This is a genomic window from Xanthomonas sp. 3075 (assembly GCF_014197275.1).
Lineage (GTDB): Bacteria > Pseudomonadota > Gammaproteobacteria > Xanthomonadales > Xanthomonadaceae > Xanthomonas > Xanthomonas campestris_B.
The window spans coordinates 15,835-131,177 of sequence record NZ_JACIFI010000015.1 but is presented as its reverse complement, the minus strand read 5'-3'; the positions used below and the strand labels follow the sequence as shown (position 1 = coordinate 131,177).

Below are 115,343 nucleotides of genomic sequence, written 5' to 3'. Positions count from 1 at the left end.
AGGACGCGCCATCCGGCACCGCACTGACGCTGGGCGAAGCGGCCACCGGCAGCGGGGCGCAGCCGCGGTTTGCCAGCCTGCGTGCCGGCGATATCGTCGGCGAGCACACGGTGCAGTTCACCACCTTGGGCGAGCGGGTGGAGCTGATCCACCGCGCCACCAACCGCGACATCTTCGCGCGCGGTGCGCTGCATGCGGCCAAGCGGTTGGTCGGCAAGCCGCCCGGCAGCTATCGCGTGCGCGATCTGGTGCTGTAACCCGGCGCGTCGTCGCGCATGAATGGCGAATGATCGCAGCGGCGCATTCATCTCGTGGTGGCGAGGCCAGTGCGTCAACAGGTGTTCTTCAGGCTGGCATGCCGGGGCACTTGCCTTTACAATTCTCGCTTGCCCGAACCAGCGTCGGACCGGTCCTCAGCACCGCGTCCGCGCTTTGCTGCAACCGGAATTTGGCCGGAAGCGCATCGGAGTCCCAGGCAGCCAGAGCGAGACCCCCCACGTGACCCAACCCGCAATCCTTGTCCTCGAAGACGGCACCGTGTTCGAGGGCGAATCCGTAGGCGCCAACGGGCTTTCCGTCGGCGAAGTGGTGTTCAACACCGCCATGACCGGTTACCAGGAAATCCTGACCGATCCCTCCTACGCCCGCCAGATGGTCACGCTGACCTATCCGCATATCGGCAACACTGGCTTTACCGATCAGGATGACGAAGCGCGCAAGATCTGGGCCGCCGGCCTGATCGTGCGCGATGTACCGCGCCGCCCGAGCAGCTGGCGCAGCCAGGTGGCCTTGCCGGAATGGCTGCAGGCCCGTGGTGTGGTGGCCATTTCCGGCATCGACACCCGCAAGCTGACCCGCCTGCTGCGGCAGAAGGGCGCCCAGAACGGCGCGCTGATGGCCGGCGAGATCGACGTGGAAAAGGCACTGGAAGCGGCGCGCAAGTTCCCGGGCCTGAAGGGCATGGACCTGGCCAAGGTGGTGTCCACCGAGACCAGCTACAGCTGGAAGGAAGGCTCGCTGGATCTGAACTCCGACGCCTTCCTCGGCCTCGGCGCCCTGAGCGCGGGAACGTCCGCACAGGGACAGACATTCAAGGTCGTGGCCTACGACTACGGCGTCAAGCTCAACATCCTGCGCATGCTGGCCGAGCGCGGTTGCGACGTCACCGTGGTGCCGGCGCAGACCCCGGTGGCCGAGGTGCTGGCGATGCATCCGGACGGCGTGTTCCTGTCCAACGGCCCGGGCGATCCGGAGCCCTGCGATTACGCAATCGCTGCGATCCAGGAATTGATCGCCAGGAAGGTGCCCACCTTCGGCATCTGCCTGGGCCATCAGCTGCTGGCGCTGGCCGCCGGCGCCAAGACGATCAAGATGGTCACCGGCCACCACGGCGCCAATCACCCGGTGCAGGATCTGGACGGCGGGCGGGTGATGATCACCTCGCAGAACCATGGCTTTGCGGTGGACGAAACCACGCTGCCGGCCAATGTGCGCGTGACCCATCGTTCGCTGTTCGATGGCACCAACCAGGGCATCGCGCTGACCGACGCCCCGGCGTTCTCGTTCCAGGGCCACCCGGAAGCCTCGCCGGGCCCGCGCGATGTGGGGCCGTTGTTCGATCGGTTCGTGGCGTTGATGACGCAGGATGCCAAGCGCGCATGAGCGGGCGTTTGATCGGTGTGCTGATCCTGCTGGTGGGTGCTGCCCTGGCCTATTGGGCGGTGTGGATGCCGCTGGAGCAGGCACGCGCTGGCGCCGAGTCGATCACCTTGCACGGCGGCATGAAGCTGGCCTTGGTCATACCGATGTGCCTGCTGTTCGGTATTGGTTACGCAGTGGGTGGCGGACGCTTTCATCAGTCAATTCACAACAGCGATCCGGACAAGGTACGCCGTTGGGGCAAGACCTCGGGAATCGGCTGGTTGCTGATCCTGGTCAGCGTCGCCGCAGCCTTCGGGTTGTATCAATGGCTTCAGCACACCCTGCACGGCCTCGGCTATGGATCTGCAGGATGAACCGGCTTTCGACTCTGCTGAGTCGATGCACTATCACGCTGCGTCGCGATTCGATCGCCGCGGCCACTCTTCCGCACTTGCGGCTCGCCGCAAGTCCTTAATCGAGTAAAGAAATGCCAAAGCGCACCGACCTAAAAACCATTCTGATCATCGGCGCCGGCCCGATCGTCATCGGCCAGGCCTGCGAGTTCGATTACTCCGGCGCGCAGGCGTGCAAGGCGCTGCGCGACGAGGGCTATCGCGTGGTGCTGGTCAACAGCAATCCGGCCACGATCATGACCGACCCGGACATGGCCGACGCGGTCTATATCGAGCCGATCAACTGGCAGACGGTCGAGAAGATCATCGCCAAGGAAAAGCCCGATGCCTTGCTGCCGACCATGGGCGGACAGACCGCGCTGAACTGCGCGCTGGATCTGGCCGACCACGGCGTGCTGGAGAAGTACAACGTCGAGTTGATCGGTGCCAAGCGTGAAGCGATCCGCATGGCCGAAGACCGCGAGCTGTTCCGCGTGGCGATGGGCGAGATCGGCCTGGATTGCCCCAAGGCCGAAGTGGCGCACACGCTGGAAGAAGCGCTGGATATCCAGACCCGGGTCGGCTACCCGACCATCATCCGCCCCAGCTTCACCCTGGGCGGTAGCGGCGGCGGCATCGCCTATAACCGCGAAGAGCTGATCGAGATCGTCGGCCGTGGCCTGGAACTGTCGCCGACCACCGAAGTGCTGGTGGAAGAATCGGTGCTGGGCTGGAAGGAATTCGAGATGGAAGTTGTGCGCGATACCGCGGACAACTGCATCATCGTCTGCGCGATCGAAAACCTCGATCCGATGGGCGTGCACACCGGCGACTCGATCACCGTCGCTCCTGCGCAGACCCTCACCGACAAGGAATACCAGCGCCTGCGCGATGCCTCGATTGCGGTGCTGCGCAAGATCGGTGTGGATACCGGCGGCTCCAACGTGCAGTTCGGCATCAGCCCGACCACCGGCCGCGTGGTGGTGATCGAAATGAACCCGCGCGTGTCGCGGTCGTCGGCGCTGGCGTCCAAGGCCACGGGTTTTCCGATCGCCAAGGTCGCCGCCAAGCTGGCGGTGGGCTACACGCTGGACGAGTTGAAGAACGAGATCACCGGTGGCCTGACCCCGGCCTCGTTCGAACCGTCGATCGACTACGTGGTCACCAAGATTCCGCGCTTTGCCTTTGAAAAATTCCCGCAGGCCGATGCACGCCTGACCACACAGATGAAGTCGGTCGGCGAAGTCATGGCGATGGGCCGCACCTTCCAGGAATCGCTGCAGAAAGCGCTGCGTGGCCTGGAAACCGGCAAGATCGGGCTGGACCCGACCGGCCTGGATCTGGGCAGCGAAGACGACATGGCCGCGCTCAAGCGCGAGCTCAAGGCTCCGGGCCCGGAACGTCTGTTCTACGTGGGCGATGCGTTCCGTGCCGGCATGAGCGTGGCCGATGTGTACGCGCTGTCGTTCATCGATCCCTGGTTCCTGGATCAGATCGAAGAACTGATCAGCCACGAACAGCAACTGGCCGACGACGGCATGCCGGCACTGGATGCCGCGCGCCTGCGCACGCTCAAGCGCGCCGGTTTCTCCGATGCGCGCCTGGCCGAGCTGACCGGCACCAATGAAGAATCGGTGCGCACGCTGCGTCGCGCGCTCAAGGTACGCCCGGTCTACAAGCGCGTGGATTCGTGCGCGGCCGAATTCGCCACCAGCACCGCCTATCTGTATTCGACCTACGAGGACGAATGCGAAGCGCTGCCGACCGACCGCGACAAGATCATGATCCTGGGCGGTGGCCCCAACCGCATCGGCCAGGGCATCGAGTTCGACTATTGCTGCGTGCACGCGGCGCTGGCACTGCGCGATGACGGTTATGAAACCATCATGGTCAACTGCAACCCGGAAACCGTCTCCACCGATTACGACACCTCCGACCGCCTGTACTTCGAGCCGCTGACGCTGGAAGACGTGCTGGAAATCGTCGAGCTGGAACAGCCCAAGGGCGTGATCGTGCAGTACGGCGGCCAGACCCCGCTGAAGCTGGCGCGTGCGCTGGAAGCCAACGGCGTGCCGGTGATCGGCACCTCGCCGGACTCGATCGATCTGGCCGAAGACCGCGAGCGTTTCCAGCAGCTGGTCGACAAGCTGGGCCTGAAGCAGCCGCCGAACCGCATTGCCCGCAACGCGGAAGAAGCCCTGGTGCTGGCACGCGAGATCGGCTACCCGCTGGTGGTGCGCCCGAGCTATGTGCTGGGCGGCCGCGCGATGGAAATCGTCTACGGTGAATCGGATCTGGCGCGTTATGTACGCGATGCGGTGAAGGTCTCCAACGATTCGCCGGTGCTGCTGGATCGCTTCCTCGACAACGCGGTGGAAGTGGACGTGGACATCATTGCCGACAAGGACGGCAACGTGCTGATCGGCGGGCTGATGGAACACATCGAAGAAGCCGGCGTGCACTCGGGCGATTCGTCGTGCTCGCTGCCGCCGTATTCGCTCTCGGCCAAGACCCAGGCCGAGCTGCGCCGTCAGGTCGTCATGCTGGCCGAAGGCTTGAACGTGGTCGGCCTGATGAACACCCAGTTCGCAGTGCAGGTCAACGAGGCCGGCGACGATGTGGTGTTTTTGCTGGAAGTGAACCCGCGCGCCTCGCGCACCGTGCCGTTCGTGTCCAAGGCCATCGGCATCCCGCTGGCCAAGATCGCCGCGCGCTGCATGGCCGGCAAGACACTGGCCGAGCAGGGCGCCACCAAGGAAATCGTGCCGGACTATTACTCGGTCAAGGAAGCGATCTTCCCGTTCGCCAAGTTCCAGGGCGTGGACCCGATCCTAGGGCCGGAGATGCGCTCCACCGGTGAGGTGATGGGCGTGGGCCGCAGCTTCAGCGCCGCATTCGCGCGCGCGCAGGAAGCCGGTGGCATCAAGGCGCCGCCGGTGGGCAAGGCGTTCGTGTCGGTGCGCGATCCGGACAAGCAGCGCGTGCTGCCGGTCGCCCAGGCATTGGTGGAGCGCGGCTATACGCTGGTGGCCACGCGTGGCACCGGTGCCTGGCTGCAGCAGAACGGCCTGAGCTGCGAGATCGTCAACAAGGTGGCCGAAGGCCGCCCGCATATCGTCGATTCGATCAAGAATGGCGAGATCGTGTATATCGTCAACACCACCGAAGGTCGCGCCGCCATCTCCGATTCGTTTTCGATCCGGCGTGAAGCGCTGCAGCATCGCGTGACCTATTCGACCACTGTCGCCGGCGCCAAGGCGCTGGTGCATTCGCTGGAATTCCGCGGCACCGGCCCTGTGTGGTCGCTGCAGGAACTGCACAAGGAGCTGGAAGCATGAGAGCACCCATGACGGCAAAGGGCGCGCAGCGTCTGCGCGAAGAGCTGGACCAGTTGAAGTCGGTCAAGCGTCCGGCGGTGATCAGTGCGATCGCCGAGGCACGCGCGCACGGCGACCTGAAGGAAAACGCCGAATACCACGCTGCGCGCGAGCAGCAGAGCTTTATCGAAGGCCGCATCAAGCAGCTGGAAGGTGAGCTCTCGCACGCCGAGATCATCGACATCACCAAGCTGTCGGCCGGCAACAAGATCGTCTTTGGCGCCACGGTAACGCTGGCCGACACCGAGACCGACGAAGAGAAGCGCTACCAGATCGTTGGCGATCTGGAAGCGGACATCAAGCTGGGCATGATTGCGATCTCCTCGCCGCTGGCACGTGCGTTGATCGGCAAGCTGGAAGGCGATTCGGTCACCATCGATGCGCCGGCCGGCCAGCGCGAATACGAAGTGGTCAGCGTCGCCTATCTCGACTGACCGATTCGCACTGATCGACATCACTGGCCGATGACCACCGCAACGCTGCTGCTGCCGGAAAAACGCCGTCTGCCCGGCGCATTGGGCGACACGGCGGTGGCACGTGCGCTGGCGCGTGCCGACCAGCGCGCGGTGGATGCGGGAGAAGTGGCGCAGTTGCAGCGCCACTTCACGCTGACGCCTGCGCAGTGGCCGGTGGCCGCCTTGACGCGTCAGCTCGATGCCGGCGATGCCGCCGGTGCGAGCTGGGTGCGTGCCGATCCTGCGTATGTGGTGCCGGACATGCAGGGCGCACGGCTGATGGGCTACGGCGAGGCGCTTGGCCTGACCGCCGAGGATGTGGCGATGTTGCTGCCGATCCTCAAGCCGATGTTCGGCGATGCCGGATTCCTGCTCGACGCGCCCACGCCGTCGCGTTGGTATCTGCGCCTGTCGCCGGATACCGCGTTACCGGATTTTGCACCGCCGGATCTGGCGATCGGCGATGACTTGTTCGAGCATCTGCCGGCTGGCGATCTCGGCCGGCGCTGGCGTGCGTTGCTCACCGAAGCGCAGGTGCTGTTGCATCAGCACCCCTGGAACGAAGGCCGTGTTGCCGCCGGCAAGCCGGCGATCAATTCGCTGTGGTTCTGGGGCGGCGGCGTGCTGCCGCATGCGGTGAGCTCGCCGCATCGTCAGGTGCGCAGCCGCGAATCGCTGCTACGCGCGCTGGCCCTGGCCGCCGATGCCGATGCGCAGGGCGAACAGCGCGTGGATGCCTTGGTGGATCTGCGTCATCTGCGGTCGCTGCAGCAGTTCTGTGAGGACGCGGTCGCGCCGCTGCTGGTGGCGATGGCGCGGGGCGAACTGGATCGCTTGGTGCTGGATTTCCAGGATGGCGAAACCGTCTCGCTGACGCATGCGCAGCGCTGGCGTTTCTGGCGCAAGCCGCAGTTGCAGCTGGCGCAATGACGTCCACGCCGCAGATCGTCCGGCGCCCGCCTGGGCAGGCCGGCAGTTGGCCCGATGCGATGTTGCCACTGCTGCGCCGCATCTATGCCGCGCGCGGCGTCACCGATACGCATGGCGCGCACCCGCGCCTGGGGCAATTGCTGTCGCCGGAGTTGCTGCATAACAGCGGCGTTGCTGCCGAACTGCTTGCCGATGCCATCGCACAGCAACGGCGCATTCTGGTGGTGGGCGATTTCGATTGCGATGGCGCCACTGCGTGTGCGGTGGGCGTGCGCGGCTTGCGCATGCTGGGCGCACTGGATGTGCATCATGCCGTGCCCAATCGCATGGTGCATGGCTATGGCCTGTCGCCGGCACTGGTGGACGAACTGGCCGTCTTGCAACCGGATCTGCTGGTCACTGTCGATCACGGCATTGCCTGCCATGCCGGCGTGGCGGCGGCCAAGGCGCGTGGCTGGACAGTGCTGGTCACCGATCACCATCTACCCGGCGAGGTATTGCCACCCGCCGATGCGATCGTCGATCCGAATCTGGCCAACGACACGTTTCCAAGCAAGACCCTGGCCGGCGTCGGGGTGATTTTCTATGTGCTGCTGGCCTTGCGCAGTGTGCTGCGCGCACGCGGCGCATTTGCCGAACGTGGTGAACCGGATCTGTCGGTATTGCTGGATCTGGTCGCAGTCGGCACCGTCGCCGATCTGGTGCCACTGGATACCAACAACCGCGCGCTGGTGTCGGCTGGCCTGCGTCGCCTGCGCGGGGGCCGCGGCTGCATCGGTTTACGCGCCTTGATCGAGGCCAGCGGCCGCGATGTGGCGCGTTTGAGCGCCAGCGATATCGGCTTTGCGTTGGGTCCACGGCTCAACGCAGCCGGCCGGCTGGAAGACATGGCGCTGGGCATCGAGCTGTTGCTCAGCGAAGACTGGAACCGGGCGCGCGCGATCGCCGGCACGCTGGAAGAGATCAACGCCGAGCGCCGTGCGGTACAGCAGTTGATGACCGACGATGCCGAACAGGCCGTCGCCAAAGTGGTGCTGGATGCCGACGGCCAATTGCCGATTGCCGCGTGCCTGTTCGATGCCGAGTGGCATCCGGGCGTGATCGGCCTGGTCGCCTCCAAGCTCAAGGATCGCCTGCATCGCCCGGTGATTGCGTTGGCGCCTGCCGAGCCGGGCAGCAGCCAATTACGCGGCTCGGCGCGGTCGATTCCCGGTCTGCATATCCGCGATGTGCTGGCTGCAGTGGACGCGCGTCATCCCGGCTTGATCCAGAAGTTCGGCGGCCATGCGATGGCCGCCGGATTGAGTCTGGAGCATGCCGCGCTTGCGACCTTCGAACAGGCATTCCAACGCCAGGTGCAGGCGATGGTGGATGCCACGTTGCTGCATGCCGAATTGCATAGCGATGGCGAGCTGGCCGCGCATGAACTCGATCACCTGCATGCCGAAGCGCTGCGTGTGGCCGGGCCGTGGGGGCAGGGCTTTCCCGAGCCGTTGTTCGATGGTCAATTCGAAGTGCTGCAATGGCGCCTGCTCAAGGAGCGCCATCTCAAGCTCACCCTGCGCTGTGCCGGTCGCGCCGAACCGCTCAACGCGATCCACTTCAATGGCTGGCGCGGCAGCGAGCCGGCGCGGGTGGTGCGGATCGCCTATCGCCTGGTCAGCGACGACTATCGTGGTGGCACCGCGGTGCAGTTGATCGTCGAACATTGCGAACCGGCGATAGTCACCGACTGATCTGCGGGCTCAGCGTACTCGCCACGTTTTGTCAGCCACACCTTGGCCTCGTCTGGGCGGTTCAAAGCTTGAGTCGATCGCGCGCGCGGTGCCCTCACCGCTTGCGGGACAAGCCGTGAACCCGTCCCAGGGGCTCGGTGGCGGCATCCATGCCGCCACACGGTCCCGCAAGCGGCAAGGACACCGCACCAGAGAGTTGGTCGGTAGTCGGTCAAAACCCGCCTATCGGCAGGTCTGCCTTAGAGCAGCTAACAAAACCTGGCGAGCGAGCGCCTGTCAGTGAGTGCAGTGGTTTTGTCGGTCGTATCTTGGTGGATGCCGTCAGAAGTCCAGATCAAACACTGAGCGGGTCGAATGCGCGGTGCCCTCACCGCTTGCGGGACACGCCGTGAACCCGTCCCTGGGGGCTCGGTGGCGGCATCCATGCCGCCACACGGTCCCGCAAGCGGCGAGGACACCGCACCAGAGACTCCGCTGGTTGCTTTGTTTAAAACCCATGCATGCCGACCATCTCGACTGGTCCTTGCCCGCTCACCGTCGCGGGACCTTACGCGGCATGGATGCCGCGTAAGAGCCCTGCAGCCCTGCAGCCCTGCAGCCCTGCAGCCCTGCAGCCAGGCTGCCGCTCAGCCGCTCAGCCGCTCTGCACTGAGCGGCGCACCCATAGGCGGTATTTACGCAGAAGTACAGGCTCTACGAGCCGCATGCCTGACGAGTCTAGTTGGCAGCTCGAAGCGTCCTGCTAGACCGTGCAAGCGCACACTGACGCTCGCACTCACTCGCATTGTCCTTGCCTCGATCAGGGCGACTTCTTGACCTCGGTCACCACGGTCGGCAATTCCCACGCTCCGCCAGCCGCGACCAATCTGCAAAGGCCGGAAGTGGATTTGGACGTCGGTACGAAGCGACGGCCGTCCCAGGTCCAGCTTGCCTCGCTGTAGCAATCGCCCAGACCGCGTCCTTTCTGCGATGCAAGGATGGTCGATCCATCGATATCGCTGGCTTGCGTGGTCACCAACGTCGGCGCGAACGGCGCGCGTGCGTTGATCACCCAGAAACCGGTGCCGACGTTGTAGGCGCCCATCCAGCAGTCGGTCGATACCAGCAGTTTGTCGCTGCTGAGACGGGTGACTGTCAGCGGCTTGGCTGCATTGCCGGGCTGTAGTCCCTTGCATTCCTGATCGGCCGGCAAGCTCGCACGCAGCGCTTGATAGAGCGCCGGCAGCGTGCCCAGGCGCGCATCGGACGCTTGCGTTGCTGCGAGTTTGACCGCGCGCACCTGCGGAATCGGCAACGCCGGCAGCACCGCGGCTTCCCCGCGATCGCCCCTGCGCACCAGCGCACCGCGCGTGCCCAACCTGCCCTGGAACTCGTCCATCTTCAGCAGTACGGCGGCAGCGCCGCGATCGGACAGCTGCCACCGGCGCCCATCGTTGCCGACCGCCACGATCTTGCTGCTGCGTGGCAGTGCGGCCAGCAGCGCGGCCACCTGCGCGCTTGTCAGCGGCGCGGTGCCGTTGTCGCGATTCAGCGCCAGCTTGCCCAGCTCGCGCTGGTCGATGCGCAAGGTGAGCGACGCCGGCATCTTGACCTTGTCGTACTGGCCCAGCATCAACTCGGCGGTTACCGCTTGCCCGGCACCGGCCTTGCGGGTCAGCAGCACCGACACCGGCGTGCTGTCGCCTTCATCCGGCTGATAGCCTGCAGCGCGGCAGGTGCGGGTATTGTCGCAGGCGATAGTCCAGTCTTCGTGGTCGAAGCTGATGCCGATGGGCGCATCGGCAAGCGCAGCGATAGGGGCGAGCAGTAACGCAGCAGTAAGCAGGGTAGGGCGCATGGTGTCTTCGAAGGAGCGTGTCCGGTGCGCATCTTGCGTTGCTGCCGACAGGCCGTCCAGCGAGTCGCATGCTAAAGCGGGACGTATCTTCATGTCGGCATCGGCGCGGTGTCAGTCCTGTTCGCTACGCGCCGCGTGCGCCCACGCAATCCAAACAACGGACGCAACCAGCGCACCCGGCGGATCGCAAATTCATGCAACGCCAGGCAACCGATCACGGTGGCGGCGATCACCAGCGTCGGCTCCAGCCAGGCATTCAGCTGCAACGGCATCAGCCAGTACAGCGCCATGATGATCAGGCTCTGGTGCAGGACGTACCAGGGGAACACCGCTTCGGTGCAGTACGGTAGCCAGCGGAACGGGCGATTCAAACGGTGCCTTGCCCAGCCAAGAATCGTCAACAGCGCCAGCCAGGTGTAGGCGGCACGTGCGCTGTGTTCGATGGTCTCCCACGGCAGCGCGGCCAGCGTTGTACCCAGTTGCGCAGGTTGCCCATGGATGCCGACATAGCGAAGGCCCAGTTCGGCGCCAATCGCCACCAGCGCGGTACCCAGCGTGTGCCAGCGCAGCTGCACTGCCAGCTGCCAGAAGCGCTCGCGGCGTGCCAGCAGATACCCCAGCACAAACAGCGGGAACGATTCGGCATGCACGAACCAGTCGCCGACCAGCGCGTGGGTCGGCGGATGGCGCGGCATCACCCACAGCACGCAAAACGCTTCCCACAGCATCGGCAACAGCAGCAGTGCCGGCACCGCCAGCGCAGCGGGCAGGCGAGGCAACGTAATCAACCGCAGCAGGCGTGTCAGCGACACCAGCGCCATCAACGCGACGGTATAGGGCAGCAGATAGGCCAGATACCAGAGATGGTTCCAGGTGATGCCGTGTTCCCAGCCATCGAAACTGCCGGCCGGCCAAGGCCGTACCTGCCAGTAGCGCAACAGGAAGTCGCCGAAGCCCGGGCTGACCTTGCCGTTGCTCACGCCCTGGCAATAGGCCTGCACCGCCACCACCACGAACATGCCGAACAGCAACGGCGGCAGCAATCGCCCGCAGCGCTGCAAGGCAAGGCGCCAGGGCGCGGCCTGCGGCCGCGACAGCCCGATCGCGATGCCGGAGATCGTGAACAGCAACGGCATCCGCCAGCGGTTGAGCACGATCATCGGCCACTGCAGCCAGGTGGCGGTGTGCACGCTCTTGAGGTGGAAATCCCAGTCGGCCACGTAGGCCATGCCCACGTGATAGAGGATCAATAGTGCGAAGGCGAAGACGCGCAAGGCATCGATATCGTGGCGGCGCTCGGTCATGGTCGTGTGGTTGGAAGGCGTGCCAGCATCCTCGGCAATCCGGCCTCGTACAGCTGCGCCAAGGGTGGCAATGCCGTCCCTGAGGGACCAGTTGCGGTCCCACGGGGACGAACCGGGGGCGGCAAGCCGGCGGTTGGGCCGAGATGCGCGGATGTTTTCACCCGCGTCACGGGCAGATCTGGCGGCGCTACGCCGCAGTCTCGTTCTTGATGAAAGGAGCGGTGCGCAAGGTCGCCATCGCTGGCAGGCCAAATAGCGGTCGTCGCCAGCGCTGCCTGCGGATGACCTTATAGCCCGCCAGGCAAAGCACAGCGGTGGCGACGATCAGCGTCGCACTCTCGACCAGCTGCGGCAGTGCCAGTGGCTTCAAGGAATGCGCCAGGACCACGATGATTGTCTGGTGCAGCACATAGACCGGAAACACGGCAGCGGTGAGATAACGCAAGGCGGCGCTGTCTGCATGACGGAAACGGTGGGCAAAGCCCAGGATCGCGGCGATCGCGCACCATTGGTCGACCGCCCATAGCGCGCGCAAGAGCAGGCGCAGCGTGTTGGGTGCGGGATGCGCGTCATCGTAAATGGAGAAATACCAGGTGTGGATCATCAGCGCATCGCTGCACACGGCCAGCAGCAGTGCTACCCAGCGCAGGCGTTGCAGCGACTCCCAGACACTGGTCATTGGCGCGATCAGCACTCCGATCAGGAAGATCGGCAGGTACTGCGCGTGGTTGTACCAATCGTCGAACAGCCAATGGGTCTGCTCGAAGCGAGCCACCAACAGCAGACGAGCGAGCGCCAGTAGGGTCACCGGTACCAGCAACGCACCCCAGCCCTGAAGCGCGCGCGGCCCATGCGCGCAGACGCGCCATCGCCGCCGCAGGAAGCAGGCGCCAAAGCAGCCAGGCCACCAGGGTGTACGCCCACAGGTAGGGCAAGAACCACAAATGGTTCCAGGTCGGCAGGCGCAGACAGTCGCCACCGGCACCACAGAATCCTTGGTAGGCGCTCAGATACTTGGCATAGAACGCCAGGTAGCCCTCGTGGTAGCCGCCTGGCAATTGCTCGACGACTTGATAGTAGGATTGAATGGGGTCTGGAGTGGGTCGGCAATCGGCGCTGCCAGCCTAGAATATAGGCATGAGCACCGACCCCGCACGCACGATCCTGGAGCGCTTTCTGCCTTGGCAGCGCAGCGCAGGAATGTTCTTCTGGCTGATGGTGGTAGTGATCAATGGCAGCGGCAACGCCGTCACCGAATTGATGGATCGTCGTCGCGCCGGGCTGCCGATCCAGAGCTGGGAACCCTGGGTTTGGGAGATGTCCAGTGGCCTGGTCTGGCTGCTGATGCTCGTCCCGGCCATTGCCTGGTTCACGCGAAAGCTGCCGTTGCATCTGGATACCTGGTGGCGCCGGCTGCCCTGGTATCTGCTGCTCAGCGTGGCAGTCTCGGTGGTGCACGTGCTGGCGATGGTCGGACTCCGCATGCTGACGTATCGGCTGCTGGGCGAGCATTACGATTTCGGGGCGTGGCCGCAGGAATTGGTCTACGAATATCTCAAGGACGTGCGCACCTTCGCGACCATCGTCGCGTGCATGCACGGCTACCGGTTTCTGTTGCGGCGCTTGCAGGGCGAGGTACGGCTGCTGGCTGCGCCGGACGAAGGCGCGCCGGTGGAGTCGCTGGATCGCCCGCAACGCTTCCTGGTGCGCAAGCTGGGGCGGGATTTCCTGGTCGCCGCCGCCGATCTCGAATGGCTGCAGGCCTCAGGAAACTACGTCAACCTGCATGTGCGCGGACACGATTATCCGCTGCGTAGCACGATGGCGGCGATCGAAGCCAAGCTCGACCCGGCCGTGTTCGTGCGCATCCATCGCAGCTACATCGTCAACCTGGGCTGCGTGGTTTCGATCGAGCCGCTGGATGCCGGCGAGGCGCGCGTGCACCTGTCCGGCACTGGCAAGCTGCCGTGCAGCCGTCGTTACCTGGCGTCGCTGCGGCGGGCCGCCGGCCATGCCGAGGTGCCAGCGGTAGCTGTTGTGCCGGGCTGAACAGCATGGCTGCCGCGTTCCGCCGCCGCCGCCCGCTTGCTAAACTATCGGGCTTGTTTGCCGGAAGTCCGCCATGATCGAAACCAATCCGATCCGCCAGCGCATCACCGATCTCAACGATCGCGTGCTCTCGCTCAGGGGGTATCTTTGACTACGACGTCAAGAAAGAGCGTCTAGAGGAAGTCAGCCGGGAGCTTGAAAGCCCCGACGTGTGGAACGACGCCGAGCGCGCCCAGGCCCTGGGCCGCGAGCGCTCGATGCTGGAAAAGACCGTCATCGGCATTGCCGATGTGCTGGCCGGCCTGGCCGATGCCGGCGACCTGCTCGAACTGGCCGAAAGCGAGCAGGACGAAGACACCGCCGTGGCGGTGATCGCCGACCTGGACAAGTACCAGACCCATGTCGAAAAGCTGGAATTCCAGCGCATGTTCTCCGGGCAGATGGACGGTGCGAATGCATTCGTCGACATCCAGGCCGGCGCCGGCGGCACCGAGGCCCAGGACTGGGCGGAAATCCTGCTGCGCATGTATCTGCGCTGGGCCGAATCGCGCGGCTGGAAGACCGAGCTGATGGAAGTGTCCGGCGGCGAAGTGGCGGGCATCAAATCGGCCACGATCCGCATCGAGGGCGAGTACGCCTATGGCTGGTTGAAGACCGAAATCGGCGTGCACCGGCTGGTGCGCAAGTCGCCGTTCGATTCGGACAACCGTCGGCATACCAGTTTCACCTCGGTGTTCGTGTCGCCGGAAGTGGACGACAACATCGAGATCGACATCAACCCGGCCGATCTGCGTACCGACGTGTATCGCTCCTCCGGTGCCGGCGGTCAGCATGTCAACAAGACCGAGTCGGCGGTGCGTATCACGCACATCCCGACCAATACCGTGGTCGCCTGCCAGACCGGCCGCAGCCAGCACCAGAACCGCGACAACGCGATGAAGATGCTGGCCGCCAAGTTGTACGAGCTGGAAGTGCAGAAGCGCAATGTCGAGCGCGACGCGCTGGAAGCCACCAAGTCCGACATCGGCTGGGGCAGCCAGATCCGCAACTACGTGCTCGACCAGAGCCGCATCAAGGATCTGCGCACCGGCATCGAACGCAGCGATACGCAGAAAGTGCTCGACGGCGATCTGGACGAATTCGTCGAGGCCAGCCTCAAGGCCGGTCTGGCGGCAGGCTCCAAACGCCTGGATGCCTGATCGCAGGGCGAGGTCGATGTGCTTGCGTGCATCGACCTCGCCTGGTGCGCCGTTGCGAGGCCAGCATCGTCAGGACGGCAGCCGCAATGCAATGCCATCCCGCACCGTTGCACCGCGCGTCGTCACAGTCCCACCGTAAAAGAACGCAGGAGCCGCTGACCTGGTTCCTCATTCCCCACCGGGCACACGCCCGACCCATTGCAGATCGATTCCCGCCATGACCGAGCAGACCCCCGCGCCGCAGACCCCCGCCGACGAGAACAGCCTCATCGCCGAGCGCCGCGCGAAACTGGGCGCGTTGCGCGGCCAGGGCATCGCCTATCCCAACGACTTCGTGCGCGAACACTTCGCCGGCGACCTGCAGGCCGAATTCGCCGATGCCGACACCTGGACCCCCGAAGCGCTGGAAGCCAGCGGACGCAGCGTCAAGATGGCGGGCCGGCTGATGGCCAAGCGGGTGATGGGCAAGGCCAGCTTCGCGCAGATCCAGGACGAATCCGGGCGCGTGCAGCTGTTCCTGCAGGGCAATGTGCTCGGCGATGCCTATACCGCGTTCAAGGGCTGGGACGTCGGCGACATCGTCGCGGTGGAGGGCGGGCTGACCCGCACCAAGACCGGCGAACTGTCGGTCAAGGCCAGTGCACTACGCCTGCTGACCAAGTCGCTGCGTCCGTTGCCGGACAAGTGGCATGGCCTGTCGGACGTGGAGCAGCGTTACCGCCAACGCTATGTCGACCTGATCGTCACCCCGGAAGCGCGCGAGGTCTTCATCAAGCGCTCCAAGATCATCCGCGCCATGCGCGCCTGGCTGGATGCGCGCCGCTTCCTGGAAGTGGAAACGCCGATGATGCATTACATCCCCGGTGGCGCCACCGCCAAGCCGTTCACTACCCATCACAACGCGCTGGACCTGGATCTGTACCTGCGCGTGGCCCCGGAGCTGTATCTCAAGCGCCTGGTGGTCGGTGGCCTGGAAAGGGTCTACGAAATCAACCGCAACTTCCGCAACGAGGGCGTGTCGACCCGGCACAATCCCGAGTTCACCATGCTCGAACTCTACGAGGCCTACGCCACGTATCACGAGATCATGGACCTGACCGAGCAGGTGATCCGCGACACCGCCCAGTCGGTGCTGGGTACCACCCAGGTCAGCTGGGATGGCGCCGACATCGATTTGGCGCCGGCTTTCCGGCGCTGGCGCATGGACGAGGCCGTTCGTCACCATAACCCTCAGATCAGCGCGGCCGATTGCACCGATCGCGCCGCCCTGCTGGGTCACTGCGAGCGGCTGAAGATCCGCACCAAGCCCTCCTACGGCTGGGGCAAGCTGCTGCTGGAGATCTTCGAGGCCACCGTCGAGCACACCCTGGTGCAGCCGACCTTCATTACCGACCATCCGGTCGAGGTGTCGCCGCTGGCACGTTCCAGCGACACCGAGCCGGGCTACACCGATCGCTTTGAGCTGTTCATCAACGGCAAGGAATTGGCCAACGGCTTTTCCGAGCTCAATGACCCCGAAGACCAGGCCGCGCGCTTCCAGGCGCAGGTGCAGGCCAAGGACGGCGGCGACGACGAAGCGATGCACTACGACGCCGATTACATCCGTGCGTTGGAGTACGGCATGGCGCCGACCGGCGGCCTGGGCATCGGGATCGACCGCCTGGTGATGCTGCTGACCGGCAGCACCTCCATCCGGGATGTGCTGCTGTTCCCATATATGCGTCCGGAAGCCTGACTTTCTGGCGCTGTCCGTGCGCGGCGGCACAAATACTGCATATGCTTAGGCAGAGCCCCGAATGGTTGTATCGTCGGGGGAGTCGGCACAGGAGCCGGCGTCATCGCTTTTCCGTTCTCGAATAGAGGAGCAACGGCTATGCAGGACGTTTTAGGGAGTTCGGTCGATGTGTCGTCGCCGGATACATGGGAAGGCTTGTCGGAAAAGGCGGATCTGGGATTGAACATCGTGATTGTCGATGACCAGATGTCCGCACGGACCATGCTGCGCCATGTCATCGAGGACATCGCTCCAGAGTTGAAGGTCTTCGATTTCGGTGACCCGATGGAGGCGCTGGCCTGGTGCGAAGCCGGGCGCGTGGATCTGTTGCTGCTCGACTACCGCATGCCCGGCATGGATGGCCTGGAGTTCGCACGCCGGTTACGCCGTCTGCCCAGCCACCGGGATATCCCGATCATCCTGATCACCATCGTCGGCGACGAACCGATTCGCCAGGCCGCGTTGGAAGCCGGGGTGATCGACTTCCTGGTCAAGCCGATCCGCCCACGCGAGCTACGTGCGCGCTGCTCCAATCTGCTGCAGTTGCGTCAGCAGAGCGAGAGCGTCAAACAACGGGCGTTGTCGTTGGAGCAACGTCTGCTGGCCAGCATGAACGAGGTCGAGGAGCGCGAACGCGAGACGCTGTCGCGGCTGGCGCGCGCGATCGAGTACCGCGATTCGGGCACCAGCGCGTTCCTGGAGCGCATGTCGCACGTGGCCGGCCTGATCGCCGAGCAACTGGGCCTGTCGGAGGAAGAAGTCCGCATCATCGAGATGGCCGCACCGCTGCACGACATGGGCAAGATCGCCATTCCCGATTCGGTCTTGCTCAAGCCGGGCAAGCTCACCGAAGACGAGATGAACATCATGCGCCGGCATCCGCGTATCGGCTACGAGCTGCTCAGCGGCAGCCAGAACCGCTTCATCCAGGTCGGTGCGCTGATCGCGCTGCGTCACCACGAGCGCTACGACGGCACCGGCTATCCGGACGGCCTGGTGGGCGAGGCGATTCCGCTGGAAGCACGCATCGTCGCGGTGGCCGATGTGTTCGACGCACTGCTGTCGCCGCGCCCGTACAAGGAAGCCTGGACCATGGATGCCGCACTGGCCTATCTCTACGCACAGCGTGGCCGCCTGTTCGACCCGCGCTGCGTGGATGCGCTGCTACGCGGCCGGGCGCAGCTGGATCAGATCTGCGGGGACTACTCCACCGCATCGGCGCGACCCGGGGTATAGGCAATGAACCCGTTCGGAAGGATCCGGCAGCGGCTGACGAATCGTCCTGACAGTGAGCATGGTCAGGCGATCGTTCGCATCATTCTGATCACATTGATCCTGTCGTACGTCCTGTTGCCGAGCGTCCATCACAGCCTGCCACCGCGCCAGCATGCCGGCGTGTTGCCCATCGTGCTGACCGGTCTCGGTCTGGGCGTTGCGTTGTTCGGGTGGCTGCTGTGGCGACCAGGTCGCTCGGATCCGCGTCGCATCCTGGGCATGCTGGCCGACTACGGGCTGATGGCGGCAGGCATGATCCAGATGGGTGAGCCGCTGGCCTGGGTCTATGTAGTGGTGATGTGGGTCACCGTCGGCAACGGCCTGCGCTATGGCAACCGCTATCTGTATCTTGCTGTGGTGATGGCGGTGGTGAGCTTCTCCACGACGCTGTCCATGACCGAATATTGGCAACGCAATCAACGGCTGGGTATTGGGCTTGCCGTTGGTCTGGCGGCGGTTCCGCTGTATTTCTCCAGTCTTCTACGGCAGCTGACCCGTGCGACCGCAGAGGCGCGCCGTGCCAGTGAGGCCAAGAGCCGCTTTCTGGCAAACATGAGTCACGAGTTTCGGACACCGCTCAATGGTCTGTCCGGGATGACCGAAGTATTGGCAACGACGCGTCTGGATAGTGAGCAGCGCGAATGCCTGAAAACCATCCAAGCATCGACCCGTAGTCTGCTTGCGTTGGTAGAAGAGGTGCTGGACATCTCGGCCATCGAAGCCGGCAAGCTGCGAATCAATGCGACTGACTTCGCATTGCATGACACGTTGCAGGCAATCAGCCTCATTCTGGAGCCGCAGGCCAAGGCCAAGGGTTTGCGCTATCAGGCGACTGTGGCTGCGGATATACCTTTCCATGTGCATGGGGATGCGGGGCATCTGCAGCAAATTCTGTTGAATCTGGTCGGCAACGCGGTCAAGTTCACCGATCGGGGCAGTGTCCAGCTGAAAGTGGCGGCAACCGGTGCCAACGGCTGCGGTGGTTTTCTGCTCCGCTTTGAAGTGCTCGATACCGGAATCGGTGTGCCGCTCGATATGCGTCCGCGCTTGTTCGAGGCGTTCGAACAGGCGGATACCGGACTGGCGCGCCGGTTCGAAGGTAGCGGCCTCGGAACGACGATTGCCAAGGGACTGGTTCAGTCGATGGGTGGCGCGATCGGGTTTGAGGAAAATCCTGAAGGCGGCAGCCTGTTCTGGTTTGAACTGCCTTTTGGCCTGGCGACCGCCAAGCCTGCAACAACTCCATCGCCCGTGCTGCATGAGGCAGATTCCACAAACATACCGGGCAACGTAATCGCTTTTGCCGATCCGTTTCTACGTCACCGTGCCCGTGTGCGTAGCATGCAGATCCTGGTGGCAGACGATCACTTGGCAAACCGTCTTGTTCTGCAGCGGCTTCTGCAAAAAGCAGGCCATCGCGTCACCTGTGTCGATGGCGGGGAAGCCGTATTGGATGCGTTGGCCGAGGCGGATTACGACGCAGCCATCGTCGACTTGCACATGCCCGGTGTCAGCGGTCTGGATATGTTGAAGCAGCTACGGGTCATGCAGGCAGGTGGTAAGCCTGGTACCCCGGTTGTGGTGCTGAGCGCTGATGTGACGCCAGAGTCGATTCGCAGTTGCGAGCAAGCGGGCGCCTATGCATTTCTGGCCAAGCCGGTGGCGGCGATCAAGTTGCTGGATACGCTGGCCGAAATTGCCCTTAACCAGAAACTCCGGCAGACCGATCTGACGATTGGAATCCGTGGCCCCGCACCAAGCGGTGCAGTTCTCGATCCTGCTGTGCTCGACGAGCTGGCGGAATTGGGGATGGGAGATGAGTTCGAACGCGAGTTCATTCAACAATGTCTCAGCGACGCCGCCGCGTGTGTTGTGCAGCTCGGCAAGGCAGCGGCAGATGAAGACTGGGCGCGTTTACGCGAGCATGCTCATGCGGTCAAAGGTGTGTCCAGCAATCTCGGGCTGGTGGTATTGGCCGAAAAGGGCGGTGAGTTGATGCGTCTGTCAGAAGCGCAGCTACGGGCAGAATGGCGCCAGAGACTGGAGCAACTGAAGACTGGATTGACACAGGGACGCGAAGCACTCGTTCAGCGTGCGCGAAACAAGTCCGACGGAGGAGCCAGTGGAAACGGCGACCTTGGTTAAGCGAAGCCCGGCAATAGGCCGGGCCTGATTCCCCCAGTATTGGATCCACCAAAAATCAGACGGCACTCGCGCCAACGCGGCGATTCTGTGCTTTGACTAAACGGTCCATTGTGCGCAGCGATTTTTCGCTGAGTGCCAGGGCAGTATCTACCCAGACTTCGGTGATGCGCAGCAGTTCGTCGTAAGGCACCGCCTGCGCGAGGTTGCGTGCGGCATTCATCGCCAGATAAGAGTGGGAGATACGCTTTTGCTGGCGGATTAACGTTTCGGTAGCAACAACCCCTTGACCCTTGGGTACAAGCACGTCCACGATCCCCATCGCATGCATTTCTTCGCTGCTGTAAATGCGACCATCGAGAATGATTTTTTCTGCCAGATGCGGCGAAACACGGCGGCATAGGAAAGAATACGCGCCCATGCCGGGAAACAGACCGAACAAGACCTCAGGCAGTCCCATGCCGATGCCCTCTTCGGCCACGATGGTGTGGCAGGCCAGGGCCATCTCCAACCCGCCTCCCAATGCATCGCCTTGCAGTAGCGCAATGCTGCGCACGTCCCCGCCAAAGCCGACATGTAGGTGGTGGACACCTTCCACACAGCGTTTGGCATAACGCATCAATTGCTCGCGATTCTGTTCGCGTATCAGGCGTGCAAACAGCTCCAGGTCGCCGCCGAGATTGAAGGCGCTGGAGTCGGATGCAAGGACGAAGTGACGTAGTTCACCGCTGCGTCGCTCATGCGGAGCGCGGGTGATGGAACCCATGACATCCCATATGTCGTCCAACAACTCAGGGGTGCAGCAGGGACGTATGCCACTACGCGCATTGGCATGCATGAACAACCAGTGGGTGCCGTCAGCGGCCGACGAATCAACACGAATGGTGGAGTGGGTGCGACCGAGGTGAATCTTTTCAATCGTGTTCATGGGGCATGATCCTGGAAGAGCCCGCAGTGGGAGAGTGGCTGCCGGCGGGCGCGCGCGATCCACTCCGAATCGATGCTACACCGGCACTATCTCCATGAACGTCAGGGACTTCCTTCCTGTCCGGCGGTGCCGTTGATCTGAATCTTTCAGTGAATCCAACAAACGAATGCAGTTTATGGGTGGTTACAGATTATTTGAAATTATGTGTCTCTGTAATTCCATTTATTTGACTGCCTGCAGCACGTCCTTGTTGCGTGTTATGAACTTCGAAAGAGCGCGGCTGCATTTCAAAGCGGCAGAATTGTGAAGGCAACAAAGTGCAAACCTGAGTGGGCTCCCGCCCATCTCGGTTAGGTCTGATGCCGGACGCCAAATGCAGACGCCCGCAAGGCCTTGCGGCATTGCGGGCGTCGAGTGACGGCCGGATGGCCGTCGATCTGCGCTGGCGCAGGTGGATTACTGCTTGGGCGCATCCCGCAATTCCCGCCGCAGGATCTTGCCGACGTTGGTTTTCGGCAGCTCCTTGCGGAATTCGATCACCCTGGGTTGCTTGTAGCCGGTCAGGTTGGCGCGGCAATGCGCTTTCACATCGTCGGCGGTCAGGGCAGGGTCCTTCTTGACGATGACGGCCTTGACGATCTCGCCGGACTTTTCATCCGGCACACCCACGGCAGCTACTTCCAGTACGCCGGCCATTTCGGCGATAACGTCCTCGATCTCGTTGGGATACACGTTGAAGCCGGACACCAGGATCATGTCCTTCTTGCGATCGACGATGTAGACGAAGCCTTGCTCGTCCATGCGTGCGATGTCGCCTGTGTGCAGCCAGCCATCGGCATCCATGACCTTGGCGGTTTCCTCGGGCTTCTTCCAATAGCCCTTCATCACCTGCGGGCCCTTGATGCACAGCTCGCCGATGTCCCCTTGCGGCAGTGCAACACCGGAGTCGTCCTTGATGCAGGCATCGGTGGACGGAATCGGCAGGCCGATCGAGCCGTTGTAATCGGTCAGATCCATCGGATTGATGCAGGCGGCCGGGGAGGTCTCGGTCAGGCCGTAGGCCTCGACCAGAGTCAGGCCGGTGACCTTTTTCCAGCGTTCGGCCACCGAGCGTTGCACCGCCATGCCGCCGCCGAGGGTCATCTTGAGCGTGGAAAAATCCACTTGATCGAAGCCGGGCGTGTTGAGCAGGCCGTTGAACAGCGTGTTGACGCCAGTGAACGCGGTGAAGCGGGTCTTCTTCAATTCCTTGACGAAGCCGGGCATATCGCGCGGATTGCTGATCAAGTGATTGCAGCCACCGATCTTCATGAAGACCAGACCGTTCGCCGTCAACGCGAAGATGTGATACAGCGGCAGTGCGGTGATCACCACCTCGTTGCCTTCTTCCAGCTTGCCGGTGCCGGCAAGCCACTGGTGGGCCTGCTGCATGTTGGCCACCAGGTTGCGGTGGGTGAGCATCGCGCCCTTGGCCACGCCGGTGGTGCCGCCGGTGTACTGCAGGAAGGCGATGTCGTCGGATTCGATCTGCAACGTCGGCACTTTGTGCTTGCTGCCCAACGCCAGCGCCTCGCGGAAGCGGATCGCGCCGTTGATGCGGTAATCCGGCACGAGCTTCTTGACGTACTTGACGACGAAGTTGACCAGCGCCGCTTTCGGAAACCCGAGCATGTCGCCCAGGCCAGTGGTGATCACCTGCTTGACCGGTGTGTCGGCGATGACCTGCTGCACGGTGGTGCCGAAGTTGTCGATGACCACCAGCACGCTGGCACCGGAATCGATCAACTGATGCTTGAGTTCGCGCGGTGTATAGAGCGGATTGACGTTGACCACGGTCAGGCCGGCACGCAGGATGCCGAACGTCGCGATCGGATATTGCAGGCAGTTGGGCATCATCAGGGCGACGCGGTCGCCTTTCTTCAACTGCAACTCGCCAAGCAGATACGCGGCGAATTGCTCGACCAGCTGATCGGCTTCGCGATAGGTGATGGTCTTGCCGAAGCTGTGATACGCCGGGCGATCGGCAAACCGTTTGACCGAGGTGTCGAACACCTCTGCCACGGTGCGGAACTGCTCCAGATCGATCTCGGCAGCGACACCAGCCGGATAACTTTGCAACCAAGGACGTGCCTGATTCATCTGCCCCCCTCCAGGGTGTTCGGTACCTGGCGCGGTGTGTTCCACGCCACTACATCAGCTGGCAGCATACCGTCATGGATGGAAAAGGCGAAGCGTGATGCAGGGCAGCATTCAAGCGCTGGCGACAGGGGATCGCATGCAACATGCGTTCTCGCCACGATCGCTGCGCGCGACCTGCGCCGGAACAGCGGCTGTGAGAGACATGGCAGCAGATGCATCGGGCAATCGAAGCGCGCCAGATCGGCGATGCGATGGCGCCGGTTGCCGAAGATTTTGTCGGCGAACAGCTGCTGGAGGCCGTCGGTCTGCGGCGGTTGATACGACTGCAGATGCTGGGTAATTGCCAGATCCGCGCGACGCTGGGGTCGGTGGATATCGCGCTGCGCGGTGACGTGGCAAGCGTGCGCTTCCCCGTTTTGCTGGCCGTGGCCGTGGCAGCGGCCGCTGGCTGCCGGGGCAAGAGGCACAGCGCGATCAGGTGATCACCGGCTGGTGCTTGCAGGACGGCGACTGGCAGCGATACCACGCGCACTGGGAACCGACACGGCACTGAGAATGGCGATGCGCGGACGCAGCGCCTGGCGAGCGCAGCCGGTAGTGGGTGCAGGCTCTACCGTTGCACTGATGTGTTTTCGCGCGTCAGCTATCTGTCTCTGACGACCACTCGCCATCGAGCGTCAGCACCTGTCGTGATCGCCTGAAACGACACTCCCGCCATATCGGCGGGAGTGTCGTGCAGGGTATGCCGCGCAGCGATCACGCTGCCTTGCGTGCTGCCAGTTGACGCAGCACGTACTGCAACAGACCACCGTGCTTGAAGTACTCCACTTCCTTGGGTGTCAGCAGCAGCACCTTGACCTGGAACTGCTTGACGCTGCCGTCGGACTTTTTCGCATCCACGGTGGCGCGACGGCTGGCGCCGTCCTGCAGGCCGGTGATGTCCAGCACTTCCGAACCGTCCAGGCCCAGCGTCTGCGCATTTTCGTTCTCGAGGAACTGCAGCGGCAGCACGCCCATGCCGACCAGGTTGGAGCGATGGATGCGCTCGAAGCTCTCGGCGATGACTGCCTTGACGCCGAGCAGGTTGGTGCCCTTGGCCGCCCAGTCGCGTGAGGAGCCGGTGCCGTATTCCTTGCCGGCCAGCACCACCAGCGGCACGCCGTCGGCCTTGTACTTCACCGCCGCATCGTAAATCGCCAGTTTTTCCGGCTGGCCACCGGCCGCGGGGTAATACAGCGTGTTGCCGCCTTCTTCGCCGCCGAACATCAGGTTCTTGATGCGGATGTTGGCGAAGGTGCCGCGCACCATCACGTCATCATTGCCGCGGCGGCTGCCGTAGCTGTTGAAGTCGGCCGGCTGCACGCCGCGTTCCTGCAGGAAACGTCCTGCAGGCGAATCCTTCTTGATGTTGCCGGCCGGCGAGATGTGGTCGGTGGTGATCGAATCGCCGAACAACCCCATGATGCGCGCACCGTGCACGTCTTCGACGTGGCCGACCTGCATGGTCATGCCGTCGAAGTAGGGCGGGTTCTTGATGTAGGTCGAGGCCGCGTCCCATGCGTACAGCGCGCCGTCCGGGGAGGCGATGGTGTTCCAGCGCGAATCGCCCTTGAACACATCGGCATAGTTCTGCTTGAACATCTCCGGGCCGACGGTGGCGGCGATGGTGTCGCCGATTTCCTTGTTGCTCGGCCAGATGTCGCGCAGGTAGACCGGCTGCCCGTCGCTCCCGGTGCCCAGCGGCTCGGTGGTGAGGTCGATGTCGGTGGTGCCGGCGATGGCATACGCCACCACCAGCGGCGGCGAGGCGAGGTAATTCATTTTGACTTCGGGATGCACGCGGCCTTCGAAGTTGCGGTTGCCCGACAACACCGAGGACACCACCAGATCGTCCTTGGCAATCGCCGCCGAGACGTCGTCCGGCAGCGGGCCGGAGTTGCCGATGCAGGTGGTGCAGCCGTAGCCGACCACGTAGAAGCCCAGCGTTTCCAGGTCGGCAAGGACGCCGGCCTTGCTCAGGTAATCGGTGACCACCCGCGAGCCCGGCCCGAGCGAGGTCTTCACCCACGGCTGCGCTTTCAGCCCCTTGGCGGCGGCGTTGCGCGCAAGCAGGCCGGCACCGAGCATCACTGCCGGGTTGGAGGTGTTGGTGCAGGAGGTAATCGCGGCGATCACCACCGAACCGTCGCGCAGCTGCCAACCGGCGCCGCTGTCGTTGGCGCTTTCCGCCTGCGCGGCCTTGGCGCCGACTGCGGTGCCACCGCCGCCTTCGTTCTTCAGGCGATCTTCCTGCTTGAGGTCGGTCGTGCGCTTGCTGCGCGCATCCACGAACGGCTTGAGGCTCTCGCGGAAGTTGGCCTGCATGTCTTCCAGCAGCACGCGATCCTGCGGACGCTTGGGGCCGGCCAGCGATGGCTTGACCTCGCCCATGTCCAGTTCCAGCGTGGCGCTGTACTGCGCAGGCGGGGTATTGGCGTCGTGCCACAGGCCCTGCGCCTTGGCATAGGCTTCCACCAATGCGATCTGCTCCTCGCTGCGACCGGACAGGCGCAGATAGGTCAGCGATTCTTCGTCGACCGGGAAGATGCCGCAGGTGGCGCCGTATTCCGGTGCCATGTTGCCGATGGTGGCGCGGTCGGCCAGCGGCAGATGCTGCAAGCCTTCCCCGTAGAACTCGACGAACTTGCCGACCACGCCGGCCTTGCGCAGCATCTGGGTGACGGTGAGCACCAGGTCGGTCGCGGTGGCGCCTTCGGGCAGCTTGCCGCTGAGCTTGAAGCCCACCACCTGCGGAATCAGCATCGAGGAGGGCTGGCCCAGCATCGCAGCCTCGGCCTCGATCCCGCCGACGCCCCAGCCCAGCACGCCGATGCCATTGATCATGGTGGTGTGGCTGTCGGTGCCGAACACGGTGTCCGGGTAGGCGATCCGGGTGCCGTCCTTGTCCGCGCTCATCACCACGCGCGCCAGGTTTTCCAGATTCACCTGGTGGACGATGCCGGTATTGGGCGGCACCACCTTGAAGTTCTCGAACGCCTTCTGGCCCCAGCGCAGGAAGCCGTAGCGTTCCTGGTTGCGCTGGAATTCGATCTTGCCGTTGAGGTCGAGCGCATCGGCCGAGCCGAACACGTCCACCTGCACCGAGTGGTCGATGACCAGCTCGGAGGGAATCTGCGGGTTGATCTGGTCGGCCTTGCCGCCGAGCTTGACCACCGCATCGCGCATCGCGGCCAGGTCGACCACGCACGGCACGCCGGTGAAATCCTGCAACACCACGCGCGCCGGCATGAAGGCGATTTCAATATCGGGCTCGGCGGTGGGGTCCCACTTGGCGACCGCTTCGATATGGTCCTTGCCGACGGTGACACCGCCGTCCTCGTGCCGGAGCAGGTTCTCCAGCAGGATCTTCATCGAGTAGGGCAGGTGGGCGATATCGAAGCGTTCGCCCAGTTTGGGGAGGCTGTAATAGTCGTAGCGCTTGCCGTGGACCTCAAACGAGGTGCGGGTGGAGAAGGAATCGCTCATGCATCACTCCTATGGCATCGAAGGCTTTAGGTAGGGGCCTAGTCTGAGCGATTCAGTGTGTACGCACGGTGTGTCCGGCGAGTTCAGTCGGCTTGAGTACGACCTCTCAAGTACGTATGATGTGCGCATACTTTCTGGAGCATGCTCATGGAAGCCACCGTTGCCGAACGCGGACAGATCACGCTGCCAAAGGCCGTGCGCGATGCCCTGGGCCTGACCAAGGGCACCACGCTCAAGATCGAACTCGATGGCGGGCGCATCATCCTGCGCAAGGATGTCAGCGAGGCGTTGCGCAAGGTGCGCGGCAAGTTCAAGTTGGTCGATGGCCTGACCAGCACCGACGAAGCCATGCGCGCCATCCGTGGCCGCGCGCCCGGAGATCCGTTCGACCCATGATCGCCCTGGATTCCTCGGTGCTGCTGGACATCCTCATCGGCGACCCGGTGTACGGCGAGGTGTCGGAAATCTGCATCGGCGATGCATTGGCGCGCGACGAGGTGGTGGTCTGCGATGCGGTAGTGGCCGAAGTACTGGCCATGCTGGACACCCAGGTCGACCTGATGGAAACCCTGGCCTCGATCGGGGTCCGTTACGAAGCCACCCAGGAAGCGGCGGCGGTGCGCGCCGGCCATATGAACAAGCGCTTCCGTGCACGCGGCGGCAAGCGCGAGCGGGTGGTGGCGGATTTTCTGATCGGCGCCCACGCGATGCTCCAGTGCGATGGGTTGATCACCCGCGACGAGGGCTTCTTCCGCGACTACTTCAAGGGCTTGAAGATCACCGTCCCCAAGCCCGTTGCCTGACCCACGCCTTCTGATCCACGTCTGACGTTTTTACACATTCACTGCTGTCCCTTTGGAGAACCCGCATGTTGGAAGCCTATCGCCACCACGTTGCAGAGCGCGCCGCGCTCGGTATCCCGCCGCTGCCGCTGACCGCGCAGCAGACCGCCGAGGTCATCGAACTGTTGAAGGCTCCGCCCGCCGGCGAAGACGCCTTCCTGGTCGAGCTGCTCAGCCAGCGCGTGCCGGCCGGTGTTGACGACGCCGCCAAGGTCAAGGCCTCGTACCTGGCCGCGGTGGCGTTCGGCACCGAAAAGACTGCGTTGATCAGCGCCAAGCGTGCCACCGAGCTGCTCGGCACCATGCTGGGTGGCTACAACATCCAGCCGCTGATCGACCTGCTCGATAACGCCGAGCTGGGCGCCACCGCCGCCGAGGCACTGAAGCACACCTTGCTGGTGTTCGACGCCTTCCACGACGTGCAGGAAAAGGCCGAAGCCGGCAACGCGCACGCCAAGGCCGTGCTGCAGAGCTGGGCCGATGCCGAGTGGTTCACCAGCAAGCCGGAAGTGCCGCAGAGCATGACCGTCACCGTGTTCAAGGTGCCGGGCGAAACCAACACCGACGACCTGTCGCCGGCCCCGGATGCGACCACGCGCCCGGACATCCCGCTACATGCGCTGGCAATGCTCAAGAACGCCCGCGAAGGCGCAGCGTTCGTGCCGGAAGAAGACGGCAAGCGCGGCCCGATCCAGGCCATCGCCGATCTCAAGGACAAGGGCCACCTGGTGGCCTATGTGGGCGACGTGGTCGGTACCGGTTCCTCGCGCAAGTCGGCGACCAACTCGGTGCTGTGGTGGACCGGCGAAGACATTCCGTACATCCCCAACAAGCGCTTCGGCGGCGTGTGCCTGGGTTCGAAGATCGCCCCGATCTTCTACAACACCATGGAAGACGCCGGCGCGCTGCCGATCGAACTGGACGTGTCGCAGATGGAGCACGGCGACGTGGTCGAGCTGCGTCCGTACGATGGCAAGGCGCTGAAGAACGGGCAGGTGATCGCCGAGTTCGCGATGAAGTCGGACGTGCTGTTCGACGAAGTGCGCGCCGGTGGCCGCATTCCGCTGATCGTCGGCCGTGGCCTCACCGCCAAGGCGCGCGAATTCCTGGGCCTGCCGGCCTCGGACCTGTTCCGCCTGCCGATGGACCCGCCGGACACCGGCAAGGGCTTCTCGTTGGCGCAGAAGATGGTCGGCCGCGCCTGCGGTCTGCCGGAAGGCCAGGGCATGCGTCCGGGCACCTATTGCGAGCCGAAGATGACCTCGGTGGGCTCGCAGGACACCACCGGCCCGATGACCCGCGACGAGCTCAAGGACCTGGCCTGCCTGGGCTTCTCGGCCGACCTGGTGATGCAGTCGTTCTGCCACACCGCCGCGTATCCGAAGCCGGTGGACGTCAAGACCCACCACACCTTGCCGGAGTTCATCTCCACCCGTGGCGGCGTGTCGCTGCGTCCGGGCGATGGCGTGATCCACAGCTGGCTCAACCGCATGTTGCTGCCCGACACCGTGGGCACCGGTGGCGACTCGCACACCCGTTTCCCGATCGGTATTTCGTTCCCGGCCGGCTCCGGTCTGGTGGCCTTTGCCGCCGCCACCGGCGTCATGCCGCTGGACATGCCCGAGAGCGTGCTGGTGCGCTTCAAGGGTGAGATGCAGCCGGGCGTGACCTTGCGCGATCTGGTCAACGCGATTCCGCTGTATGCGATCAAGGACGGTCTGCTGACCGTGGCCAAGCAGGGCAAGAAGAACATCTTCTCCGGCCGCATCCTGGAAATCGAAGGGCTGCCGAACCTGAAGGTGGAGCAGGCGTTCGAGCTGTCCGACGCCTCGGCCGAGCGTTCGGCGGCAGGTTGCACCGTACACCTGGACAAGGCGCCGATCATCGAATACCTGACCAGCAACATCACGTTGCTGCGCTGGATGATCGCCGAAGGCTATGCCGATGCGCGCACGCTGGGCCGCCGCATCAAGAAGATGGAAGAGTGGCTGGCCGATCCGCAGCTGCTGCAGCCCGATGCGGATGCCGAGTACGCCGCCGTCATCGAGATCGATCTGGCCGACATCCATGAGCCGATCGTGGCGTGCCCGAACGACCCGGACGACGTCAAGACGCTGTCCGAGGTTGCCGGTGCGGCGATCGACGAGGTGTTCATCGGTTCGTGCATGACCAACATCGGTCACTTCCGTGCCGCCGCCAAGCTGCTGGAAGGCAAGCGCGATATCCCGACCCGCCTGTGGGTTGCGCCGCCGACCAAGATGGATGCCTCCGAGCTGACCAAGGAAGGCCATTACGGCACCTTCGGCGCGGCCGGCGCGCGCATGGAAATGCCCGGCTGCTCGCTGTGCATGGGCAACCAGGCGCAGGCGCGCGAGGGCGCCACGGTGTTCTCCACCTCCACGCGTAACTTCCCCAACCGTCTCGGCCGTAACACCAATGTGTACCTGGGTTCGGCGGAACTGGCGGCGATTTGCTCGCGTCTGGGGCGCATCCCGACCAAGGACGAGTACATGGCCGATGTGGGCGTGATCAAGACCAGTGGCGAGCAGATTTACCGCTACATGAACTTCGATCAGATCCAGGAATATCAGGATGTGGCCGACACCGTCGCTGCCTGATCCAGCGGGTTGACGGCAGGTTTGAAAACGCCCGGCAATGCCGGGCGTTTTCGTTATTCGGGCGATGGCTTCGCTTTGCTTGCGCACCGCACGCGCTTGGGAAATGCCAGTTAACTCGCCTATCGCATTGCAACAAAAATCTGAAGTGCGAAGGTCTAGATTTCCCCGCTCCCATCTGCGCGAATGATCTTCCTATGCCCACTTGCACGATCGCCGATCAATCACTGCACTATGCACAGTATGGTCAAGGGTTTCCGGTTCTGCTCGGCCACAGCTATCTCTGGGATGCGGCCATGTGGGAGCCGCAGATTCAGGCGCTCTCGCAGCACTACCGGGTCATCGTTCCGGAGTTGTGGGGGCATGGGCAATCGGCGGCGCTGCCGGCAGACACGCAGACCGTGGGCGATCTTGCCAAGCAGATGCTGCTATTGCTTGATGCGTTGCAACTGCCGCAATGCGCGGTGGTCGGTCTGTCGGTCGGTGGCATGTGGGGCGCCGAGCTGGCGCTGCTGGCACCGGAGCGCGTGCGCAGCTTGGTATTGATGGATACCTTCCTGGGTGCCGAGCCGCAGGCCATGCAAGCGCGTTATTTCGGTCTGCTCGATGCGATCGAAGCGGCCGGGCAGGTGACGCCTGCATTGGTCGCGGCGATCGTGCCGATGTTCTTCCGCTCCGGTATCGATCTGAGCTCCGCGCTGCCGGCCGCGTTTGCGCAGCGCCTGGCGGCGATGACGGCCGAGCAGTTGCGCGCGTCGGTGATACCGCTGGGGCGTTTGATCTTCGGCCGCGCCGACCGGCTTGAAGCCTTGGCGGGACTGAACCCTGCGAACACCTTCCTGCTGGCGGGCGAAGACGATGGTCCACGGCCGCCGGAAGAGTTGTGGATGATGGCCGAGGTGATTGGCTGCGATTACGAGCTGGTGCCCGATGCCGGCCACATCGCCTCGCTGGAGAACCCGGAGTTCGTCAATGCGCAGCTGTTGGGGTGGTTGAAGCGGACAGTGGAGCAGGGTGTTGGCATGGTTGCTGAGAGCTACGCTTGAAGGCAGCGCTCAGAAGGATGGTCCCAAGCTACGTAGGTCGGGTGCGCGGTGTCCTCGCCGCTCGCGGGACACGCCGTGAATCCATCCCTGGAGGCTCGGTGGCGGCATCCATGCCGCCACACGGTCCCGCAAGCGGCGAGGACACCGCACCAGAGAGTTGGTCGGTGGTTGGATGGAAGCCTGATTTGTTGCCTGGCTTGCATTAAGACTCTGATCGGATGCGTCGTTATCCGAACAATGCACGTCATGTACTGCTTGCAACACCCACACCGATCATCTCGACTGGTCCTTGCCCGCCCACCGTCGCGGGACCTTACGCGGCATGGATGCCGCGTAAGAGCCTTATCTGTTCGGATTCTGGCAGTTTAGGTGTCGAGAGCCGACGTGGGCCACCGTGAGAGCCTGGATCATTGCCGATCGCCGTGTAGCTGGGTGCCCACGCCGGCGGACGGGCAAGGACCCTGCAGCCAGGCAGCAGCGCTTCCGCCCTGTGATCGCCGCATGCATGGCATCCAATCTTCGCGAAAAAATCGAGATCTCGCGTCCCCACAAAATCGCGATCCCGCAGTCCAAACGTAGCCAGAAAGCGCGCGATCAACGCGGCAGGTAACTGGGGACGGTGAATTCAGGGGCAGCATGTATGCGTGATGCACACGCACCTGCCGATAGCGGCGCCTGCCTTGATGGCGACGGGGTCGCTGTGTTGGCCGCGCTAAGGCTGTGCGCCCAACCAGGCTTCCAACGCCGCAGCCGGTAGTGGCCGTGAGAACAGATAGCCCTGCAGCACTTCGCAGCCCAGATCGGCGAGAAACAGACGCTGCGCTTCGTTTTCGACGCCTTCGGCGACCACATGCTTGCGCAGATGCGCGCCGATGCGCAGCACCGAAGTGGTGAGGGCGCGGGCGTCTTCGCTGTGTTCGATGTCGCGGACGAAGCTCATGTCCAGCTTGAGTTCGTCGATCGGCAGACGGTGCAGATGGCTCAGGCTGGAATAGCCGGTGCCGAAGTCATCCAGCGACAGTGCGATGCCGGCTTCGCGAATCGCGTGCAGATTTTCCAGCACGCCTGGCTGGCCGGACAACATCACGCTTTCGGTCATTTCCAGGGTGAGGTCCGATGGCAGCACGCCTTCTTCGGCAATCAGCCCAAGCAGGTCGGGCAGCATGCGAGGGCTTTCGAAACTGCTGGCCGACAGATTCACCGACACGTGCGTCACCGGCACGTCGCGCTGGCGCCAGTCGGCGATCTGACGACAGGCGCGGCGCAGCACCCAATCGTTGAGCTGCGGCATCATGCCTTGCTCCTCGGCAACCTGCAGGAAGCGCGCAGGCGAGATGGTGCCGAGGTGCGGGTGATTCCAGCGCAGCAGTGCTTCCACGCCATACAACGCGTGCGGCGCGGCGCTAAGCAGTTGCGGTTGGTAATGCAGTTGCAGCTCGTCGCGCTCGATCGCCTGACGCAGCTCCGCTTCCAGTGCCACGCGCTCCTGCGCCATGCGATTCATGTCGGAACTGAAAAAGCGGAAACGTCCGCCGCCTTCCTGCTTGGCGCGATTCATCGCCAGGTCGGCATGCCGCAGCAGGATGGTGATGTCGCTTCCGTCTTCGGGAAACATCGCCACGCCGATGCTGGCAGACGGATGCACGGTCATGTGGCCCACCGGTAACGGGCCGGCGATGCTGCCCAGCAGGCGCTCTGCGGTGGCGCTGGCCTGCTCGGCACTGCATTGCGGCACGGCCAGTGCAAATTCATCGCCGGCCACGCGCGCCAGCATGGCGGTAACGGCCAGTTGCTCGCTGATCCGCAGCGCGATGTCGCGCAACAGCGCATCGCCGGCCGCATGCCCCTGGCTGTCGTTGATCAGTTTGAAACGATCGATATTGACGAACATCAGCGCGACCGGTTCGCCTGCGTACTCGGCCTGGGTCAACGCCTGCTCGGCGCGCGCGCTGAACATGATGCGGTTGGGCAGGCCGGTCAGTCCATCGTAGAAGGCGAGTTGATGCACGCGTTGGCGGATCTGCTCGCGTTCCAGTGCCAGCGTGCACAACTGCTGGCACAGGTCGGTGAGGCGGACATGCCAGGCGTCGGCGCGCTGCGGCTTGCGGTAATACAACGCAAAGGTGCCGAGCACGCGCGAGCTGTTGGACCGGATCGGGGTGCTCCAGCACGCGCGCAAGCCCATGGGCAGCACCAGTTCGCGATACTGCGCGAACAGCGGATCGGTGGCGATGTCCTCCACCATCACCGCGCGGCCGCGCCAGGCAGCGGTACCGCAGGCGCCGGCGTTGGGCGAGATCTTCAGCCCGTTGAGTGCTTCGGCGTACTCGGATGGCAGGCTGGGCGCAGCCAGCGAATGCAGGCGGCCCTGATTGTCGACGCTCGTCACCGTGGCCACCACGTCTGGTGCGATGCGTTCGACTTCGGTGCAGATCAGCGTCATCACCTCGACCAATGGCCGCTCCTGCACCAGCGCTTCGAGCACGCGATGCTGCAGCACCTCGTGCATCTTGGTGTCGGTGATGTCGGTCAGCACCGCGATGTAATGCGATGGATTGTGCCTGGCGTCGTAGATCGGGTTGAAGTTGAGCGAGATCCACAGCGGCGTGCCGTCCTTGCGGTACACCAGCAGGTCGGCCTGGGTGTGCTGCAAGGCATCGGCGCGTTCGCGCACGCGGGCGACTTCGTTCTGGTCGCTCTGCGCGCGGGTGAGGACATCGGAAGGGCGCCGGCCCACCAGTTCGGCTTCGGTGTAGCCGAACATGCGCTCGAAGCCGTCGTTGGCGTAGAGCAGGCACGATTGCAGGTCGCAGATGAGGATGGCGCTGCTGCTGCCATCCAGCGCTTCTGCGAGCAGGCGCGAACGTCGGTCCTGCGGATGTTCGCCAGCCTTGGCGATGCCCGCGGTGACCGGGCAGGATTTGAGCGAGCCGCTGTCGGACAGGCTGGTCACCATCTGACTGAGATGCGTGGGATTGTCCGCCAGCGGATGTGCAGCGCCCTCGGAGGTGGTCCCCGCTGTGCGGGGCACCTCCGCCTGCTCGGTCGAACGCGGCGGCAGCGCGGTCATGTGGGAATCAGCGTGCCTGGGCCGACAGCGCGATCAGGCGTTCGGCGATACGTTCCAATGGCAGCACTTCCTGCGCGGCACCAAGTTTGTAGGCGGCACCGGGCATGCCCCAGACCACGCTGGTGGCCTCGTCCTGCACCAGGGTAGGCGCGCCGGCCTGCAGCATTTCCAGCAAGCCGCGTGCGCCGTCGTCGCCCATGCCGGTGAGGATGGCGCCGACCGCATTAGGGCCGGCATTGGCGGCGACCGAACGAAACAGCACGTCGACCGCCGGCTTGTGGCGATTGACCGGCGGGCCGTCGTCGATACGGCAGCGCCAGCGGGCGCCGTCGCGGATGATGCGCAGGTGCTGGCCGCCCGGCGGCAGATAGGCATGGCCGGGCAGGATCGCTTCGCCATCGCTGGCTTCGCGCACCGACATGGCCGAGTGGCGATCGAGGCGTTCGGCGAATGCGGTGCTGAAGCTGGCCGGCAGGTGCTGGGTCATCACCACGGCCGGTGCGTCTGCGGGCATGCGCTCCAGCACCACACGCAGGGCTTCGGTGCCGCCTGCCGAGGCGCCGATGGCGATCAGGCGGTCGGTGGTGCGGAAGCGCAGCGCGCTACCGGCGACAGGTGCCGATTGCATGTCCAAGGTGAGCTTGGGCGCGCTGGGACGGTTGAGCGCGCTGACCTTGGCTTTGGCGGCCATCTTGACCTTGCTGACGATTTCTTCGGCATAGCCTTCCAGCCCGCGCGCGACGTCGATCTTGGGCTTGGAGACGAAATCCACCGCACCCAACGACAACGCCTGCAAGGTGGTGTCGGCGCCACGTTCGGTCAGCGAGGAGATCATCACCACCGGGGTGGGGCGCAGGCGCATGAGGTTTTCCAGGAACACCAGGCCGTCCATGCGCGGCATTTCCACATCCAGCGTGATCACGTCCGGATTGAGGCGTTTGATCTTTTCGCGCGCCAGGATCGGGTCGGCGGCCGAGCCGATGACTTCGATGCCGGGATCGCGCGACAGGATTTCGGTGAGCATCTGACGTACGACCGCCGAATCGTCGACGATCAATACACGCACAGGAGTTTCCAGCGTCATTCGAACAACTCCACTCCACCGGTGACCGGTGCTTTGGACAGACGGGCGCGCACGGCCGATTCGGCGGCGGCGACCTCGGCTTCGTGTGCATGCGGCAAGCGCTGCACCACGACGCGTCCGGTCGTCGGGAAGAACCACACCTTGCGCGGATGGATGCCGCACAGATCTTCGGCAATGATGGGAATGTGTTCTGCCATCAGGTACTGACGCACGAACTCGGCGTTGCGGGTGCCGACCGGGTTGCTGGTAAAGCCTTTGAGCACGTTGGCGCCACCGAAGACCTTGGCCTCGATCCGCTTGCGATGCGCGCCGCGCTTGAGCATATCGTTGATCAGCAACTCCATCGCATAACTGCCGTAGCGCGCGGGTGCGCCATCGCCGACCTGGCCTTCCGGCAGCAGGAAGTGGTTCATGCCGCCGATCTTCAGGACCGGGTCGCGCAGACAGGCGGCAACACACGATCCCAAGGTGGTCGTCAATGCGGTGTCGTCGTCCACCACCAGGTACTGGGTGGGCAGCAGCTTGGCGGTGATGGTCTGGAACCGCGAGTCGCGGTAGCGCATGACATCGTCCACTTGCACGGCCGTACTCATTTGGCCGCTCCCGCGCGCGGGGAGCGCCGATACAGCGTGCGCCCGCACGGCTGGATCAGGTCGGACGCGTGCAGGTAGTTCTCCGAGTGCCCGGTGTACAGCAGGCCGTCGTCGCCCATGTGGCTGACCAGACGCGACAGGATGCCGCGCTGGGTGGGCTTGTCGAAATAGATCATCACGTTGCGGCAGAACAGCGCCGCATACGGGCCGCCGACGTCGTAGCGCGGGGCCAGCAGATTCAACTGTTTGTATTCGATGAGCTGGCGCAGCGCCGGAATCACCCGGCACTTGCCTTCGTTGGGGCCGCTGCCGCGCTGGAAATACTTGCGCTTGATCGATGCATCCAGCGAGGCGACGCGGTCGATGGCATAGACGCCGCGCGAGGCGGTTTCCAGCACCTGGGTATCGACGTCGGTGGCAATGATGCTCACCGGCGGCGTCAGCGAGCCGAAGGCTTCGCAGGCGGTGATGGCGATGGAGTAGGGCTCCTCGCCGGTTGAGGCCGCACACGACCAGATCTTCAACGGTGCCTGCGAGGCGCGCTTTTGCAGTTCTTCGCGCAGCTTGTCGAAGTGATGCGGCTCGCGGAAGAACGAAGTCAGATTGGTGGTCAGCGCATTGGTGAACGCCTGCCATTCTTCTTCGTCGTTACCTGCTTCCAGCTGGTCCAGATAGTCGCGGAAGGAGCGCAGGCCGAGCACGCGCAGACGACGCGATAGCCGGCCGTACACCATGTCGCGCTTGGCCGGAGCCAGAGCGATGCCGACACGCTGATAGATCAGATCGCAAACGCGCTTGAAATCGCGGTCGCCAAAATCAAATTCGCGTGTGTCTGAAGCCGAAGTCGTGGTGGTCGTCATATCCGTACGCGTCGTTAGCTGACACTGGATATCGGCCATATAGCCATACAACTGAAGCGCCAATGCAGTGATGGCGTACGGTTAGATCCGATTGTGCTTTGTCACCAGGCCAGGGCTGCGGCGCTGTGGGGCCGGTCCGGTGTGCGGCGAAGGCGGCGCACAAACACAACGCCCCGGCAGTGCCGGGGCGTTGTGGGAGACAGCGGTGGATCAGAACTCCTGCCAGTTACCGTCGGCCAGTGCGGCCTTTGGCTTGGCGTGCGGCGTCGCTGCCGTTGCATGCGCTACCGGTTTGGCTGCGCTCTTCACTGCGACCGGGCGCGAGGCGACCGCCTGCAGGCGTGCGGGCGGGGCGACGTGCGCGGCCGGCTCGTCCAGCTTGAACACCGAGACCGCTTCGGCCAGATGACCGGCCTGCTCTTCCATCGAGCGGGCGGCAGCCATGGCTTCTTCCACCAGGGCGGCATTCTGCTGGGTGGTCTCGTCCATCTGGGTGATGGTCTGGTTGACCTGCTCGATGCCGGCCGACTGCTCCTGCGAGGCAGCGGAGATCTCGCCCATGATGTCGGTGACGCGCTGCACGCTGGCAACGATCTCGGCCATGGTGGTGCCGGCCTTGCGCACCAATGCCGAGCCTTCGGCCACCTTGTGCACGGAGTCGTCGATCAAGCCCTTGATCTCCTTGGCCGCTGCGGCCGAGCGCTGTGCCAGGGTCCTCACTTCCGAGGCGACCACGGCAAAGCCGCGTCCCTGTTCGCCGGCACGTGCGGCTTCCACCGCAGCGTTCAGGGCCAGGATGTTGGTCTGGAACGCGATCCCGTCGATGACCGAGATGATGTCGGCGATCTTCTTGGACGAGGCTTCGATGCCCGACATGGTGGTGACCACCTGCGAGACCACGTCGCCGCCCTGCGAGGCCACACCGGTAGCGCCGATGGCCAGTTGATTGGCCTGACGTGCGCTTTCGGCGTTCTGCTTGACGGTGGAGGTGAGTTCTTCCATCGAGGCAGCGGTTTCTTCCAGGTTGGCGGCCTGCTGCTCGGTGCGATGCGACAGGTCGCTATTGCCCGAGGCGATTTCGCCGGCCGCCGAATTGATCGCGGTGGACGAGACCTTGATGCGCCCGACAATGTCGGCAAGCTGGGTGGCGGTGGCATTGGCATCGTCGCGCATCTGCGCGAACACGCCGCTGAACTCGCCTTCCATGCGTACGGTCAGGTCGCCACGCGACAGCGCAGAGAGCAGGGCGGAGATCTGTTGCAGGCTGCCGGCATTGGCGTCCAGCAAGCCGTTGAGCTGCTGGGCCAGCTGCAGGAAGAAGCCCTGCTTGCCTTCGGTTTCCACCCGGCCGCTCATGTCGCCGCTGGCAGCGGCGCGCACGATGCGGGCCACTTCGTCTTCGACCTGGACTTCGATGGTGCGGTCGCGCCATTCGCAGACATCGCCGCTCGCTTCGCCTTGCTCGTTCTTGATGACGGTGACGGTCTGCATCATCACGAACTCGCCGTAGCGCTCTTCGAAGCTGGTGATGCCGTCGCGTTCCAGCGCAGCAATGGCTTTGCGCACAGTCGCTTCGGGCAGGCCGAGGTAGCTGATGTGCTGGCCGATGACATTGCCGGCATCGAACTCGGGCGCGGACAGACGGATGCTGCCTTCGTAATGCGTCACCAGCTTCAGGAACGCCTCGTTGGCGTAGATGATGGTCCGATCGGTATCGGTGATGAAGGTGCCGGTGGAGGACTTGTCCAGCGCAGTGCGGATACGCAGGTTCTCGTCGGCGATCTTCTGATCGCGTTCGATGCGCTCCTTCAGATCCCGCTGCATGCGCTGCATGGAGCGCATCAACTCGCCCACTTCATCCTTGCCCTGCACATTGATCTGGCCATCCAGCTTGCCGCCGGCAATCTCGGTGGCGGTGCTGACCGCGCCGCGCATGCTGCGCACGATGGAACGTGCGAACAGGAAGGCCAGGCCCAAGCCACCGGCGACGCCGATCAGCAGCACCACCACGGTCAGGGTGACCGAGGTCGCATGGACGTTTTCGGCCTTGCTTTTGGCTGCCTGCGCCAGACGGTTGTCTTCGGCGATCAATGCAGCCAGCGATGCCTGCGCCTTGGCGTGCAGCGTGCGCGTCTCGCCGACGAAGGTATCCACGGCATCGTCGGGCAGATTCAGTTCCAGCATTTCGTTGACGCTGGCGTAGGAGGCCGAAGCCTTCTTCCAGTCCGCAACAAAGTTGGCGAACAGCTTCTTCTGCTCCGGGCTTTCGATCAGGCGGGGATAGTCCTTGATCGTTGCCTGGATCTGGCCGTCCAGCTCGGTGGCACGGGCCTTGGCTTCGGCCTTGACCGTGTCGCTGGCGCGGACCAGCCCCTGATAGGACGAGTTGCGGAATTCGCCAAGCATGCCGCGCAGGTCGCCTGCTTCGCGCACGCTGGACATGGTGTTGCCAGCCAGGTCACTGGTGACGTTGTTGAGCGAGGCCAGGCCCGAGTAGGCGATGACGCCCTGCACCAGCAAGATCAGCAGCACAATGCCGAATGCAAGCATCAGCTTGGGCATCAATTTCAGATTGTTGATCCATTGCATTGACACGATTCCCATAGAAGGTCAGTGCGCATAACGCAGACAGCACAACGCCACGCGCAAGGCGTGGCGATGCACCATGCAATTACTTGATGGTGGCGAGCTTCAGGCTGGCCGGCGAGCTGACTTCGATTTCGGCACGCGAGCTGTCGCGCTGGATCTTGCCGAGGACGCAGACGTCCTTGCCTTCCAGGGTTTCCGGGGCGAAGCTGAACTTGCCGCGGTTGGCGCCATTGATGCGGGCCGAGAAGGTGTGGCGCGGGAACATGCCACCCATGTACAGGAAGGTGGGTTCGCCTTCCGAGCTCTGCGCGTACTTGGCCTTTTCGACCTTGCCGCAGACCATGCCGTCCTTGCCGACGAAACGGGTCGCCATTTCCGGCGGAATCATTTCCTGCGACTGGGCCGACAACGTGGGAGCAACGATGACGAGCGCAGCAACGGGGAGGAGCGAGAGCAGGAACTTCATTGGGATTCTCCAGAATCAAAAGTCGAACGTTGACCCGTTTGTGTTCGCGGGCTTCTATTCAGCTATCGGCTAGCCGGCGTTCAACTTGAATCCAAAGAATGTGATTTAAGTCACAAATCAAACGTGTGGTGCATCTGGTGTCAGGGCGCTCCCGACACCAGATGGTCTTAGCTGCAATCGCCAGGCGCCGCAGACGCGGTCAGGCCGGTACGGCGGTTGTCAGTGACGCTGCATCACGCAGCTTCTTCCGCCAGGTGCTGCTGGCCGAGTTCGGCGCTGTCCAGCAGGGTTTCGATATCCAGCAGGATCAGCATGCGATCGTCCTGGGTGCCGATGCCGGAGATGAAGCGGGTATCGACCGAAGCGCCGAATTCGGGCGTCGGGCGGATCTGGTCGTCGTTGAGCGGGATCACGTCGGAGACGCTGTCCACCACGATGCCGACCACGCGGTCTTCGACATTGAGCACGATCATCACGGTGAAGGCGTCGTAGCGCGCTTCTTTCAGGCGCAGCTTCAGGCGCAGGTCGATCACCGGCACGATGGTGCCGCGCAGGTTGATCACACCCTTGATGTAGTCGGGCGCGTCCGGCAGACGGGTGACCGAATCGTAGCCGCGGATTTCCTGCACCTTCAGGATGTCCACGCCGTAGTGTTCTTCGCCCAGGGCGAAGCTGAGGAATTCACCACCTGTGCCGGTGGCAGTGCTTTTATCGTTCATGGAAACTCCGGGCGTTGCGGCTGAGTGTGAGGGTGCGGCAGAAAGCTGCAGCAAGAAAGCGATGCCTTAGCTACATCGGCGAGGTGCGCAGCAACTTTAGGTATGTACGGCATCCGGTGCGGGTCAGTTCAGAACACGCCGCTCTTGCGCGCGTTGCGCTGGCGGTCGATCCGGAAGATGTAGCGCTGGATGGTTTCGTCCGCACCACGCGGCAAGTCGCTGAATTTCATGCCGATGCGAAATCCTTCGCTGCCGTTGGGCAGCGCCTGCTTGTACTGGCTGCACACCGTCAGGGGCAGCGCGATGGGTGCGGTGTCGGGCAGTTGCAGCGTGCAGTCGCGGTAGGTGCGTTGCGGTTCCAGCAGCGGCATGCCATCGGTCAGTGCGACGGCCAATCCGCCACTGCTGATGTCGATCACGCGCACCTGCAGATTCAGCGTCTCGCCCTGGGCGTCGTCCTGGCGAATGGTGCAGATGGGCGAGTCGGTGATCGGGGTTGCCAGCCGGTACGATTCGCGCCGCTGCATGTGATACATCGTGGAGGGCAGGTCGGCGCGGAAGGCGACGTGCGTGTCGCGTTCGATCCGTTGCACGGTTTCCAGCCGGAAGCGGATGTTGATCCGCTCCAGCTGCGCGTAGCAGAGCAGGAACTTGGCGCCTTCGATGGCGCGGTTGGAGGTGTCGTTGTGGCTGCCGTCCAGGATCACGCAGTCGTCGTCCTCGTCCACCTCCAGCACGGCGGTAGGCACGGCCATGTCGCGGCCGGCCACGTGCATGGTCACGATGGCGCGCTGGTCGAGCAGCTGGCGCAGCAGGCCGCGGATCTGGCGCCTGTTTTGCAGCAGATAGCGCTCGTCACCGTTGGCGAGATCGTCGGCGTCTTGGTCCAGCTCTGAGGTATCGCCTTGGGACATGGGCACAAGCACAGTGGCAGCGGGATTGCGCCCGGATGGTTTCCCGGCGACGCCTAGATATCGGCGGCAATATCAAATCTTTAAGTTGTGTGACAGCCTGGTCCTTGCCGGCGCTTCGCCTGGGCGAGGCGCCGGCCGACCTTGGGCAATGGGTGGGTGACGCGTCACCGCGCTACGACGCGGCGGCGTGCGCCGCATTGCGCATGGCGGCGCCTGGCCTGCCTCGTCCCTGGCCGACGGCGCGCACTGGGTGCGTCATCGGCCTGGCGGTTACATCAGCTGTAGCACTGGCGTGCGCTGGCCAGCAAGGTACTCAGGCGATCCTGCTGCTCCAGGCGGAACACCGCCACCGCGTCCACCAACTGTGCGGCCTGGTCTTCCATCGCACGTGCCGCTGCGGTGGCTTCCTCCACCAGTGCGGCGTTCTGCTGGGTGGTTTCGTCCATCTGGGTCACGGTCTGATTGACCTGGGTGATGCCGGCGGCCTGCTCGCGCGAGGCGCTGGTGATCTCGCCCATGATGCCGGTGACGCGCTGCACCGAGCTCACCACCTGTTGCATGGTGCTGCCTGCTTCGGCGGCGAGTGTGGCACCGTTGCCGATGCGGGTGACCGAGTCTTCGATCAGGTGCTTGATCTCCTTGGCGGCGGCAGCCGAGCGCTGTGCCAGGGTCCGCACTTCCGAGGCGACCACGGCAAAGCCACGCCCCTGTTCGCCGGCGCGAGCGGCTTCCACCGCGGCGTTCAAGGCCAGGATATTGGTCTGGAAAGCGATGCCATCGATCACGCTGATGATCTCGGCGATCTTCTTGGACGAGCTGTCGATCTCGGCCATGGTGGTGACCACGCGGCCGACCACATCGCCGCCCTGGGCTGCCACGCCGGCGGCATCCAGCACCAACCGGTTGGCCTGGTCGGCGTTGTCGGCGTTCTGCTTGACGGTGGCGGTGAGCTCTTCCATCGAGGCGGCGGTTTCTTCCAGTGCGGCGGCTTGCTGTTCGGTGCGCCGCGACAGGTCGCCATTGCCGGTGGCGATTTCGGTGGCGGCCGAGTTGATCGCCAGCGACGAGTCCTTGATCCGGCGCACGATGCCGGCGAGCTGGTCGGCAGTGGCGTTGGCATCGTCGCGAATGGTGGCGAACACGCCTTGCAGATCGCCTTCCATGCGCGCGGTCAGATCGCCTTGCGACAGCGACGAGAGCAGCGACGACACGCGCGACAGACCGTCGGCGTTGTTGTCCAGCAGCGCGTTGAGCTGCTGGGCGAGCAGCAGCAGGAAGCCGTGCTTGCCTTCCAGGCCGACACGCTCGCTCAGGTCGCCTGCGGCGGCCGCCTGGACGATGCGTGCGACTTCATGTTCGACCTGTACTTCCTGGGTGCGGTCGGCCCACTCGACCACATAGCCCATGCGTTCGCCGGCCGCGTCCAGGACCGGGCTGACCACTTCGCGCAGGATGCGGCCACCGACCTCGATCTGTGCGGTATGCGCGCCGCTGAGCCGTGCCAGCATGTCGGCGTGTTGCGCGGCGTTGCGGTGGAACTGATCGATGCGGGTATCGCTGAGGGCATCGACATCGAAGCTGGGCAGGTCGCGGCGCAGCGCATCCTGCACGCTGGTGAGCATGCGCTGCAACGGACGGTTGGCATACACGATGCGGCGGTCGGCGTCGGCGATCATCACGTTGGTGCTGACGTCGTCCAGCGCGGTGCGCACGCGCAGTGCCTCGCTGGCGATCAGATGGTCGCGCTGCAGGCGCGCGCGCAGATCGTCACGCATGGTGCGGGCGCTGCCCAGCAGGCGACCGAGTTCGTCGTGCCGGTCGATCTCGATCGGGTTGTCCAGGCGCCCGGCGGCGACGTCGCCAAGCACGCGCTCCACCGCCAGCAATGGCCGGGTGATCATCTTGCGTGCGGCGATGAACACCACCGCGATGCACAGCATCAGCACCACCAGCGAGAACAGCAGCATGCTGCCCATCAACGCATCCAGCGGACCGTCGATGGCGCTGCGCGGCTGGGCGCCGATCACCGCCCATTGCCACGCTGCGTAGCGCTGCGCAGTGACTTCGAATGCCTGGCTGTTGCCCTTGGCGTCGCGCAACTGCAGGCTGGCGCTGGGCAACTTGCCGTCCAGCACCGATTGCAGCAGTGCCTGCTGGTTGGCCGGCACCAGGGTCGCCAGCGTGGCCGGCGTGCCCGGCGGCGCCGCGATGACCTGGCCTTGATGCTCGCCGGGGGCCATATCCACGATGACGAAGTAACCGTCCTGGCCCAGCGTGGTGGTGTTGACCTGCGCCTTGAGCGCGGCCAGTCCCTGGGTGTAGTTGCGGCCGACGAACAGCGCGCCGATCACGTCGCCGGCGGCATTGCGCAGCGGCTGATAGTGGGTCATGTACTGCTCGCCGAACAGCTGCGCCTGACCGGTGAAGGCCTTGCCTGCGGCCAGTGCTGCATAGGCCTTGCCCTTGCGGTCGAGCAGGGTGCCGATCACGCGCTCGTTCTGCTTGTTGCGCAGCGAGGTGGTGATGCGCACGAAGTCGTCGCCGGTGCGCGCGAAGATCGTCGCGACACCGCCGGTGGCCTGCGCAAAGCGGTCCACCGCGTTGAAGTTGAGGTTGAGCGTCTGCGTTCCGGCACGTAGCGACGGCGTGTTCTGCTCGCCGATGGTCACGGTGGTGGCAGTGTCGAGTTCGCGTGCGCCGGCGGGAAGCATGTCGTCGAACACGCTGCCCAGGCGCTGGGTGCCTTCGGTGAGGGTGACGTCGTACATCGCCACCGACTGCTGCATCAGCCGCGTACTGGAGCGTAGTTCGGCCTTGACCTGGGATTCGATACCGCTGGCGGACTGGCGATAGATGGTCATGGCCAGCAGGCCCAGGGAGAGGGCAATGACCAGCGTGAGAAGCGCGGACAGTCGGGTGCCGACCGAGAGCCGGTTGAAAGAGTGCATGAGGGAGTCGACCTTGCCCGGGGGAGGGCGTTACGAATGCGTGAGGTCAGTAGCGGCTGCTTAAGTGCGAAATTGATCGTTTTTCGCAGGCAAAGTCACAAAATATGCGCTGATCGGAGTTTTTCTGACCTGTAAGCGGTTTCAGTTAGGGCTTTCTCTTACCCGGGTGAGATGGACTGAGGTTATGAAAATGTGAAATATAAGGGAGGCTTCGGACGCTCGTGGTGCGCTGACCCATCGATCACACGCTACAAAAGAAAGGGCCGCGTCCCCTCGCAAGGACGCGACCCTCAACATCCGCCAGCAGCGGATCAAATGTCCTCAATGCGCTCCGGCGGTGACGCCTCGGCGCCCGATGTGACTGTGGTGCCTGGCGATGGTGCATGAGCGGCGACAGACCACCACGGGCGCCGATGCGATTGGGGTGGCCGGCGTTCGGAACCCGAATCCAGGTCTACAGGCCGACGCCGAGCGCAGCGCCCGCCAGCCGCGCAATCGCGTGATCGCGCAGCTGGCGGTCCTCAGAACTCCTGCCAACCGCCGGCATCGGCCGCCACGCCTGCGACGCGGCGACGCGGCGGGGTGATGCTGCTGGAACGTGCAGCCGCGCGATGCACCGGGGATGCCTTGGTAGATGCGCTGGCGACCACCGACAACGCGGGTGTGACCTGTGCGTGGTCGTCGATCTTGAACACCGCAACCGCGTCGGTAAGCTGGGTTGCCTGTTCTTCCATCGCACGCGCGGCAGCGGTGGCTTCTTCCACCAGTGCGGCGTTCTGCTGGGTGGTTTCGTCCATCTGGGTGACGGTCTGGTTGACCTGCTCGATGCCGGCCGACTGTTCCTGCGAGGCAGCGGAGATCTCGCCCATGATGTCGGTGACGCGCTGCACGCTGGCGACCACTTCGTCCATGGTCTTGCCGGCGGTGTGCACCAAGGCCGAACCGGCCGCCACACGCTGCACCGAATCGTCGATCAGACCCTTGATCTCCTTGGCTGCCGCGGTCGAGCGCTGGGCGAGGGTGCGCACTTCGCTGGCGACCACCGCAAAGCCACGGCCCTGTTCGCCGGCGCGTGCCGCTTCCACGGCCGCGTTCAAGGCCAGGATGTTGGTCTGGAAGGAAATGCCGTCGATGACGCTGATGATGTCGGCAATGCGCTTGGATGAGGCTTCGATGCCGGCCATGGTCTCGACGACCTTGCCGACCACCGCGCCGCCTTCCGACGCCACGCTGGCGGCGCCGATCGCGAGCTGGTTGGCCTGGCGGGCGCCTTCGGCGTTCTGCCGGACGGTGGAGGTGAGCTCTTCCATCGAAGCGGCAGTTTCTTCCAGGTTGGCCGCCTGCTGCTCGGTGCGCTGCGACAGGTCCTGGTTACCGGCGGCGATCTCGCTGGCGGCGCTCTTGATCGACACTGCAGATTGCTGGATATGTCCGACGATGCTGGCCAACTGCTCGGCGGTGGCATTGGCGTCGTCGCGCATCTGCGCGAACACACCGCGGAACTCGCCACTCATGCGCGCGGTCAGGTCGCCGGCGGCGATGGCCTGCAACAACGCAGACAGCGACTGCAGATTACCGTCTGCGGTGGACATCAACTGGTTGAGGCTTTCCACCATCACGCGGAAATCGTATTGGAAAAGTTCGGCGTCGCCGCGTGCGCTGAAGTCGCCATTGGCGGCCGCACGCGCCAGATCGCCGATCTGCAGGTTCATCGTCGACAGGTTGTGCTTGACCTGGTTCATGGCCGCAGTGAAGGCAGCCTTTTCGCCCGGCAGCTGCACCATGTCCTCGCTGAGGTCGCCGATGGCATAGCGCTCGACCAGCTGGATGGTGCGGGTCTGGGTGTCGATGTGGCTGGCGACCAATGCATTGGTGTCGCCGGCCATGCGGCCGAATTCGCCCGGAAACGCGCTGGCATCCATGCGGAAACTGATCTGGCCGGCATCGTGACGCTTGGCCATGTCCAGCTGCGCAGCGATCAGCTGACTGACCTGCTGCTGCATGCTTTGCATGGTCCGCAGCAGGTGCCCGGTTTCGTCCTGGGGTTGTGGCTCGATCACGCTGTCCAGCTTACCGCGTGCGATCGCGTCGGCGACGGCGGTGGCCTTGGACAGTGGGCGGGTCAGGCTACGGGTGATCAGCCAGGCCAGCGTCACGCCGATCAGCGCAGCCAGGACGCCGAAACCGGTGAGTGCGCGGTTGGACAGCGTGATCGCCGTGTCGATCGCGTCGGCGCCGATCGCGTTCTGTTCCTTCTGGGTCTGCACGGCCTGGCGGATGGTTTCGGCACGTTTTTCGCCCAGTGGCGCGGCCTCTTCGTTGAGCACGATGCGTGCCTGGGCGCTATCGCCGGCCTTGGCCAGCTCCATGACCTTGTTGCTGCTGGCGCGCCCCTGGACCTGGGCCTGCAGGATTGCCTTGCGTTCGGCCATGCCCTTTGCGGTGCCGGGCAGGCGCTGCAGCGCTTCCCATGCCTTGTTGTAGGCCTCGCGGTTCGTTTGAATGATCGCGCTCAGCGCCTCTTGCTTATCGGGGTCGGCGAGCACCAGGTCGCGCAGATAACGCTCGTTGAGCAGGATCGCTTCGCGCATCTGGCTGAGCAATTCGGTCTTGTAGTTGTTGTTGTCCAGGATGTTGGTGACGCTGTTCTGGACGGAGTTGAATTGGTATAGCGACAACGCAGTTGAAGTACCGATCAACAGCAATAACAGGCCGAAGCCGAGCGCCAGGCGCTGGCCGACCTTCAGGGATTGGAGGAATTTCATATGCGGGGGTCTCGGGAGTCGACTGAGTAATGAGCCGCTACCGGTAACGGCTGATTAAATAGAACTTAACTATCGCATCCCGAAATAAACTGCCGCATGGTGTGCGCCAGCCCGGCTGCCGGCCCACGAGGCTGCGCTGAGGTGTTCGAATGGGGGCCGCATGCAAGTGCAGCAGGAGGCGCCTTTACCGGCTTCCAGCGCACCTGCCCGGGGGCGGTGTGGAGCGGTGTGCTGATCCAGTGCAGCCCACGCAGATCGGCGTGATCGGCCAGCCCGCGGACCCAGATGGCGTGAAACACGCCGGCCTGCAGCCATTTGTTGAAGTAGCGGTGCACGGTGCTGGCGCTGCCCATGTGTGCGGGCAACCGTTGCCAGGCACATCCTTCGCGCAGCACGTAGACGATGGCTTCAAACGTCTTGCGCGCGGGTTGGCGCTTGCGTCCGCCGCCCGGCTGTCGCTGGTAGGGGCGTTTGTCCCGGCGTGGCGGCGGCAGCAGGGGCTCCACTTGTGCCCATAGCGCGTCACTGATGGGTATCACCGTGCGTTGTCGCCTTCGCAGCATGTAGACCGAGCTCTAGTCTGCCACTGCAAGTGTTGCGATGCACAATAGCGGTCGCCGGCTGGAGCGTGGCGCGCATGTAAAAAAGGCCGCATTGCTTGCGCAATGCGGCCTTTTTCAGCGGAGTTGCCGGAAATTCTTCCGGAAAAATCAGAACTCCTGCCAACCCGTCGTGCCGGCCTGGGGCACGCCACGCGGATACCCGGCCATGCGCGGGGCGACGGGTGGCCTGGCGGATGCTGCGGCAATCACCGACAAGGTGCGTGCGACCTGGGAGTGGTCGTCGATCTTGAACACCGCCACTGCCGCGCTGAGTTGCTGGGCCTGTTCTTCCATTGCACGTGCGGCAGCGGTGGCTTCTTCCACCAATGCGGCGTTCTGCTGGGTGGTTTCGTCCATCTGGGTGACGGTCTGGTTGACCTGCTCGATGCCGGAGGACTGCTCCTGCGATGCGGCGGAGATCTCGCCCATGATGTCGGTGACGCGCTGCACGCTGGAGACGATCTCGCCCATGGTCTTGCCGGCGCTGTGCACCAGCACCGAGCCGTCGGTGACGCGTTGCACGGAGTCGTCGATCAGGCTCTTGATCTCCTTGGCTGCCGCGGTCGAACGCTGGGCGAGGGTGCGCACTTCACTGGCGACCACCGCAAAGCCACGGCCCTGTTCGCCGGCACGCGCCGCTTCCACGGCTGCGTTCAAGGCCAGGATGTTGGTCTGGAAGGAGATGCCGTCGATGACAGAGATGATGTCGGCGATCTTCTTGGACGAGGCTTCGATGCCGCTCATGGTCTGCACGACCTTGCTGACGATCTCGCCGCCCTGCGAGGCGACACCGGCCGCGCCGATGGCGAGCTGGTTGGCCTGGCGTGCGCTTTCGGCGTTCTGCTTGACGGTGGAGGTGAGCTCTTCCATCGAGGCAGCGGTTTCTTCCAGATTCGCCGCCTGCTGCTCGGTGCGCTGCGACAGGTCCTGGTTGCCGGCGGCGATTTCGCTGGCGGCCGCATTGATGGAGGTGGCCGACTGCTGGATGCGTCCGACAATGCCGGCCAATTGCGTGGCGGTGGCATTGGCATCGTCGCGCATCTGCGCGAACACGCCGCGGAACTCGCCATCCATGCGCGCGGTGAGATCGCCGGCAGCGATGGCCTGCAGGATGCCCGACAGCGACTGCAGGCTGCCATCGGCGGTGGACATCAGCTGGTTGAGGCTTTCCACCATGACGCGGAAGTCGTACTGGAACTGCGCCGCATCGCCGCGGGCGCTGAAATCGCCGTTGGCCGCAGCCTGGGCCAGATGACCGATCTGCTGGTTCATCGTCGACAGGTTGCGCTTGACCTGGTTCATCGCAGCGGTGAACGCGGCCTTCTCGCCGGGTAGCTGCGCCATGTCCTCGCTCAGATCGCCGATGGCATAGCGCTCGACCAGCTGGATGGTGCGGGTCTGGGTGTCGATGTGGCTGGCGACCAATGCGTTGGTATCGCCTGCCATGCGGCCGTAGTCGCCCGGAAACGCGCTGGCATCCATGCGGAAGCTGATCTGGCCGGCATCGTGGCGCTTGGCCATGTTCAGCTGCGCAGTGATCAGGTTGCGCACCTGCGACTGCATGGTGTCCATGGCCTGCAGCAGGCGACCGGTTTCGTCGCTGGCGTCGCTGTGCACGGCATTATCCAGCTTGCCATTGGCAATGGCTTCGGCAGCGCGGGTGGCGCGGCCCAGCGGGCCGGTCAGGCTACGGGTGATCAGCAGGCCCAAGGCGCCGCTCAGCAGGACCACCAACAGCGAACCGCCGACCAGCAGCTTGCGCGAATCGTCCATCGAGGCCAGGGCGGCCTCGGCGGCCTCGGCGGCCAGTTTGTCCTGCAGGTTGATGTTGCTGGCAATCGTGTCCTGCCAGTGCTCCATCGCCGGCCCGGCCTTGGTCAGCAGCAAGGACGTCGCTGCGTCCGTCTGACCGGACATCACCAAGTCGATCACCTGATCGTTCAACTTCCGAACGTTCCCGCTCTGTCGATCGATGTCTGCGCGGATCTGTTTACCCTGTTCGGAAGACTTGGTCGCATACAGCGCGTCATGGGCTTTGCCGTAGTCGGCACGTGCATCCTTGATTGCCTGGATGAACTTGCGATTTTCCTCGTCGCTGGTGGGAATCACCACATTCCGCACCTGCGCGGCGATGATGTAATTTGCATTCATCATGTCATTGGACAGGCGGATCTTCAGCATGTTCTGGTGAACCAGGCTATCGACCAGCGTGCGTGCCGAGTGAAGGCCGCGATAACCGATAAGAGCGATAAGGCAGGACAGCAGAATAAGAACGGTGAACGCTGCAGCCAATCGGGGTCCGACGTTGAAGCGAAGCAGGAGAGAGTTCATGGCGTTACCTGGAAGAGTGATGGGGATGTGTAAACATCGGCCTCGCGGACAAGGTAAGTGCGCGGCCCTGCGTCAGGTAACGGCGGAATAATCGATGTATTTAGCGTTTGCATACCAGTGTTAATCTTAAATTTATATGCGCGGCTAAGAAATTTGCGTAAGTTTAAAATATTTATTTTTGAATAGTACAATTGCGGCGATTTTTACGTCGAATTTTCATGGTGTGTCGCCTGGGTGAGGCGATGCGTGTGAGCGCCACGCGAATAAATCGATTCGGGAAATGTTGAAAAACTAGCGGGTTTTTGTAGAAAAACGTCAAATCTTATGAGCTGGATAAACTGATGTGAAGGTGATGCGAGAGCTGGGAATAAAATGTTTAAAAAACCGTGGGTTTTACGACCAAATATGTCAAATCGGATTGGGCGTATTTGATGGCGGTCAGCTGGTGGGTGGTTCATGCGATCTGCTTGTCTGTCATGCGGGCGATACAGAATCGACGAAGGCCCCGGGCGTGCCAGCGGTGCCGAAAGCGCGATAGACGCGGGGACCGTTGCCGGGCAGCTCACCTGTATCGGGCACCACGCGGCTGAGGCTGTCATGCGTCGCAGCGCAGACAAAAAGCAGGGTCCGGCCCTCTGATGGAGAGGTCGGACCCTGTGTCGATGCAGCATGGCGCGCCGATGTGTTTCTCTCGGCTCCCGGTGCTTAGAACTCCTGCCAGTCGGTGTGGTTGGCAGCCTCCGTCGTGGTGCTGCGGCGTGGCTGCACGACAGCGCGTGGCGCTGCGGCCGGACGCGGGAGGGGGCGGGCGGGGGCAGAGGCCTTGGCGATCTTCGACAGCTGGCGCGTGACCTGTGCGTGCTCGTCGACCTTGAACACCGCCACCGCTTCGGTGAGTTGCTGGGCCTGTTCTTCCATCGCACGCGCGGCAGCGGTGGCTTCTTCCACCAGTGCGGCGTTCTGCTGGGTGGTTTCGTCCATCTGGGTGACGGTCTGGTTGACCTGCTCGATGCCGGCCGACTGTTCCTGCGAGGCGGCGGAGATCTCGCCCATGATGTCGGTGACGCGCTGCACGCTGGCGACCACTTCGTCCATGGTCTTGCCGGCGCTGTGCACCAGCGACGAGCCGGTCGCCACGCGTTGCACGGAGTCGTCGATCAGCTCCTTGATCTCCTTGGCCGCGCTGGAGGACCGCTGCGCCAGGGTGCGCACTTCGCTGGCAACCACCGCAAAGCCACGGCCCTGGTCGCCGGCACGCGCCGCTTCCACCGCTGCATTCAAGGCCAGGATATTGGTCTGGAAGGCGATGCCGTCGATGACGCTGATGATGTCGGCAATGCGCTTGGACGAGGCTTCGATGCCGCTCATGGTGTCCACCACCTTGGCCACCACCTCGCCACCTTGTGAGGCAACGCCGGCTGCGCCGATGGCGAGCTGGTTGGCCTGGCGCGCGCTTTCGGCATTCTGCTTGACGGTGGAGGTGAGCTCTTCCATCGAGGCGGCGGTTTCTTCCAGGTTGGCCGCTTGTTGCTCGGTGCGCTGCGACAGATCCTGATTACCTGCGGCAATTTCGCTGGCAGCGGCATTGATCGACACCGCCGATTGCTGGATGTGGCCGACAATGCCGGCCAATTGCGTGGCGGTGGCATTGGCGTCGTCGCGCATCTGTGCGAATACGCCACGGAACTCGCCATCCATGCGCGCGGTGAGATCGCCGGCAGCGATGGCCTGCAGGATGCCCGACAGCGACTGCAGGCTGCCATCGGCGGTGGACATCAGCTGGTTGAGGCTTTCCACCATGACGCGGAAGTCGTACTGGAACTGCGCGGCATCGCCACGGGCGCTGAAATCGCCGTTGGCTGCAGAACGTGCGAGATGACCGATCTGCTGGTTCATCGTGGACAGGTTGTGCTTGACCTGGTTCATCGCGGTGGTGAACGCGGCCTTCTCGCCCGGCAACTGCACCATGTCTTCGCTCAGATCGCCGATGGCATAGCGCTCGACCAGCTGGATGGTGCGGGTCTGGGTGTCGATGTGGCTGGCGACCAATGCATTGGTGTCGCCCGCCATGCGGCCGTAGTCGCCCGGAAACGCGCTGGCATCCATGCGGAAACTGATCTGGCCGGCATCGTGGCGCTTGGCCATGTCCAGCTGCGCGGTGATCAGGTTGCGCACCTGCGACTGCATGGTGTCCATGGCCTGCAGCAGGCGACCGGTTTCGTCGCTGGCGTCGCTGTGCACGTCGTTATCGAGCTTGCCCTGGGCGATGGCTTCGGCAGCGCGGGAGGCGCGGGACAACGGACCGGTGAGGCTGCGGGTAATCATCCACGCCAGCAGGGCGCTGAGCACCACCACGCCGACACCGCCGCCAATCAGCATGCTGCGGCCGCGCGCCATCGCGTCATTGGCCTGCGTGTACGCTTCCTGGCTGCTCTCGCGTTGCGCCTCTGAGTAGGTGCGGATCGCATCCTGCCAGCGTTGCGTGGCCGGTGCGGCGCGTTCGAGCAGGATCGGCATGGCCTCATCGACCTTGCCGGCAGTGCCTAGTTCACGCACTTGCTGGTTGTGTGCAAGCGCCTGTTCGCGCGTGTGGTCCAGCGCGTCGCGCAGTTTCTGGTCCTGCGCATCGGCGGGAAAGGCGTACAGCTTGTCGCGCAGTTCCTTGTAGCGGGCGCGCTGGGCATCGATGATGTCGCCGAACTGGCGATTCTGCTCGGCGGTGGTGGGAAGCACGATATTGCGCAGGTTCAACGAGATGGTGGCATTGGCATCGAGCATGTCGGTGGCGTACTGGATCATCGCCATATTGCGGTTGACGATGGTATCCAGGCGTCCGCGTGCCTGGCTGAGCGTATACAGCCCGGCGGCTACCAACGCACACGACAGCAGGATCAGGATGCCGAATGCCAGCGAAAGGCGCTTGCCGACGTTGAAGCGGAGCAAAAAGGAATTCATGGAATGGCCTGGGCAATGGAAGAACGAAGGCGCATGCGCTGCACACCGGCGCTGGAGCACTGCTGTACGTGATGCGTGATCCAGTAACGGCGTTTCCGGTGCGGCTTTGAGATGGCTGAAATTGTGGGTAAACCTGCCAATCAGGCAGGTGATGCCCATGTGTGGAACGGGTAGGGGATTGGTGGCGAGGTGTCAGGAATCGCCCTGCATACGCTGTCGGGAAGCGGCGTTTCCGGTGCCATCGGCACTGCATCTGCTTGCGCATGTGAAGTGCGATTTCACGTCGTTTTGGGGGTGGTGAGGACGCTTGCGCACACGCAGACCGTTGGTTAGGCAATATGCAATGCGAGGCGGCAGCGTGTTTTGTCGGAGCGATGCCCGCGCTGGCCTGCGAATGCGCAGCCAGGCAGCCGATAAACCCGGCTGCAGCTAGCAAGAAGGCTTGCGCACACGCCCGCTGGTGCGCAGCCTGGAACGCAAACGGCCGGTCAGGCAATGCCGGACCGGCCGTGAGGCAAGCAAGGACCGGTGCGCGCGCACCGGCTGGTGATGGTTCAGAACTCGCGCCAGTTGTCGGTGCCCGTGGCAGCAACCAGGGGAGCGGACGGATGCTTGGTCGCACGCAGCTGCGGCGTGCGGGCCGGCGCTACCGCGTTGACGCTGCGGGGGCGAGCGGTGACACGTGCAGCCGGGGCGCTCTCGGCGACCTTGAACACCGCAACCGCTGCGGTGAGCTGCTGGGCCTGCTCTTCCATCGCACGCGCGGCGGCAGTGGCTTCTTCCACCAGCGCGGCGTTCTGCTGGGTGGTTTCGTCCATCTGGGTGACGGTCTGGTTGACCTGTTCGATGCCCGCGTACTGCTCCTGCGATGCCGAGGAGATCTCGCCCATGATGTTGGTCACGCGCTGCACGCTGGCCACGATTTCGGCCATGGTGGTGCCGGCCTGATCGACCAGGGTGGTGCCCTGGGTGACCTTGCCGACCGAATCGTCGATCAGGTGCTTGATCTCCTTGGCCGCGCCGGCCGAACGCTGTGCCAGCGTGCGCACCTCGGAGGCGACCACGGCGAAACCGCGTCCCTGTTCGCCGGCACGCGCCGCTTCCACCGCCGCATTCAACGCCAGGATGTTGGTCTGGAAGGCGATGCCATCGATGACCGAGATGATCTCGGCGATCTTCTTCGACGAGGTCTGGATGTCGGACATGGTGGTGACCACCTTGGCCACCACATCGCCGCCTTGCGAAGCCACGGCAGCCGCGCCGATGGCGAGCTGATTGGCCTGGCTGGCGTGTTCGGCGTTCTGCTTGACGGTGGAGGTGAGCTCTTCCATCGAGGCGGCGGTTTCTTCCAGATTGGCGGCCTGTTGTTCGGTGCGCTGCGACAGATCCTGGTTGCCGGAGGCGATTTCGCCCGATGCCAGGCCGATCGCCTCGGCTGCGGTCTGGATGCGGCCCACGATGCTGGCCAGTTGTTCGGCAGTGGCGTTGGCGTCGTCGCGCATCTGTGCGAACACGCCCTGGTACTGGCCGCTCATGCGGACGGTGAGATCGCCGGCGGCGATCGACTGCAACAGGCTGGAGAGCGACTGCAGATTGCCGTCGGCGGTGGCCATCAGGTGATTGAGGCTTTCCACCATGATGCGGAAATCGAACTGGAACTGTTCGGCATTGCCGCGTGCGCTGAAGTCGCCGTTGGCGGCGGCCTGCGCCAGCTGCTTGATCTCGGTGTTCATCGTCATCAGGTTCACCTTGACCTGATTCATCGCGGCGGTGATGGCGGCCTTTTCGCCCGGCAATTGCGGCATGTCTTCGGACAGATCGCCGATCGCATAACGCTCCACCAGGTGGATGGTCTGCATCTTGACCTTGATGTGCGCGGCCACCAGCTCGTTGGTGTCCTGGGTCATGCGGCCGAAATCGCCGGGGAATGCGCTGGCATCCATGCGAAAGCTGATCTCGCCGGCATCGTGGCGCTTGGCCATGTCCAGCTGGGCGGCGATGAGGTTACGCACCTGGCCCTGCATGCGGTCCATGGCCTGCAACAGGCGGCCGGTTTCGTCGTTGGACTGGGTGCGCACGTCGTTGTCGAGATTGCCGTTGGCAATCGCTTCGGCGGCGCGGGTGGCCTGGGTCAGCGGACGGACCAGGCTGCGGGTAATCAACAGGCCCAGCAGGCCGCTGACCAGTACCACCGCCAGGCCGCCACCGATCAACAGTGCACGGCCACGCGCCATCGCGGCGTTGGTCTCGGCATAATTTTCGGTCGCGCGCTTGCGCTGCAGCTGGGCATAGTCGGCGATGCCCTGCTGCCAGCGTTCGGTCGCCGGTGCGGCCTTTTGCAGCAGCAGTGCGAGCGCTTCGTCGGACTTGCCATTCAATCCCAGATCGGCGACCTGGGCATTGGCCTTGCCGGCCTCTTCGCTGGCCTGGTCGATCCGTTGCCGGATCGCGGTGGCTTCAGGCGATGCCGAGAACACGTACAAGGTGCGGCGGCTGTCCTCATAGGACTTCAGCTGGTTCTTGATGATGCCGGCAAAGCGCAGATTGTCTTCCTGCGAGGTCGGCATCACGATGTTGCGCAGCTGCACGGCGATGACTGCGGTGGTGTTGGTCATGTCCTGCAGGTGCTGCATGATCGTGACCTGGCGGTTGACCACGGTATCCATGCGGTCGCGCGCCTGCCCCAGCGTGTAAAGGCCGGCGGCGACCAGACCGCACGACAGCAGAATCAGCGTGCCGAAGGCAAAGGTCAGGCGCTTGCCGACGTTATACCGTTGTAGAAAAGCGATCATGTTGGGATCTCAAGGCGAGGGCGGAAAGATGACGCGCGTGGTTGGTGCGCATCTGGAAGGGGATGTCGTGGAACCGGCAATGGCAGCACCCAATCCAGCCTCCGCTGCGGGTGATGTTCGATCACGACGCAAACGATTGCAGAGCAGGTATGCATGACAAGGTTCTTAACGGCCAGGATTTCCACGACTGAACCAGCCAAATGCGGCTGCGTATGGGAAACCGTCATCGAAGTGACGTCGGTGTGCATACGCGGCCCGTCAATGCATGCTGGCTGTCTGCCAAACAGCGCCGGAGCGACGGCGTCCTCACGCGACGCTGACGCGGGCGGATGCGCGCCAACAGCAGCGACGGCTGCCTGAGCCGGTGGCGAACAGGCCAATTTGGCTGCGTATTGGCTGCGCAACGTCATCGGCCAACGCTCCTGCTGCGTCGCCTGGCCGGCGCTGCGTCTTCGCGCGCGGCGTCGCGTACCAGCTACGCAGGGGGCTGACTGCGCAGCGGCTCGAGTGGGCCGATTCGCTGGTCCATGTCGGGCCGATCACGGCAAGGCACGCCGATCGGCCGATTCGGATCGGCCCACCATCAGCCATGCGTTGCCGCGCGGCCACATCGCGGAGCAAGCGCGTGCGCCGGTCTCAGGCAGCCCGACCCAGGGAGGGGGCGGCCGCCTGCAAGCGGAAGACCGCCACCGCATCGCGCAGTTGCTGCGCCTGTTCTTCCATCGCGTGTGCGGCGGCAGTGGCTTCTTCCACCAGCGCGGCATTCTGCTGGGTGGCCTGGTCCATCTGCGCGATGGTCTGGCCGACCTGTTCGATGCCCTGCGACTGCTGCTGCGAGGCTTCGCTGATCTCCTGCATGATGGTGGCGACGCTGTGCACCGAATCGACGATGTCCTGCATGGTGCGTCCGGCCTGGCCGACCAGCTGGTTGCCATGTTCGACCCGGCTCACCGAATCGGCGATCAGCTGCTTGATCTCCTTGGCAGCAGCGGCCGACCGCTGGGCCAGGGTGCGTACTTCGGAAGCCACCACGGCAAACCCGCGCCCTTGTTCGCCGGCGCGTGCGGCCTCCACCGCTGCATTCAGTGCCAGGATATTGGTCTGGAAGGCGATGCCGTCGATGACCCCGATGATGTCGGCGATCTTGCTGGAAGCAGCCTGGATGTCGGCCATGGTGTCCACGACCTGGCCGACCACCGTTCCTCCCTGCGAAGCCACCGTGGCTGCGCCCACCACCAATTGATTGGCGCGGCGGGCATGTTCGGCGTTATTGCGCACGGTGGAGGTGAGTTCCTCCATCGAGGCGGCGGTCTCTTCGAGATTGGCGGCCTGCTGCTCGGTGCGCTGCGACAGGTCCTGGTTGCCGGAGGCGATCTCGCTGGCGGCATCGTTGATGGTATCGGTGGAGTGCTGGATGCGTCCGACGATGTCGGCGAGCTGCGCGACGGTGGCGTTGGCGTCGTCGCGCATGCGCGCAAACACGCCGTGGAAATCGCCCTGCATGCGCAGGGTCAGATCGCCTGCGGCAATGGCCTGCAGCACGGTGGACAACGCAGCCAGATTGCCATCGGCGGTGGCCATCAACTGGTTGAGGCCTTCGACCATCGCCCGGAAGTCGTACTGGAAGCGCTGGGTATCGCCGCGCACGCTGAAATCGCCCTGGGCGGCGGCCTGCACCAGCAGCTTGATTTCGCCGTTCATCGCCGACAGGTTGGTCTTGACCGTCTGCATGGTGTCGCTGATGACGGCCTTTTCGCCGGGCAGGCGGTCCATGTCCTGGCTCAGGTCGCCGATGGCATAGCGCGACATGATCTGCGCCATGTGCATCTTCAGCGCGATATGCGCGCCGACCAGCGTGTTGGTATCGCGCACCATGGTGGCGTACGCGCCGGGGAAGCTGTCGGCCTGCATGCGATAGCTGATCTCGCCGGCATCGTGACGCTGGGCCATCTCGCTCTGTGCCGCCAGGACGTGCTGCAATTGCTCCTGCATCTTGCGCATGTTGTCCAGCAGTTGCCCGGTTTCATCGCGGCTGGGCGGCACGATGCGCTCGTCCAGCCTGCCTTGTGCGATGTCGGCAGCCACTGCGGCGGCGCGGCGCACATTGCGGATCAATCTGGACAAGGTGTACCAGCCGAGTGCGGCGATCAGCACCGCCAGCAGCGACAGCCCGGCAATGGCCTGCCACATCGCGCTGCGTGCATCGACCAGGTGCCGCTCGGACTGCTGCTGCAAGGCTTGCAACGACACGCCGCTGAGCGCGCGCATGGTGGTGGCCAGGCTGTCGAGCGCGGCGTTCCAGCGTGTGTCGGCCTGCGCGTCGCTGCCTTCCAGCGCGGCGCCGAGTTCGGCCAGTGCAGCGCTTGCGCGGGTGGCTTCGGTCTTGGCGGCGTCGGCCAGGGCAGGGTCGGGCTGTTCCAGCAAACCCATCGCCTTGTCCAGCTCATGGCGGAAACGTACGTGGCTGCGCGTCAGCTGGCCGAGTTGTTCGCGCAGCATGGCGCGGCTGTCGGCGGCCTGCGATGGGTCGCTGGCTGCATCCAGGCGAGTCAACGATTCGGTGGCATCGGGACCGTAGATCAGCGTGGCAACCACCAGGTGGTAGCTCTCGATATACGGGGTGTAGACCAGTTGGCTGTCGTCGCGCAGGGCGTCGAGCGCGGCAAACGCCTGCTCGCTAAGCGCGGTATAGCGGTCTGCAGTGGTGCCAGCGATGAGGCGTTGCTGAAGGGCGAGCAATTCTTTCTGGCTGCGTTCGAAGCCAGGCATGGTGGCGGTGGTTGCAAGCAGTTGGGTCAGATCGTGCTCGGCGCGCTCTGCGGCGGTCGTCGCGGCGCTGCCGCTGTCCACATGGGCAGCGTGCAGGTCGGTGATCAGGCCCAGCATCTGCGCGAGCGGCGCATAGCTGCGCAGTTCGTTGCTGCTGATGGAGACGCTTTCGTTGAGTTTGCCGCTGTAGAGCAGCACCGGAATGACGATGCCGATCAAGGCGAGCACACCGATCGCACCGAGCTTCTTGGCGATGGCCAGGTTATCCCAGCGGCTATTCCAGCGGCGCGGAGCAGGTGGGGCGGTCTGCGCCAATAGCGCGGGGGAAGTGGTCATCGATATGTCTCATGGGCGTACGCAGCGTATCGGCGGCGCCCGCTACGGCTTGAGCCGACCGGCAACTGTGCCGGTCGGCTCCGTTCAGTCAGAACTCCTGCCAGCTGCTGTCGTTGCTGGGCGCAGTGGCCACCGCACGCGGCTTGGAGGCGGCAGTGCGGCCGGCAGCGGCGACCTTTGCCTTCACCGTCGAAGACACCGACGGATGCGATGCAGCGGGGCGCTGCTGCGCTGGCGCCTGTGTTGCCTCGGTCTTGAACACCGCAACCGCTTCGGTGAGCTGGATGGCCTGATCTTCCAGCGAGCGTGCGGCAGCGGTGGCTTCTTCCACCAATGCGGCGTTCTGCTGGGTGGTTTCGTCCATCTGGGTGACGGTCTGGTTGACCTGCTCGATGCCGGAGGACTGCTCCTGCGATGCGGCGGAGATCTCGCCCATGATGTCGGTGACGCGCTGCACGCTGGAGACGATCTCGCCCATGGTCTTGCCGGCGCTGTGCACCAGCACCGAGCCATCGGTGACGCGTTGCACGGAGTCGTCGATCAGGCTCTTGATCTCCTTGGCCGCCGCAGTCGAACGCTGGGCGAGGGTGCGCACTTCACTTGCGACCACCGCAAAGCCACGGCCCTGTTCGCCGGCACGCGCCGCTTCCACGGCCGCGTTCAAGGCCAGGATGTTGGTCTGGAAGGAGATGCCGTCGATGACGGAGATGATGTCGGCGATCTTCTTGGACGAGGCTTCGATGCCGCTCATGGTCTGCACGACCTTGCTGACGATCTCGCCGCCCTGCGAGGCGACACCGGCTGCGCCGATGGCGAGCTGGTTGGCCTGGCGTGCGCTTTCGGCATTCTGCTTGACGGTGGAGGTGAGCTCTTCCATCGAGGCAGCGGTTTCTTCCAGGTTGGCGGCCTGCTGCTCGGTGCGCTGCGACAGGTCCTGGTTACCGGCGGCGATTTCGCTGGCGGCGCCCTTGATCGAGATGGCCGACTGCTTGATGCCGCTGACGATCTGGGCCAGCTGCGTGGCAGTGGCATTGGCGTCATCGCGCATCTGAGCGAACACGCCGTGGAACTCGCCGCTCATGCGGGCAGTGAGGTCACCGGCAGCGATCGACTGCAGCAAACCGGACAGCGACTGCAGGTTGCCGTCGGCGGTGGCCATCAGGTTGTTGAGGCTGTCCACCATCACGCGGAAGTCGTACTGGAAGCTGTCGGCATCGCCACGCGCACTGAAGTCGCCATTGGCGGCACATTGCGAAAGATGCTTGATTTCGTGATTGACCGCAGACAGATTGCCCTTGACCTTGGCCATGGTGTCGCTGAGCACGGCCTTGTCGCCAGGCAGGGCTTCCATGTCTTCGCGCAGGTCGCCGACGGCGTACTGCCCCATGATCTGCGCCAGGCGCATCATCACTGCGACATGCGAAGCGGCCAGGTCGTTGTTGCCACGCACGATCGTGGCGTAGTCGCCAGGGAACTCGGCTTCATTGACGCGATAGTTCAATTCGCCCTGGTCGTGCCGGCGCTTCATTTCCAGCTGGGCGTGCAATACCTTCTGCAACTGCTGCTGCATCTTGCTCATGCTGGCGAGCAGGCGGCCGGTTTCGTCGGTCCCGGTGCTGTCCACCACGATCGAGACGTTGCCGGCCGCGATGGAGTCGGCCACATGCGAGGCGGTGCCCAGGCGATTGACCAGGCGGCGACGAATCAACCAGCCGCTCACCCCTGCCACCAGCACGGCGATGCCGCTACCGATGATCATCGACCAGCGGCTGCTGTTCTTGGCGGCGGTCAATGCCGCGCTGCGCTTGACCAGCAACTCGTTTTCCTGTGCTTCGAAATCGACCAGCAGCTTGCGGATATCGCCCATCGCCGCGCGTTCATGGCCGGCCTTGAACTGGGTCAGCAATTCGGCCAGATCGGTCTCGCTGCTTTTGCCGCGCAGCGCGATCAGGCGTTCTTCATGGCCCATGAACTGGTCGTAGGCGGCATGCAGACGCTGCAGGCGTTCCTGCTGGACCGGGTTGTCGGAGGTCAACGTCTTGGCGCGGGTGAAGTCCTTTTCAAACTGCTCCTTGCCGTTCTTGTACGGATCGAGATGGGCCTGCTGGCCGGACAGCAAGAAGCCGCGTGCACCGGTTTCGATATTGACCGTGGCAATCGACATCGCGCGGCCGGTCGCGATGACCTGATAGGTGTGGTCGTTCATGGCCACGGCCTCACCCAGCTCCGACTGCCCTCGCAGGCCTACCGTTGCAACGATCAAGAGCACAAGGACCACTGTGCCGAATCCCAGTGCCAGTTGTGTCGAAAGACTTAGCTGTTTCATCGAATGAGCCTTGAGCTGGTAAGACGTGGAGTAGTCGGAGCCGCAGATGCCGCGCTCCGGGGAACAACCGTGGTTGGGCCACGGTGCGTCTCAGATGAGTTGCGTCTGGTGTCACCTGATTGCTGAACTAACTAACGGCGTAGTCACGCGAGACTTAAGTTCTTCATCACAAATCGATCACGCAGTTTCGTCGGCGTTTAACTTCGTAAAACCGCAGCGTGCTGGCTGGTATGACCAGCAAGGTTTGCCGAGGCGATTTTTCCCGGATTTTTAACGATGCACGGGCCGGAATGCCCTCGATCCGGGGCTGTGCCAAGGCGTTAGCATCACTGGTATCTCAACCAATGGAGCGCGTTGGCGGGCCATGCGCGACCCGGCTGGCCTGATGCAACAAAAAAATGCGGCGCTGATGACAGCGCCGCATGTGCGTGGCAACAAGGATGCAGGCAGCGTTTAGAACTCGGCCCAATCCGTTCCATTGGAGGCGACCGCTACCGGTTTACCGACTACCTTGGGCTTGTGGGCTGCTGCAACCAGTTTGGGCTTGTGCGCAGGCGGCGCCGCCTGCGTAGTGCGGGTGACGGCGGGCACCGGTGTGCGGGCATGCCCGGCCTCGGTCTTGAACACCGCAACCGCTTCGGTGAGCTGGATGGCCTGATCTTCCAGCGAGCGTGCTGCAGCGGTGGCTTCTTCCACCAGTGCGGCGTTCTGCTGGGTGGTTTCGTCCATCTGGGTGACGGTCTGGTTGACCTGCTCGATGCCGGAGGACTGCTCCTGCGATGCGGCGGAGATCTCGCCCATGATGTCGGTGACGCGCTGCACGCTGGAGACGATCTCGCCCATGGTGGTGCCGGCGCTGTGCACCAGCACCGAGCCATCGGTGACGCGTTGCACGGAGTCGTCGATCAGGCTCTTGATCTCCTTGGCTGCCGCGGTCGAGCGCTGGGCGAGGGTGCGCACTTCACTGGCGACCACCGCAAAGCCACGGCCCTGTTCGCCGGCACGCGCCGCTTCCACGGCCGCGTTCAAGGCCAGGATGTTGGTCTGGAAGGAGATGCCGTCGATGACGGAGATGATGTCGGCGATCTTCTTGGACGAGGCTTCGATGCCGCTCATGGTCTGCACGACCTTGCTGACGATCTCGCCGCCCTGCGAGGCGACACCGGCCGCGCCGATGGCGAGCTGGTTGGCCTGGCGCGCGCTTTCGGCATTCTGCTTGACGGTGGAGGTGAGCTCTTCCATCGAGGCAGCGGTTTCTTCCAGATTGGCGGCCTGTTGCTCGGTGCGCTGCGACAGGTCCTGGTTGCCGGCGGCGATTTCGCTGGCGGCGCTCTTGATCGAGATCGCCGATTGCTGGATCCCGCTGACGATCTGGGCCAGCTGCGTGGCAGTGGCGTTGGCGTCGTCACGCATCTGTGCGAACACGCCCTTGAATTCCCCCTCCATGCGTACAGTGAGATCGCCGGCAGCAATGGCCTGCAGGATGCCCGACAGCGATTGCAGGTTGCCGTCGGCGGTGGCCATCAGGTTGTTGAGGCTGTCCACCATGACGCGGAAGTCGTACTGGAAGCTGTCGGCATCGCCGCGCGCACTGAAGTCGCCATTGGCGGCCGACTGCGCCAGGTGCTTGATCTCGGTATTCATGGCGCCGAGGTTGACTTTGACCTGCGCCATGGTGTCGCTGAGCACGGCTTTTTCGCCGGGCAGCTTGTCCATATCGTCGGACAGGTCGCCGATCGCGTAACGGCCCATGATCTGCGCCAGGCGCATCTTCACTGCGATATGCGAGCCCACCAGCGTGTTGGTGTCGTGCGCCATGCGGCCGTATTCGCCGGGGAAGGCATCGGCGTCGATACGGAAGCTGATCTGGCCGTCGTCGTGACGCTTGGCCATATCGGCCTGCGCGGCGAGCAGGTTGCGCAGCTGCAGCTGCATCTTGCTCATCGCCTTGAGCAGGCGGCCCGCTTCGTCGTTGGCATGCGTATCGACGTCATTGTCCAGCTTGCCGCCGGCAATCGCTTCTGCGGCGCGGGTGGCGCGACTCAGCGGCTGGGTCAGGCTACGGGTGATCACGTACGCCAGCAAACCGCTAATCAAAAGCACTGCCAGGCCGCCTGCAATCAACAGGTTTTTGCCGCGCGTCATGGCCTCGACAGATGTATCGTAGCTGGCAGCGGTCTGCTTTTCCTGCAAACCGACGTTATCGTCGATAGCGTCCAGCCAGGTCATCATCGCCGGTCGCGCCTTGTCGACCATCAATTGTTGCGCCTGTTCATTGCGGTTTTGCACGGCCAGTGCGATCACCTGGTCGTTCAACCCTTTGGCGACGTCGCGTGCGGCGTCGATCTTGGCACGGACCTTGCGCCCCGCCTCAGAGGCCGGAAACGCATCGAGCGCTTTGCGCTCATGTGCATAAACCGCACGGCTTTTGTTGATCTCCTCAAGTGTTGCGGCATTCAACGCCGGGTCGGTGACCGCTGCCAACGTCCCCAGTGCGATAAAAATGTCCGCGTTCGCCGAGCGCATGTTGTTGCTCAGGCGGATCTTGACCAGACGGTCCTTGACGATGGTGTCCAGTTGCGCTCTCGCATCGACCATGGCGCTGAGCCCAGCCGCTACCAGCAGACCCGACAACAGGATGAGGATGCCGAAAGCTGCGCCTAAGCGGCGACCTACATTATAGCGCTGGAGAAATGCATTCATAATCGAATCCTGGTGGCGTTGTGCGGGTAAAGGAAGCGACGATGCAGCGCGGGCAGGCTGCTTGGTAATAGGTCGCTATGCCTTTAACGGCAGGTAACGGATATCACTGAATGGTCTGAAAACAATATATATATAAACTTATTTATACTTGTGACGCTCATGGAGCATATATGTTGGTTTACATGTTTTCCTGGCAGCCATTCAAAGATATAGCGGACTCTTCAGTATAATTTTAATACCTTGTTTGAATGGCGGGCTCTGCAGTATATTTTCGACAAGCTATTTTTTTCAGTGCCCATGGCGCTGGCGGTGTCTTCGAGAGGAAGAGCAGCTAACAAAACCTGGCGAGCGCCTGTCAGGGAGTGCAGTGGTTTTGTCGGCCGTATCTTGGTGGATGCAGTCAGAAGTCCAGATCAAACACTGAGCGGGTCGAATGCGCGGTGCCCTCACCGCTTGCGGGACACGCCGTGAACCCGTCCCTGGGGGCTCGGTGGCGGCATCCATGCCGCCACACGGTCCCGCAAGCGGCGAGGACACCGCACCAGAGACTCCGCTGGTTGCTTTGTTTAAAAACCATGCATGCCGACCATCTCGACTGGTCCTTGCCCGTCCAGCGTCGCGGGACCTTACGCGGCATGGATGCCGTGTAAGAGCTTACAAGGACGTCCTTGCAGCGTGTCCCGCGACGCTGGGCGGGCAAGGGCCCTGCAGCCAGGCCGCACATCAGCCGGCCTGCAGTAGGCTGACGCGAAGTCGTTTTGTTAGCCGCTCTAAGCCAATAAAAAAGCCGCGCTCCTGAAGAGCGCGACTTTGACTGCATCGGCCGCTACATCGCCGATACGGTGGTTTAGAACTCGGCCCAGTCCGATTCACTGGACGGTGCCACGGCCAGTGCGCCCCGTGCGGCAACAGCAGGCCGTGCTGCCGGCGACCTGGCAGTCGGCGGTGTGCTGGAAGACGCAGCGCGCGATTTGGCGGCGATGTGGCGCACCACCGGCGTGGCACGGGTCACCGCTTCCAGTTCGGCGGACAGGCGGAACAAGGCCACCGCTTCGGTGAGTTGCTGGGCCTGTTCTTCCATCGAACGGGCAGCGGCGGTGGCTTCTTCCACCAGGGCCGCGTTCTGCTGGGTGGCTTCGTCCATCTGGGTCACGGTCTGGTTGACCTGCTCGATGCCGGCCGACTGCTCCTGCGAGGCAGCGGAGATCTCGCTCATGATGTCGGTGACGCGCTGCACCGACGACACGATCTCGCTCATGGTGGCGCCGGCCTGGCTGACCAGCGCCGACCCTTCGGCGACCTTGCTCACCGAGTCGTCGATCAGTCCCTTGATCTCCTTGGCCGCGCCAGCCGAGCGCTGCGCCAGGGTGCGTACTTCGGAGGCGACCACGGCAAAGCCGCGTCCCTGTTCGCCGGCACGCGCCGCTTCCACCGCTGCATTCAAGGCCAGGATGTTGGTCTGGAACGCGATGCCGTCGATGACGCTGATGATTTCGGCGATTTTCTTCGATGACGTTTCGATGCCGGACATGGTGGTGACCACCTGGCCGACGACGTTGCCGCCGTGCGACGCCACATCTGCCGCGCCGATCGCCAACTGGTTGGCCTGGCGGGCGTGTTCGGCGTTCTGCTTGACGGTGGAGGTGAGCTCTTCCATCGAGGCGGCGGTCTCTTCCAGGTTGGCCGCCTGTTGTTCGGTGCGCTGCGACAGGTCGTTGTTGCCGGCAGCGATTTCGCCTGCTGCGGTGTTGATGGTCAGGGTGGAGTGCTTGATGCGGCCGACGATGTCGGTCAACCGCTGGGTGGTGGCATTGGCATCGTCGCGCAGGCGCGCGAACACGCCGTGGAACTCCCCATCCATGCGCGCGGTCAGGTCGCCGTCGGCCACGGCACCGAGCAACTGCGAGAGCTTGCCAAGATTGCGATCGCTGACGTCCATCATCGAATTCAGATCCGACACCATCACGGCGAAGTCGTACTTGAAGCGTGCGGCATCGCCACGCGCACTGAAGTCGCCGGCGGCAGCGGCTTGCGCCAGCTGCTTGATCTCGGTGTTGATCGACAACAGGCTGGCCTTGGCCGCATCCATCGCCTCGTGCAGGATCGCGCGGCTGGCCGGCAGACGGCGTGCGTCCTGGGTCAGGTCGCCTTGTGCGTACTGGTTGAGGATGCGTACGGAGTCGGTGATGGCATCCAGATGCTCAAAGATCATCGTATTGATGCCGCTGGCGAGCGTGCCGTACACGCCGGGGAAGTCTTCCGGCATGCGGTGGGTGATGTCCTCGGCCGCATGCAGATGCGACATGCGCGCGGTCTCGTCGGAGAAGCGGCGCAGCATCTGCGTCATGCTGCCGGTGGCATCCAGCATCTGCCCGATTTCGTCGTTGCCGGTCTTGTTCACCTGCACGCTCAGATCGCCGCGCGAGACTGCCCGGATCGCCCCCAGCGCCTTGGACAGCGGGTTGGTGATGCTGCGTGCGATCAGCCAGCCGAAGGTCACCGACAGTGCGGCCATCAACAGCGTACCGATCAGCAGCACGGCGCTGGTCAGCTTGGACGAGGCAGCGCTGGCAGCGACCATGTCGCCCAAGGCCTTGGACTGCCGCGCATACAATTTATCCACCGCAGCAAACAGCGTCTTGCGCAGCTCGCCGGACTGGCTGCGCGAAAATTCCCTGGCAGCCGTGCGATCGGGCTGTAGATAAAGTGGGCGCAGCTGCTGATTGGCAGCGAAGTAACGCGTGCTGGCATCGGTGAGCGCGGCGTAGTCGTCCTTCAACGCAGACGTGGGGCCGATCTTGCTATCGAGCGCCTTTTGCGTTTCGACATACTTGGCCTGGATCTCGTCCATGCGCTTGAGGAACATCGCATAGCGTTCCGGGTCTTCGAGATTGAGAAACTGGCCCACCTCATAGACACGGAATTCGCCGGCAAACCCGCGTAGCTCGGAGAGCCGGCTCAACACGGGCACCACGTCCTGGTTGATCAGGGCGGTTTGCTGCTGCATCTGGTTCATACGCCACAGGCCCAAGCCGCCCAGCAACGCGGTCAGGACTGCACTTAGGCAGAAGGCAGCCATCAGTTTGCGGCGGATCGGCCAATCGTTGAACTTATTCATCAGTTACCTTGGGTATCGCGCAGGGAGAGTCCAGCTCGCTAACGGCCCGCCGGTTTGATTCTTTACGCTGCACGGATGACTGGTTAGCGATAGTGCGCCGCAACCCGCAAAAATCATGCAAGAAACATGTTGCTGCGCTAGGCCACCCTCTGCTCGCATGACGCATCAGCCTGCACGCGCACGTGCGCGCCTGCAGGCCTGCGCACTTCCAGCATCCTGCAGTCGACCATGATTGCGCGTGGCGATCGCAGGCGGGCTGGCAGCGCTAGGGAGAGGCGGCCGTGCGCGTGGCCATGCCGCCGACGCGGGTGACGGCAGGTGCCGTCGGTGCGCGCGCCGACGCGATGGCGCCAGGCGCATCGGCCAGCGTGAAGCGCGACACCGCCTGCGCCAATTGGCCGGCCTGGTCTTCCATCGTGCGTGCGGCAGCGGTGGCTTCTTCCACCAATGCAGCGTTCTGCTGGGTCGCCTCATCCATCTGGGTGATGGTGCGATTGACTTGCTCGATGCCGGAGGACTGTTCCTGCGAGGCCGCAGCGATCTCGCCCATGATGCCGGTGACACGCTGCACGCTGGCCACGATATCGGCCATGGTGGTGCCGGCCTGGTGCACCAGCAGCGAGCCTTCGGCGACCTTGCTGACCGAGTCGTCGATCAGGTGCTTGATCTCCTTGGCCGCACCGGCGGAGCGTTGCGCGAGCATGCGCACTTCACTGGCGACGACCGCAAAACCGCGACCCTGCTCACCGGCCCGCGCCGCTTCCACCGCCGCGTTCAAGGCCAGGATGTTGGTCTGGAACGCAATCCCGTCGATGACGCTGATGATTTCAGCGATCTTCTTCGACGACACTTCGATGCCGGACATGGTGGTCACCACCTTGGCCACGACCGCACCGCCTTGCGAGGCGACACCGGCCGCGCCGATGACGAGCTGATTGGCCTGGTGCGCGCGCTCTGCGGTCTGCTTGACGGTGGAGGTGAGTTCTTCCATCGAGGCGGCGGTTTCTTCCAGGTTGGCCGCCTGTTGCTCGGTGCGTTGCGACAGATCGTTGTTGCCGGCGGCGATTTCGCTGGATGCGGTGTGGATGCTGCCGGCCGCCTGCTGGATACGCCCGATCACCAGTGCCAGGTGTTCGGCCGTGGTGTTGGCATCGTCGCGCATGCTGGCGAACACACCGTGGAAATCGCCCTGCATGCGTACGCTCAGGTCGCCGTCGGCCAGGGCGCTGAGCAGGCGCGAGATTGCTGCGATGCTGCCGGCGTTGGCGTCGAGCAAGGCATTGAGTTGCTGCGCCAGCTGCAGGAAAAAGCCCTGCTTGCCGGCGCTGTCGATGCGCTTGGACAGGTCGCCGGCAGCCGCGCTGCGCACCACATCGGCCACGTCGATCTCCACGCGCGCCTCGGCGGTGCGGTCGCGCCATTCGCAGACAAAACCCATGTGCGCGCCGGCTGCATCGCGAATGGCCGACACATCCTGGGTGATGCAGGCCGTGCGGTACTGCACCTCGCGTTGGGCGGCGCCCTGGCGGTCGAGACGTTGATAGATCTCCGCATCCTGCGCATTGCCCACTTCCAGCAGCGCCACCGATTGGCCGATCAGGTTCTGCGATCGCTCGAATGCCGGCGCGCAGGCATGGATGTCGTCGGCATAGGTCTGCAGCAAGGTCTGCAATGCGTTGTTGGTGTAGATGATGGTCAGGTCCGGGTCGGCGATGTACATGCCGGTGGAGGCGTTGTCGAGCGCGGTACGGATGCGCAGGTTTTCTGCGGCGATGCTGCGCTCGCGCTCCAATCGCTCGCGCAGTTCGCGCTGCATGCGGGCCAGCGCGGCCATCAGGCTGCGTGAATGGTGTGCGGCCACCGGAATCGGCTGGTCCAGCCGACCTTCGGCAATATGCTGGGCAGCGGTCATGGCGACCTGTGGCTCGCCGCCCAGCAGGCCGAACACCGAGCGCAGGATCCAGCCGGCGGCCAGTGCCAGGCAAACGAACGCGAGGACCACTGCGCCGCCTTGCTGCCACATCACCCGCTGGCTGTACTGCTCGGCCTGCTGGCGATTGGCCTTGTTCAAGGCCAGGATGCGCTCGCTGATGTCGCCCATGCGGGTTTCGAGCTGTTCGAATTTTTCGGTGAAATCGGCGTAGGCCGCGCTGCTGTCGGCATGCGTTTCGGCCAGGCCGATCACCTGGCTGGCCGAGGCGATATAGGCCTGCAAGGTGGGTGTCACTGCATCCAGATCGCTGCGCAGTGCCGGGGCGAGCGGCAACTTGCGGTTGGCTTCCAGCGCCTGATGGAATTCTGCGGCGTGTTCGTCCAGCGAGCTGCGTGCGTTGGCGATGGCGGCATCGTCCTGACGCGATGCGGCAAGCAGGCCGGCGGTGACGTCGCCGCGCAAGGCGTCGTGCATCATGTCCGCCTGCATGTGGTTGCGCAGCGCGTCGGAAGACGTCACCTGCGCGGCGATCGCGTCGAGCAGGCCGCGTTGGCCGTTGTAACCGACGCCGCCCAAGGCGAGCAGGGCAAGCGCTGCCACCAGCACCAGCATCCCCAGCATGTGCATGATCTTCATTGTGCGGCCTGTTTCAGAAGCGGAAAGACAGACCCACGCCGAGTGCGTGATCCGGTGAGCGATCGTTGAGGCCGCGGCTGTATACCGCATCCAGTTGCACATCGTTGCTCAGCAGCCAGGCAGAACCGACATCGAGCAGCGCGGTAGTGCCGCCGTCGTCGCTGTTGGCGATCTGCGGCAATGCCACTTCCACGAAGGAGCGCACGCGGTCGTTCCAGGCCTTGCCGAGCACCGCGCCGAAAATACCGGCGGTGTAGCGATTGCCTTGCCCATCGTCGTCCCACACCACGCCGGGCATCATGCCGGCGGAGATGCTGTCGCTGAGATCCCATTCGGCCACCAGCCGGAACGACGGCCGCGCACCGTGGCCGCGCAGGGCGCGTGCACCGCTGGGCAGGTCCACGTGCAGCAGCCAGGCCAGCGAGGCCTTGCCATCGTCGGAGCCGGCAAGATGGTGTTTGACGCCGAGCGAGACGTCGGACATGCCGCTGACCGTCGCTTCGCCGGGTGCATCGATGCGCTGGAGCCCATCGGTCTCCAGCCGCAATTCCCAGGTCGGGCCCAGGCCATAGCGGAACAGGGTGGGGGTGGCATAGCCATCGACGCGATTGTCGCGTTCCCACGCCACGCTGGTTTCCACCTGCAGCCGACGATCGCCGACGGTGAGGCTGGATTCGACGAAATCGGGACGGTCGGTGGCGATCGGCTCTTCGGCGCGGGCCTGGTCGATAGTGCCGAACAGGACAAGACAACTGGCGACAAGACAGACCTTCATGGCAACCCCTTGAACGATCGGAGATTCGGGTGCATGCGCGGGTCGGCGACCATGCGCATGGTCGACTGATCGGCTGTTGCGGTAAGCACAGACAGTCGATGACAGTTTGGTTAACGGCAACGGCCATTGAATCTTGATGTGCCGGCAAGCAACGGCAGGGCAGGGGTCTGTTCGCAAAGTGCCAGCCAGGCGATGCGCCGGGTATGCGATGCGCCGTTGCGTGGAGCGCGTGATGGACATGGGGATGCGTGCCAAGCGGGCTGTGGCGCGTCGAGACACGGCGTGAGGCACGACTCCAGGTGGTCGTGGCCCCGGGCATCGAGGTTCTTGTCGTTCGATGCCCGGGGCGCTGCCGGGTGCCGATGCCAATCGGCCGGAATGCTGTGCAATTGGGTAGTACGCCATCACCGATGCCGGCGTGCGGTCAGGTGACCGCGAGCAGCGCCCTTGCGCGCGCACCGGCGCCGCCGTGGTTGCGTTGTGCGGGCACCACCGCGCTCACCCGGAAGCTGGACACCGCATCGTCCAGCTGCTGCGCCTGCTGTTGCATCGCATTGGCGGCGGCGGTGGCTTCTTCCACCAGCGCGGCGTTCTGCTGAGTGCTCTCGTCCATCTGGGTGACGGTGAGATTGACCTGTTCGATGCCGGCCGACTGCTCCTGCGAGGCGGCAGAAATCTCGGCCATGATATCGGTGACGCGCTGCACCGAAGATACGATCTCGGCCATGGTGGTGCCGGCCTGATCCACCAGCGCCGAGCCCTGGGTAACCTTGCCGACCGAATCGTCGATCAGGTGCTTGATCTCCTTTGCCGCACCGGCCGAGCGCTGCGCGAGCGTGCGGACCTCCGATGCGACCACGGCAAAACCGCGTCCCTGTTCGCCGGCACGCGCGGCTTCCACCGCCGCGTTCAAGGCCAGGATATTGGTCTGGAAGGCGATGCCGTCGATGACGCTGATGATCTCGGCGATCTTCCTGGACGAGGTCTGGATGCCGGACATGGTGTCCACCACCTGGCTGACCACGTGCCCACCCTGCGATGCCACCTTCGCAGCGCCGATCGCCAGCTGGTTGGCCTGACGCGCGCTCTCGGCGTTCTGTTTGACGGTGGAGGTGAGTTCCTCCATCGAAGCGGCGGTTTCTTCCAGATTGGCCGCTTGTCGTTCGGTGCGCTGCGACAGGTCGTTGTTGCCGGCAGCGATTTCGCCGGCCGATCCGGTGATGGCGCTGGCGGCCTGCTGGATGCGCCCGACAATGCCGGCCAACTGCGTGGCCGTGGTGTTGGCATCGTCGCGCATCCGCGCGAACACGCCGTGGAACTGGCCATCCATGCGTATGGTGAGATCGCCTTCTGCCAGTGCCGCCAGCAGCTCGGACAACTTGCCCAGGTTGCGGTCGCTGACCTCCATCATCGCGTTCAAGTCGTTGATCATGCGCGCCGAGTCGTGCTTGAAGCGCGTTGCATCGCCGCGTTGACTGAAATCGCCGTTGGCCGCTGCTTGCGCCAGCCGCTTGATCTCGGTGTTGATCGCCAACAGGCTGGCCTTGGCCGCGTCCATCGCCTCGTGCAGCACAGCGCGGGTGCCGGGCAGGCGGGTGGCGTCGTGCGACAGGTCGCCTTGCGCGTATTCGTTGAGAACGCCGATGGCATCGACGATGGCATCCAGGTGTTCGAAGACCATGGTGTTGATGCCGCTGGCCAGTTCGCCGTAGACACCGGGGAAATCGGTGGGCATGCGGTGGCTGACGTCTTCGCCGGCATGCATGTGCATCATCACCTTGGTCTGCGCGGAGAAGCGCTCCAGGGTGTGCACCATGTCGTCGGTGGCCTTGAGCATCTGGCCGACTTCATCGCGGCCATGCGGTGCGGTGCGCACGCTCAGGTCGCCGCGCGCCACGCCCTGGATGGCAGCGAGCGCGCGCGACACCGGTTCCAGGATCGAATTGCCGATCATCCAGCCCGCCAGCAGGTTGATCAGCATCAGCACGCCGCCGGCGAACGCGACAATGCCGGTGAAAGCCAATGCCTGGGCCTGGGTGTCGTCCAGATACACACCGGTGCCGATCACCCAGCCCCACGGCTTGTACAGCGCCGCATAGGAGGTCTTGTGGACGGGGTCTTTTTCGCCGGGTTTTGCCCACGAATAATCGACGTAGCCGCCGCCCGCCTGCGCGGCGGTGACGAAGGCCGGGAAGATGCGCAGTCCGTCGGGGCTGAGCACATCGGACAGGGGTTTGCCGATCAGATCCTTGCGAATGGGGTGCATCAGCATCGTCGGTGACTGATCGGTGACGTAGATGTAATCCACGCCGTCGCGTGCGCGCATGGACGACAGCGTCGACAGCGCTCTGCTCTTTGCGGTGGCCAGATCCATCTCGCCTTTTTCGGCGCGTTTGGCATAGCCATCGACCACTGCAGTGGCCATTTCGATCTGGCTCCTGAGCCCCTCACGGCGCGTATCGGTGAGTTCCACGTATTGCATGCGGGCGGCGATCACCGCCAGCGCGATGATGCCCAGGGCCACCAGTGCTGTCTGGGCGAGGAACTTGCGCTTGAGCGGCACATTGGCAAGCGTATTGGCAACCGTGGTCTTCAACGTCATGGCTTCCATCCAATGAGTAGGGAACGTGACCGGGATAAGACACTTAACGACCGGAGCCGGAAAATATGGAGTCGCGTTTGTTAGCCGTGCGGCAACCGGTTGCGGTTTTCAGGTTGTCGCCGGGTCACCGGATGGCCGGTGCGGGTCTTGAGCTGTCCGTTGCAATGCACGTCAATGGACTTGGCGTGGGTCGCGGTGGTCGGGCATGGGGACAGAAGTCGCCTCGGCGTGGGCGTTATGCCGGCACGCAACAGTGGCGCGCACGGTGCGCTCCGCCGGGGGCTGATGCACCGGCGCCGCGAGGGGACGTTTTAGAATTGCAGATGCGATGCGGCCATGATCGACAGGCCGCAACGTCTGGGATCGGCTCAGCGGCGTTGCGGTTTGCTCACGCTGGCCACCGACTGCTGCAAGCTCTGCAGCTCGGTCCACACCTGTTGTTGCGGGTCGCCTGCAAGGCTGGGTGCCAGCGCCTGCGCGGAGCGCAGATCGCCTTCATGCAGGGCGCGATTGGCCTGGCGTTGTTGCGCCAGATACAGGCCCAGCTGCTGTTGCACCCGGGCGAACTGGCGCGCCTGTTCGCCCTGCGGGGCGGTGGCCTGGAAGTAGCCGGCATGCCGCGCAATGCGTTGACGCAAATTGCCCAGGCGCTCGTCGTAGGCCTGGACACGCGCGGGATCGTGCGAGGCGGCAAGCTGTGCCCGCTGGTCGTTGCGCAACTGCGCCAGATCGATGGCGAGTGAGTGCAGCGCGCTCATCGGCACGCTGTCCAGAAGCACGGTGACCGGCGCCGCAGGCGCAGAGAAGGACGGCGTCAACGACACGCCGGCAGCTACCAGTGCAACGGCGAACACAGCGCCCAGCAGATGGCGGGCAGGGTGTCTGGACTTGGCGATGTGCATGCGGACTTCCTTCGACGTGACGCGGGCAACGTGGCCCTCATTGCTGTGTGTATCGGCCGCAGGCGCGTGCGCTTGATCGGCTTTCGACCAACGGCAGCACCGCACGCGCGGTGCGCGAGCGCGGCAGTGCCAAGAGGTCTATCCGCGGCTGCCACACGGCAACACGCCCCGGCGGTACCGAGGCGTCTTTGAAGGGCGATCATCACGTGCCAATTGGCGGCCGACACCACCCAATGGGCGATCTTGCAACGAGCGCGCGGTCCAACCCCATTCCCTGAGGGGAGGGTTACGTCCGGAATTCGTGCCAGCGGGGGTCGGTGTGGGCCGCCGCTGCAACTGCCGGGCGCGGGGCAGCAGCGATGTTGGTAGCGGATTTGGCGATGACGGCCACGATCGGGCGCTTGGCGGCTGGCGCGTCGAGACCCACTCGAATACGCGGCGCCGATGGCCCTGCGACGGTCGGCACGCGCTTGAACAGCGACACCGCATCGGCCAACTGGCCTGCCCGGTGTTCCATCGAACGTGCAGCGGCGGTGGCTTGTTCCACCAGGGCCGCGTTCTGCTGGGTGGCATCGTCCCTCTGCGTCACGGTCTGCTCGGCCTGCTCGATACCGGCCGATCGTTCCTGTGCGGCGGCGGAAACCTCGCCCAGGATGCCGGGCATGCGCGCCGAGACGGTCGTTGAGCCAGACATGGCCGAGGGCCAGGACATACTGCGGGTCGTGCCATGCCGCGCGGATTGGTCGGCGCTGGCGGACCCAGTCCGCCGGGAACTATCGCATCATCATGTGTTGCCACGCGGCGTCCATGCCGCGCGTGTTGCGTTGACTCAGGCCGCTTGCGGCACGCGCAGCGAGCGCACCAGTCCACCGATGTCCACGATCAGCGAAACCCGCCCATCGCCCAGGATGGTGGCGCCGGAGACGCCCGGGATACGCCGGTAGTTGTTTTCGATGTTCTTGACCACGACCTGTTGCTGGCCGAGCAGTTCGTCCACTTCCAGCGCGATCTTCTGGCCATCGCCTTCGACCACCACCACCAGCGGTTCCTGCGAGGACTGTTGCCCGCCGAAGCCGTAGTAATTGGTCAGCGACAGAATTGGCAGATACTCGCCGCGCACCCGCAACACACGGCCGTCGCCAGCCATTGCGCGGATGTCTTCCGGCGCCGGCTGCAGTGCTTCGAGCACGTAGGCCAGCGGCAGGATCAAGGTTTCGCCAGCCACCGAGACGGTCATGCCGTCGAGGATGGCCAGGGTCAGCGGCAGACGGATCAGCACGCGGGTTCCGCTGCCGGCGTTGCTTTCCAGCTGCACTTCGCCACCCAGGCCCTGGATGTTGCGGCGGACCACGTCCATGCCCACGCCACGACCGGACAGGTCGGTGACCGCATCGGCGGTGGAGAAGCCCGGCGCGAAGATCAGGTCCCACACCTGCGCGTCGGTCGGGTTGTCCGGCACGGCAATGCCGCGTTCGGCCGCTTTTTCCAGGATCTTGTCGCGATTGAGGCCACGGCCGTCGTCGCTGACTTCGATCACGATGTGGCCGCCCTGATGCGATGCGGCCAGGGTAATGGTGCCGGTCTCGTCCTTGCCGGAGGCGCGACGCGCATCGGGCAGTTCCAGACCGTGGTCGATCGAGTTGCGCACCAGATGCACGAGCGGATCGGCAATCTTTTCGATCAGGCCCTTGTCCAGCTCGGTGCCTTCGCCAATGGTGCGCAGACGCACCTGCTTGCCGAGGCGGCCGGACAGGTCGCGGACCAGGCGCGGGAAGCGACGGAACACCGCGTCCACCGGCAGCATGCGCACGCCGATGACCGCTTCCTGCAGATCGCGGGTATTGCGCTCCAGCAGGTCCAGGCCGGCGCACAGCTGTTCGGCATGCACCGGATCCAGCCCGGTGGAGACCTGCTTGAGCATGGCCTGGGTGATGACCAACTCACCGACCAGATTGATCAGTGCATCGACCTTGTCCACGCTGACGCGGATGGAGGTTTCGGCTTCGGCGGCGGCGGCCTTGGCCGGCGCGGCGGCGGCTGCCGGTTCGCCGGCGGTCGCTGGTGCCGCAGCGGCGACAGGCGCGGCTACAGCGGCGTCCACGGCCAGGCTCGGCGGCGGGCCGGGCACCGCCATCGGGCGGATATCCAGCTCGCAATCGTCCACCACCCAGGCGAAGGTGTCTTCGATCTTGCTGCGCGGAATCTTGCCGATCAGGCCAAGATCCCACGCCAGGTAGGCTTCCAGCGGGTCGATGTTTTCAAAGCCCGGCATGCGTTCCAGGCGCGCGGCGATCTGCAGCGGGCCAAGATGCTCCAGCTCGCGGATGATGCGCAGCGGGTCGTTGCCGCTCATGAACAGCGACGGCGCCGGGGTGAAGCCGATGTGCCAGGCTTCGGGTTCTTCTTCCTTCGGCTTGGCGACCACCGCAGCGGCCGGCGCTTCGCCCGCGAGTACCGCATTCAAACGGGTGTGCACGGCCTTGACCGCAGCCGGGTCTGCCGGGGTGCCGTGTTCGGCTTCGCGCAACAGGGCGCGCAGCACGTCGACCGAGCCAAGCATGGCATCGACCGCGTTGGGCTGTAACTGACGCTTGTTGGAGCGCAATTCGTCCAGCAGCGTCTCCAGCACGTGGGTCAGGCCGGCGACCGCCTCGAAACCGAAAGTGGCCGCGCCACCCTTGATCGAGTGCGCGGCGCGGAACACCGAGTTGATGATTTCCGGGTCGCGGTTGCCTTCTTCAAGCGACAGCAGACCGGCCTCCATCGCGTCGAGCCCTTCACGGCTTTCCTCAAAAAAGGTGGCGTGGAAACGCTGCAGGTCCATGCTCATGGGCGTGAAATCCGATGGTGAAGCGAGAGGGAATTAACCCAGGACTTTCTGGACGGTGGCGATCAGCTGTTCTGGATTGAACGGCTTGACCAGCCAACCGGTGGCACCGGCGGCCTTGCCTTCGGACTTCTTGTCGGCCGCCGACTCGGTGGTGAGCATGAGCATCGGGGTGAACTTGTAGTCGGGCAGCTGGCGCAGTTCGCGGATCAGCGAGATGCCGTCCATGTTGGGCATGTTCACGTCGGTCACCACCGCATTGAAGCGCTGGCCCTTCGCGCGGCCCAGCGCGACGGCGCCGTCTTCGGCTTCTTCGACGGCGAAGCCGGCAGAGGTGAGGGCGAAAGAGACCATCTGGCGCATCGACGCCGAATCGTCCACCACCAAGATACGTGCGCTCATGCGGCGTTCTCCACAGATTTCAGGTTGTCATTGGATGCGGGAAGTCCGAGTGCGTCGGTGACGCCGAGCAGACGAGCCGCATCTCTAAAGGTGTCGTTGCAGCCATCGAATTCGGTGTGCAAGCCAGCCTCGCGGCGGGCCTGCACAAAGGCGCAGAGCAACTGCACGCTGGCGGTATGGATGCGCCGGACGCTGCCGGCGTCAAGCACCAGCTCGCCGTCCTGCGTCAGGACTGCGGCAAGTTTTTGCTTGAGGTCGGCGCTGGTCTCGATGCCGAGATCATCGCCCAATGTCACTGTGCTCATTGTTGCTCCGAACGGATGGTTCTATGCGTACTAACGGCGGGAGGCGGAAAAGCTTTAACGCTGAATCGTTGTGCGTGCAGAGAGGCGTCAGCTGAGCGGCGCATCAATGCAGCAAATGGCTGGCGTCGAGCAGGATCATCGGCTGATGGCCCAGGCGTGCGACACCACGGAACAGGTTGTTGGAGATGCGGCACAGGCGTGCGTTGTCCGGCGGCTCGATCTGCTGATCGGTGAGGCTGGTGACGTCTTCCACCGCCGAGACGCGCAGTCCCATGGTTTCGCCGTTTTCTTCCAGCACCACCACACGCGTCTGCAGATCCATATCGACCGGTGAAGAGCCCAGGTGAACGCCCAGATCGATCACCGGCACGACCTGACCACGCAGATTCATGATGCCGAGCATCGCGCTGGCGGTGCCGCGCAAGGGCAATAGCGGTACCGGCAACACCACTTCCTGCACCTTGAGCAATTCCAGGGCATAGGTCTGCTCGCCGCAGCGCAGGCGCAGCCAGCGCGTACTGCGTTCGCTGGCGCGGCGTTCGGCGTGGATGCGTTCGGCCTGGCCAGGCGCCAGCAGCGCCTGCAGCCCATGCGGCTGGATCGGCGCCGAGGGTGCGCGTTGCGGCGCGGCCATCGGGGCCATCGCCGCGCGCGCAGGGGCGGGCGGGGGCGGCGCGGCAACCGCGAACGCGGGGTCTTCGTCCATCTCCGACAACAGGTCGGCAGCCAACAGGTCGGCGCCGGAGTCCGCAGTGCCGAAAGCCGGGTCTGCGTCCATTTCGGCCATCAGATCGGCCGTGCTCATAAACGGGCTGGGCGCGGCCGTGGCGAAGGCCGGATCGGCGTCCATCTCGGCCAGGAAATCGGCAGCGATGTCGGTGGCGCTCGGCGCTGCGACGACCGGCGGGCCGAAGGCCGGATCGGCATCCATTTCGGCCAGGAAGTCGGCGGCGATGTCGGCGGCGCTCGGCGCTGCGACGACCGGCGGGCCGAAGGCCGGATCGGCATCCATTTCGGCCAGGAAGTCGGCGGCGATGTCGGCGGCGCTCGGCGCTGCGACGACCGGCGGGCCGAAGGCCGGGTCTGCATCCATTTCGGCGAGGAAATCGGCGGCGATGTCTGCGGCGCTGGGCGCTGCGACAATTGCCGGGGCGAAGGCCGGATCGGCGTCCATTTCAGCCAGGAAATCGGTGGTGATCGCTTCGGCGCTGACCACGGCGCTAATCGCATCCGGCACGTCGGCGCGCTGCACGGGCGGCTCGGCCAGCGCCAGATCCGCGTCGGCAAGCACCGCCGCGGCGATGGGCTCGGCGACGGCGACGGGTGCGAATACCTGCACATCGCCATCGTGCAACAGGCCTTCCAGATAATCGTCCAGCTCACCGTTGGCGGTGTGGTTGCTCATGCGGCTTGCTCCATACGCATCGCGTCATCGGCCAGCACCCATTCCAGCGCGCGGCGATAGGCGGACAGGCCACGGCCCTGATAGTCGCCGCTGGTGGCGGGCACGGTGAGTGCGGCGGCATTGCAAATACGGGTGTCCATCGGCACGGCGTCTTCCCACACCAACGGGCCGTAGGTGTCCTGCATTTCCTTGAGTGTTTCGTTGCCGGCGCGGGTGCGGCGGTCGAACAGGGTCGGCAGGATCGACACCGGCAGATCGCGGCGACGCGAGCGCTGCACCATGTCGGCGGTGCGCACCATGCTGGCCAGGCCATGCAGCGCGAGCGGCTCGGCCTGGGTCGGCACCACCACGCGGTCGCAGGCGGCCAGTGCATTGATCATCAGCAGGCCGAGCGTGGGCGGGCAGTCGAGCAGGATGTAGTCGTGCTGGCCGGCGTGGCGGGTCATCGCGTTCTGCAGGGCCAGGCCCAGGCCGGGCTGGTTGGCGCTGCGGCGTTCCAGTGTGGCCAGTGCAGCTTGCGCACAGACATAGGACAGGCCGGGGATGGTGCTTTCGTGCAGCAGGCTGGCCAGATCGCTCGGCGGGGTGCCGAACAGGTCCAGCACGCCGCGCGGCGGCGGGTCGACCGCCACGCCGAATGCACGGGTGAGCGAGGAGTGCGGATCGAGGTCGACCAACAGCACCCGGTGGCCGAGCGCGGCCAGGCCACGACCCAGCGCCAGCGTCGTGGTGGTCTTGCCCACGCCGCCCTTTTGGTTGGCGATTGCCCAGATACGCATCTCACTGCACTCCTTGAATTACGGCGGGAACGGAACTTGTGCCGCTTTCGGTGGTGGCGGCCGTTTGGCCGCCGTCAGACTTGGGAAGCTTGGGCGCCCCGGCGGCGGTCGCCTGCATCTGCGACGGCGGATCGGGTGCGAGTGAGCCAGCCGAGTCCGCGAGGATGATTAACACCACACGCCGGTTCGCATTCCGTCCCGCCTCGGTTGTGTTATCGGCACGTGCGCGGAATTCTCCATAGCCCACCATCGCCAATCGCTGCGGGGCGATGCCGTCGTCGGCAAACAGGTGCACCACGCTGGCCGCACGCGCCGCCGACAGTTCCCAATTGGAGGGAAACTGCACGGTGGCGATCGGCTGGTTGTCGGTATAGCCCTCCACCCGCACGCCATTGGGCGCATTGCGCAGCACCGAGGCCAGCGTGGACAGCGTGCCGCGGGCGCCGCCGGCCAGGGTGGCCGAGCCGGTACCGAACAGGATGTCGCTGTTGATCTCCACTTCGATCCACAGATCGTTGCGGCGGATGGTGATGAGTTTCTTGTCGATCAGCGGCGCCAGCGTCTTGCTCAGCTGTTGCGCCACTGCATCCATCTGTCGCTGCGCACGCGCCAGTTGCGCCTGATTGCGCAGCGACACCGGCATGCGCATCTGCGCGGCCATCGACGGCAGCAGGGTGGGGTCGGTCGGTCCGTTGGAGGCCGCCATCGGTGCGCCGGCCTTGATGACCGAGGGGCGGTCGTAATCGGCGCCCAGGGTCTGGGTCTTGCCGATCTGCACCGGGCTGGCGGTGTTGGACGAGCCGCCGAACGCAGTGGTCAGCGCCTGCGCCATCACCTTGTATTTGCCCTCGTTGAGCGAGGAGATCGCGTACATCACCACGAAGAACGCCAGCAGCAGCGTCATCAGATCGGCATACGGAATCGCCCACGCTTCGTGGTTGCCATGGTCTTCGTGATGTTTGCGACGGCGGGCCATGACGGGGCTAATGCAAGTAGCCTGCCAATTTCGACTCGATGTTGCGCGGGTTCTCGCCTTGGGCGATCGCGATCAAGCCTTCGATCGCCATTTCGCGCTCGTTGGTACTGCAATGGATGACGCTTTTGAGCTTGGCGGCGACCGGCAGAAATAGCAGGTTGGCCGAGGCGATGCCGTAGATGGTGGCGGTGAACGCTGCCGCGATGCCGTGGCCGAGCATGGCCGGGTCGGCCAGATTCTTCATCACCGCCATCAGCCCCAGCACCGCACCGATGATGCCCAGCGTGGGCGCGTAGATGCCCATGCCTTCGAACACCTTGGCGGCGGCAAGATCCTGACGCTCCTGGTTGTCCACCTCGATTTCGAGCATGTGGCGCATGGATTCGGGCTCCACCCCATCGACCAGCATCTGCAGGCCCTTGCGCAGGAACGCGTCGTCCTGGCGCGGAAGCTGGTCTTCCAGGCCCAGCAGGCCCTGACGGCGCGCGATGTTGCTCCATTCGACGATGTGCGACAGCAACTGCGGGCGGTCGCTGGCCGGCGGCTGGATCACCCAGCGCAGGATCTTGAAGGCGCGCCGGAAAACTGCCGGCGAGGTGTGCAGCAGGATCGCCGCCACGGTGCCGACGATCACGATCACGAAGGCAGCCGGCGACCACAGCGACGAAATGCCGGCACCTTTCAACACGCTGCCGCCCACGATCGCCACGACCGCCAGCACCAGTCCGATAATGCTCAATCTGTCCATGCAAGCGGTATCGGCCCAAGTGCGGCGGACTTGATAGAGGCGGGCGCTTGAGAGCGCCAGAAAGTTGTCGTTCTGCGGTGTGCGCCCGATTCCTGGCGGGCGCCGGCGCGTCGCTTGCGCGTCTTTGGCGCCGGTGGCGCATCGTGACCGCTGGACCAATGCCAACAGACCGGTGCGCTCGCATCGAGAGTGTGCGCCTGTGTTGATCGACTGTCGGCGGGATATCTGCCGGCGATGCCTCCCCATCCGCCCTTTGGGCACCTTCCCCCGCAAGCGGGAGACGGGACGAAATCGCGTCCACGATAGCCCCTCGCCCATTTGATAGCCCCTCTCCCGTTTGCGGGAGAGGGGTTGGGGTGAGGGTAGTTGTACGGAATGTGTTCCGTCACCCACCTACGCGCAGTGAGGTCTTCGGAAAGGACAACGGCCGCCGGGCGCGGCCGTTGTCATTAAATCAAGCAACCCGGATCGTATTCCCGATCCCCGATCCCCGATCCCCGATCCCCGATCCCCGATACCCAATCCCCAATCCCCAATCCCCAATCCCCAATCCCCAATCCCCAATCCCCAATCCCCAATCCCCGATCCCCGATCCCCCGATCCCCAATCCCCAATCCCCAATCCCCAATCCCCAATCCCCAATCCCCAATCCCCAATCCCCAATCCCCAATCCCCAATCCCCAATCCCCAATCCCCAAAAGATCAATGGTCGCTAGAGCGCAAGCCATCCACGTTCAGGATCAGCGCCATGCGGCCGTCGCCGATCAGGATGGCGCCGGCGTCGCCGGGCAGGCCGCGTGGCAAACGCAGCAGGCGTGTTGCGGGGCAGAATGCGCTCCCGCATGGGCTGTGATACTTAGTTTTCCACTGCATTAGAACGATCTAATCGCATCTGTGCAGAAGGGAGAGGGAAGAGGAGGGACACCGGGTCGCCGCAACCGCGCCGGATATTTCTGCATCACTTCGCGCGGCGTTCTTGTCCGATCGTTGGATCGACAGAAATCCGCCGAAGCCGATCACTATTGGGAGAGCATGATCGAAATGAACCGCATGCCATTCGCACGCAACCGCAGCACGCTGTCCGCCGGTATCGCCATCGTCTTGTTCGCGAGCGCCGCCTCCACCACCGCTGCCGCCCAGCAGGCCGACGGCACGCCGGCGCCCACGGGCCAGGCCGAGGTGCAGGCCACGGACCTGGATGCGGTGACGGTGACCGGCTACCGCTACGCGATCGAAAAAAGCCTGGAGCAGAAGCGCAACGCCAACGCCGTGGTCGATGTGATCACCGCCGAGGACGTGGGCAAGTTCCCCGACAAGAACGTGGCCGATGCGCTGCAGCGCGTGCCCGGCGTGGTCATCAGCCGCGACGGCGGCGAGGGCAAGAACGTCAGTGTGCGCGGCCTGTCCTCGGAGCTGGTGCTGACCGAATTGAACGGCAACTACATCGCCACCGCCGAGTCCAACGGCGACCCGACGCGCTCGTTCAACTACACGCTGCTGCCGTCGAACCTGCTGGGCAGCGCGGAGTTGTACAAGACCCCGGAGGCGCGCATCGATGAAGGCGGCATCGGCGGCACGGTGATCCTGCAGACGCGGCGCCCGCTGGAACTGGAGCCAAACTCCGGCTTCGTCTCCGCCGAGGGCACCTGGTCGGATACCAGCAAGAAGACCGACGGCCAGTTCTCCGGTTCGTACTCGTGGCACGACAAGGACAACCGCTTCGGTGTCTTCGTTGGTTACACGCAGCAGAAGCGCACCGCACGCACGCTCGATGCCAGTACCGAGAGCTGGCAGTGGTACGGGCGCGACGAAGTCGGCCCGGCGGTCGACGTGAACGGAAATCCCTCGGACTTCAATGCCAACTGGTGGGGAGGTACCGGTTTCTGGAACCAGGACGGCAATTACTCCACCGGTTTCATGATGCCGACGGCGGTCAGCCTGGGCGCCAAACGCGAGGAGCGCGAGCGCAAGGGTGGGCAACTGACCTTGCAGTTCAAGCCGACCGACGACCTGACGCTGACCGCGAACTACTTCCGCTTCGACCTGTCGCAGGACTCGCAGACCAATACCATCAAGATTCCCGAGTGGAACATTGCCCGCTATAACGGCGACGGCAACTGGCGCGGCGGCCGTCTGCTCGACCGGCTGCAGTTCGATCCCAGCGGCACCATCGTCACTGGCGCCGCCTACAGCCTGCGTCCGGGCAAGACCTACTATTGCAGCGAGGCGCAGGCCGCCGCGGCCGGCCTGCCGCCGGGCGGCTGGGGCTCGGACGATTGCACCGTGCCGACCCCGCAGATCACCGGCAGCTACAACATCGAGAAATCGCAGTCGCAGACGGTGGACCTGGGCGGCGAATGGCGTGGCGAGCAGGTGGACGTGGCATTCAAGGTCGGCCGCACCTGGGCCAAGGGCGGGCCGGAGCTGCAGTTCTCCCTGCCGATCAAGCCACGCCTGCAGAACGCCGACGGCAGCTGGAGCAATGGCAACTTCGCCAGCGCCTGGGACCTGACCGGCACGCCGAGCATGACGTTCTCGCCGGAGCTGATGCAGAACCTGCGCGACGGCATCCTGCAGGTCGACCTGGGCTCGACCGGCTCGTCCTGGACCCGCAACACCAATCAGCAGCAGTACGCGCAGATCGATACCACCTGGCATTTCGACGGCGAGGTCGTCGACTCGCTGCAGTTCGGCCTCAAGCGTCGCGACGGCGGCATCCACCGCAGTACCGGCAACAACTACTGGGTGTGCCCGGGCACCGACCCAAGTGACTACGACAACCGCTACTGGAACGGGCGCTGCAATGCCATCGCCACCCAGTTCTCGCCGGGCCTGCTGTTCGCGCAGGACAACCTGGCCGGTGGCGTCAACGCCAGCGCGTTCCCGGCGATCAACTTCCCGGGTTACATCGGCTACTTGAACCAGACCTACGGCGCGATGCAGACCCGCAGCGAAGACAACTTCGTCTACAACGTCGACGAGGAGATCTATTCCACCTACCTGCAACTCAACTTCCACACCGAGCGGCTGCGTGGCAACGTCGGCGTGCGGGTGGCGCGCACCGGCCAGCGTGCCGATTCCACCGACAAGGTGACCGCCTACAACGACTACTTCTTCGATGGCGCCGACGGCAATCCGCTGGCCTGCCAGCAGGGCGCCGCCATGCCCAGCGGCGCCCCGGCCGACACCTATTGCGGGACCGAAGGCTACTGGCGTTTGTCCGACAGCGTGCAACGCACCGAGTCGTTCGTGGTCAGCGGGCTGGACCGCAACTACACCGACGTGCTGCCGAGTTTCAACCTGGCCTACGACCTGACCGAGAACCTGCTGCTGCGCGCGGCAGCCGCGAAGGTGATCGCACGTCCCAGCTACAACGACATCGCCGCGCCCGGCAGCCTGGAGTTTTACAGTCCCGAGTACGTGGCCGACCGGCGCCTGACCGGCGGTGCCAGCGAGCAGGGCTGGTACGGCTCGGGCAGCAACAAGAACCTGGAGCCGTACAAGGCCAACCAGTTCGACCTGGGGCTGGAATGGTATTTCCAGCCGGGCTCGGTGGCAGGTGTGGGGCTGTTCCGCAAGAACGTGGAGAACTTTGCGGTCGACGTGATCAGCGACGTGAACATGATGGTCGACGGGCAACCGGTCACCGTGCAGAACTACAGCACCCAGGCTGGCGGCCAGGACGCGGTCTCGCAGGGTGTGGAGCTCTACGCGCAGCACACGCTGCCATTCGGTCTTGGTGTGCAGTTCAACTACACCTACAACGATGCCAGCAAGGCGGCGGTGCGGCTGGAGGACGGCACTGAGGCCGGCAAGACCGCCATGCCGGGCAGCGCCAGAAACCAGACCAACCTCACCGTGTTCTACGAGACCGACAGCCTGCTGCTGCGCGCCTCGTACAACCGTCGCGGCGAGCTGGTGCAAGGCCTGGTCAACGGGTTGAACGTCTACGAGGAGCCGTACTACCAGATCGATCTGAACGCGGCGTACAACATCACCCCGGCGCTCAGCCTCACCGCCTCGGTGCTGAACCTGACCAAGCAGGAGTCACGCTCGCACCTGGGCGAGGACACCCGCGCCCGCTTCTACACCGGCGGCTACGCAGGCCGGCTGGCGTACCTGGGGCTGACCTACAAGTTCTAGCGCCAACGTGTCGCGCCCATGCCTGCCGCGTGGCGGTATGGGCGCGATGGGCGCGATGGTTTGGCGATGGCCGGGCTGCGGTGGAAGTGAACCTGGAACCGTTATTTCGATAGTGTGGTCGATGTGGGGTGTTTGTTTCCTAGGCCTCCTACTGTTGGCGTATGCGCTGGTTTGCCTTGCCGAACGGGCTGCCGCTAGTTGGCCAAGTATTGGTAAACTACACAAAAGTAGTCAGTGAAGCGCCTCATGTCTCAAGCCACTGCCCCAGCGATAGACCGTGACGATTTTTCAACCGAGTCAGACTTTGTCGACAGCTTCGTAGGTAAGCTATCAAAGGGTCGTACATCGTTTGGAAAGGTAGAAATCACCAAGGAGTGGGATCACCGCGCTGGGGTCGTTGATGTTCTCGCTCGGCATCGGCGCAAGACACTAGTAGCCTTCGAAGCCAAGTTAAATAATTGGAAGCGAGCATTTCATCAGGCGTATCGCAGCACTGCTTACGCCAACAAGTCATATGTGATCGTTCCTGCACATGTGGCCGCTAGAGCGCTGAGGAACCGAGACGAGTTTGAATTACGGGGGGTGGGACTGTGTTCATTCGATGGAAAATCCGTGGAGGTGCTCATCGAGGCCTCCGAGCAGGACGCACTACTGACCTGGCTGCGGGCGCAAGCGCACGAACATTTCGATTCGCTAAAAGATGATGAGCGCGCAGCTAAATCTAGATCTGGTTGCCGAGCAGCTGTGTCAGCAATGCGGATTTGAATTCAAAGGATTGTTGGGCAAAGGGGCATTCAAGAGCGCCTATCTTTCTGTCCATCAGTCGTATCCATTCGCGCTTAAGATTGCTGCGATAGCGGGTGATGCTAACCGCCTTGTGCGTGAGGCCGATGCGCTCAAGGAGTGCTCGCATGCATCGGTTGCGAAACTTCTGCAAGCATTCCCCTATGCGCACGGAACCCACCACCTGTGGGTCGTCTATGAGGAATACTTGGGCGGCGGAACGCTTGAGGCACGCCTTAAGCTAGGCGCTCTGCCTCCAGCAGTTGTCCGAGCTCTCGGTGTACGGCTAGCAGAAGTCTTGGAACATCTTGAAAGTAAGCGACTTGTTCACCGGGACATCAAGCCCGCAAACATCATGTTCCGCGATGATAGGGACCCCCACCCCGTACTAACGGATTTTGGAATTGTGAGAATGTTGGATCAGCCAACTCTCACGCATGCCTTCATGCAAATGGGGCCGGGAACGCCTGCATATGCAGCCCCTGAGCAGCTAACCAACGACAAAGCACTCATTGACTGGAGAACTGACCAGTTCGGAGTCGCCATAGTGCTGGCAGAATGCCTTCTTGGACATCACCCGTTCCTTGAGCCGGGAAAAACTATAAATGACGCCATCATTAGTGTAGCCGCGAAACACGAAATGCCGGCTACAAATGCTCAGCGCCTTACCGCAATGGGGTTCGGCTGTATAACTAGGGCGCTCAAACCGTGGCCCGTTTCCAGATACCGCAGGCCTTCCGATTTCATCAAATCATTGACCCAACCCTAAGAGAAATCAATGGCGTCCTATCTGCAGTTCGGCCACGATTCCTGGAACCTCCTAGAGGAAGCTGACATTGGCGCCTATACCGGGCTAATCCTCAGCCCGGTCAACGATGGACCTACAGACGTTCAAACTCGACTTGCTCGCCTAGGTACTCTGCGCGATAGGCTTGAGGTGATCCTTGACCCGCAAATGTATAACCCTGCGGTCGAAAAAGGAAAGATGGACCAATGGTCCTACTTTCCGGCCGATTTTGCGACAGCCGATCATGCAGATATCGGCTGGTGGACAACGCGCACGCGCGCGATTGTTGATGAAGGAGCCCGTCTCGGCGTGGATGCGGTGTGCTCCCCAGCATTGTTTCCGAGAGCATTTACGGACGACTACTACTCCTTGATGGTAGAGGTCGCTGACGCGACTAAGCAGTACGCAGATCAGCATGAAATCCAGACGATGCTGACAGCCGTAGTTAGCTTGCGTGACCTCGCGAACCCAACAAGGGCGATGGCTATCGCATCGATCCTTTCGCGAAGTTCCTGCGAACGCGTCTACCTCACGTTTGTAAATGAGGATGTGCCACCACGTGAGCCCTTGAAGGATGGCGCTGGCATTCCCACTGCCGTGCATCTTGTGCGTCTCCTTTCTGCGGAGATGCGAGTGCATGTTGCCTTCGTGAGTCATGACTTGATTCTGTGGAAGCTCGCTGGAGCAACCGACATCTCCACAGGAAAATTCATGAATCTACGGCGCTTCTCCCCTGGGCGATGGCAGGACGAAGAAGCTGGGGGACGGCAAGTGGCCTATTGGAACGAAGGGCCCTTGCTAGCTCGATTGCGGGAGGCTGACGTGGCGTTGCTACTTCGTCATGGATGGTTCGAAGGCAGGGATATGTCCGGCAACCCATCGGAAGCGCGAATCTTGGAAATCATCCGCGGTGGTACTCGTACTGCCTGGCTGAAACTATCCTGGATGCAGTACCTGCGATGGGCTAGTAACATGGAAGCTCTATGGCACGGCAATCCCACTCTCGCTGAGGCCTCGTTGGACACCGCTGACCGGAATTGGAGTGAGATTGTCGACCGACGGAAGCTGCTCTTCCAAGATAGATTCAATAACGGTGACCATGTCCGCGCATGGATGAATGCCGTTCGGGAAAGCCGAATTCGGTGAAGTGGGCCTTGCATTTAAGTGACATCCAATGGTTGAGAAGTAACGGCTCGAAATAACGGTTCCAGGTTCACTTCCACTGCAGCCTGGCAGTCGCCAACCACGCGCCTATGCCTGAAACGCGGCGGTATGGGCGCGACGCTCCCGCGCTCGCATCGGACCGTGAAGGGTCAGGTGCACTTATCAGGCGAGGGCGCTCGGCTTGCGTGGCCCGTATGGAACTGCTTCATCGGCGCACAGAGCCACACGAGACCCGCCAGCGTGTCTTGACACGCCAGACCGCGTACTTGCAATCTAGTCCCAAGGAGCGTCGAAACTCCTCTCATAGCGGTACCCACCTCCGTCAAACCGGTGGGTTTTTTGTGCCTGCATCCCGCAGGTGCAAGCCGATGCGATGCCTGCGTCGGGAGGGCGGCTAATACAACACCCGCAAGGGGAATACGCCCGCCGGCTATGAGCGGTTTCGAACCTCCCGACATCCCGTCGCCGTTGGCGGCGGTTCTTGGGTTGTTCCAGGAGGGCGTTGCCATGTCTACCGCACCATCCATGCCGGCATCTGTGCCGGTTGATCTGTTGCCAGCTTCCGCTCACCGCCCGCGGTGGGATATGGGCGATGTGCTGCGCAGGCTCGACGCAAGCACAGCTATTGAGCAGGCGAGAGACCATGCCGCGCATCCGCTGAGTCACCAGCTCGGTGTATTGCCGCACACCTCGCGCCGCCTGTCGGCACGCAGGGCTGTGCCATTGCAGCAGTACGTCGCTGCAACAATCACCCGCCATCACCCGGAGGCGCCATGACACGCCGCCGCCCACCCAAGGCATCTGCCAACGCACGGCCCACCCGCACGCGTGCGCGCTCCGCGCCACCCAAGCGGGTGCAGTGGGTCGTTGTGGAACCCGACCGCACCAAGCTGCCACCGATGCTGCCGCCCGACCCGGACGCCTCGCCGCAAGGCCCCGGCACGCTACGTGCACCCCGCCGCGCTCGCCGCCCGCGCCAATGCACCGTCAGCTACACCCATTACCCCGGCGCCCACGACCACGCCGGCGACCAGCACGTGCCCCACGTCCGCCTCAGCGGCCTATGGCTGGAACAACTGGGCTTTGCCATCGGCACCAAGCTGCGCATCACCGCCAGTGAAGGACAACTGCTGATGGAGGTGTTGCCGCCGGCGGAGGCGCCGGCCAGGGCGCGCAGCGTGGGGCGATGATGGTGCGGGTGACAGAGACCTGCGATTGACCTCAGTGCCGCATGCCACTAGCGTCGCAGCGACATTAGCGCACACCGGACGCTTCATGATTGCGCGCCCCCTCTACGCCTTGCTCGCCACCCTGGCTCTGGGAGCTTGCGCCCACGCGGCGGGCGGCGCAGCTCCGGCAACCGTCACGGAGACATCCGCCCTGAGTTCATCCAGCCCTGCCACTGTGCCGCCTGACAAGCCCACTGCGGAGGGTTTGCTTGGCCACCTGCTTGCGTTGATCAAAGGCAGCCAGACCATTTCCGACTTCACTCCCGAGCGTCTGAAGTCGGCAATGGGGCAGGTCGTTCAATTCGTAAAAGACGATGAACGCCTATACCGTGCTTTTGGCCGGCTCACCAAAGAGTGGAGCTACGGCTTTGGTGTTGATGAAACCAAACTCGATGGACGCTGGTTTGAATTCCGTTTTGATCGCAATGTGGCCGGTGCATCGCCTTCAATGACCGAGATCTGTCGTCTGGACTTCGACCGCTTCACCCAGCAGCTTGAGCTAATGGGATTTGCGCGCGAGCGCAACATCGTCGAAGACGGGCGCTGGATGAGTGATTTCTTTACGCGTCCGGGAATGCGAGTAGAGGTTTTTCCGCGTGGCGAGGCTGCGGAACCGCAAGCGTTGGTAGCGCACAAATGCGTCGAATGGGTCTACATTCGATAAGCTGAGGTAGCGGACATGTCACTCAGCCCTGGAGTTGTCAGGCCTCATAAAGCAATGCGTGCATAGGGCATTGGGGGTACTTGAGAGGCGTGCATGACACGATGACATTGAAAAACTGTCAAAATTCCCCCTGCAGCACCAACTTATTGGAGAAAGGCCGTGCCCCTTGCAAACGATCCAATGCGCTTTGCACTCACGGCATTGATTACCTGCCTGATCGCTGGCTGCAGCCTGCAACCGCCGCCTGCAAACGTGCCTATCGCAAAGGAGCAGATAGAGATGAGAACGGTCGTCCCGTTGGTACGGAGTTTGACCCCACATGATCGTGGGCCTACAGAGCTGGAATTCGATGTGCCCGCACTGCCCGACGACGCGACTCCGCCCGTTTTCATCGGTGTGCGGATCACCGGTGTCGATCCAACTGCCGTCTCCCAAAGTGCTGACAGGCTGATTAGCGCTGGTGTTTCGGCCGAGCTCCACTTGGAGCGTATTGAACCATCCGGTCCGGTCTCCGTGGAATTGCAGCGTAGTCAGCGTGTGGGAGTAGGTCAGCAGGCGTCCATTCCCTTGTCAGCTGATGGTATGGCTCCTGGTCTGTTCGCTTTTGATGCGGACGGTACGACGCTGCAGGACGCCGGTTTGTCTACTGAACAGACCGCGTCCAGGGAGTTGGCGTTCGGCTATAGCAATGCTGTCCAGCCAGGCCGTTATCGGCTCAAACTGCGCTTTGATCAGAACGCCGAGGCGCTGGTTGCGGCTAATGCTCAACTTCTTGTCGCTTACACCTACAAAGGAAAGTGAGGGGAATGAGCATGGATGATCATGAAAAGCGCTATGCAGTCACTGTCTACGTCGCTGCCGCAGGTACGCCGTTGATGACCGGAGGCACATCCTTCGGCGGCCATATGTACTACTCGATTGACGACGGAACGACTGTCAAAAGTTATGGGTTCTCGCCCATCAAGCATGGTGAGGCTAGCGGGCCGGGAAAACCTTCGTTCAATGACGTCGACACCTATCAAAAACCGTATTACTCACGCACGATGGAGATTGATAAGGCCCAGTATGACAAGTTGGAGGCCTTCGGCGCGGCCCCTGCTAAGCACGGGTTCAATATGGAATATCACGGTGTTAAAAACAGTTGTATCGACTTCACGTGGGATGCGCTCAATCACGCTGGACTGTACCGGAAGACAAAAGATGGAGTTGATAAAGGCTTTGAGGGGGATATCAGACCCGTAGAAAACGTAGATGAGATCAAGAGCATTCCTGCTCCTGTGCCTAAAAGTGAGTTGAATAAGGAGCACAACAATCCCAAGCCCAAGCAGGAACTTTGGCAGAAGGTGATTGGTGAGGCGCAGCCGCCCGGTGAGCAGGTATCTCCACTACAGGAAGTAACACAGCTTGCGAGAGTGCTGCCAACAGATCCGCTGCATCACCAAGCAGAAGAAGCCGTTCGCCGCCTTGAGCAAGGTCTCGGCCGCGAGTATGACGACAACAGCGCACGGCTGGCAGCAAGCAGCGCGTATTTAGCCAAAGAGAACGGGCTGTCGCGAATCGATCATGTCGTGCTGAGCGAGAACACCAAGTCCGTGCGCCAGGGCGAGAACGTCTTCGTTGTGGAAGGTGCGTTGAACGATCCCGCTCACAAGATGGCGCATATGAAGACAAGTGATGCGATTGCGCAGTCCGTCGAGCAATCCTTGGGGCAACTACAGGCCTTGGGCGAAACTCAGCGCCAACAGCAATCCCAGCAGCAGGAGCAACAGCGAGAGCAGTCGATTGCGCCTCAACACCGGATGGTGTGAGGGCTAGTGAAGTAACGGTTCTGAAATGACGGTTCCAGATTCACTTCCACGGCAGCCTGGCCGTCGCCAAACCATCGCGCCCATGCCTGCGCGCGTAGCGGCATAGATCGGCAGCGATGCTGGTAGTGAAACGACAACGGCCGCAGTACGCGGCCGTTGTCGTTAGATCAGGCAACCAGGATCGTCTTGACGATTCCCGATTCCCGATTCCCGATTCCCGATTCTCCCAATCCCGAATCCCGAATCCCGAATCCCCAAACTCACTGATCGCTGGAACGCAGTCCATCCACATCCAGGATCAATGCCATGCGGCCGTCGCCGATCAGGGTGGCACCGGCATAGCCGGGCAGGCCGCGCAGAGCGCGGGGTAGCGGCTTGATGACCACTTCCTCGCGGCCGCGGACCTGGTCCACCACCAGGCCGAAGCGGGTTTCGCCGGCCTGCAACAGCACCACGGTCAGCAGCGGCGGCTGTTCGGCAGGTACGCCCAAAGAACGGGGTCAGATTCACTTAAGGAAGTCAATCTGACCCTGAGGTTTGGACCCGTTATTCGACAAATAGCTGCCATTGTTGAATGGCCGGGATTGGTGGAATGCGGAAAGGCTGGTTTCGAAGCAGCTAAAGCGATTCCCGCCGCTTAGCCGTATCACCAAACCGGCGAGAGATTTCTGTCTTGCGAGGCGGCGACACCATACAACATCGCGTATGCGGACAGGAAGTATCCGGCCGAATAGGGTGATACCCTCTGCATGGCTCAAACGCTGATGTTGGAGTGAGGAGTAAAAATGGTCGCCTCAATTAAACGCCGCACTGTTTTGGCTGCGGCATTATCCATGGCCCTGCCGATGCGTAGCTTTGCCAAACCCGGAATTGAAGCTGATAGCGTGTCCTCGGCCCTTCGCCGTCGCGTAGCCGAGGAAAAGCAGGGCACCGGGGCCGTATTGGGGGTGGTGCGCGCAGGCGAATTGAAGACCTTCCACTACGGAACGGTTGGCCTAGGTAAACTCCAACAGCCGAATGATCGGTCAGTATTTCAGATCGCCTCGCTAACCAAGATATTCACGGCACTATTACTTGCTGATTGCGTTCAGCGGGGTGAAGTGAATCTCGTCGATCCGCTATCAATGTACATTGCAGTTCCTCCCGCCACCTTCGACGGGAATGAGATCACGCTTCTCGATTTAGCCACTCATACGAGTGGGCTACCACTTCGGCCATCCAGTCGCACCGGCCTCAGTCAAGACAACCCCTACGCCGGCTACACCGAGAGCGATCTTTGTGCTGATTTAGGTCGTGTCCATCTCACGCGCTTACCGGGGTCGAGTTTTGAATACTCGAATTTTGACTACGCGTTATTGGGTTACGCGTTGTCACAGCGCCTTGGCAAAACGTATGCTGACCTCTTGCGAGCTCGCATTCTTGAACCGCTTCGTATGGACGAGACTACGCTTACTCTATCAACGGCGATGCAGCACCGCGAAATTTGGGGTTACGATGCGGACTTCCACTCGGCTCAACCCTGGGAATTTGGTGCGCTTGCGCCGGCAGGCGGCCTTTTTTCGACGGTGAAGGACCTGTCGAAATTCATGACACTTTGGACAAACAAAGAAAGCGGTCCCCTCTCTAGGGCGGCTTCAATGATGCTGACCGTAGATAGGCCCGGCGATAATGCCGATACCAGAATGGGTATCGGCTGGCGGAAGGTCCACCCGGATGGCCAGAGTATAGCTTGGAGCAATGGAAATGGCGGCGGCGTTCGTAGCTTCATGGGCTTCAACGCCGACACGCGCGTCGCCGCAATCGCGTTTATCAACAAAACATCGGGTTTTGGAGTTGACGATATCGCGCTTGGGATGCTTGCGCCAGCTGGCTCGCATGTTCCCCCGTTTTTCTAAAACCCGGGCTGGTTTAAGATGTTTAAATATTAGCTGGATGGGAAATAACGGTTCCAGGAAATAACGGTTCCAGGTTCACTTCCACGGCAGCCCGACCGTCGCCAGACCATCGCGCCCATGCTTGCGCGCGTAGCGACATAGATCGGCAGCGATGCTGGTAGTGAAACCACAACGGCCGCAGTACGCGGCCGTTGTCGTTAGATCAGGCAGCCAGGATCGTCTTGCTGATTCCCGATTCCCGATTCCCGATTCCCGAATCCCCAACCTCAATGATCGCTGGAGCGCAGCCCATCCACATCCAGGATCAGCGCCATGCGGCCGTCGCCGATCAGGGTGGCGCCGGCGTAGCCGGGCAGGCCGCGCAGGGCGCGGGGTAGCGGCTTGATGACCACTTCCTCGCGGCCGCGGACCTGGTCCACCACCAGGCCGAAGCGTGTTTCGCCGGCCTGCAGCAGCACCACGGTCAGCAGCGGCGGTTGTTCTGCCGGTACGCCGAGCCAGCGGCGCAGGTCGATCAGCAGCAGCGTATGCGAGCGGCGGTCGAGCACGGCGCGGCCGTCGAACCAGCCCAGCGAGGTCTGCGGTGCATGCAGCACTTCGACCACGCGGGCCAGCGGTAGCGCATAGACCGCTTCGCCGGCCTGCACCAGCAGGGTCGGCAGGATCAAATAACGGTTCCAGGTTCAGTTCCACGGCACCCTGACCGTCGCCAAGCCATCGCGCCCATGCTTGCGCGCGTGGCGGCGTAAATCGGCAGCGATGCTGGTAGTGAAACGACAACGGCCGCAGTACGCGGCCGTTGCCGTCAGATCAGGCAACCAGGATCATCTTGGCGATTTCCGATTTCCGATTTCCGATTTCCGATTTCCGAAAATCAATGATCGCTGGAGCGCAATCCGTCCACATCCACAATCAGCGCCATCCGGCCGTCGCCGATCAGGGAGGCACCGACGTAGCCGGGTAGGCCGCGCAGGGCGTGGGGTAGGCGTTTGATCACGAAGAAGTGAATCTGGAACTGTTATTTGCACCTACAAGCAGGTCGCTGAGCAGGCGTCAGGCGCGCTCCAGAAGCGCATTGCGGGACTTGTTGTTGCGCCCCGTACATGGGAAAAGAAGAGCACAAAGATTTGCTCTGAGCTGGGCCATGCTTTGAGGCACGCAGTGGAGATGCGGATAAGTGAAGGCGTACTAGTCATGGCCGCAATTTCGATGGATGGCGATAAGCCGGCTGATCAGACACGGCACTATCGCTATGCCGCGGCCCAGATTTTTCATGGTGCCATTAGTGACGCAAAGGACGCCACTGAGGCACTAGATAAATGCCTGGCCGATTATAATTAAGGGTCTTGCCGGGGTATGTGTCGGTGGAAGAGGTGTACCTGGAACCGTTCTTTGCAACGTGCCGTCGCTATTGGCGGCGGCGCTTGGCCAGCGCGGGGCATTTGTCGATGCAGGCGTTGCCGCCGGTGGAGGTGCCGCTCGCATCGCGCTGTAAGCGCAGTTAGCTGTGTGAACAGATAAGCGATACGATGCAGCAGGTAGGCCGCAGAAGAGGCAGCTAAGATAGCCTCATGTTCTAAACGCGGATTTGCCTTGAGCTTCAGGTTCGGCATCACACTCACAGGAGAGATAAGGTGCTCATTGCAAAGGATCTAATGCGCGTTGCAGTGACGGCATTGATCATTGGTCTGATCGTAAGCTGCAGCATTCAATCGCCACCTGCAAATACCCCCATCGCAAAGGAGCAATCAGATATGCGAACCGCAGTACCGCTGACGCGAAGCTTGCCCCCCAATGACGGCGAAGAAATGGTGCTTGAGTTCGACGTGCCCGCCCAGCCGGACGACGCAAACCCGCCAATTTTTATCGGCATTCAATTGATCGGAAGTGACACCGGCGCCGTCGCGGATGCCGCGGACAGTCTGGTACGTGCCGAAATCGTTGCAGTCGTGCATCTAGAGCGTATCCAGCAGGCTGGGTCCGCCACTGTGGAGCTGCAGCGCAGTCAACGTGTTGGAAGAGAACAAGAGGTGCCCGTTACCATCGCTGCAGACGGTATTGCAAAGGGGTTGTTCGCGCTAAATGCGGATGTCGCGACAATGGCAAGTGCTGGGCTGGCTCCGACGGGCAGGGCTTCCGAGGAACTCGCGTTTGCCTACAGCGCTTCGCTCCAGGCTGGTCGTTATCGTCTCAGATTGCGTATTGATCAGAACCGGCAAGCGTTGTTAGATGCGAATGCACACCTATTGATTGCTTACACTCACAAAGCAAAATAAGGCGGGCGAGACATGGATGATCACGACAAGCGCTACACCGTCACTGTCTACGTCGCTGCGGCCGGCACTCCGCCTTTGATCACCGGCGGCAACTCCATGGCCGGACACATGTACTACACAGTCAGTGATGGCAAGGAAATTAACAGCTACGGGTTTGCTCCCTCAGAGCATGGCGAGTCTAGTGGGCCGGGAAAGGTATTTAAGGATGACGTCAGAAACTATAAAGATCCTTATTACTCGCGCACGATGGAGATTGATCAGTCGCAGTATGAGAAGCTAAAAGAGTTCGGCAAGTCGCCTGCAAAACATGGTTTCGATATGGAGTAAGGTGGTGCTTCCAATAGCTGCATCGACTTCACGTGGGGCGCGCTGAACTATGCCGGGCTGCATCGTACGACAAAACAGGGGATCGACAAGGACTTTGAGGGTGCGCTCAAGCCGGTAGGGAATATTGACGAGATCAAGAGCATTCATGCCCCCATGCCTAACAGCGGGTTGAATAAGGAGCACAGCAACCCTAAGCCCGATCAGCTGTGGTGGCAAAAAGCGATAGGAGAGGTGCAGCTACCTGGGAATCAGGTATCCCCGGGTGGAGCCAATGCAATGGCTGTGCATCCACAGCCGCACGATCCATTGCACCAGCAGGCAGAAGATGCCATTCGCCGCCTTGAGCAAGGACTCGGCCGCGAGTACGACGACAACAGCGCACGGCTGGCAGCAAGCAGCGCGTATTTAGCCAAAGAGAACGGGCTGTCGCGAATCGATCATGTCGTGCTGAGCGAGAACACCAAGTCCGTGCGGCAGGGCGAGAACGTCTTCGTTGTGGAAGGTGCGTTGAACGATCCCGCTCACAAGATGGCGCATATGAAGACGAGTGATGCGATTGCGCAGCCCGTCGAGCAATCCTTGGCGCAATTACAGGCCTTGGGCGAAACTCGGCGCCAACAGCAATCCCAGCAGCAGGAGCAACAGCGAGAGCAGTCGATTGCGCCTCAACACCGGATGGTGTGAGGGCTAGTGAAGTAACGGTTCTGAAATAACGGTTCCAGGTTCAGTTTCACGGCAGCCTGACCGTCGCCAAACCATCGCGCCCATGCCGGCGCGCGTAGCGGCATAGATCGGCAGCGATGCTGGTAGTGAAACGCCAACGGCCGCAGTACGCGGCCGTTGGCGTTAGATCAGGCAACCAGGATCGCCTTAACGATTCCCGATTCCCGAATCCCGAATCCCGAACAATCAATGATCGCTGGAGCGCAACCCATCCACATCCAGGATCAGCGCCATGCGGCCGTCGCCGATGAGGGTGGCGCCGGCGTAGCCGGGCAGGCCGCGTAGGGCGCGGGGCAGGGGCTTGATCACCACTTCCTCGCGGCCGCGGACCTGGTCCACCACCAGGCCGAAGCGGGTTTCGCCGGCCTGCAGCAGCACCACGGTCAGCAGCGGCGGTTGTTCTGCCGGTACGCCGAGCCAGCGGCGCAGGTCGATCAGCGGCAGGGTGTGCGAGCGGCGGTCGAGCACGGCGCGGCCGTCGAACCAGCCCAGCGAGGTCTGCGGTGCGTGCAGCACTTCGACCACGCGGGCCAGCGGCAGGGCGTAGACCGCTTCGCCGGCCTGCACCAGCAAGGTCGGCAGGATCGCCAGCGTCAGCGGCACGCGGATCATGAAACGGCTGCCGCGGCCCAGTTCGGACTGGATCTGGATCTGCCCGCTCAATTCGCGGATGCGCGACTGCACCACGTCCATGCCGACACCACGGCCGGAGATGTCGGTGACCTCGGCCTTGGTCGAGAAGCCCGGCATGAAGATCAGATGCAGGCACTCGTCGGTGCTCAGGCGGGCGGCGGCTTCGGCGTCGATCAGGCCTTTGTTGCGGGCGATTTCGCGCAGGCGTTCGGGGTCGATGCCGGCGCCGTCGTCCTGGATTTCGATGCTGACGTAGTCGCCTTCCTGCTGCGCGGACAGGCGCACATGACCGCTGCGCGGTTTGCCGGTGGCTTCGCGCAGGGCAGGCGATTCGATGCCGTGGTCGATGGCGTTGCGCACCAGATGCACCAGCGGGTCGGCCAGCGCTTCGACCAGATTGCGGTCCAGTTCCGTCTCGGCGCCGATCAGCTCCAGCTCCACTTCCTTGGACAGCGTGCGCGCGACGTCGCGGGCCACCTTGGGGAAGCGCGAAAACACCTTGCTGACCGGCTGCATGCGGGTACGCATGACGGCGGTCTGCAGACGGGCGGTGGCGATATCCAGCGTGCTGACCGCGCGATCGAGTTCTTCGTCGCGCAGGCGGGTGCGCAGGGTCTTCAAGCGATTGCGCGACAGCACCAGCTCGCCGATCAGGTTGACGATGGCGTCCAGGCGCTTGGTGTCCACGCGCACGGTTTGTTCGGCTTCGGCGCCAGCCTTGGCAGCGGCTTTCGGCGCGGCCTTGGCGCCGGGCGCTGCCGGTGCATGGCCGTCGTCGTGCGCCGCCGCGGCGGCGACTGCCGCCTTGGGAGCGGCCTTGACTGCTGGCGGCCCGCTCTTGGCATCGAACTGCGCGATCAGCGAGGGCGGCGCGTGCGGTACCGGCTCACCGGAACCCATCGCATCCAGCATCGCCTGCAGATAATCCAGCGACTGCTGCGCGGCATCGAAGTGATGCGCCTGCAGCACCGCCTGGCCGGAGCGCGCCATGCCGAGGGTTTCCTCAGCGGCATGGCACAGCTCCACCATGGGCTTGATCGCCAGAAAGCCGGCGCCGCCCTTGAGCGTATGGAAGCCGCGGAACACCGCGTTGAGCTGGTCCGCTTCGCCGGGTGCCTGTTCCAGCGACACCAGCTGTTCGCCGAGGCGATCCAGGATTTCCTGGGCCTCGACGATGAAATCGGCAGCAATATCGTCTGGAACAGCACTCATGGTTACAACCCCAATCCGGACAGCAGGTCGTCGGCGTCGTCCTGCGACACCGCGTGACGGTCCAGGCCCTTGACTGCAGGACCGGCAAGACCGCCGTCGTCTTTCTTCGGCTCGGTGTTCTTCGGCGGCAGGCCGAGCGCACCGAAGCCTTCATGCACGCGCCGCACGATCCCGGCCACGCGCCGGATGATCTGGCCGCTCAGGTCCTGGTAGCTCTGCGCCAGCGACAGCTCGGTCAGGTTGTGGCGCATCTTGTCCATCAGCGCGCCCTGGTCCTGATTGAGGCCGCCGTCGCGCAGTTGGTTGGCCAGCTCGCGGCATTCCTCGACCAGATCCAGCGTGCGATGGCTGGCCTTTTCGGTCATTTCCACCACGTGGTCCAGGCGCGAACACGCATCGTCCAGTTCGCCGGCTTCGTCAGGCACGGTGGGCAATTCGCCCAGCGCCTGACCGAGTTCGCGGGCGAGCCGGCTCAGGCCCTGCATCATCGGACGGGTACGCAAGGCGGCGAGGTGATCCACCTCGCGCTTCCAGGCGGCTTCGTCACCGCTTTCCAGTGCATCGAGCGCGCCCTGCAGGCGGTCGATCAATGCGGCGCGTTCTGCGTTGGTATCCACGGTGGCGTTCATCAGGCGGTCGCCGCCAGACGTTCGAACACCTTGCCCAGCTTTTCTTCCAGCGTCTGCGCGGTGAACGGCTTGATGATGTAGCCATTCACGCCGCACTGGGCCGCTTCGATGATCTGCTCGCGCTTGGCTTCGGCGGTCACCATCATCACCGGCAGGTGCTTGAGCTTGGCGTCGGCGCGGATGTTGCGCAGCAGGTCGATGCCGGTCATGCCGGGCATGTTCCAGTCGGTGACCACGAAATCGAACGGGCCGGCACGCAACGCAGCCAATGCGCTGTTGCCGTCTTCGGCCTCTGCGGTATTGGTGAAGCCGAGATCGCCCAACAGATTCTTGACGATACGTCGCATCGTCGAGAAGTCGTCCACGATCAAAATCCGCATGTTCTTGTTCACATCAAGCTCCTAACACTAAAAAATACGCGAAAAAATTATTCGTCAATTTCGACACCGGCATCGGCCAGTTCGAAGACCTTGAGGCGGCCGCGCAGACGCACCACCGCCTGGCCGTGGATCTGGCAGACGCGCGATTCGCTGACACCGAGCACGGCGCCGATTTCCTTCAGATTCAATTCCTGCTCGTAATACAGCGACAGCACCAACTGCTCGCGCTCGGGCAACTGGCCGATGGCCTTGCCCAGCTCGCGGCCGAATTCGCCACGCTCCATCATCTGCTGCGGATTGGGACCACCCTTGGCGGTGGTGTCCAGCTCGCCGTGGTCCTCGATCCGCGACTCCAGGCTCAGCACCTGGCCGCGTGCGGCATCTTCCATCAGACGCAAGTAATCGGGTAGCGGCATTTCCATCGCGGCGGCCACTTCGGTGGCAGCGGCGGCGCGGCCGGTGTTCTGCTCGATCTTGCGCACGGCGGCGGCGGCGTCGCGGGCACGGCGGTGGACTGAACGCGGCACCCAGTCGCCACGGCGGATCTCGTCGATCATCGAGCCGCGGATGCGGATCGAGGCATAGGTTTCGAACGAGGCGCCCTGGTCGGAATCGTAGCTGCGCGAGGCTTCGATCAGGCCGATCATGCCGGCCTGGATCAGATCGTCCACTTCCACGCTCGCCGGCAGGCGCGCGGCCAGATGGTGGGCAATGCGGCGGACCAGATCGGCATGCTGGGTGACGATGTCGTTGGCGTTGTTGCGCTGCACGGCACGGTACTGCGCGGTGGCGGTCGTTGCGGTGGCGGTACTCATGCGGCCACTCCCCGTTGGATGATGCGTTCGACGAAAAACTCGACGTTGCCGCGCGGCACCGTGGGGGCCTGCCAGCGCGAGGTACGGCGAGCGATTTCTGCAATGGCCTGCGCCGACGGACTGGCGGGGTAAGCCTTGATGACGGGTTGCTGGCGCTGCACCGACAGGCGCAACCAGTCGTCCTGCGGCACGTGGCCGAGGTAGTTCAGCGACACGTCGCCGAGGAATTTCTCGCAGACCCGCGACAGCTTGTCGTACAGCAGGCGGCCTTCGTTGGGGTCGCGCACCATGTTGGCGATGATCTGCAGGCGGTCCACGCCGCGTTCGCGCGAGAGCACCTTGATCAGCGCGTAGGCGTCGGTGATCGAGGCCGGTTCGTCGCAGACCACCACCACGGTGTCCTGGGCGGCCTGGCAGAAGGTCAGCACGCTGTCGGTGATGCCGGCGGCGGTGTCGATGACCATCACGTCCAGGTCGCGTTCCAGTTCGGAGAACACGTTGACCAGGCCGATGTGCTGGGCCGGGGCCAGTTCCGCCATGTGGCGGCGACCGGAGGCGGCCGGCACCACCAGCACGCCACCCGGACCTTCGATGATCACTTCATCGAGCGTGCAGCGGCCGGCGATCAGGTCGGCCAGGGTGTACTTGGGCGAGAGTCCCAGGACCACATCCAGGTTGGCCAGGCCAAGGTCGGCGTCCAGCAGCAGGGTGCGCTTGCCCATGTCGGCAAGCGCCACGGCCAGGTTGGCGGAGATGTTGGTTTTACCCACGCCGCCCTTGCCACCGGTCACGGCAATGGTGCGCACCGGGCCCAAGGGCTCGGGACGGGTCGCCGACAGGGGGAAGGCGTTGGTCAGCTTTGCGTATTCACGCGACTGCATGGTTGTGCTCCGGAGTACAGGGCTTATCGGCAGCGCGCCGTAAATCTTCAAGGCGAAGAACGAGACTGGCGGCATTGGCGCGGTGCAGGTCGTCAGGGACCCGCTGTCCGTCAGTCACCCAGGTGATGGGCATTTGGTGGTCGACCACCACCGACAAGGCGCTGCCGAAGCGGCCGGTCTCGTCGAGTTTGGTCAGCACCACGCCTTGGGGCTTGGCGTGGGCGAAGCGGCGCACGACCTCGTCGAGGTCTGAAAAATGGGAGTTGGCGGGCAGCACCAGCAGCGAGGTGACTTGCTGGGCGGCGCGCAGCCAGTTCAGCTGGGCGGCCAGGGCGCGGTCGCGCTGGCCCATGCCGGCGGTATCGATCAGCACCAGCTTGTAGTCGCGCAGGCGATCCAGCAGCGCGAGCAGGCTTTCGGCGCTGTCGGCTTCGTGCACCGCGATGCCGAGCTGGCGGCCGTAGCTGTGCAGCTGCTCGCGGCCACCGACGCGCAAGGTGTCGGTGGTGACCAGGGCCACGTCGCGCGGGGCGTGCTGGGCGGCGAAGCGCTGCGCCAGCTTGGCAATGGTGGTGGTCTTGCCGGCGCCGGTCGGGCCGACCAGGGCGATCACGCCGCCGCGTTCCAGCGGGTCGATCGGGGCCACCGGCAGGCGCTTGGACAACAAGCCCAGCATCAGGCCGCGGCCGCGGTGCAATTCGGTGTCGGCGGGGATCTGCATGGCGATGTCGCGGGTCAGACCGGCGTCGAAGCCGTAGTCGTCCATCAACTCCAGGGCCTGCGCACGCACCGGCGAGCCACGCAGGCGCTCGTCGGTGAGGCGGTTCATTTCGCGCTCGATCATCTGCCGCATCAGCGCCAGTTCGCCGCGTAGCTGCTTGAGTTCTGCGTCGTTCTGCGTCGCCGGGGCGGCGGCGACCGGCACGGCGGCCAGGGCCACCGGTGCGACCACCAGCGGCGGCAAGGCGGCCGGCGGCAGGATTTGCGGCAGGGCGTCGTCCAGATCGAAATCGGCCTCGTCGGCCAGCGCGTCGTCGTCCTGGCCGTAGCCGGCAACAGCGACAGCGACGGGTGCGGTCATGGCCGCAGCCATGACCGGTGTCGGTGCCGCAGCCGCTTCCAAGGAAGCGCGCTGCACCGGGGCGGTGGTCAGAAAGTCGGCGAAGACCTGTTCCGGGATTGCCGACAGCGCGTGTTGCTGGCGCGGCGCGGCGGATGCGGCCACCGCGTTGGCCAATGCCTGCGCGGTGGGCGAGGGTGCGGCGCTGCGCATCGGCGCAGCTGCTGGCGCCTGCCGCACCACGTTGACCGGCTGGCGCAGCGCCATGGCGGCGATCATGTCGTCGGCGGCACTGGCAACGCGTTGACGCATGCCGGCATCGGCAGCCGGCTTGAGCGGGGCGTGTACGGGGGCGGAGGTGGCTTGCGCTGCAGGCGCCTGGTGCATCTGGGCCGGCGCAGTGACCGGCGGTTCGGAGCGCGCGGTTTCCAGGGCGCGCTGCACGAGTTCTTCGTCGTAATTGCTGGCAGCGACGATCTCGATGCCGTCGGCGGTGCGGCGGTTGGACAGGATCACCGCATCCGGGCCGTGCTCTTCACGCACCATGCGGAATGCGGTGCGCATGTCCGGGGCAACGAAGCGTTTGATTTTCATGCGAAGTGCCTCCAGGAACGGGACCCGCCGGACGCCGGACGGGTACGTGAAAAATGTGGGTGTGTTGCCAGCGTCATGAGTTGCCTGTCCCGTTCGGTTGTTCCAAGTCCTGCTGCGCGCCCCGCACCGATCAAGCTGTGTGCGGTCTCGCCAGAGCTAATGCACGCGGCATGCCAAAACGCGGTGCTGGGTTTCCGGCGCAGGAAGTTGCAGGGTCGGGATGGCGCGTTGGCCGTGCTGTCGGCGTTGTTGCATGAGGCCAAGTCGATGGATTGATTGGCTTTTTCCCGAAGGGCGGTGCGGTGCGGCGCGTTGTGGCGCCTGTCCGTGGCTCTTGCGGTGAGGTTCTCTGAGAGCCTGCGAGCCGCCGACGTCGTGCAATCGATTGGATGGTCGGCCCGGTGGCGGCTTTCCGGCGCTGCGGGCTGCAGCTGGTGGATGGCGGTTACCCGCGGCCGATTTTGCGGCGGTGGGGTCCGTTCGCTGCCCCCATCCGCCCTGCGGGCACCTTCCCCCGCAGGCGGGGGAAGGGCGGAGCGCCGGCTGGTGTAGGGCGGAGTGCTGTCTGGTGTAGTGCGGAGTGCTTGGCTGGCGTTGTTTCGTTGGTCGGGCCGCCGTTCTGGGGTGGGTGGGTTTGTGTGCTGCCCCCATCCGCCCTGCGGGCACCTTCCCCCGCAGGCGGGGGAAGGGTGGAGCGCCGGCTGGTGTAGGGCAGAACGCCGGCTTGTGTAGGGCGGAGTGCTGTCTGGTGTTGGGCGGAAGGAATCGGCGTCGCGAGGTCTTTTACAGTTGCCTCCATGCAGGTAGCCGGAGCCTGGTCCATCGACGTCGAACCACTCGGTCCATCGACGTCCAACCACTCGCGCGTCACTCAAGCACTTCATTCAAGCACTACCGCATTGCGAGCTCTCTTCCCATGCGGACAGCGCCGGCCTGGGGCAGTAGGCACCGCCACGTAATCGGCCCCCTCTCCCGCCTGCGGGAGAGGGTTGGGGTGAGGGTACGGCCGATCGCGCTGCCCCCATCCGCCTTGCGGGCACCTTCCCCCGTCGGCGGGGGAAGGGCGAAATGCCGGCGCGTGTTGCGCGGAGTGCTGGCTGGCCTCATCTGGATGACGGGCTGGCGTTGCCGTGTTGCCAGAGTGCCGCCGAGCAGCGTTGGCTGGGTGACGTTTAGCTGATCGTGCCGACCAATTTCAGGCGCTTGTCTTCCGGTACTTCGCTATAGGCCAGCACCGACAGGGTCGGCACGCTGTGGCGGACCAGACGGGCCAGCGCGGCGCGGACCTGGCCGGGTACCAGCACCACGGCCGGTTCGTTGCGGGCTTCCTGCTTGCCGACGCAGTCGGCCAGGCTCTGGTGCAGACGCTCGGCCAGCCCCGGCTCCAGCGCCACGCCGTTGCCGTGGGTGGATTCCTGCAGCACGCGCTCCAGCTGCGGGGCCAGCGTGTAGACCGGCAGTTCGGCGGACATGCCGGCGATTTCCTGCACGATGAAGCGGCCCAGCGAGGTGCGCACTGCGGCGGTGAGGGTGGCGGGGTCCTGGCTGTGCGGGGCGTGTTCGACCAGTGCTTCGACGATCTTGCGCAGCTGGCGCACCGGAATCCGCTCGATCAGCAGGTTCTGCAGCACGCGTACCACCACCGACAGCGGCAGCGCCTTGGGCGTGAGGTCTTCGACCATCTTCGGCGCGGTCTTGGCCAGGGTGGCCAGCAACTGCTGCACTTCTTCGTGGCCGAGCAGTTCCGGGGCGTGTTCTCGGATCAGGTGCGACAGATGGGTGGCGACCACGGTGGCCGGGTCGACCACGGTGTAGCCCATCGATTCGGCGTAGGAGCGCTGATGCGGCTGGATCCAGGTGGCGTCCAGGCCGAACGCCGGGTCCTTGCCGGGAATGCCGTCCAGCTGGCCGAGCGCACCGCCCGGGTCCAGCGCCAGTTCGCGGTCGGGGTAGATCTCGGCGGTGGCCACCGGCACGCCGTGCACCAGCAGGCGGTAGGCGTTGGCCGACAGCTCCAGGTTGTCGCGGATGTGCACCGGCGGGACCAGGAAGCCGATGTCCTGGGTGAGCTTGCGACGCACGCCCTTGATGCGCGCCATCAGTTCGCCGCCCTGGTTCTTGTCCACCAGCGGGATCAGCCGGTAGCCCACTTCCAGGCCCAGTGGGTCGATCGGGCGCAGCTCGTCCCAGCTCAGTTCCGAACTGGCCTGGGCGGCAGTGGCTGCCGCAGCGGCCTTGGGATCGGTGGCCGGGTCGCCGGTCGGCGGGATGACCAGGCTGCGCTTGTACATTTTCCAGGCGATCACGCCCAGGATCAGGCCGAGCGTCAAAAACGCGACGTTCGGCATGCCCGGCACCAGGCCGACCAGGCCCAGGATGGCCGCAGCCACCGCCAACGCGCGGTGCTGGCCGAACACCTGGCTGATCATCGCCCCGCGCATGTCCTGCGCCCGCGAGGCGCGGGTGACCAGCAAGGCCACCGAGGACGACACCAGCAAGGCCGGCAGCTGCGCCACCAAACCGTCACCGATCGACAGCAGGGTGTAGGTGGAGGCGGCATCCACAAAGCTCATGTCGTGCTGGAACATGCCCACCGCCATGCCGCCGATGAGGTTGATGAACAGGATCATGATGGCGGCGATGGCGTCGCCACGGATGAACTTGTTGGCGCCGTCCATCGCGCCGTAGAAGTCGGCTTCCTCGCGCACTTCTTCGCGGCGGGCCTTGGCTTCCTCGCGCGTCAGCAAACCGGCGTTGAGGTCGGCGTCGATGGCCATCTGCTTGCCGGGCATGGCGTCCAGGATGAAGCGCGCGGTCACTTCCGACACGCGCCCGGCACCCTTGGTGATGACCACGAAGTTGATGATGGTCAGGATCGCGAACACCACGATACCCACGGCGTAGTTGCCGCCGATGACGAACTGGCCGAAGGCTTCGATGACCTTGCCGGCTGCGGCGTGGCCGTCCTGGCCATTGATCAGGATCACGCGGCTGGAGGCGACGTTGAGCGCCAGCCGCAGCATCGTGGTCATCAACAGCACGATCGGGAAGATGGTGAATTCCAGCGGGCGCTGCACGTAGATCACCGCCAGCAGCACCATCAGCGAGATGGCGATGTTGAAGGTGAACAAGGCGTCCAGCACCGGTGCGGCCAGCGGCACCATCAGCATGGCCAGCATGGCCATCAGCGCCAGCGGGGCGCCCAGGCCGTTGCGCAGCAACTCCATCACGCGACGGGCATTCAGCGGGGCGGGTTGGGCGCTCATGCGCTGGCTCCCTTGCCGAACTCATCCACTTCCAGGGAAGGCAATTCCGGCATCGGGCCGCCATTCCAGCCGCGCAGCTGGTAGACGTAGGACAGCACCTGGGCCACGACCGAATAGAGTCTCACGGGAATTTCCTTGCCAATTTGAGCTTCTCTATACAAGGCGCGTGCCAAAGGCGGGGCGGTGACGATCGCCACCCGGTGTTGTTCGCAGACTTCGCGGATGCGGAAGGCCATTTCGTCCACGCCCTTGGCCACCACGATCGGGGCGCGCATCTTGCCGCCCTCGTACTTGAGCGCGACCGCGTAGTGAGTCGGATTCATCAGCACCACGTCGGCCTTGGGCACCGCTTCCATCATCTGGCGCTGCGACATCTGCATCTGCATCTGGCGGATGCGGCCCTTCACTTCCGGGCTGCCCTCGCTTTCCTTCATCTCGCGCTTGATCTCTTCGCGGGTCATCTTGAGCTTCCGCATCCAGTTCCACTTCTGGTATGGCGCGTCGATGGCGGCCAGCAGCACCAAGGCGCCTGCGGTGTAGAACAGCAGGCTCTTGGTGAAGTCCAGGCCGTTGCCGACGGCCTGCTCCAGCGGCTGGTTCACCAGCGAGCGCAGCCCGTGCAGGCCCTTGGAGATGCACAGGCTGGCGGCCAGGCCGACGAACAGCAGCCGCAGCACCGACTTGACCAGCTCGGCCAGGCTGTTGCTGCCCCACATGCGCTTGAGCCCGTTGGCCGGGTTGAGCTTGTTGAGGTCGGGCATGATCGCCTTGCTGGAAAAATGCAGGCCGCTCATCAGCAGCGGACCGGCCAGCCCGGCGGCCAGGCAGATCCCGACCAGCGGCACCATCACCCACAGCAGTTGCAGCAGCAGGTCGCCGAAATGACCGAACAGCGCCATCGGGTTTTCACGCATTTTCGGGTCCGGGCTGAGCGCGGTCTTCATCCAGACACTGGCGCCATCGCCGATGCTGCGCGCCAGGGCCATCAGCGCGAACACGCCGGCACCGAAGACCGCGGCGGTGGACAACTCGCGCGATTGCGGGATGTTGCCCTGTTCGCGGGCTTCGCGCAGGCGTTTTTCGGTGGGAAGCTCTGTGCGTTCGCCGCCGTCTTCGGACTCGGACATGGAGGTGCCGGTGACTGGTCAGCCCTGTCTGATGCAAGCCACGTTCCAGTTATCGCGCGGGCGACCCCGCATTGGCTGGCCAGGGCGGCGACAGCGCGGCCTCAGGGCGTGCGTGCAGTCAGGCCACCGAGGACTGCGGTTCTTCCGGTTCGATGCGGTTGCGCCCGTAGTGCTTGGCCCGATACAAGGCCTCGTCCGCGCGCGCCAGCAAGGTGGCGTCGGTGTCGCCGAGACGGAACCAGGCCACCCCGATCGAGCAGGTCACCTGCAGCGCGCACGCGGCGCCGACCTCGTACGGGGCCAGGCTGATGGTCTGGTGGATGGCGCGCAGGCGATGCTGGCTCTGTCGGGTCATGCCCGGCAGCAACAGCAGCAGTTCTTCGCCGCCGTACCGGCCTACCTTGTCCGAATCGCGCAGGCAGGCGGTCAGGCGCGCGCCGACCATGGCCAGCACCGCGTCGCCGACCAGATGGCCGTGCTCGTCGTTGACCAGCTTGAAATGATCCAGGTCGATCAGCACCACCGCCAGCGGGTGTTGGCCGTGGGCGCAGGCCTCCAGTTCCTCGGCCATCGCTTCGAGCACGCCGGAGCGGTTGAGCAAGCCGGTGAGGGCATCGTGGCTGGCCTTCAGCGCCAGCGCTGCGCGGGCGCTTTCCAGATCGCGTTTTTCGCGTTCCAGTTGATGGGTGCGCTCGGCGACCAGCGCGGTCAACATGCGTCCGCGTGCCACCAGGTGTCGGGTGCGCCAGCGCCACAATCCGACCAGCAGGCCGCTGCCGATCAGCAAGTAGAGCGCGATGGCCGGGGGGCTACGCCACCATAACGGTGCCACTGCGAAGGGCAACTCGGTGACCGCCGAGGCAGTGCGCCGATAGCGGTCCAGCACCTGTACCTGCAGGCGGAAGTGACCGGACGGCAGCGGCGGCTGGTCGATCGACAGGTTATCGCTCTGGATCCATTCGTCGTGGAGCCCGAGCAGGCGATACCGCACCGTGAGGCGGCTGGGATCGTCATAGACCTCCAGTGTGGACAGCTCGATATGCAGCGGTTTGTCGCTCCAGCCGATCAATTGGCCGGGTGCGACCTGCACCCCGTCGCGGCTGATGCTGTCGATGCGCACGCTGGGCTGGCGCGCGTCGAACAAGCGGCCCGGGTCGCGCAGATGCGTTACCCCGCGCGCAGTGCCGATCCACACCGAGCCATCGGCATCCTCGGCAAACGCCGATTCGGACACGTCGTCCCAGATCAGCCCCTGCGATTGCGACAGGTGCGCCCAACGCTCGCCGTCGTAAACTTCCACCCCGCGCGCATGGCCGACCCAGACCCGGCCCACGCTATCGCTGCGCAGCAGGTACACGCCGACATCGCGCAGCGCTTCATCTTTGACGATCTGCAGGTCCAGGCCATCGGGCTGCAGCGTGCCGTGCCACAGGCCGGGTCGGTAGAACGCCATCCAGACTTCGCCGCTGTCGCCGATGTGGAATTTGCCGATCCACGGGTCGGCCGCAGCGCCATTGACCCGCACCGGCACCCTCGACCATTGCTCATCCTGCAGACGGAACAGCCCATTGGCGCTGGCTACCCACAGGGTGCCGTCGGCGGTCTGCTGGATATCGGTATAGGCGATCGCCGGCATGTCGGTCACTGTTCGCAGCGCGCCGCCTTCCAGTGGGCGTTCGATCACGAACAGGCCGCCGAAACTGAGCAACCACAACCGCCCCTGGCGGTCCATGAACGCGCGGCGCGCGGTGCGTGGAAGTTTGGCGATCTCGACGCTGCGGCCGTCGGGCCAGGTACGGCGCAGGAATCCGGCCGAATTCAGCGTCCACAGGCTGCCGTCGTTGCTGCGCACCATGCCAACGACCTGGATTCCGGCAGCGGGCAAGGCAGGAACGAAGCGTCCACGCGGATCGGCCTGACGGCCTAGGCCGTGCTCGTTGCCAACCAGCAGCGCGCCTTGCGCATCGCGGGTGATCGACCAGGTCGGCGCGGCCGGCATGCCTTGGGTGGCGTCCCAGTTCTCTATCCAGTCGTAGCCGGCCCAACGCACCAGGCCTTCGCCGTCCACGGTCATCCAGACATCGCCGTCGCGGTCCACCACGATCGCGTCGCTGCTGCCGGGGGGCAGCCCGTTGTCGGCACCGAAGGTACGCCACTGGCCGTTTTCCCAGCGCACCAGGCCATCGTTGCGGCGCACCAGTACGCGGCCTTCCCGATCCAGCACCAGCGGCGCCTGTGGCCCGACCGTGCTGCCATCCAGCAACGGCAGCGGGCGCACGCTGAACTGGGTGGCGCCCGGCGCGCGATAGAGCAGGGTGCCGGTTCCGCGAACCCACAGTGCGCCGTCGTGATCGCGCAGCACGCTGTACCAGCGGTCCTCCGGCACGCCTTGTTGCGGTCCGTAGACCTGGACCTTGCGCTGGGCATCGACGGCGCACAGCTTGCGTTCGCAGCCTACCCACAGCGTCTCGCCCACCACCGACAGGCTCAGCACCCGCGACAGCTCGGGCACGCGTACACGCGTTGCAGTGTCCAGCAGCGGTTCGCTATGCCAACGGCCGTTGCTGCGCTCGCTCAGGCGTTCCAGCGTGCCGCCGTTGAGCATCACCGTTCCCCACGACGGGCTGGCCAGCAACAGGTCTGCCTGCAGATGTTCGGCTTCATCCGGCGACAGTTTGCGGAATCCCCGCTCGTCGCCCACGAATAGTGTCTGAAATCCGGCGACCCACAGCCGCCCGTCGGCGGCTTCGGTCATTGCGCTGATCGGCTCGTTGCGCAGGCCATCCAGCGACACTTGCTGAAAGACGCGCCCGTTGTAGCGATACAGCCCGCTCTCGGTGCACACCCATATCAACGTGGCGCGCGTCTGCAGCAGGCAGGTGCCGGCCAGCCCGAGCAGTCCCTGGTCGTGGGCGTAACGACGGATGCTCGCGGTCTGCGCGCCGGCCAGATCGGCCAGCGACAGCAAGGCCAGCAACAGCACCGCGACAAACGGTGTGTGCCGGCCAGACGACCTCCATTGGCGATGCTGGCACCCCACGGGCGTTGCAATCTCCCACGTTCGGCCACGTGGGGTCCATGCCTTCGCACGGTGTCTCACGCTTGCCATGGGCAGCCCCGATATTAGGCCGCGATACACGTACTAACGGCTGCTGAGTCAGGTTTCTTTAGAAAAACCGGCTGTACATGCTGGCCGCCACTGTGCTTTGTCACTCTTGTCCCGTGGCAGCGGCGGCCGCAGTCAGCTGTCGCTGCCCTCGGATCCGGCAGATGCCAGGTGCTCGGTGTCGTAGTCGATGCGATTGCGGCCGTTGCGCTTGGCGCTGTACAACGCGGCATCGGCACGGGCGAGCAATTGCTCCAGCGTCTGGCCGGGCTGGAACCAGGCGACGCCGATCGAACAGGTCACCTGCAGCAGGCCGCCGTCGATGCGGTAGTCGCCGCAGATACCGCGATGCAACGCGTCCAACCGATGCGTGGCCTCGTAGCCCAGGCCTGGCAGCAAGGCGAGCAGTTCTTCGCCGCCGTAGCGGCCGATCCGGTCGTCGCCGCGGACCAGCGCATCCAGCCGACGACCGACTTCGGCCAGCACTGCATCGCCGGCCAGATGGCCGTGCTGGTCGTTGACCAGTTTGAAGTAATCCAGATCGATCAGCACCACGGCCAGCGGCCGTGCGACCGCATCGGCGCGTGCGAGCATGCCGCGCAGTGCGTGCAGGATGCCGGCGCGGTTGAGCAAGCCGGTCAGTTCGTCGTGGCTGGCCTTGAGCGCGAGTTCGGACCGTGCCGCTTCCAGATCGCGCTTGTCCTGCTCCAGTTCGGCGGTGCGTTCGGCGATCAACTGTTCCAGTTCGCGCTTGCGCCGCAGCAATTTGTGCGTGCGCCAGCGCAGCAGCAAGACCACGGCCGCGACGGCCAACAGCAGGTAGCCGGCGAGGGCAGCGATGCTGCGCCACCACGGTGGACGGATGACGAACTGAAAGCGCGCGATCGGGCTGGCACTGCGTTGATAGGCATCCAGTGCCTGCACTTCCAGCGTGTAGTCGCCTGGTGGCAGCAGCGGATAGGTCAGGTGGCTGAGCGAGGACGTGGTCCAGCGTGCCTGATGGGCCTTGACCCGGTAACGGAAGCTGATGCGGTCGGCGCCGCCTTCCACGCCCGGCGTGCTCAGCTCGATATCCAGCGGCGTTTCCGACCAGGCGAGCGACGCGCCGGCATGCACGATCCGGGCACCACGCCGGACCTCGGCGATGTCGACCCGCAGCGGTTGCGCGGCGAACAGCCGTTGCGGGTCGCGCAGATGGCTGAGCCCCCGGCTGCTGCCGATCCAGATGCTGCCGTCGTCGTCTTCCAGAAAGGCGTTGGACGACATGTCGTCCCATAGCAGCCCCTCGGCGCGGGTGATCCGCGACCAATGGCCGTTCTGGTACAGATCCAGCCCCTGGCTGCTGCCCACCCACAACCGCCCCTTGCGGTCGTGGCGCAGGATGAAGGGCATGATTCTGGAAATCAGCGGGTCGTCCACCACCTGCAACAGCAGGCTGCCGTCGGCTTGCAGGCGGCCGTGCCACAGGCCGGTGTCGCGCAGCGACAACCAGATTTCGCCATCGGGCGCGAAGTCGATCTGGAGCATGTCCTGGCTGGGCAAGCTGCCTCGCACGGCAATCTTCACCCAGGTAGTGCCGTCGCGGCGATACAGGCCATCGCCGGTGGCCGCCCACAGCCGGCCCTGGCGATCAAACTCGATATCGCCGATGAACTTGCCTTCCATTGCCGGTTCGGGGGCCAGTGCATAGGGCGGGGCGGCCTGGCCGCGGACCAGGCCGCGCGGTGTCGCGATCCACACCGCACCGACCTTGTCGAACAGCAATTTGTAGCCGGGTCTGGGCAAATCCATCACGTTGCGGGTCACCCCGGTGAGCGGATCGCGCCGGGCAATGGCACCTGAGTAATACGACACCCAGGCCGCACCATCGGGCGCCACGGTGATGTTCAGTGCCTGCGACAACACTGCACCGTCTTCCAGCAGCCATGGCCGCGCATGCGTGGCATGCCGCTCCAACAGGCTGGCGCCACCGTCGGCACCGACGGCGAGCAGGCCGTCGGGCAGGCGCTGCATGGTCCAGGTCGGCGCTGGCGGCATGCCTTGCGCTTCGGTCAGGTGCTCGATGTTGCCGTAGCCCAGCATCCGCTGCAGGCCCAGTCCGCGGGTGCCGATCCATAGCGTGCCGTTGCTTTGCAGCAGCAACGGGCCGACCAGAGCTTCCAGCTGCAGGCCCTGGTCGGCGCCGATATCGGTCCAGTGCGTGCCTTCCCAGCGCACCAGGCCGTGATCGGACCGGGTCAGCATGCGTCCGCGCGCGTCTTCCACCATCGTGGTCGAGCCGGACAGGGTGTTGAAACTGTTTTCCGGATTGGCCGGATGGTCGGTGAAATGGGTGGCGCCGGGGTCGCGCGAGACGAGCTTGCCGCCGCCGCGCAGCCACAACCGTCCGCCCCGTTCGCGGAAGATCACCCGCCAGCGTCGCGCCGGCACGCCATCGGCTTCGGACAGCGCTTCGACCACCGTGCCGCGTGCATCCAGGCGACAGACCCCGGCATCGCACGGTACCCAGAGGAACTGCCCGTCGGCCAACAGCGTGGTGCCCGGCGCGCGCAGCTTGCCGTCGGCGGTGCGCACCGGCAGCGGTTGCACCTGCCAATGGCCGTCGGCCGCTGGCGTCAGTGCCAGCAGCGCGCCGTTGCTGACCACGGCAACCCCGGTGCGGTACGCCGCGATGACGTTGCCGGCGTCGGCACGGATGCGTTTGCCGTGATCCAGCACCTGCACGAACTGCTCGCCGTTGCGCACGAAGACGCCATTGGCGGTGGCCACCCACAGGCGCCCGGCATGATCCAGCGTCAGCGCCCGCGTGTAGCGCGCATCCAGCCCCTGATCCTGGCCGACCGGAATGAAGCGATCACGCTCGAAACGGTGCAAGGCCAGTTCGGTCGCCACCCAGACCGCACCGCGGCGGTCTTCGACCAATCCGGTGATGCTCATGCCTTGCAGACCATCGCTCTGCGCGTAATCGCGGAAGCTGTAGCTCTGCGCGCGGGTACTCCCGATGCCCGCCATTGCGAACGCGACCACGAATAGCCAGCGACAGACCCAGGACGCGATGCGCTGCGGCGCAGGAAGGGCGAACAGCACATGCAGCTTGAACATCGGTCCCCGTAGGATGGGTAGGTGGCTGAGACGAGTGAGCATCAATGATTCAGTGGGATTGACGGCTTGTCGATCACAAACTTGAGATGCACGCTACGCGGTCAATTCTCTGGCGGCATCGAAGGCCGTGTCGAACAGGCGCTGCACCGGCGGTGCGAATTCGCTGGCGAAGCTGGACAGGAGAAACAGACCCAGCAGCACGGTCAACGGCAGGCCCAACTGCACCGGATTCAATGCCGGCGCCGCCTTGGCCAAGGCGCCAAATGCGAGGTTGACCGCCAACATCGCCACCATCATCGGCAACGCCAGGGTCAGCCCGCCGCGCAGGATCTGCAGGAACAGCGTCGGTGCCACCTCGGCGAACGCGGAAGCATCGGGGATGGCGGTGCCGATCGGCAAGGCCTTGTAGCTGTCCACCAGCAGCGCGATCACCGCCAGGTGACCGTTGGCCGCGAAGAACAGCAGCCCGAATCCGATGTAGAACCACTGTGCGATCACGCCGGAGGTCACGCCCCGCAACGGGTCGGACATCTGCGCGAACGACAGGCCGGTGGACTGCGACACCAGCTCGCCGGCCAACGCGCCGGCCTCGAAGATCAGCTTGAGCATGAAGCCCATGCTGGCGCCTACCGCCAGCTCGCGCGCCACGCTCAGCACCGCCTGCGCGGTGAAGCCGTCCCACTCCGGGACCGGCGGCAGCAGCGGCGCCAGCACCATCGACAAGGTACCGGCCAGCATGACCCGGACCCGTCCGGGCACCGCGCGGGTACCGATCAACGGCATCGCGGTCAGCAGCGCGCCGGTGCGCAGCATCGTCCACATGATCGCCCCGACCATCGCAAACGCGCGCTGGCCATCGATCACCATCTGGGTTGCAGAATCCATCCGATCGCGTCCGCTAACCGATCAGATGCGGAATGCGCTGAAACAGCGCAATGGTGAACTCCACCAGATGCCCCAGCAGCATGCTGCCGGTGGCAAACAGGGTGGCCGTCAACGCGACGGCTTTGGCGACGAAGGCGATGGTCGGTTCGTTCAATTGGGTGGCGGCCTGCACCACACCGATGACGACACCGACCACCAGCACCGCCAGCAGCATCGGTCCGGCAATCCACAGGACGGTGACCAGGCCACCACGCAATTCAGTCAGGGCGATTTCAGGGCTCATGGGTGTGGTGATGCAAGTGGGGTGCCAAAGGACGGGAATCGGGAATCGGGAATCGGGAATCGGGAATCGGGAATCGGGAATCGGGAATCGGGAATCGGGAATCGGGAATCGGGAATCGGGAATCGGGAATCGGGA

General features: G+C 63.9%; 75 protein-coding genes and 5 pseudogenes (1 of these 80 running past the window's edge). 29 read left to right on the top strand and 51 right to left on the bottom strand.

All coding sequences use genetic code 11. The features are described 5' to 3' along the window. The 7 genes from dapB to recJ form a co-directional block, all read left to right on the top strand. Positions 1-257 carry the final stretch of a 4-hydroxy-tetrahydrodipicolinate reductase gene (gene dapB, locus GGR62_RS15000; protein WP_184408656.1) on the top strand. 460 nt of this gene lie to the left of the window's left edge, so only the last 257 of its 717 coding nucleotides appear in the window; the start codon falls outside the window, past its left edge; it ends in the stop codon at positions 255-257. 241 nt (positions 258-498) lie between these two features. Then, complete coding sequence (gene carA / locus GGR62_RS14995; RefSeq protein ID WP_184408655.1) at positions 499-1,662, top strand: glutamine-hydrolyzing carbamoyl-phosphate synthase small subunit; 1,164 nt, start codon at positions 499-501, stop codon at positions 1,660-1,662. Continuing rightward, positions 1,659-2,015, top strand: a complete 357-nt coding sequence (locus GGR62_RS14990) for a hypothetical protein (protein WP_184408654.1) — start codon at positions 1,659-1,661, stop codon at positions 2,013-2,015. The genes carA and GGR62_RS14990 overlap by 4 nt, the downstream gene beginning before the upstream one ends. Before the next feature lie 113 nt (positions 2,016-2,128). Further along, positions 2,129-5,371, top strand: a complete 3,243-nt coding sequence (gene carB, locus GGR62_RS14985; protein WP_184408653.1) for a carbamoyl-phosphate synthase large subunit — start codon at positions 2,129-2,131, stop codon at positions 5,369-5,371. 8 nt (positions 5,372-5,379) lie between these two features. Then, on the top strand, positions 5,380-5,844 hold the full coding sequence (gene greA, locus GGR62_RS14980; protein ID WP_172453391.1) for a transcription elongation factor GreA: 465 nt from the start codon (positions 5,380-5,382) through the stop codon (positions 5,842-5,844). A gap of 30 nt (positions 5,845-5,874) precedes the next feature. Beyond that, a complete protein-coding gene (locus GGR62_RS14975) occupies positions 5,875-6,795 on the top strand; it encodes a phosphoglycerate mutase (RefSeq protein ID WP_184408652.1) in 921 nt (306 codons plus the stop codon). After that, entirely contained in the window at positions 6,792-8,531 is a 1,740-nt protein-coding gene (gene recJ / locus GGR62_RS14970) for a single-stranded-DNA-specific exonuclease RecJ (RefSeq protein ID WP_184408651.1), read from the top strand. Before GGR62_RS14975 ends, recJ begins: the two co-directional genes overlap by 4 nt. Positions 8,532-9,330: 799 nt before the next feature. On the opposite strand, the gene GGR62_RS14965 is transcribed toward recJ, so the two are convergent. From GGR62_RS14965 to GGR62_RS14955, 3 genes are all read right to left on the bottom strand, one after another. Continuing rightward, positions 9,331-10,368 (bottom strand): DUF1176 domain-containing protein, encoded by a 1,038-nt coding sequence (locus tag GGR62_RS14965; RefSeq protein WP_184408650.1) that lies wholly within the window; start codon positions 10,366-10,368, stop codon positions 9,331-9,333. A gap of 89 nt (positions 10,369-10,457) precedes the next feature. After that, positions 10,458-11,672: an acyltransferase family protein gene (locus GGR62_RS14960; protein ID WP_184408649.1), complete on the bottom strand. Its 1,215-nt coding sequence runs from the start codon at positions 11,670-11,672 to the stop codon at positions 10,458-10,460. Positions 11,673-11,859: 187 nt separating this feature from the next. Then, complete coding sequence (locus GGR62_RS14955; RefSeq protein WP_260306098.1) at positions 11,860-12,480, bottom strand: acyltransferase family protein; 621 nt, start codon at positions 12,478-12,480, stop codon at positions 11,860-11,862. Positions 12,481-12,887: 407 nt separating this feature from the next. Between GGR62_RS14955 and GGR62_RS14950 the strand changes: the two genes are divergently transcribed. The 5 genes from GGR62_RS14950 (at position 12,888) to GGR62_RS14930 (ending at position 20,114) form a co-directional block, all read left to right on the top strand. Beyond that, a complete protein-coding gene (locus GGR62_RS14950; RefSeq protein WP_260306120.1) occupies positions 12,888-13,721 on the top strand; it encodes a LytTR family DNA-binding domain-containing protein in 834 nt (277 codons plus the stop codon). 73 nt (positions 13,722-13,794) lie between these two features. After that, positions 13,795-14,920, top strand: a protein-coding gene (gene prfB / locus GGR62_RS14945; RefSeq protein ID WP_184408647.1) for a peptide chain release factor 2 whose coding sequence is annotated in 2 segments (ribosomal slippage) — positions 13,795-13,869 and positions 13,871-14,920 — 1,125 coding nt in all. Because the reading frame shifts where the segments join, the coding sequence is not laid out codon by codon here. Between the two features lie 217 nt (positions 14,921-15,137). Continuing rightward, positions 15,138-16,655, top strand: a complete 1,518-nt coding sequence (lysS, locus tag GGR62_RS14940) for a lysine--tRNA ligase (protein ID WP_184408646.1) — start codon at positions 15,138-15,140, stop codon at positions 16,653-16,655. A 138-nt stretch (positions 16,656-16,793) separates the two neighbouring features. Next, a complete protein-coding gene (locus GGR62_RS14935) occupies positions 16,794-17,930 on the top strand; it encodes a two-component system response regulator (RefSeq protein WP_184408645.1) in 1,137 nt (378 codons plus the stop codon). Positions 17,931-17,933: 3 nt separating this feature from the next. Further along, on the top strand, positions 17,934-20,114 hold the full coding sequence (locus tag GGR62_RS14930) for an ATP-binding protein (protein WP_184408644.1): 2,181 nt from the start codon (positions 17,934-17,936) through the stop codon (positions 20,112-20,114). A gap of 55 nt (positions 20,115-20,169) precedes the next feature. Here GGR62_RS14930 and GGR62_RS14925 read toward each other — a convergent pair whose 3' ends face one another. After that, a complete protein-coding gene (locus GGR62_RS14925; RefSeq protein WP_184408643.1) occupies positions 20,170-21,039 on the bottom strand; it encodes a crotonase/enoyl-CoA hydratase family protein in 870 nt (289 codons plus the stop codon). Between the two features lie 456 nt (positions 21,040-21,495). Continuing rightward, entirely contained in the window at positions 21,496-23,178 is a 1,683-nt protein-coding gene (locus GGR62_RS14920) for a long-chain fatty acid--CoA ligase (protein WP_184408642.1), read from the bottom strand. A 34-nt stretch (positions 23,179-23,212) separates the two neighbouring features. Between GGR62_RS14920 and GGR62_RS14915 the strand changes: the two are divergent. After that, positions 23,213-23,731: pseudogene (locus GGR62_RS14915) on the top strand (hypothetical protein). Positions 23,732-23,934: 203 nt separating this feature from the next. Here the strand turns inward: GGR62_RS14915 and acnA are convergent. Further along, positions 23,935-26,703, bottom strand: coding sequence for an aconitate hydratase AcnA (gene acnA / locus GGR62_RS14910; RefSeq protein WP_184408641.1), 2,769 nt, complete (start codon positions 26,701-26,703; stop codon positions 23,935-23,937). A 147-nt stretch (positions 26,704-26,850) separates the two neighbouring features. Here acnA and GGR62_RS14905 point away from each other — a divergent pair, with 147 nt between their 5' ends. From GGR62_RS14905 to GGR62_RS14890, 4 genes are all read left to right on the top strand, one after another. After that, a complete protein-coding gene (locus tag GGR62_RS14905) occupies positions 26,851-27,099 on the top strand; it encodes an AbrB/MazE/SpoVT family DNA-binding domain-containing protein (RefSeq protein WP_016903180.1) in 249 nt (82 codons plus the stop codon). Further along, entirely contained in the window at positions 27,096-27,506 is a 411-nt protein-coding gene (locus GGR62_RS14900; RefSeq protein ID WP_011259444.1) for a type II toxin-antitoxin system VapC family toxin, read from the top strand. The genes GGR62_RS14905 and GGR62_RS14900 overlap by 4 nt, the downstream gene beginning before the upstream one ends. Positions 27,507-27,571: 65 nt before the next feature. Next, the gene (acnB, locus tag GGR62_RS14895; protein WP_184408640.1) at positions 27,572-30,163 is read left to right on the top strand and encodes a bifunctional aconitate hydratase 2/2-methylisocitrate dehydratase; all 2,592 of its coding nucleotides are present in this window, start codon (positions 27,572-27,574) and stop codon (positions 30,161-30,163) included. Between the two features lie 194 nt (positions 30,164-30,357). Next, on the top strand, positions 30,358-31,206 hold the full coding sequence (locus GGR62_RS14890) for an alpha/beta fold hydrolase (protein ID WP_184408639.1): 849 nt from the start codon (positions 30,358-30,360) through the stop codon (positions 31,204-31,206). A 712-nt stretch (positions 31,207-31,918) separates the two neighbouring features. On the opposite strand, the gene GGR62_RS14885 is transcribed toward GGR62_RS14890, so the two are convergent. The 30 genes and pseudogenes from GGR62_RS14885 to GGR62_RS14740 all read right to left on the bottom strand — a co-directional run bounded on the left by GGR62_RS14885 (position 31,919) and on the right by GGR62_RS14740 (position 81,436). Then, positions 31,919-34,162: an EAL domain-containing protein gene (locus tag GGR62_RS14885; protein ID WP_260306118.1), complete on the bottom strand. Its 2,244-nt coding sequence runs from the start codon at positions 34,160-34,162 to the stop codon at positions 31,919-31,921. Between the two features lie 121 nt (positions 34,163-34,283). Beyond that, on the bottom strand, positions 34,284-35,360 hold the full coding sequence (locus tag GGR62_RS14880; protein ID WP_184408637.1) for a chemotaxis response regulator protein-glutamate methylesterase: 1,077 nt from the start codon (positions 35,358-35,360) through the stop codon (positions 34,284-34,286). Next, positions 35,357-35,953 (bottom strand): chemoreceptor glutamine deamidase CheD, encoded by a 597-nt coding sequence (gene cheD, locus GGR62_RS14875; protein WP_184408636.1) that lies wholly within the window; start codon positions 35,951-35,953, stop codon positions 35,357-35,359. The genes GGR62_RS14880 and cheD overlap by 4 nt, the downstream gene beginning before the upstream one ends. After that, positions 35,950-36,813 (bottom strand): CheR family methyltransferase, encoded by an 864-nt coding sequence (locus GGR62_RS14870; RefSeq protein WP_184408635.1) that lies wholly within the window; start codon positions 36,811-36,813, stop codon positions 35,950-35,952. The genes cheD and GGR62_RS14870 overlap by 4 nt, the downstream gene beginning before the upstream one ends. Before the next feature lie 210 nt (positions 36,814-37,023). Continuing rightward, positions 37,024-39,402: a methyl-accepting chemotaxis protein gene (locus GGR62_RS14865; protein ID WP_184408634.1), complete on the bottom strand. Its 2,379-nt coding sequence runs from the start codon at positions 39,400-39,402 to the stop codon at positions 37,024-37,026. A gap of 82 nt (positions 39,403-39,484) precedes the next feature. Then, positions 39,485-39,868 (bottom strand): hypothetical protein, encoded by a 384-nt coding sequence (locus GGR62_RS14860; RefSeq protein ID WP_184408633.1) that lies wholly within the window; start codon positions 39,866-39,868, stop codon positions 39,485-39,487. A gap of 233 nt (positions 39,869-40,101) precedes the next feature. Next, the gene (locus tag GGR62_RS14855) at positions 40,102-40,587 is read right to left on the bottom strand and encodes a chemotaxis protein CheW (RefSeq protein ID WP_184408632.1); all 486 of its coding nucleotides are present in this window, start codon (positions 40,585-40,587) and stop codon (positions 40,102-40,104) included. 128 nt (positions 40,588-40,715) lie between these two features. Next, on the bottom strand, positions 40,716-41,501 hold the full coding sequence (locus tag GGR62_RS14850; RefSeq protein ID WP_184408631.1) for a flagellar brake protein: 786 nt from the start codon (positions 41,499-41,501) through the stop codon (positions 40,716-40,718). A 275-nt stretch (positions 41,502-41,776) separates the two neighbouring features. Further along, entirely contained in the window at positions 41,777-44,449 is a 2,673-nt protein-coding gene (locus tag GGR62_RS14845) for a Cache 3/Cache 2 fusion domain-containing protein (protein WP_184408630.1), read from the bottom strand. 521 nt (positions 44,450-44,970) lie between these two features. Beyond that, positions 44,971-47,214 carry a methyl-accepting chemotaxis protein gene (locus GGR62_RS14840; RefSeq protein WP_184408629.1) on the bottom strand — a complete coding sequence of 748 codons (2,244 nt, stop codon included), beginning with the start codon at positions 47,212-47,214 and terminating at the stop codon, positions 44,971-44,973. 65 nt (positions 47,215-47,279) lie between these two features. Continuing rightward, the gene (locus tag GGR62_RS14835) at positions 47,280-47,777 is read right to left on the bottom strand and encodes a transposase (RefSeq protein WP_260306091.1); all 498 of its coding nucleotides are present in this window, start codon (positions 47,775-47,777) and stop codon (positions 47,280-47,282) included. A 147-nt stretch (positions 47,778-47,924) separates the two neighbouring features. Next, on the bottom strand, positions 47,925-50,147 hold the full coding sequence (locus tag GGR62_RS14830) for a methyl-accepting chemotaxis protein (protein ID WP_184408627.1): 2,223 nt from the start codon (positions 50,145-50,147) through the stop codon (positions 47,925-47,927). Positions 50,148-50,852: 705 nt separating this feature from the next. Beyond that, positions 50,853-53,102, bottom strand: coding sequence for a methyl-accepting chemotaxis protein (locus GGR62_RS14825; protein ID WP_184408626.1), 2,250 nt, complete (start codon positions 53,100-53,102; stop codon positions 50,853-50,855). Positions 53,103-53,656: 554 nt separating this feature from the next. Next, the gene (locus GGR62_RS14820; protein ID WP_184408625.1) at positions 53,657-55,894 is read right to left on the bottom strand and encodes a methyl-accepting chemotaxis protein; all 2,238 of its coding nucleotides are present in this window, start codon (positions 55,892-55,894) and stop codon (positions 53,657-53,659) included. A gap of 636 nt (positions 55,895-56,530) precedes the next feature. Next, the gene (locus tag GGR62_RS14815) at positions 56,531-58,999 is read right to left on the bottom strand and encodes a methyl-accepting chemotaxis protein (RefSeq protein ID WP_184408624.1); all 2,469 of its coding nucleotides are present in this window, start codon (positions 58,997-58,999) and stop codon (positions 56,531-56,533) included. An 88-nt stretch (positions 59,000-59,087) separates the two neighbouring features. Continuing rightward, positions 59,088-61,205 (bottom strand): methyl-accepting chemotaxis protein, encoded by a 2,118-nt coding sequence (locus tag GGR62_RS14810; RefSeq protein ID WP_184408623.1) that lies wholly within the window; start codon positions 61,203-61,205, stop codon positions 59,088-59,090. Positions 61,206-61,778: 573 nt separating this feature from the next. Further along, positions 61,779-64,028: a methyl-accepting chemotaxis protein gene (locus tag GGR62_RS14805; RefSeq protein ID WP_184408622.1), complete on the bottom strand. Its 2,250-nt coding sequence runs from the start codon at positions 64,026-64,028 to the stop codon at positions 61,779-61,781. A gap of 847 nt (positions 64,029-64,875) precedes the next feature. Next, the gene (locus GGR62_RS14800; RefSeq protein ID WP_184408621.1) at positions 64,876-67,146 is read right to left on the bottom strand and encodes a methyl-accepting chemotaxis protein; all 2,271 of its coding nucleotides are present in this window, start codon (positions 67,144-67,146) and stop codon (positions 64,876-64,878) included. 265 nt (positions 67,147-67,411) lie between these two features. After that, positions 67,412-69,715, bottom strand: coding sequence for a methyl-accepting chemotaxis protein (locus GGR62_RS14795; protein ID WP_184408620.1), 2,304 nt, complete (start codon positions 69,713-69,715; stop codon positions 67,412-67,414). A gap of 13 nt (positions 69,716-69,728) precedes the next feature. Further along, positions 69,729-70,490, bottom strand: a complete 762-nt coding sequence (locus GGR62_RS14790; RefSeq protein ID WP_184408619.1) for a transporter — start codon at positions 70,488-70,490, stop codon at positions 69,729-69,731. 424 nt (positions 70,491-70,914) lie between these two features. Continuing rightward, positions 70,915-73,092 (bottom strand): methyl-accepting chemotaxis protein, encoded by a 2,178-nt coding sequence (locus GGR62_RS14785; RefSeq protein WP_184408618.1) that lies wholly within the window; start codon positions 73,090-73,092, stop codon positions 70,915-70,917. 368 nt (positions 73,093-73,460) lie between these two features. Further along, positions 73,461-73,994, bottom strand: coding sequence for a hypothetical protein (locus tag GGR62_RS14780; RefSeq protein ID WP_184408617.1), 534 nt, complete (start codon positions 73,992-73,994; stop codon positions 73,461-73,463). Between the two features lie 286 nt (positions 73,995-74,280). Further along, a pseudogene (locus GGR62_RS21295) lies at positions 74,281-74,649 on the bottom strand (hypothetical protein); the annotation flags it as partial. A gap of 174 nt (positions 74,650-74,823) precedes the next feature. After that, complete coding sequence (locus GGR62_RS14770) at positions 74,824-76,824, bottom strand: chemotaxis protein CheA (protein WP_184408616.1); 2,001 nt, start codon at positions 76,822-76,824, stop codon at positions 74,824-74,826. A gap of 33 nt (positions 76,825-76,857) precedes the next feature. Further along, complete coding sequence (locus tag GGR62_RS14765) at positions 76,858-77,223, bottom strand: response regulator (RefSeq protein WP_002806565.1); 366 nt, start codon at positions 77,221-77,223, stop codon at positions 76,858-76,860. Beyond that, a complete protein-coding gene (locus GGR62_RS14760) occupies positions 77,220-77,528 on the bottom strand; it encodes an STAS domain-containing protein (protein WP_184408615.1) in 309 nt (102 codons plus the stop codon). Before GGR62_RS14760 ends, GGR62_RS14765 begins: the two co-directional genes overlap by 4 nt. 103 nt (positions 77,529-77,631) lie before the next feature. Further along, the gene (locus GGR62_RS14755; RefSeq protein WP_184408614.1) at positions 77,632-78,933 is read right to left on the bottom strand and encodes a chemotaxis protein CheW; all 1,302 of its coding nucleotides are present in this window, start codon (positions 78,931-78,933) and stop codon (positions 77,632-77,634) included. Next, positions 78,930-79,712 (bottom strand): ParA family protein, encoded by a 783-nt coding sequence (locus GGR62_RS14750; protein ID WP_184408613.1) that lies wholly within the window; start codon positions 79,710-79,712, stop codon positions 78,930-78,932. The genes GGR62_RS14755 and GGR62_RS14750 overlap by 4 nt, the downstream gene beginning before the upstream one ends. Before the next feature lies 1 nt (position 79,713). Next, positions 79,714-80,688: a flagellar motor protein MotD gene (gene motD / locus GGR62_RS14745; RefSeq protein ID WP_184408612.1), complete on the bottom strand. Its 975-nt coding sequence runs from the start codon at positions 80,686-80,688 to the stop codon at positions 79,714-79,716. Between the two features lie 7 nt (positions 80,689-80,695). Then, entirely contained in the window at positions 80,696-81,436 is a 741-nt protein-coding gene (locus GGR62_RS14740) for a flagellar motor protein (protein ID WP_184408611.1), read from the bottom strand. A 987-nt stretch (positions 81,437-82,423) separates the two neighbouring features. Between GGR62_RS14740 and GGR62_RS14735 the strand changes: the two genes are divergently transcribed. The 9 genes from GGR62_RS14735 (at position 82,424) to GGR62_RS14695 (ending at position 92,014) form a co-directional block, all read left to right on the top strand. Continuing rightward, positions 82,424-85,579, top strand: coding sequence for a TonB-dependent receptor (locus tag GGR62_RS14735; protein WP_184408610.1), 3,156 nt, complete (start codon positions 82,424-82,426; stop codon positions 85,577-85,579). A gap of 246 nt (positions 85,580-85,825) precedes the next feature. After that, on the top strand, positions 85,826-86,344 hold the full coding sequence (locus tag GGR62_RS14730) for a hypothetical protein (RefSeq protein ID WP_011051224.1): 519 nt from the start codon (positions 85,826-85,828) through the stop codon (positions 86,342-86,344). Beyond that, a complete protein-coding gene (locus GGR62_RS14725) occupies positions 86,283-87,131 on the top strand; it encodes a serine/threonine-protein kinase (RefSeq protein ID WP_184408609.1) in 849 nt (282 codons plus the stop codon). Before GGR62_RS14730 ends, GGR62_RS14725 begins: the two co-directional genes overlap by 62 nt. Before the next feature lie 9 nt (positions 87,132-87,140). Then, positions 87,141-88,295, top strand: a complete 1,155-nt coding sequence (locus GGR62_RS14720; protein ID WP_011051226.1) for a hypothetical protein — start codon at positions 87,141-87,143, stop codon at positions 88,293-88,295. 450 nt (positions 88,296-88,745) lie between these two features. Beyond that, the gene (locus GGR62_RS14715) at positions 88,746-89,090 is read left to right on the top strand and encodes a hypothetical protein (RefSeq protein ID WP_260306071.1); all 345 of its coding nucleotides are present in this window, start codon (positions 88,746-88,748) and stop codon (positions 89,088-89,090) included. Further along, the gene (locus tag GGR62_RS14710) at positions 89,087-89,503 is read left to right on the top strand and encodes a SymE family type I addiction module toxin (protein ID WP_184408607.1); all 417 of its coding nucleotides are present in this window, start codon (positions 89,087-89,089) and stop codon (positions 89,501-89,503) included. The genes GGR62_RS14715 and GGR62_RS14710 overlap by 4 nt, the downstream gene beginning before the upstream one ends. A gap of 85 nt (positions 89,504-89,588) precedes the next feature. Continuing rightward, positions 89,589-90,206, top strand: coding sequence for a hypothetical protein (locus GGR62_RS14705; RefSeq protein ID WP_184408606.1), 618 nt, complete (start codon positions 89,589-89,591; stop codon positions 90,204-90,206). Positions 90,207-90,458: 252 nt separating this feature from the next. Continuing rightward, on the top strand, positions 90,459-91,007 hold the full coding sequence (locus tag GGR62_RS14700; RefSeq protein WP_039424959.1) for a hypothetical protein: 549 nt from the start codon (positions 90,459-90,461) through the stop codon (positions 91,005-91,007). 104 nt (positions 91,008-91,111) lie between these two features. Further along, positions 91,112-92,014, top strand: coding sequence for an XVIPCD domain-containing protein (locus tag GGR62_RS14695; protein WP_184408675.1), 903 nt, complete (start codon positions 91,112-91,114; stop codon positions 92,012-92,014). Between the two features lie 260 nt (positions 92,015-92,274). Here GGR62_RS14695 and GGR62_RS14690 read toward each other — a convergent pair. After that, positions 92,275-92,505 (bottom strand): annotated as a pseudogene (locus GGR62_RS14690) (chemotaxis protein CheW); the annotation flags it as partial. A 294-nt stretch (positions 92,506-92,799) separates the two neighbouring features. On the opposite strand from GGR62_RS14690, the gene GGR62_RS14685 reads away from it, so the two are divergent. Continuing rightward, positions 92,800-93,909, top strand: coding sequence for a serine hydrolase domain-containing protein (locus tag GGR62_RS14685; RefSeq protein ID WP_184408605.1), 1,110 nt, complete (start codon positions 92,800-92,802; stop codon positions 93,907-93,909). Between the two features lie 266 nt (positions 93,910-94,175). Here GGR62_RS14685 and GGR62_RS14680 read toward each other — a convergent pair. Next, positions 94,176-94,574 (bottom strand): annotated as a pseudogene (locus GGR62_RS14680) (chemotaxis protein CheW); the annotation flags it as partial. 209 nt (positions 94,575-94,783) lie between these two features. Continuing rightward, positions 94,784-94,906 (bottom strand): hypothetical protein, encoded by a 123-nt coding sequence (locus GGR62_RS21290; RefSeq protein ID WP_260286829.1) that lies wholly within the window; start codon positions 94,904-94,906, stop codon positions 94,784-94,786. A 637-nt stretch (positions 94,907-95,543) separates the two neighbouring features. Here GGR62_RS21290 and GGR62_RS14675 point away from each other — a divergent pair. Continuing rightward, complete coding sequence (locus tag GGR62_RS14675; protein WP_326520266.1) at positions 95,544-96,185, top strand: hypothetical protein; 642 nt, start codon at positions 95,544-95,546, stop codon at positions 96,183-96,185. A 108-nt stretch (positions 96,186-96,293) separates the two neighbouring features. Further along, a pseudogene (locus GGR62_RS21285) lies at positions 96,294-97,196 on the top strand (XVIPCD domain-containing protein). Positions 97,197-97,421: 225 nt separating this feature from the next. Here the strand turns inward: GGR62_RS21285 and GGR62_RS14660 are convergent. The 12 genes from GGR62_RS14660 to GGR62_RS14605 form a co-directional block, all read right to left on the bottom strand. Further along, complete coding sequence (locus GGR62_RS14660) at positions 97,422-99,080, bottom strand: chemotaxis protein CheA (RefSeq protein ID WP_184408602.1); 1,659 nt, start codon at positions 99,078-99,080, stop codon at positions 97,422-97,424. A 2-nt stretch (positions 99,081-99,082) separates the two neighbouring features. Further along, complete coding sequence (locus GGR62_RS14655) at positions 99,083-99,709, bottom strand: protein phosphatase CheZ (RefSeq protein ID WP_184408601.1); 627 nt, start codon at positions 99,707-99,709, stop codon at positions 99,083-99,085. Continuing rightward, entirely contained in the window at positions 99,709-100,101 is a 393-nt protein-coding gene (gene cheY / locus GGR62_RS14650) for a chemotaxis response regulator CheY (protein ID WP_002813536.1), read from the bottom strand. Before cheY ends, GGR62_RS14655 begins: the two co-directional genes overlap by 1 nt. Before the next feature lie 35 nt (positions 100,102-100,136). Further along, a complete protein-coding gene (locus GGR62_RS14645; RefSeq protein ID WP_184408600.1) occupies positions 100,137-100,904 on the bottom strand; it encodes an RNA polymerase sigma factor FliA in 768 nt (255 codons plus the stop codon). After that, the gene (locus GGR62_RS14640; RefSeq protein ID WP_010374294.1) at positions 100,901-101,785 is read right to left on the bottom strand and encodes a MinD/ParA family protein; all 885 of its coding nucleotides are present in this window, start codon (positions 101,783-101,785) and stop codon (positions 100,901-100,903) included. The genes GGR62_RS14645 and GGR62_RS14640 overlap by 4 nt, the downstream gene beginning before the upstream one ends. Continuing rightward, positions 101,772-103,439, bottom strand: coding sequence for a flagellar biosynthesis protein FlhF (gene flhF / locus GGR62_RS14635; protein ID WP_184408599.1), 1,668 nt, complete (start codon positions 103,437-103,439; stop codon positions 101,772-101,774). The genes GGR62_RS14640 and flhF overlap by 14 nt, the downstream gene beginning before the upstream one ends. Before the next feature lie 1,172 nt (positions 103,440-104,611). Further along, a complete protein-coding gene (gene flhA, locus GGR62_RS14630) occupies positions 104,612-106,705 on the bottom strand; it encodes a flagellar biosynthesis protein FlhA (RefSeq protein ID WP_184408598.1) in 2,094 nt (697 codons plus the stop codon). Beyond that, positions 106,702-107,832 (bottom strand): flagellar biosynthesis protein FlhB, encoded by a 1,131-nt coding sequence (gene flhB / locus GGR62_RS14625; protein ID WP_184408597.1) that lies wholly within the window; start codon positions 107,830-107,832, stop codon positions 106,702-106,704. Before flhB ends, flhA begins: the two co-directional genes overlap by 4 nt. Positions 107,833-107,950: 118 nt before the next feature. After that, entirely contained in the window at positions 107,951-110,872 is a 2,922-nt protein-coding gene (locus tag GGR62_RS14620) for a ligand-binding sensor domain-containing diguanylate cyclase (RefSeq protein ID WP_184408596.1), read from the bottom strand. Between the two features lie 201 nt (positions 110,873-111,073). Further along, positions 111,074-114,040, bottom strand: coding sequence for a ligand-binding sensor domain-containing diguanylate cyclase (locus GGR62_RS14615; RefSeq protein WP_184408595.1), 2,967 nt, complete (start codon positions 114,038-114,040; stop codon positions 111,074-111,076). 93 nt (positions 114,041-114,133) lie between these two features. Beyond that, complete coding sequence (gene fliR / locus GGR62_RS14610) at positions 114,134-114,925, bottom strand: flagellar biosynthetic protein FliR (protein WP_184408594.1); 792 nt, start codon at positions 114,923-114,925, stop codon at positions 114,134-114,136. A 13-nt stretch (positions 114,926-114,938) separates the two neighbouring features. After that, positions 114,939-115,208: a flagellar biosynthetic protein FliQ gene (locus GGR62_RS14605; protein ID WP_005917968.1), complete on the bottom strand. Its 270-nt coding sequence runs from the start codon at positions 115,206-115,208 to the stop codon at positions 114,939-114,941. Between the last annotated feature and the right edge of the window lie 135 nt (positions 115,209-115,343).

Coding starts and splice junctions, on each gene's coding strand:
- GGR62_RS14990 (WP_184408654.1), top strand. CDS start 1,659: ATGAGCGGGCGTTTGATCGGTGTGCTGATCCTGCTGGTGGGTGCTGCC.
- carB (WP_184408653.1), top strand. CDS start 2,129: ATGCCAAAGCGCACCGACCTAAAAACCATTCTGATCATCGGCGCCGGC.
- greA (WP_172453391.1), top strand. CDS start 5,380: ATGACGGCAAAGGGCGCGCAGCGTCTGCGCGAAGAGCTGGACCAGTTG.
- GGR62_RS14975 (WP_184408652.1), top strand. CDS start 5,875: ATGACCACCGCAACGCTGCTGCTGCCGGAAAAACGCCGTCTGCCCGGC.
- recJ (WP_184408651.1), top strand. CDS start 6,792: ATGACGTCCACGCCGCAGATCGTCCGGCGCCCGCCTGGGCAGGCCGGC.
- GGR62_RS14965 (WP_184408650.1), bottom strand. CDS start 10,368: ATGCGCCCTACCCTGCTTACTGCTGCGTTACTGCTCGCCCCTATCGCT.
- GGR62_RS14960 (WP_184408649.1), bottom strand. CDS start 11,672: ATGACCGAGCGCCGCCACGATATCGATGCCTTGCGCGTCTTCGCCTTC.
- GGR62_RS14950 (WP_260306120.1), top strand. CDS start 12,888: ATGGTGGTAGTGATCAATGGCAGCGGCAACGCCGTCACCGAATTGATG.
- lysS (WP_184408646.1), top strand. CDS start 15,138: ATGACCGAGCAGACCCCCGCGCCGCAGACCCCCGCCGACGAGAACAGC.
- GGR62_RS14935 (WP_184408645.1), top strand. CDS start 16,794: ATGCAGGACGTTTTAGGGAGTTCGGTCGATGTGTCGTCGCCGGATACA.
- GGR62_RS14930 (WP_184408644.1), top strand. CDS start 17,934: ATGAACCCGTTCGGAAGGATCCGGCAGCGGCTGACGAATCGTCCTGAC.
- GGR62_RS14925 (WP_184408643.1), bottom strand. CDS start 21,039: ATGAACACGATTGAAAAGATTCACCTCGGTCGCACCCACTCCACCATT.
- GGR62_RS14920 (WP_184408642.1), bottom strand. CDS start 23,178: ATGAATCAGGCACGTCCTTGGTTGCAAAGTTATCCGGCTGGTGTCGCT.
- acnA (WP_184408641.1), bottom strand. CDS start 26,703: ATGAGCGATTCCTTCTCCACCCGCACCTCGTTTGAGGTCCACGGCAAG.
- GGR62_RS14905 (WP_016903180.1), top strand. CDS start 26,851: ATGGAAGCCACCGTTGCCGAACGCGGACAGATCACGCTGCCAAAGGCC.
- GGR62_RS14900 (WP_011259444.1), top strand. CDS start 27,096: ATGATCGCCCTGGATTCCTCGGTGCTGCTGGACATCCTCATCGGCGAC.
- acnB (WP_184408640.1), top strand. CDS start 27,572: ATGTTGGAAGCCTATCGCCACCACGTTGCAGAGCGCGCCGCGCTCGGT.
- GGR62_RS14890 (WP_184408639.1), top strand. CDS start 30,358: ATGCCCACTTGCACGATCGCCGATCAATCACTGCACTATGCACAGTAT.
- GGR62_RS14885 (WP_260306118.1), bottom strand. CDS start 34,162: ATGGTGACCAGCCTGTCCGACAGCGGCTCGCTCAAATCCTGCCCGGTC.
- GGR62_RS14880 (WP_184408637.1), bottom strand. CDS start 35,360: ATGACGCTGGAAACTCCTGTGCGTGTATTGATCGTCGACGATTCGGCG.
- cheD (WP_184408636.1), bottom strand. CDS start 35,953: ATGAGTACGGCCGTGCAAGTGGACGATGTCATGCGCTACCGCGACTCG.
- GGR62_RS14870 (WP_184408635.1), bottom strand. CDS start 36,813: ATGACGACCACCACGACTTCGGCTTCAGACACACGCGAATTTGATTTT.
- GGR62_RS14865 (WP_184408634.1), bottom strand. CDS start 39,402: ATGCAATGGATCAACAATCTGAAATTGATGCCCAAGCTGATGCTTGCA.
- GGR62_RS14860 (WP_184408633.1), bottom strand. CDS start 39,868: ATGAAGTTCCTGCTCTCGCTCCTCCCCGTTGCTGCGCTCGTCATCGTT.
- GGR62_RS14855 (WP_184408632.1), bottom strand. CDS start 40,587: ATGAACGATAAAAGCACTGCCACCGGCACAGGTGGTGAATTCCTCAGC.
- GGR62_RS14850 (WP_184408631.1), bottom strand. CDS start 41,501: ATGTCCCAAGGCGATACCTCAGAGCTGGACCAAGACGCCGACGATCTC.
- GGR62_RS14845 (WP_184408630.1), bottom strand. CDS start 44,449: ATGCACTCTTTCAACCGGCTCTCGGTCGGCACCCGACTGTCCGCGCTT.
- GGR62_RS14840 (WP_184408629.1), bottom strand. CDS start 47,214: ATGAAATTCCTCCAATCCCTGAAGGTCGGCCAGCGCCTGGCGCTCGGC.
- GGR62_RS14835 (WP_260306091.1), bottom strand. CDS start 47,777: ATGCTGCGAAGGCGACAACGCACGGTGATACCCATCAGTGACGCGCTA.
- GGR62_RS14830 (WP_184408627.1), bottom strand. CDS start 50,147: ATGAACTCTCTCCTGCTTCGCTTCAACGTCGGACCCCGATTGGCTGCA.
- GGR62_RS14825 (WP_184408626.1), bottom strand. CDS start 53,102: ATGAATTCCTTTTTGCTCCGCTTCAACGTCGGCAAGCGCCTTTCGCTG.
- GGR62_RS14820 (WP_184408625.1), bottom strand. CDS start 55,894: ATGATCGCTTTTCTACAACGGTATAACGTCGGCAAGCGCCTGACCTTT.
- GGR62_RS14815 (WP_184408624.1), bottom strand. CDS start 58,999: ATGACCACTTCCCCCGCGCTATTGGCGCAGACCGCCCCACCTGCTCCG.
- GGR62_RS14810 (WP_184408623.1), bottom strand. CDS start 61,205: ATGAACGACCACACCTATCAGGTCATCGCGACCGGCCGCGCGATGTCG.
- GGR62_RS14805 (WP_184408622.1), bottom strand. CDS start 64,028: ATGAATGCATTTCTCCAGCGCTATAATGTAGGTCGCCGCTTAGGCGCA.
- GGR62_RS14800 (WP_184408621.1), bottom strand. CDS start 67,146: ATGAATAAGTTCAACGATTGGCCGATCCGCCGCAAACTGATGGCTGCC.
- GGR62_RS14795 (WP_184408620.1), bottom strand. CDS start 69,715: ATGAAGATCATGCACATGCTGGGGATGCTGGTGCTGGTGGCAGCGCTT.
- GGR62_RS14790 (WP_184408619.1), bottom strand. CDS start 70,490: ATGAAGGTCTGTCTTGTCGCCAGTTGTCTTGTCCTGTTCGGCACTATC.
- GGR62_RS14785 (WP_184408618.1), bottom strand. CDS start 73,092: ATGACGTTGAAGACCACGGTTGCCAATACGCTTGCCAATGTGCCGCTC.
- GGR62_RS14780 (WP_184408617.1), bottom strand. CDS start 73,994: ATGCACATCGCCAAGTCCAGACACCCTGCCCGCCATCTGCTGGGCGCT.
- GGR62_RS14770 (WP_184408616.1), bottom strand. CDS start 76,824: ATGAGCATGGACCTGCAGCGTTTCCACGCCACCTTTTTTGAGGAAAGC.
- GGR62_RS14765 (WP_002806565.1), bottom strand. CDS start 77,223: ATGAGCGCACGTATCTTGGTGGTGGACGATTCGGCGTCGATGCGCCAG.
- GGR62_RS14760 (WP_184408615.1), bottom strand. CDS start 77,528: ATGAGCACAGTGACATTGGGCGATGATCTCGGCATCGAGACCAGCGCC.
- GGR62_RS14755 (WP_184408614.1), bottom strand. CDS start 78,933: ATGAGCAACCACACCGCCAACGGTGAGCTGGACGATTATCTGGAAGGC.
- GGR62_RS14750 (WP_184408613.1), bottom strand. CDS start 79,712: ATGCGTATCTGGGCAATCGCCAACCAAAAGGGCGGCGTGGGCAAGACC.
- motD (WP_184408612.1), bottom strand. CDS start 80,688: ATGGCCCGCCGTCGCAAACATCACGAAGACCATGGCAACCACGAAGCG.
- GGR62_RS14740 (WP_184408611.1), bottom strand. CDS start 81,436: ATGGACAGATTGAGCATTATCGGACTGGTGCTGGCGGTCGTGGCGATC.
- GGR62_RS14730 (WP_011051224.1), top strand. CDS start 85,826: ATGTCTCAAGCCACTGCCCCAGCGATAGACCGTGACGATTTTTCAACC.
- GGR62_RS14725 (WP_184408609.1), top strand. CDS start 86,283: ATGAGCGCGCAGCTAAATCTAGATCTGGTTGCCGAGCAGCTGTGTCAG.
- GGR62_RS14720 (WP_011051226.1), top strand. CDS start 87,141: ATGGCGTCCTATCTGCAGTTCGGCCACGATTCCTGGAACCTCCTAGAG.
- GGR62_RS14715 (WP_260306071.1), top strand. CDS start 88,746: ATGAGCGGTTTCGAACCTCCCGACATCCCGTCGCCGTTGGCGGCGGTT.
- GGR62_RS14710 (WP_184408607.1), top strand. CDS start 89,087: ATGACACGCCGCCGCCCACCCAAGGCATCTGCCAACGCACGGCCCACC.
- GGR62_RS14705 (WP_184408606.1), top strand. CDS start 89,589: ATGATTGCGCGCCCCCTCTACGCCTTGCTCGCCACCCTGGCTCTGGGA.
- GGR62_RS14695 (WP_184408675.1), top strand. CDS start 91,112: ATGTACTACTCGATTGACGACGGAACGACTGTCAAAAGTTATGGGTTC.
- GGR62_RS14685 (WP_184408605.1), top strand. CDS start 92,800: ATGGTCGCCTCAATTAAACGCCGCACTGTTTTGGCTGCGGCATTATCC.
- GGR62_RS14660 (WP_184408602.1), bottom strand. CDS start 99,080: ATGAGTGCTGTTCCAGACGATATTGCTGCCGATTTCATCGTCGAGGCC.
- GGR62_RS14655 (WP_184408601.1), bottom strand. CDS start 99,709: ATGAACGCCACCGTGGATACCAACGCAGAACGCGCCGCATTGATCGAC.
- GGR62_RS14645 (WP_184408600.1), bottom strand. CDS start 100,904: ATGAGTACCGCCACCGCAACGACCGCCACCGCGCAGTACCGTGCCGTG.
- GGR62_RS14640 (WP_010374294.1), bottom strand. CDS start 101,785: ATGCAGTCGCGTGAATACGCAAAGCTGACCAACGCCTTCCCCCTGTCG.
- flhF (WP_184408599.1), bottom strand. CDS start 103,439: ATGAAAATCAAACGCTTCGTTGCCCCGGACATGCGCACCGCATTCCGC.
- flhA (WP_184408598.1), bottom strand. CDS start 106,705: ATGAGCGCCCAACCCGCCCCGCTGAATGCCCGTCGCGTGATGGAGTTG.
- flhB (WP_184408597.1), bottom strand. CDS start 107,832: ATGTCCGAGTCCGAAGACGGCGGCGAACGCACAGAGCTTCCCACCGAA.
- GGR62_RS14615 (WP_184408595.1), bottom strand. CDS start 114,040: ATGTTCAAGCTGCATGTGCTGTTCGCCCTTCCTGCGCCGCAGCGCATC.
- fliR (WP_184408594.1), bottom strand. CDS start 114,925: ATGGATTCTGCAACCCAGATGGTGATCGATGGCCAGCGCGCGTTTGCG.
- GGR62_RS14605 (WP_005917968.1), bottom strand. CDS start 115,208: ATGAGCCCTGAAATCGCCCTGACTGAATTGCGTGGTGGCCTGGTCACC.